Origin of the sequence: Bradyrhizobium japonicum USDA 6, from assembly GCF_000284375.1 — a bacterium.
Taxonomy (GTDB): domain Bacteria; phylum Pseudomonadota; class Alphaproteobacteria; order Rhizobiales; family Xanthobacteraceae; genus Bradyrhizobium; species Bradyrhizobium japonicum.
Genome location: NC_017249.1, coordinates 8,602,450 through 8,716,969 on the forward strand (window position 1 = coordinate 8,602,450; position 114,520 = coordinate 8,716,969).

106 protein-coding genes, 1 other RNA gene and 4 pseudogenes (2 of these 111 running past the window's edge) are annotated in these 114,520 nt (G+C 64.2%); 52 read left to right on the plus strand and 59 right to left on the minus strand.

Annotated features, from left to right (window positions below; translation table 11 throughout):
- Both BJ6T_RS49805 and BJ6T_RS44890 read right to left on the minus strand, forming a co-directional pair.
- Positions 1–237, minus strand: a pseudogene (locus BJ6T_RS49805) (putative bifunctional diguanylate cyclase/phosphodiesterase); it reaches 2,564 nt to the left of the window's first position.
- A gap of 319 nt (positions 238–556) precedes the next feature.
- Positions 557–718 (minus strand): Flp family type IVb pilin, encoded by a 162-nt coding sequence (locus BJ6T_RS44890; protein WP_011084366.1) that lies wholly within the window; start codon positions 716–718, stop codon positions 557–559.
- A gap of 218 nt (positions 719–936) precedes the next feature.
- On the opposite strand from BJ6T_RS44890, the gene BJ6T_RS44895 reads away from it, so the two are divergent.
- Complete coding sequence (locus BJ6T_RS44895; RefSeq protein WP_014498128.1) at positions 937–1,710, plus strand: IS5 family transposase; 774 nt, start codon at positions 937–939, stop codon at positions 1,708–1,710.
- 1,685 nt (positions 1,711–3,395) lie between these two features.
- Positions 3,396–3,575, plus strand: a complete 180-nt coding sequence (locus tag BJ6T_RS46705; RefSeq protein WP_074077659.1) for a hypothetical protein — start codon at positions 3,396–3,398, stop codon at positions 3,573–3,575.
- 617 nt (positions 3,576–4,192) lie between these two features.
- Here the strand turns inward: BJ6T_RS46705 and BJ6T_RS47840 are convergent.
- From BJ6T_RS47840 to BJ6T_RS39650, 3 genes are all read right to left on the minus strand, one after another.
- Positions 4,193–4,789 carry a hypothetical protein gene (locus tag BJ6T_RS47840; RefSeq protein WP_028170498.1) on the minus strand — a complete coding sequence of 199 codons (597 nt, stop codon included), beginning with the start codon at positions 4,787–4,789 and terminating at the stop codon, positions 4,193–4,195.
- Positions 4,790–4,853: 64 nt separating this feature from the next.
- Positions 4,854–4,979: a hypothetical protein gene (locus BJ6T_RS49330; RefSeq protein ID WP_018646717.1), complete on the minus strand. Its 126-nt coding sequence runs from the start codon at positions 4,977–4,979 to the stop codon at positions 4,854–4,856.
- Positions 4,980–5,225: 246 nt separating this feature from the next.
- Positions 5,226–5,459, minus strand: a complete 234-nt coding sequence (locus BJ6T_RS39650) for a hypothetical protein (RefSeq protein ID WP_011084363.1) — start codon at positions 5,457–5,459, stop codon at positions 5,226–5,228.
- A 475-nt stretch (positions 5,460–5,934) separates the two neighbouring features.
- On the opposite strand from BJ6T_RS39650, the gene BJ6T_RS46715 reads away from it, so the two are divergent.
- The 8 genes and pseudogenes from BJ6T_RS46715 (at position 5,935) to BJ6T_RS39680 (ending at position 13,588) form a co-directional block, all read left to right on the plus strand.
- Positions 5,935–6,138, plus strand: a complete 204-nt coding sequence (locus BJ6T_RS46715) for a DUF6894 family protein (protein WP_014498131.1) — start codon at positions 5,935–5,937, stop codon at positions 6,136–6,138.
- Between the two features lie 415 nt (positions 6,139–6,553).
- Positions 6,554–7,314 (plus strand): IS5 family transposase gene (locus BJ6T_RS44900; RefSeq protein ID WP_110115998.1). Its coding sequence is split into 2 segments (ribosomal slippage): positions 6,554–6,893 and positions 6,893–7,314, totalling 762 coding nucleotides; the frame shifts between segments, so codons are not numbered across the junction.
- A gap of 424 nt (positions 7,315–7,738) precedes the next feature.
- Positions 7,739–8,152 carry a hypothetical protein gene (locus tag BJ6T_RS39660; protein ID WP_014498134.1) on the plus strand — a complete coding sequence of 138 codons (414 nt, stop codon included), beginning with the start codon at positions 7,739–7,741 and terminating at the stop codon, positions 8,150–8,152.
- Positions 8,153–8,165: 13 nt separating this feature from the next.
- On the plus strand, positions 8,166–8,480 hold the full coding sequence (locus tag BJ6T_RS39665; protein WP_014498135.1) for a hypothetical protein: 315 nt from the start codon (positions 8,166–8,168) through the stop codon (positions 8,478–8,480).
- Between the two features lie 1,432 nt (positions 8,481–9,912).
- A pseudogene (locus BJ6T_RS49000) lies at positions 9,913–11,028 on the plus strand (recombinase family protein); the annotation flags it as partial.
- Positions 11,029–11,517: 489 nt separating this feature from the next.
- Positions 11,518–11,967: a YbgC/FadM family acyl-CoA thioesterase gene (locus BJ6T_RS49005; RefSeq protein ID WP_225895125.1), complete on the plus strand. Its 450-nt coding sequence runs from the start codon at positions 11,518–11,520 to the stop codon at positions 11,965–11,967.
- Between the two features lie 93 nt (positions 11,968–12,060).
- Positions 12,061–12,528: a nuclear transport factor 2 family protein gene (locus BJ6T_RS39675; RefSeq protein ID WP_014498138.1), complete on the plus strand. Its 468-nt coding sequence runs from the start codon at positions 12,061–12,063 to the stop codon at positions 12,526–12,528.
- A 100-nt stretch (positions 12,529–12,628) separates the two neighbouring features.
- Positions 12,629–13,588: an IS5 family transposase gene (locus BJ6T_RS39680; protein ID WP_014491453.1), complete on the plus strand. Its 960-nt coding sequence runs from the start codon at positions 12,629–12,631 to the stop codon at positions 13,586–13,588.
- Positions 13,589–13,860: 272 nt separating this feature from the next.
- Here BJ6T_RS39680 and BJ6T_RS39685 read toward each other — a convergent pair whose 3' ends face one another.
- The 5 genes from BJ6T_RS39685 to BJ6T_RS39700 all read right to left on the minus strand — a co-directional run bounded on the left by BJ6T_RS39685 (position 13,861) and on the right by BJ6T_RS39700 (position 16,529).
- Positions 13,861–14,685 (minus strand): TIGR00282 family metallophosphoesterase, encoded by an 825-nt coding sequence (locus tag BJ6T_RS39685; RefSeq protein WP_014498139.1) that lies wholly within the window; start codon positions 14,683–14,685, stop codon positions 13,861–13,863.
- Complete coding sequence (locus tag BJ6T_RS39690) at positions 14,663–15,259, minus strand: 5-formyltetrahydrofolate cyclo-ligase (RefSeq protein ID WP_014498140.1); 597 nt, start codon at positions 15,257–15,259, stop codon at positions 14,663–14,665. Before BJ6T_RS39690 ends, BJ6T_RS39685 begins: the two co-directional genes overlap by 23 nt.
- 190 nt (positions 15,260–15,449) lie before the next feature.
- Positions 15,450–15,610: non-coding RNA, 6S RNA (gene ssrS, locus BJ6T_RS42855), on the minus strand.
- A 218-nt stretch (positions 15,611–15,828) separates the two neighbouring features.
- Positions 15,829–16,212 (minus strand): cell division protein ZapA, encoded by a 384-nt coding sequence (locus BJ6T_RS39695; protein ID WP_014498141.1) that lies wholly within the window; start codon positions 16,210–16,212, stop codon positions 15,829–15,831.
- A complete protein-coding gene (locus tag BJ6T_RS39700; protein WP_020608063.1) occupies positions 16,209–16,529 on the minus strand; it encodes a DUF4164 domain-containing protein in 321 nt (106 codons plus the stop codon). The genes BJ6T_RS39695 and BJ6T_RS39700 overlap by 4 nt, the downstream gene beginning before the upstream one ends.
- A gap of 285 nt (positions 16,530–16,814) precedes the next feature.
- Here BJ6T_RS39700 and tkt point away from each other — a divergent pair, with 285 nt between their 5' ends.
- From tkt to BJ6T_RS39740, 8 genes and pseudogenes are all read left to right on the plus strand, one after another.
- Positions 16,815–18,800: a transketolase gene (gene tkt, locus BJ6T_RS39705; protein WP_014498143.1), complete on the plus strand. Its 1,986-nt coding sequence runs from the start codon at positions 16,815–16,817 to the stop codon at positions 18,798–18,800.
- Positions 18,801–18,969: 169 nt separating this feature from the next.
- Entirely contained in the window at positions 18,970–19,977 is a 1,008-nt protein-coding gene (gene gap, locus BJ6T_RS39710) for a type I glyceraldehyde-3-phosphate dehydrogenase (RefSeq protein WP_014498144.1), read from the plus strand.
- 138 nt (positions 19,978–20,115) lie between these two features.
- Positions 20,116–21,312: a phosphoglycerate kinase gene (locus BJ6T_RS39715; protein WP_014498145.1), complete on the plus strand. Its 1,197-nt coding sequence runs from the start codon at positions 20,116–20,118 to the stop codon at positions 21,310–21,312.
- Positions 21,313–21,364: 52 nt separating this feature from the next.
- A pseudogene (gene fba, locus BJ6T_RS39720) lies at positions 21,365–22,431 on the plus strand (class II fructose-bisphosphate aldolase).
- Positions 22,432–22,667: 236 nt separating this feature from the next.
- Positions 22,668–23,693 carry a class I fructose-bisphosphate aldolase gene (locus BJ6T_RS39725; RefSeq protein ID WP_014498148.1) on the plus strand — a complete coding sequence of 342 codons (1,026 nt, stop codon included), beginning with the start codon at positions 22,668–22,670 and terminating at the stop codon, positions 23,691–23,693.
- Positions 23,694–23,696: 3 nt separating this feature from the next.
- The gene (locus tag BJ6T_RS39730) at positions 23,697–24,386 is read left to right on the plus strand and encodes a thiamine phosphate synthase (RefSeq protein ID WP_014498149.1); all 690 of its coding nucleotides are present in this window, start codon (positions 23,697–23,699) and stop codon (positions 24,384–24,386) included.
- An 8-nt stretch (positions 24,387–24,394) separates the two neighbouring features.
- Positions 24,395–25,477, plus strand: a complete 1,083-nt coding sequence (locus BJ6T_RS39735; protein ID WP_014498150.1) for a tetratricopeptide repeat protein — start codon at positions 24,395–24,397, stop codon at positions 25,475–25,477.
- Between the two features lie 84 nt (positions 25,478–25,561).
- Positions 25,562–26,347 carry an inositol monophosphatase family protein gene (locus BJ6T_RS39740; protein WP_014498151.1) on the plus strand — a complete coding sequence of 262 codons (786 nt, stop codon included), beginning with the start codon at positions 25,562–25,564 and terminating at the stop codon, positions 26,345–26,347.
- Between the two features lie 26 nt (positions 26,348–26,373).
- Here the strand turns inward: BJ6T_RS39740 and BJ6T_RS39745 are convergent, their stop codons facing one another.
- From BJ6T_RS39745 to BJ6T_RS39765, 5 genes are all read right to left on the minus strand, one after another.
- The gene (locus tag BJ6T_RS39745; RefSeq protein WP_014498152.1) at positions 26,374–27,501 is read right to left on the minus strand and encodes an AAA family ATPase; all 1,128 of its coding nucleotides are present in this window, start codon (positions 27,499–27,501) and stop codon (positions 26,374–26,376) included.
- 177 nt (positions 27,502–27,678) lie between these two features.
- On the minus strand, positions 27,679–27,930 hold the full coding sequence (locus BJ6T_RS39750) for a hypothetical protein (protein WP_014498153.1): 252 nt from the start codon (positions 27,928–27,930) through the stop codon (positions 27,679–27,681).
- Positions 27,931–28,039: 109 nt separating this feature from the next.
- Positions 28,040–31,195, minus strand: a complete 3,156-nt coding sequence (locus BJ6T_RS39755; RefSeq protein WP_014498154.1) for a multidrug efflux RND transporter permease subunit — start codon at positions 31,193–31,195, stop codon at positions 28,040–28,042.
- A gap of 6 nt (positions 31,196–31,201) precedes the next feature.
- Positions 31,202–32,395 carry an efflux RND transporter periplasmic adaptor subunit gene (locus BJ6T_RS39760; RefSeq protein WP_038933460.1) on the minus strand — a complete coding sequence of 398 codons (1,194 nt, stop codon included), beginning with the start codon at positions 32,393–32,395 and terminating at the stop codon, positions 31,202–31,204.
- Positions 32,396–32,627: 232 nt separating this feature from the next.
- On the minus strand, positions 32,628–33,656 hold the full coding sequence (locus BJ6T_RS39765; RefSeq protein WP_014498156.1) for an SAM-dependent methyltransferase: 1,029 nt from the start codon (positions 33,654–33,656) through the stop codon (positions 32,628–32,630).
- A gap of 383 nt (positions 33,657–34,039) precedes the next feature.
- Here BJ6T_RS39765 and BJ6T_RS39775 point away from each other — a divergent pair, with 383 nt between their 5' ends.
- From BJ6T_RS39775 to BJ6T_RS39785, 3 genes are all read left to right on the plus strand, one after another.
- Positions 34,040–35,062: a flagellar motor protein MotA gene (locus BJ6T_RS39775; RefSeq protein WP_028170310.1), complete on the plus strand. Its 1,023-nt coding sequence runs from the start codon at positions 34,040–34,042 to the stop codon at positions 35,060–35,062.
- 154 nt (positions 35,063–35,216) lie between these two features.
- Positions 35,217–36,245 (plus strand): peptidoglycan -binding protein, encoded by a 1,029-nt coding sequence (locus tag BJ6T_RS39780; protein ID WP_014498158.1) that lies wholly within the window; start codon positions 35,217–35,219, stop codon positions 36,243–36,245.
- The gene (locus BJ6T_RS39785) at positions 36,245–36,694 is read left to right on the plus strand and encodes a GNAT family N-acetyltransferase (protein ID WP_014498159.1); all 450 of its coding nucleotides are present in this window, start codon (positions 36,245–36,247) and stop codon (positions 36,692–36,694) included. The genes BJ6T_RS39780 and BJ6T_RS39785 overlap by 1 nt, the downstream gene beginning before the upstream one ends.
- A gap of 154 nt (positions 36,695–36,848) precedes the next feature.
- Here BJ6T_RS39785 and BJ6T_RS39790 read toward each other — a convergent pair whose 3' ends face one another.
- Positions 36,849–38,693: an ABC transporter ATP-binding protein/permease gene (locus tag BJ6T_RS39790; protein ID WP_028170311.1), complete on the minus strand. Its 1,845-nt coding sequence runs from the start codon at positions 38,691–38,693 to the stop codon at positions 36,849–36,851.
- Positions 38,694–38,893: 200 nt separating this feature from the next.
- Between BJ6T_RS39790 and rpmE the strand changes: the two genes are divergently transcribed.
- Complete coding sequence (gene rpmE, locus BJ6T_RS39795; protein WP_008137002.1) at positions 38,894–39,121, plus strand: 50S ribosomal protein L31; 228 nt, start codon at positions 38,894–38,896, stop codon at positions 39,119–39,121.
- 203 nt (positions 39,122–39,324) lie between these two features.
- On the opposite strand, the gene rcdA is transcribed toward rpmE, so the two are convergent.
- A complete protein-coding gene (gene rcdA, locus BJ6T_RS39800; RefSeq protein WP_014498161.1) occupies positions 39,325–39,834 on the minus strand; it encodes a protease adaptor protein RcdA in 510 nt (169 codons plus the stop codon).
- Between the two features lie 550 nt (positions 39,835–40,384).
- Positions 40,385–40,573: pseudogene (locus tag BJ6T_RS39805) on the minus strand (DUF1192 domain-containing protein); the annotation flags it as partial.
- Between the two features lie 275 nt (positions 40,574–40,848).
- On the opposite strand from BJ6T_RS39805, the gene metG reads away from it, so the two are divergent.
- From metG to BJ6T_RS39820, 3 genes are all read left to right on the plus strand, one after another.
- Positions 40,849–42,528, plus strand: a complete 1,680-nt coding sequence (metG, locus tag BJ6T_RS39810) for a methionine--tRNA ligase (RefSeq protein WP_014498163.1) — start codon at positions 40,849–40,851, stop codon at positions 42,526–42,528.
- 67 nt (positions 42,529–42,595) lie between these two features.
- On the plus strand, positions 42,596–43,594 hold the full coding sequence (locus BJ6T_RS39815) for an NAD(P)H-quinone oxidoreductase (protein ID WP_014498164.1): 999 nt from the start codon (positions 42,596–42,598) through the stop codon (positions 43,592–43,594).
- A 154-nt stretch (positions 43,595–43,748) separates the two neighbouring features.
- Positions 43,749–46,625, plus strand: a complete 2,877-nt coding sequence (locus tag BJ6T_RS39820; protein WP_014498165.1) for an EAL domain-containing protein — start codon at positions 43,749–43,751, stop codon at positions 46,623–46,625.
- Positions 46,626–47,160: 535 nt separating this feature from the next.
- On the opposite strand, the gene BJ6T_RS39825 is transcribed toward BJ6T_RS39820, so the two are convergent.
- Together BJ6T_RS39825 and BJ6T_RS39830 are read right to left on the minus strand one after the other, a co-directional pair.
- Entirely contained in the window at positions 47,161–47,409 is a 249-nt protein-coding gene (locus BJ6T_RS39825) for a hypothetical protein (RefSeq protein ID WP_014498166.1), read from the minus strand.
- Between the two features lie 11 nt (positions 47,410–47,420).
- Positions 47,421–47,678, minus strand: a complete 258-nt coding sequence (locus BJ6T_RS39830) for a DUF7662 domain-containing protein (protein WP_028170312.1) — start codon at positions 47,676–47,678, stop codon at positions 47,421–47,423.
- A gap of 137 nt (positions 47,679–47,815) precedes the next feature.
- On the opposite strand from BJ6T_RS39830, the gene BJ6T_RS39835 reads away from it, so the two are divergent.
- Positions 47,816–49,312 (plus strand): sensor domain-containing diguanylate cyclase, encoded by a 1,497-nt coding sequence (locus BJ6T_RS39835; protein ID WP_028170313.1) that lies wholly within the window; start codon positions 47,816–47,818, stop codon positions 49,310–49,312.
- Positions 49,313–49,475: 163 nt separating this feature from the next.
- On the opposite strand, the gene galU is transcribed toward BJ6T_RS39835, so the two are convergent.
- On the minus strand, positions 49,476–50,351 hold the full coding sequence (galU, locus tag BJ6T_RS39840) for a UTP--glucose-1-phosphate uridylyltransferase GalU (protein ID WP_014498169.1): 876 nt from the start codon (positions 50,349–50,351) through the stop codon (positions 49,476–49,478).
- 256 nt (positions 50,352–50,607) lie between these two features.
- Here galU and BJ6T_RS39845 point away from each other — a divergent pair, with 256 nt between their 5' ends.
- Both BJ6T_RS39845 and BJ6T_RS39850 read left to right on the plus strand, forming a co-directional pair.
- The gene (locus tag BJ6T_RS39845) at positions 50,608–51,939 is read left to right on the plus strand and encodes a lytic murein transglycosylase (protein ID WP_014498170.1); all 1,332 of its coding nucleotides are present in this window, start codon (positions 50,608–50,610) and stop codon (positions 51,937–51,939) included.
- 172 nt (positions 51,940–52,111) lie between these two features.
- Complete coding sequence (locus BJ6T_RS39850; RefSeq protein WP_014498171.1) at positions 52,112–53,815, plus strand: SGNH/GDSL hydrolase family protein; 1,704 nt, start codon at positions 52,112–52,114, stop codon at positions 53,813–53,815.
- Positions 53,816–54,001: 186 nt separating this feature from the next.
- Here BJ6T_RS39850 and BJ6T_RS39855 read toward each other — a convergent pair whose 3' ends face one another.
- A complete protein-coding gene (locus BJ6T_RS39855; RefSeq protein ID WP_014498172.1) occupies positions 54,002–54,376 on the minus strand; it encodes a CsbD family protein in 375 nt (124 codons plus the stop codon).
- Positions 54,377–54,512: 136 nt separating this feature from the next.
- On the minus strand, positions 54,513–55,250 hold the full coding sequence (locus BJ6T_RS39860) for an SDR family NAD(P)-dependent oxidoreductase (protein ID WP_014498173.1): 738 nt from the start codon (positions 55,248–55,250) through the stop codon (positions 54,513–54,515).
- Positions 55,251–55,348: 98 nt separating this feature from the next.
- Between BJ6T_RS39860 and BJ6T_RS39865 the strand changes: the two genes are divergently transcribed.
- Positions 55,349–56,128 carry an SDR family NAD(P)-dependent oxidoreductase gene (locus BJ6T_RS39865; RefSeq protein ID WP_014498174.1) on the plus strand — a complete coding sequence of 260 codons (780 nt, stop codon included), beginning with the start codon at positions 55,349–55,351 and terminating at the stop codon, positions 56,126–56,128.
- Between the two features lie 113 nt (positions 56,129–56,241).
- Entirely contained in the window at positions 56,242–57,129 is an 888-nt protein-coding gene (locus BJ6T_RS39870; RefSeq protein WP_014498175.1) for a TauD/TfdA dioxygenase family protein, read from the plus strand.
- A 241-nt stretch (positions 57,130–57,370) separates the two neighbouring features.
- On the opposite strand, the gene BJ6T_RS39875 is transcribed toward BJ6T_RS39870, so the two are convergent.
- Positions 57,371–58,015: a YqgE/AlgH family protein gene (locus BJ6T_RS39875; RefSeq protein WP_014498176.1), complete on the minus strand. Its 645-nt coding sequence runs from the start codon at positions 58,013–58,015 to the stop codon at positions 57,371–57,373.
- A gap of 142 nt (positions 58,016–58,157) precedes the next feature.
- On the opposite strand from BJ6T_RS39875, the gene BJ6T_RS39880 reads away from it, so the two are divergent.
- The 3 genes from BJ6T_RS39880 to BJ6T_RS39890 all read left to right on the plus strand — a co-directional run bounded on the left by BJ6T_RS39880 (position 58,158) and on the right by BJ6T_RS39890 (position 61,695).
- A complete protein-coding gene (locus BJ6T_RS39880; RefSeq protein WP_014498177.1) occupies positions 58,158–59,000 on the plus strand; it encodes a protein-disulfide reductase DsbD domain-containing protein in 843 nt (280 codons plus the stop codon).
- 312 nt (positions 59,001–59,312) lie between these two features.
- The gene (locus BJ6T_RS39885; RefSeq protein ID WP_014498178.1) at positions 59,313–60,680 is read left to right on the plus strand and encodes a flippase; all 1,368 of its coding nucleotides are present in this window, start codon (positions 59,313–59,315) and stop codon (positions 60,678–60,680) included.
- Between the two features lie 190 nt (positions 60,681–60,870).
- Positions 60,871–61,695 (plus strand): sulfite exporter TauE/SafE family protein, encoded by an 825-nt coding sequence (locus BJ6T_RS39890; RefSeq protein ID WP_014498179.1) that lies wholly within the window; start codon positions 60,871–60,873, stop codon positions 61,693–61,695.
- Between the two features lie 157 nt (positions 61,696–61,852).
- Here the strand turns inward: BJ6T_RS39890 and BJ6T_RS39895 are convergent, their stop codons facing one another.
- From BJ6T_RS39895 to cysG, 12 genes are all read right to left on the minus strand, one after another.
- Positions 61,853–62,641 (minus strand): 3-hydroxybutyrate dehydrogenase, encoded by a 789-nt coding sequence (locus BJ6T_RS39895; protein WP_014498180.1) that lies wholly within the window; start codon positions 62,639–62,641, stop codon positions 61,853–61,855.
- 1 nt (position 62,642) lies between these two features.
- Entirely contained in the window at positions 62,643–63,818 is a 1,176-nt protein-coding gene (locus BJ6T_RS39900) for a DUF3734 domain-containing protein (RefSeq protein WP_014498181.1), read from the minus strand.
- 78 nt (positions 63,819–63,896) lie between these two features.
- The gene (locus BJ6T_RS39905; RefSeq protein ID WP_014498182.1) at positions 63,897–64,400 is read right to left on the minus strand and encodes a CAP domain-containing protein; all 504 of its coding nucleotides are present in this window, start codon (positions 64,398–64,400) and stop codon (positions 63,897–63,899) included.
- Between the two features lie 92 nt (positions 64,401–64,492).
- Positions 64,493–65,527, minus strand: coding sequence for a sulfate/molybdate ABC transporter ATP-binding protein (locus BJ6T_RS39910; RefSeq protein WP_014498183.1), 1,035 nt, complete (start codon positions 65,525–65,527; stop codon positions 64,493–64,495).
- A complete protein-coding gene (gene cysW / locus BJ6T_RS39915) occupies positions 65,517–66,428 on the minus strand; it encodes a sulfate ABC transporter permease subunit CysW (protein ID WP_014498184.1) in 912 nt (303 codons plus the stop codon). Before cysW ends, BJ6T_RS39910 begins: the two co-directional genes overlap by 11 nt.
- Before the next feature lie 9 nt (positions 66,429–66,437).
- Positions 66,438–67,274: a sulfate ABC transporter permease subunit CysT gene (cysT, locus tag BJ6T_RS39920; RefSeq protein ID WP_080584160.1), complete on the minus strand. Its 837-nt coding sequence runs from the start codon at positions 67,272–67,274 to the stop codon at positions 66,438–66,440.
- 37 nt (positions 67,275–67,311) lie between these two features.
- A complete protein-coding gene (locus BJ6T_RS39925) occupies positions 67,312–68,313 on the minus strand; it encodes a sulfate ABC transporter substrate-binding protein (RefSeq protein ID WP_028170315.1) in 1,002 nt (333 codons plus the stop codon).
- 124 nt (positions 68,314–68,437) lie between these two features.
- The gene (locus BJ6T_RS39930) at positions 68,438–69,169 is read right to left on the minus strand and encodes a phosphoadenylyl-sulfate reductase (RefSeq protein ID WP_014498187.1); all 732 of its coding nucleotides are present in this window, start codon (positions 69,167–69,169) and stop codon (positions 68,438–68,440) included.
- The gene (locus BJ6T_RS39935) at positions 69,166–69,681 is read right to left on the minus strand and encodes a DUF934 domain-containing protein (RefSeq protein ID WP_014498188.1); all 516 of its coding nucleotides are present in this window, start codon (positions 69,679–69,681) and stop codon (positions 69,166–69,168) included. The genes BJ6T_RS39930 and BJ6T_RS39935 overlap by 4 nt, the downstream gene beginning before the upstream one ends.
- A complete protein-coding gene (locus BJ6T_RS39940; protein WP_014498189.1) occupies positions 69,668–71,323 on the minus strand; it encodes a nitrite/sulfite reductase in 1,656 nt (551 codons plus the stop codon). Before BJ6T_RS39940 ends, BJ6T_RS39935 begins: the two co-directional genes overlap by 14 nt.
- 11 nt (positions 71,324–71,334) lie before the next feature.
- Positions 71,335–71,652, minus strand: a complete 318-nt coding sequence (locus BJ6T_RS39945) for a DUF2849 domain-containing protein (protein WP_014498190.1) — start codon at positions 71,650–71,652, stop codon at positions 71,335–71,337.
- Positions 71,649–73,073 carry a siroheme synthase CysG gene (cysG, locus tag BJ6T_RS39950; RefSeq protein WP_014498191.1) on the minus strand — a complete coding sequence of 475 codons (1,425 nt, stop codon included), beginning with the start codon at positions 73,071–73,073 and terminating at the stop codon, positions 71,649–71,651. Before cysG ends, BJ6T_RS39945 begins: the two co-directional genes overlap by 4 nt.
- Positions 73,074–73,309: 236 nt before the next feature.
- On the opposite strand from cysG, the gene cysD reads away from it, so the two are divergent.
- The 3 genes from cysD to BJ6T_RS39965 all read left to right on the plus strand — a co-directional run bounded on the left by cysD (position 73,310) and on the right by BJ6T_RS39965 (position 78,504).
- The gene (cysD, locus tag BJ6T_RS39955; protein ID WP_028148396.1) at positions 73,310–74,104 is read left to right on the plus strand and encodes a sulfate adenylyltransferase subunit CysD; all 795 of its coding nucleotides are present in this window, start codon (positions 73,310–73,312) and stop codon (positions 74,102–74,104) included.
- 20 nt (positions 74,105–74,124) lie between these two features.
- A complete protein-coding gene (gene cysC, locus BJ6T_RS39960; protein WP_014498193.1) occupies positions 74,125–76,041 on the plus strand; it encodes an adenylyl-sulfate kinase in 1,917 nt (638 codons plus the stop codon).
- A 297-nt stretch (positions 76,042–76,338) separates the two neighbouring features.
- Positions 76,339–78,504, plus strand: a complete 2,166-nt coding sequence (locus tag BJ6T_RS39965; protein WP_014498194.1) for a malate synthase G — start codon at positions 76,339–76,341, stop codon at positions 78,502–78,504.
- Positions 78,505–78,655: 151 nt separating this feature from the next.
- Here BJ6T_RS39965 and BJ6T_RS46730 read toward each other — a convergent pair whose 3' ends face one another.
- Complete coding sequence (locus tag BJ6T_RS46730) at positions 78,656–78,811, minus strand: Thivi_2564 family membrane protein (protein WP_011084288.1); 156 nt, start codon at positions 78,809–78,811, stop codon at positions 78,656–78,658.
- 274 nt (positions 78,812–79,085) lie between these two features.
- On the opposite strand from BJ6T_RS46730, the gene BJ6T_RS39970 reads away from it, so the two are divergent.
- A complete protein-coding gene (locus tag BJ6T_RS39970; RefSeq protein ID WP_028170316.1) occupies positions 79,086–81,179 on the plus strand; it encodes a methyl-accepting chemotaxis protein in 2,094 nt (697 codons plus the stop codon).
- Positions 81,180–81,247: 68 nt separating this feature from the next.
- Here BJ6T_RS39970 and BJ6T_RS39975 read toward each other — a convergent pair whose 3' ends face one another.
- The gene (locus BJ6T_RS39975; protein ID WP_014498196.1) at positions 81,248–81,901 is read right to left on the minus strand and encodes a DUF2865 domain-containing protein; all 654 of its coding nucleotides are present in this window, start codon (positions 81,899–81,901) and stop codon (positions 81,248–81,250) included.
- 17 nt (positions 81,902–81,918) lie between these two features.
- Complete coding sequence (locus BJ6T_RS39980; RefSeq protein WP_014498197.1) at positions 81,919–82,701, minus strand: L,D-transpeptidase; 783 nt, start codon at positions 82,699–82,701, stop codon at positions 81,919–81,921.
- Between the two features lie 207 nt (positions 82,702–82,908).
- On the opposite strand from BJ6T_RS39980, the gene BJ6T_RS39985 reads away from it, so the two are divergent.
- The 3 genes from BJ6T_RS39985 (at position 82,909) to BJ6T_RS39995 (ending at position 85,007) form a co-directional block, all read left to right on the plus strand.
- Positions 82,909–84,021, plus strand: coding sequence for an AI-2E family transporter (locus BJ6T_RS39985; RefSeq protein ID WP_014498198.1), 1,113 nt, complete (start codon positions 82,909–82,911; stop codon positions 84,019–84,021).
- 79 nt (positions 84,022–84,100) lie between these two features.
- Positions 84,101–84,472, plus strand: coding sequence for an ElaB/YgaM/YqjD family protein (locus BJ6T_RS39990; RefSeq protein ID WP_028170317.1), 372 nt, complete (start codon positions 84,101–84,103; stop codon positions 84,470–84,472).
- A gap of 79 nt (positions 84,473–84,551) precedes the next feature.
- Complete coding sequence (locus BJ6T_RS39995) at positions 84,552–85,007, plus strand: hypothetical protein (protein ID WP_014498200.1); 456 nt, start codon at positions 84,552–84,554, stop codon at positions 85,005–85,007.
- Between the two features lie 26 nt (positions 85,008–85,033).
- Here the strand turns inward: BJ6T_RS39995 and BJ6T_RS40000 are convergent, their stop codons facing one another.
- The 3 genes from BJ6T_RS40000 to BJ6T_RS40010 form a co-directional block, all read right to left on the minus strand.
- Positions 85,034–85,216 carry a hypothetical protein gene (locus tag BJ6T_RS40000; protein ID WP_014498201.1) on the minus strand — a complete coding sequence of 61 codons (183 nt, stop codon included), beginning with the start codon at positions 85,214–85,216 and terminating at the stop codon, positions 85,034–85,036.
- Positions 85,213–86,349: a PepSY-associated TM helix domain-containing protein gene (locus BJ6T_RS40005; protein WP_014498202.1), complete on the minus strand. Its 1,137-nt coding sequence runs from the start codon at positions 86,347–86,349 to the stop codon at positions 85,213–85,215. The genes BJ6T_RS40000 and BJ6T_RS40005 overlap by 4 nt, the downstream gene beginning before the upstream one ends.
- 62 nt (positions 86,350–86,411) lie before the next feature.
- Positions 86,412–88,745: a TonB-dependent siderophore receptor gene (locus BJ6T_RS40010; RefSeq protein WP_240537938.1), complete on the minus strand. Its 2,334-nt coding sequence runs from the start codon at positions 88,743–88,745 to the stop codon at positions 86,412–86,414.
- A 442-nt stretch (positions 88,746–89,187) separates the two neighbouring features.
- Here BJ6T_RS40010 and BJ6T_RS40015 point away from each other — a divergent pair, with 442 nt between their 5' ends.
- Positions 89,188–90,330 (plus strand): OpgC domain-containing protein, encoded by a 1,143-nt coding sequence (locus BJ6T_RS40015; RefSeq protein ID WP_014498204.1) that lies wholly within the window; start codon positions 89,188–89,190, stop codon positions 90,328–90,330.
- 182 nt (positions 90,331–90,512) lie between these two features.
- On the plus strand, positions 90,513–91,121 hold the full coding sequence (locus BJ6T_RS40020) for a TetR/AcrR family transcriptional regulator (protein ID WP_038959396.1): 609 nt from the start codon (positions 90,513–90,515) through the stop codon (positions 91,119–91,121).
- A gap of 73 nt (positions 91,122–91,194) precedes the next feature.
- Here BJ6T_RS40020 and BJ6T_RS40025 read toward each other — a convergent pair whose 3' ends face one another.
- The 15 genes from BJ6T_RS40025 to urtA all read right to left on the minus strand — a co-directional run bounded on the left by BJ6T_RS40025 (position 91,195) and on the right by urtA (position 105,056).
- Entirely contained in the window at positions 91,195–92,853 is a 1,659-nt protein-coding gene (locus BJ6T_RS40025; protein ID WP_014498206.1) for a CHASE domain-containing protein, read from the minus strand.
- A gap of 299 nt (positions 92,854–93,152) precedes the next feature.
- Positions 93,153–93,776 (minus strand): urease accessory protein UreG, encoded by a 624-nt coding sequence (gene ureG, locus BJ6T_RS40030; RefSeq protein WP_014498207.1) that lies wholly within the window; start codon positions 93,774–93,776, stop codon positions 93,153–93,155.
- Between the two features lie 39 nt (positions 93,777–93,815).
- Entirely contained in the window at positions 93,816–94,544 is a 729-nt protein-coding gene (locus BJ6T_RS40035; RefSeq protein WP_080593933.1) for an urease accessory protein UreF, read from the minus strand.
- Positions 94,525–95,151, minus strand: coding sequence for an urease accessory protein UreE (locus tag BJ6T_RS40040; protein WP_014498209.1), 627 nt, complete (start codon positions 95,149–95,151; stop codon positions 94,525–94,527). Before BJ6T_RS40040 ends, BJ6T_RS40035 begins: the two co-directional genes overlap by 20 nt.
- 12 nt (positions 95,152–95,163) lie before the next feature.
- Entirely contained in the window at positions 95,164–95,463 is a 300-nt protein-coding gene (locus BJ6T_RS40045) for a putative quinol monooxygenase (protein WP_014498210.1), read from the minus strand.
- A 128-nt stretch (positions 95,464–95,591) separates the two neighbouring features.
- Positions 95,592–97,307: an urease subunit alpha gene (ureC, locus tag BJ6T_RS40050; RefSeq protein WP_014498211.1), complete on the minus strand. Its 1,716-nt coding sequence runs from the start codon at positions 97,305–97,307 to the stop codon at positions 95,592–95,594.
- 37 nt (positions 97,308–97,344) lie between these two features.
- The gene (locus BJ6T_RS40055) at positions 97,345–97,884 is read right to left on the minus strand and encodes an HD domain-containing protein (protein WP_014498212.1); all 540 of its coding nucleotides are present in this window, start codon (positions 97,882–97,884) and stop codon (positions 97,345–97,347) included.
- Positions 97,885–97,887: 3 nt separating this feature from the next.
- Positions 97,888–98,193 carry an urease subunit beta gene (locus BJ6T_RS40060; RefSeq protein WP_014498213.1) on the minus strand — a complete coding sequence of 102 codons (306 nt, stop codon included), beginning with the start codon at positions 98,191–98,193 and terminating at the stop codon, positions 97,888–97,890.
- A 10-nt stretch (positions 98,194–98,203) separates the two neighbouring features.
- A complete protein-coding gene (locus BJ6T_RS40065) occupies positions 98,204–98,506 on the minus strand; it encodes an urease subunit gamma (protein ID WP_007605424.1) in 303 nt (100 codons plus the stop codon).
- Between the two features lie 39 nt (positions 98,507–98,545).
- A complete protein-coding gene (locus tag BJ6T_RS40070) occupies positions 98,546–99,376 on the minus strand; it encodes an urease accessory protein UreD (protein WP_014498214.1) in 831 nt (276 codons plus the stop codon).
- A 36-nt stretch (positions 99,377–99,412) separates the two neighbouring features.
- The gene (urtE, locus tag BJ6T_RS40075; RefSeq protein WP_014498215.1) at positions 99,413–100,108 is read right to left on the minus strand and encodes an urea ABC transporter ATP-binding subunit UrtE; all 696 of its coding nucleotides are present in this window, start codon (positions 100,106–100,108) and stop codon (positions 99,413–99,415) included.
- Positions 100,109–100,111: 3 nt separating this feature from the next.
- Entirely contained in the window at positions 100,112–100,873 is a 762-nt protein-coding gene (urtD, locus tag BJ6T_RS40080) for an urea ABC transporter ATP-binding protein UrtD (RefSeq protein WP_014498216.1), read from the minus strand.
- 5 nt (positions 100,874–100,878) lie between these two features.
- Positions 100,879–102,036 (minus strand): urea ABC transporter permease subunit UrtC, encoded by a 1,158-nt coding sequence (urtC, locus tag BJ6T_RS40085; protein ID WP_014498217.1) that lies wholly within the window; start codon positions 102,034–102,036, stop codon positions 100,879–100,881.
- A 7-nt stretch (positions 102,037–102,043) separates the two neighbouring features.
- Positions 102,044–103,651, minus strand: coding sequence for an urea ABC transporter permease subunit UrtB (gene urtB / locus BJ6T_RS40090; RefSeq protein WP_014498218.1), 1,608 nt, complete (start codon positions 103,649–103,651; stop codon positions 102,044–102,046).
- A gap of 82 nt (positions 103,652–103,733) precedes the next feature.
- Positions 103,734–105,056, minus strand: a complete 1,323-nt coding sequence (urtA, locus tag BJ6T_RS40095) for an urea ABC transporter substrate-binding protein (RefSeq protein ID WP_028170320.1) — start codon at positions 105,054–105,056, stop codon at positions 103,734–103,736.
- 505 nt (positions 105,057–105,561) lie between these two features.
- On the opposite strand from urtA, the gene BJ6T_RS40100 reads away from it, so the two are divergent.
- From BJ6T_RS40100 to BJ6T_RS40110, 3 genes are all read left to right on the plus strand, one after another.
- A complete protein-coding gene (locus BJ6T_RS40100; protein ID WP_028170321.1) occupies positions 105,562–107,148 on the plus strand; it encodes a DEAD/DEAH box helicase in 1,587 nt (528 codons plus the stop codon).
- A gap of 23 nt (positions 107,149–107,171) precedes the next feature.
- On the plus strand, positions 107,172–107,459 hold the full coding sequence (gene infA / locus BJ6T_RS40105) for a translation initiation factor IF-1 (RefSeq protein ID WP_008131890.1): 288 nt from the start codon (positions 107,172–107,174) through the stop codon (positions 107,457–107,459).
- Between the two features lie 268 nt (positions 107,460–107,727).
- Positions 107,728–107,940 (plus strand): cold-shock protein, encoded by a 213-nt coding sequence (locus BJ6T_RS40110; RefSeq protein WP_028170322.1) that lies wholly within the window; start codon positions 107,728–107,730, stop codon positions 107,938–107,940.
- Between the two features lie 189 nt (positions 107,941–108,129).
- Here the strand turns inward: BJ6T_RS40110 and BJ6T_RS40115 are convergent, their stop codons facing one another.
- Positions 108,130–108,627 carry a pilus assembly protein N-terminal domain-containing protein gene (locus tag BJ6T_RS40115; protein ID WP_014498222.1) on the minus strand — a complete coding sequence of 166 codons (498 nt, stop codon included), beginning with the start codon at positions 108,625–108,627 and terminating at the stop codon, positions 108,130–108,132.
- Positions 108,628–108,785: 158 nt separating this feature from the next.
- The gene (locus tag BJ6T_RS40120) at positions 108,786–109,613 is read right to left on the minus strand and encodes a sterol desaturase family protein (RefSeq protein ID WP_014498223.1); all 828 of its coding nucleotides are present in this window, start codon (positions 109,611–109,613) and stop codon (positions 108,786–108,788) included.
- A gap of 269 nt (positions 109,614–109,882) precedes the next feature.
- On the opposite strand from BJ6T_RS40120, the gene BJ6T_RS40125 reads away from it, so the two are divergent.
- The 7 genes from BJ6T_RS40125 to BJ6T_RS40150 form a co-directional block, all read left to right on the plus strand.
- A complete protein-coding gene (locus BJ6T_RS40125) occupies positions 109,883–110,047 on the plus strand; it encodes a Flp family type IVb pilin (RefSeq protein ID WP_014498224.1) in 165 nt (54 codons plus the stop codon).
- Positions 110,048–110,117: 70 nt separating this feature from the next.
- A complete protein-coding gene (locus tag BJ6T_RS47845; protein ID WP_167541714.1) occupies positions 110,118–110,264 on the plus strand; it encodes a hypothetical protein in 147 nt (48 codons plus the stop codon).
- 123 nt (positions 110,265–110,387) lie between these two features.
- A complete protein-coding gene (locus tag BJ6T_RS40130; RefSeq protein ID WP_014498226.1) occupies positions 110,388–110,912 on the plus strand; it encodes an A24 family peptidase in 525 nt (174 codons plus the stop codon).
- A 126-nt stretch (positions 110,913–111,038) separates the two neighbouring features.
- Positions 111,039–111,833, plus strand: coding sequence for a Flp pilus assembly protein CpaB (cpaB, locus tag BJ6T_RS40135; RefSeq protein WP_014498227.1), 795 nt, complete (start codon positions 111,039–111,041; stop codon positions 111,831–111,833).
- Positions 111,834–111,844: 11 nt separating this feature from the next.
- Positions 111,845–113,320, plus strand: a complete 1,476-nt coding sequence (locus BJ6T_RS40140; RefSeq protein WP_028170323.1) for a type II and III secretion system protein family protein — start codon at positions 111,845–111,847, stop codon at positions 113,318–113,320.
- 20 nt (positions 113,321–113,340) lie between these two features.
- Entirely contained in the window at positions 113,341–114,075 is a 735-nt protein-coding gene (locus BJ6T_RS40145) for a CpaD family pilus assembly protein (protein WP_014498229.1), read from the plus strand.
- A protein-coding gene (locus BJ6T_RS40150) for a CpaE/TadZ family protein (RefSeq protein WP_014498230.1) crosses the window boundary here: on the plus strand, positions 114,072–114,520 show its beginning. 817 nt of this gene lie beyond the right edge of the window; 449 of the gene's 1,266 nt are visible here — the first part of the coding sequence; its start codon is at positions 114,072–114,074; the stop codon falls past the right edge of the window. Before BJ6T_RS40145 ends, BJ6T_RS40150 begins: the two co-directional genes overlap by 4 nt.

Here is a 114,520-nt window from a genome sequence, read left to right on the forward strand (position 1 = left end):
GACATCTTCCGAAAGCGTCTTCGCCAGCTTGTCGATTTCATCATCTAGTCGAGGACGGGCCGACGGCTGCCTTGTGACGTGTGAAGATGCCACGCGCATCGCGGCAAAATCGGCACCAGCCGCACGTGCGTAGTTGATCGACATCAAGGACTCATCGAAAGTCCGCGCAACCAGGTCGCCTGCGTGCCGGATACCAAGGACGGAATACCCTCCGAGGCTCACTGCGATCGCGCTCATCGCAAGACAAAAGCACAAGATCGCAATTCGGATCGACCCTCGAGCCGAGACAAAGCGGGAGAAACAGGCCGTCACGGACTGAAATGCCTCAAGGACCACTTTCGATTGATTGGCAAATCTGCCGACGACCAAAAGACTCATCCAGGTGTCTTTCGCTAAAACAAGAATTTCCGAGCAGCAGCATCGAGACGATCCGTTCACCCCCTCGCCGCACCAATTCTCAAGTTCCGCCGAATTCAGAGAACTAGCTCGCCTCTGACTAGAGCTGTTCTTGCACATGCGGTGGAGAAAAGAGGTCGCCAAGGGAGGCGGCTTTTGATTATTTCAGAGAGCTGCTGATCGAAGCGAATTTCGTATTGAGTTTAGTGCCTAGCCCATTCACGACCGCGATGATTGCAAGCGAAATACCCGCCGCTATCAGCCCATATTCTATGGCAGTAGCCCCGGACTCATCGCGTAAAAAGTGTACTAGCGTTTTCACGGTGCGTGCCCTTCTAAGATCTAACGCTCGGGATTTACCGGCAATTTGTTAAAGCCGGCAGAATCTCATTCGAGAATCCGTTTGGTGTGGCGCCAAAACTTTGTACGGAACGTACAAATACGCGCACACTTTGCAAAGTCGCGGTGAACCTCTCGTCGTCCAGTTACTAGAACCTATCTCAAAATTGAAGATCAGCGTCGATCGGCTATAAAGGAAAGATGATTCGGCTGACGGACGAGCAATGGGAGCGCATCCGGAAACACTTTCCGGAAGAGCACATTGCCGACGGCCGGCCGGGCCGGAAGCCGATTGCGACACGTCAGGTTCTCGAAGCCGCTCTTTGGATTTTGAACACGGGCGCGCAGTGGCACATGCTGCCGCAGTGCTATCCGAACTATAAGACCGTACACCGTCGCTTTCAGAACTGGTGTCGCAATGAAGTGTTGCGGCGCGTTCTGACCGATATAGCCAACGAACTTCGTGAGAAAGGCTTGCTCGACGAAGAGGAGTGTTTCATCGACGCGACCTTTGCGATGGCCAAAGGCGGCGGTGCAGAGATCGGCCCAACGAGGCGCGGAAAAGGCTTAAAAATCATGGCGATTGTGGATCGCCACGGTTTGCCGCTTTCAGTGAGCACGCATGCCGCGAACCATCACGAAGTGCGCTTGGTACAGCTCTGCTTCGACTTCTACATGATCGAGGCCAAGCCAGAGAACCTGATCGGCGACCGCGCCTATGACAGCGATTCGCTCGACGATGAACTGCGCTCACAAGGCATCGAGATGATCGCGCCACATCGTTCAAACCGAGTGAGGTCGCTCACCCAGGACGGCCGCAGGCTCCGTCGTTATACTCGGCGTTGGCTGGTCGAACGCTTCTTCGCCTGGATACAGTGGCGGCGGCGCCTGCTGGTCCGCTGGGAGTTCTATCCGCAAAACTTCCTCGGCTTCGTCCAGCTCGCTTGCCTGCTGATCCTGTTTCGACAATTTTGAGATAGGTTCTAGTCTCAGGCGGGTGCAGGTGGCGATCTCGGCGTTGGCGATCGACATCTCGCCCGAGGAGTATCGCGCCGAACACGGCCGCGCGGTCGGATGCCCGGTCGAGGATAGGCCCCCTGCTGGCCTTCTAAGGATTTCCCGCAGAGTATCGGGATCATCGTGTGCTCTCACAATATCTCCTGGAGAACGGTTCGGGATAGTTCGGCAGTGGCCATAAACCTGCACGCTAGGGAGTTTGGGCTCCGCCTACCTGCATGACCCGTCACCCCCGCATGGTTGACGGAACACTCGATCAACCGTCCTCGTTGAACTGCTGCCGTGGAAAGCTGGGGAAATCTTGTCAGAGCTGCGCGACGTGCAGGGACCGGACGCTTCCTCGCCGGCGAGTAGCACTCGGGCGAGAAACAGCGTCCCGGCGGTTCGTCTTCACCAGATCGCTAGGCTTCCTTAGGATCAGAGACGCCGCCACCGTGCATTCATGGCCGGACGACCGGATCAGGCGATAATTGCAATAGGCAGCCGAACAGGCCCGTAGCAGATTGCAGGTGGTCAAACCGGCCGGCGATCCGCTTTATGATGGCACATGTTGGTCGCCGAAGCGTCGACTTCATCGAGGAAGTGAACTTCTCTTATCGCCAGCTTCCGCAATCGCGACAACGTTTCTCAGCTTGGCTACATCGATCCGACAAGTGCTTCCCCAATCTGCCACTCCGTCTTTACAGATCGAGACCAGCTTTGATGGAGTGATCAGTACCGTCGCGAGAAGGGCTAAGCGATCGACCATTTTTGTGGTTTCGGCCTGCTGCGCAGTTGCGTCTCTGTTATCGGCAGGAAGGCGCCCGTCTGAACGGTTGCCGATGTTGCCTGACAGTCGACCGTTTGCCCCGCTGCCACTCGCGCCAACTGCCGAATGTCAAACAAGCCTCCCGATCAGCAAACTATGCCGACCCACTGATCAAGCTAGCTGCAAGCGCAAGAATCCGAGGCCAATGTAATGAATACTTAAGCGCTGGGCTGGGTTGAATGGCGCCTCCGGGTTTCAATCGAGCGCAGCTCGGCGAGCGCGCTCACAGTGTTAGAATAATTAGGTACTGCTCGCTCGAAAGCTCGAGAATAATCGTCAAGCGGAGCTTCGCCACTATTCAGGAACAAACAATCTCGATGCACACCCCACACACCTCTCGTTAATGACGGTCGCGTTTGCGATCGCAACTGACGCCCAATAAGGTTCTAGATTTGATCAATACGTTTTCAAGGTTCTGCTGCGCCGGGCTTGGAAGTGTCCGCCCCTCCGAGATGGAAGCACCAAAGCGATAGAGGCCTTAGCATCCCGCATGCGAATTCGGCGCAGTACAGCGTTAAAGTAGATTTCCGGTGTCGAGGCATTTTGCAATAGGTCTCATTCAATATCCTGAAAAGGGCCAAGGGCGGGATTCCGAGCTTCTAATGGGGGAGAATGCGATGCGACCGCTGCGTAAAGCACGAGAGTCATAGCCGAGCGGACGATATTTTGTACATAACGTTCAAATCTGTGGCCGAAGCAACACGCTCGGGCGAGTAACGGGATCGTTCGTACGTCCCGTGCTGTGTTTGTCGCCACCGCCCTGATTTGGCTATTAATGGTTGGCGAGCACAGGGAAACTCTTCGTTCGTACTCACTTGCTCGGAAAAGGTTCGATATGAATCATGACGACAACGGAAATCGCCATGAAGTATCGGTGATGACGGACGAACAGCTCGAGCTGGAGCACTGCAAGCAACAGATTGCTCGTCTCAAACAGCTGGTTATTCGCCTTTCTGAAATTGCGTTGCGCAACGTCGTAAGAGCCGCCGAGGACCGAAAATCGGAACGCGCCTGAGTCTCTGTCGGCCCACCGAACGACCAGCCCCGGAGGGAAACGAACGTTGCGCCGTAGCGCGCTGTTCTTTGCAGCGCGGCTCCCGCCGGGGGCAGGGAGCAGCCTCGCCCCTATCTCCATAGGGGCGAGGCTCCTATTTTACAGCCGGAACTTTGAGGGTTCAGACCGGCATCGAGCTTGGCGTATCGCGCGGCCTTGAGGCGCCGCGGGGAGGTTGGGATGCTGGTGGTGGAGACGATTGCGAAGATCCATCGCAGAAGCATATGGGCCGAATGAACGCCGGCGTGCATCCAACCGGCGACGAGCACCCTCTGTGTGTTCGGCGGCCTGGGCCCGTCTCGAAAGTGAGCACAACTTCACGGTCGGCCAAGCGCAACGTCTGGGAAACGCTCTTCGCCCGACGCGTGGATATTCCTTCGCATCGACAGCGATCACGCGCGACGTGCCGAGCACATTCTTGCGAGAGCAGTGGCTCGCATTTGCGACGGCAACGCCAGCAAGCAGTGCCGTCGCCGCGCCGGCGAGTTGTGAGGCCCATTGGTGCAGGCCTAGTCTACCAGCGCAACGGAGAAAAGCGGCGCGCCTATTTTGTACCAAGGGAAGCTGTCTCGCTCCTCTCAATGGGGCGCGAAGTGGATTTCGATCCTGACCGCAACCGGATGGGCGGGCCGGCATTGGGCGAAATGTCGTTTACTCAAGAGTACTTTCGCCGGCTGGCTCGGGAAATGTGAGCTGCCCGCGCGCTTTTTCGCGCTGCTTGACGGCGACGCCTCAGAGTACGCCCCCGAGGAAGCCGAGCAGGAGTGTTGCCGGAAACACTCTGCGTCCCGCAACGGCTCCCACCTCTCCAGATCGGCGTGGATAACCAGGTCACGTGGCCCAAGGAGGAAGCGCTTATCACCTTTGAACAATACCGCCTGCTCCTCATGCCCAAGACCAAGGATCACTTGCAGTCCGTCCACATCGACCTGACGGCCAACTGTCTCGACGAACGCGGCGCCTTGACGGTCGCCTCTCCTTCTCAGCTGCACCGGCTCGATGCCGGAGGCAATCTCGATCACCGGCTGGTAGCGCTTGGCGGAAGCGCTGAAATATATCACGCCCGAACGCCGCCGCTGAAACAACTGCACGTCGCTCGAGCCCTGCGGCGTCGAGATTTTGACTTTGTGCTCGCGGTTGATGAAGCCGAACACGCGCAAGGTTTCCGAATCCACTCCTGGCGCTGCTGCACAAACCAGCTCTAGCCAAGCGCGGCCCCTTGGTCATTGCGTAGCTCGATTACGTCGGGGTCAGCTTGTGGCGGTCGCCGTTCCAGATCGTTATCGCTTCCTCGGGCGTGCCGACCGCCTTGGTCGAGACCTCCATGCCGTAGGGTTCGCTCGCAACGAAGGCGCCTGCTCGCATCCTCCTGGATCAGGACCGGGTAGCACTTGGCAATCAAGCACCTCCGGATCGGACGCCCCCGATTTCGTGTTGCTCTCACTGGTATTCGGATCAACTGCCATTCTGTAGTCTGCCTCAAGCAGCTCCACTAGCCGCTCGATGCGAGCGATCCGGAATGGTTGGGACGGCTTTGTCATCAGGGCAGGCCCCTCGGATCGAATGCGAAGAATCCAATGATGAAGATGACGAGCGTGCGCGGAGTGGCGTTCATGCGCCGGGCTGTCGGTCCTCCGCCGAATGCCAGTCCGCGCCGTGGAGGCGGATCATCTCGCGACGGGACCGCTCGATGAAGACGCGCTCAACGCAAAAGCCGGCGGTGACTGAAGCCGCCAGCGCAAGGCCGCAGGCGATATAATCATTCATGAAATTCCAAAACATGTTGCTGCCGGCGACGCCGACAAAAGTAAGTGCCATGACGGTGTTGCGAATTGCCTTAACCACGTTGTTCCCCCAGCCGGTCGGCGAGGCACTTTAGCATTGCAACCATGACGCTTAGCAGCGTTTGATGGTTGTGATCCGCCGTCTTTCTGCTCAATCAGCTTGGGTCCGGCCGTGTTGTCGCGCCCCGTGGAATCCGATCGATAACGTATCTCGCTCTGTGCCATGAAACGTGGTGATGATTTGGCAGACAGCCTTCGCCAGCCGATAGGACGCAGCATCCGCTTTGCAGCGGTTTCGGCCAGCGCAGCCGAGCAGAACAAATAGCACTGCATCTCTGGACCATAGAACGAGGCGTTCTCGGCGTCGGCAGCAATTCGTGCGGGCTCAATCCGTTCCAAAGCCCACGCACGAAAGCGCTTCGCATTTCGCCAATCATTCGCAGAATTTCGGCATCATGAGGCCCTACATCAGAGAACTTCTGCTTAATTGCCCAATACTATCATTATTCCCGTGGGGCAACGAAGCGAGCGAACGAATGGCCCGTTTCTACTTTAATCTGGCAGGCAAGCAGAATGTCGACGACCCCGGCGGGTTAGCATTCGAAGACGAGCTGCAGGCCTTCCGTGCGGCAGAACGCTTAGCAAAAGATCTGGCGAGTGCTCAACCTCTGCTGCGGGGTACAACCTGCGTGGTCGTTACACGCAGGGACCGAGGTGAGGCCTATTACGTAGGCGTGTGACAGCGCTTCCAAATCAGACGTCTCGGCCACTACTGACGTATCATCTGCCGGGGCAGCCGCCCCGAGTTGTGGGACCACCGAGCCGATTGAGGGAGGGCTCGTTTTCCCTAGTTAGACTTGCCTGCAACGCCACCGTCAGGCACGATTTCGAAGAACCCCGATTGCACCATGTCCATCAAGACCTATATCGGCGCGGTCGAAGCGGCGCACGATGATGGCTGATTGGGCCGCGTTCTCCGATGGCAAGCGCGCTGCGGACGGCGTGGTCGTGCCGATGTCTCGCGCGATTGCGTGACGAATAACTTTCTGACTTTCGAATCGTGGAGAGCCTGTTTCCCACCAAGTAGAACTAGGGTCTGTACCTAAATAGCGCCACGTGATTCTCTTGCCTACGTGTTGATTCGGGGGCGAGAGAATGCGCGCTGGTTTGTTTTGGCTGAACGACAGGCAATGGGCGCGTATCGAACCGCATCTGCCGAGGGGACTGACGGGGCCGGATCGGGACGACGACCGACGCATCGTCAGCGGCATCATTCACATGCTGCAATCGGGTGCACGATGGCGTGATTGTCCACGTGAATACGGCCCTTACACGACGATCTACAATCGCTTCAATCGCTGGGCCAAGCGAGGACGATGGTGCGCAATCTTCGAAGCGCTGGCCAAGCCTGGCGAAGACGGCGTCGTACTGTCGCTCGACTCGACCTCGATTAAAGCTCACCGGTGTGCCTCCGGCGGAAAAGGGGGGAGCACAATCAAGCAATCGGCCGCTCGCGCGGAGGCCGCACGACAAAAATCCATGCGCTGAGCGATCCGCTCTGCCGGCCGGTCGTCCTGCATCTGACTCCAGGCCAGGATGCCGATATCGCTGCGGCTCCCGATGTCCTGGCGCTCGCGCCACCCATGAGCGTGCTCCTCGCCGACAAAGGGTATGATGGCGACAAGCTTCGCGGCGAAATCATTCGTCGTGGCGCCAAGCCCGTAATCCCCAATAAATCTAACCGTGTCGTCATCCATCGCTTCAACAAACGCGCCTACAAAGGACGAAATGTCATCGAACGCTGCTTTTGCAGGCTCAAGGACTTCCGGCGCATCGCCACGCGATATGACAAGCTCGCCCGTAATTTTTTGGCCGCTGTTCATCTCGCCGCTCTCGTCGCATATTGGCTCAATTGAGTCTGGACCCTAGGCCCTGAACCCATCTGTGGACGCCCCGCGAGATGCAAGCGGTTTTTGAAACAGACCACGAAAAGCACCAGAGAGTTGCAGCTACTGGGTCCACCATTGTGCCTCCGAAATCCCGCGCGCGCCGCCCTATCGCCTGAAGGGATTTCGTTGGGACCCGGCGCAACTGGAAAAACTGCAAGGACCGCCAGATGAGGGGTGAGCGCCACCCGGGTTTATTAACCCTCCGCCGATCATGCAGAAAGACGGCAAAAGGTGGCCCATCGGCGCCGATTATGGAACCGGTTGTGGTGTTAAATGCCCCGAAACGATGGCAGAAACGAAGGGGATGCTCCGGCTCCGCATACTCGGCTCACACACCGACGACTGACGCAGGATCGCCCGCGATGACAAAACAGAGCGAGCATAGATCAGCATGGCGTATCTGCAGAAGCAGCTCGCTAGGCAGCGAAAAGCCCTCGGCGAACTCGGTGAGCGCGTGTTGCGTGCCGAACGTGAGATCACGAAAGATCGCGCCGACAGACTCGAGCCGGCATTGCTTGGACTAGTGTCGACTGAAAACCCCGACACTGACGAAGAGAAGATCATGCCCGTACAAATGAACGCCGAGCTTTTCTGCAAGCTGCAGGAACTATCCCGCCATAACGCGGTCGCCCGCGCGCTTGTCTTCTTGTGGGAAACCGGCACCCTGACCTACGAGGACTGGGCGACGAAGGCGATCTCTCTTCTCATTGATCAGAACGAAACGCTCTCGGCGATCGCCGTGGATGCGGAGAAGCGCGCCTGCCGCCTGCCCAAAACTCCGCCCGTAGCCTCACCCACACGTTGAGAGAGATCGTCCCGTGTCCGACACCCCCAAGACCGGAACACCGCACCCCGGGCCCGCGCTGCGGCTTGTCAGCGGCGCGAAACAGGAGCCGCTGCGCTGCCCCGCCGCTGGCCGCGATGCCGAAAGCGAGAAGACGCTTTGCTTCTACTTCAACCGGCGCATGACCGATGACGAGATGCGGCACCTTCACGCGGTCATACGGCAGGCGGCAGCCTACTCGCCGATCATCGACGGCCAGCCCAGCAAGCAAACGAGCGGAGTCTCAGAGCAGGAGGCGGCGGCAGTGCTGCGGCGCTACCTGCTCATGCGCGAGATTGACGGTCACTGAGAAAGTTCCTCTTTTTCATCCGCGCCCCCGACAAAGTCTCGCTAAATTTCGAACTGAGACACTACCCGTTAGTCGGTTCAACTCGCAGCGTCAGGACGCCCGTGATTGCGGAGGCGACGAAGACAGTGACTCGCACCACTTCCGCGAACAGCACACCAATCAATGGTGTCAGAGTCCGGGAAGACCCCAGTAGAACACGCCGACCAGGCCGGCAATAAGGCTTGTATAGAGGGCGGGGGGACAATGGAGAGCAGGTACTGCTTACTCGCTCACCGCTGTGAGTGCCCTGCCGGCGGCCAATCGGCTCCTTGGTTCGGGCGACGATCAGAAGGCGGCGAACGATTATCTGCTGACCTGCGCTTCCTCGGAGACGACAAGGATTGAAGCAACGCAATCCACCGGGAGCAACAAGCCGCCGCATCGGCCCATCAGACGCGTTTCCACGGTGAAGATCAGCGCTTGCGAGGCCGGTTCGTGGAAAATTTTCGCGATTGGATGGGCTCCTGCAAAAAGATTGTCTTTTCAGACTCCACCGCATTTTGCGGCACCGGCCGAAGAAGGCCTCCCTTGTGGTCTTCCATATCTCCCCAAGCGACGAAGGTAGTGGCTAAAACAGGCGGCGTCTCAGCAATTCCTCCGTGCGTATACTCAGATCAGGACAACCGCATCTAGCGTCGTGCGCCACGATTTGTCGGCCGACCGCCGGATTTCACTGATCAATGAAGCCGTCTCGTCTGCGGCAACCGCTGGCATCAGACGGAGCGGATAACTGCACCGCTAAATATGGACACGGGCACGGACTTTCGTCGCCGTCAGGCGCAAGTTTTTTTACTCCGCCTTGTTTGGCAAGAATTCTCTCGCCTACGACCGCTATCGCAGGAATGCGCTAACGCCCGATGTGGAGCACCGCGACACCAGAAAACTCTCATTTTCATTGACCGCTGCAGCGGTCAACATGATTGGACCCACAATTACTCAGATCGAGACTTCCGTGAGCACTCCAGAGGCAAACGTCAAGTGTGGACCTTCTGTGATTTCTGTCGGCGCACGGCCAAGGCTGACGAAAGATGTGGTTGAAGGACGATCTGAACCTGAACACCACGCCGACGAAAATTGTGAAATCAGCGAGGGGTCTCTGCCGGCGCGATCGACGCTCCGAATAACAGAAGCAGGCACCGCAAGTGATCACAGCCCAGCTATCGCGCTGGGCGACAATTTACGTTAACGTTTGCCGGTCGGTCCATATGCGTACTCGAATCCGATCGCCTCGGAGGCAGAAGGCGATCATCCGACCGCTTGATCCTTCCCACCCTCAGGGTTGGGATAATCCTGACAATGAGGAAGTTTGGCTTGAGCTGGCGCGCGCCATCGGACGGCAGATTGCGCGAGACGAAAACGACGGTTTGGAGCAGCCAAAAGGAGGAAGGGCATGATGACGAGGCCAATAAAAAAGAGGGCCGTGTTATACGCCCGCTATTCGAGCGACATGCAAAAGGCGACCTCGATTGACGGTCAGCTATTGCTCTGCCGGAAGATCGCGGCACGCAACGACCTAGATGTCATCGGTGCATTTGTTGATGCCGCGAAGTCTGGCCTAACCGAAAATGCGAGGGACGGCTATCAGCAATTGCTCAATGGCGTGCGAAACCATGATTTTGATGTTGTGATCGTTGAGCATTTCGATCGCCTGTCGCGCGATCCCGCAACCATCCAGCGTCTCAAGCAAGTTTTCGAGTTCAATGGCGTTGAGCTGATGGATCAGAAAGGCGTTTACGCGACTGCCACCGACATCAGCATCGCAAGTCTCTACAACACGATTTATAAGCCGCAGCTCGCCGACAAGGTTCGGCGTGGCCATGATAATGCTGTCGCTAGTGGAAGAATTCCTGGCTCATACGCTTACGGTTACCGGCCAAGGCCGGGCGCGCCCGGTGAGCGCGTGATCGATGAGAACGAAGCGAAGATCGTGGTCCGCATCTTCACCGAATATGTATCGGGGCGTTCAACCCGAGATATTGCGGCCGATCTCACGCGCCAAGGCTTGCCCTCGCCTGGCGCCACCCGTCACAAGAACAAGGCTGGTCGCACGACCTGGAATCATCAGTGCATAACTGGCGGTCGCCACGGTCGCGGCATTATCGGCAACGAGCTGTATATCGGCGAAATACATTGGAACGTTCGATCAACAATTCTGAACCCGGAAACGCAGAAGAAACAGAAACGCCGCAATCCGGACGACCGGCACATCATTGTCAAGAAGCCCGAGTTGCGGATTGTTCCGCAAGTGCTTTGGGACAGGGCGCAGAAGGTTCGCAGCGGCCGCGCCATCCATATGTTCGGACCGACGGGCAAGCCGCGGCGCCGTCCTGTGATCCCGCGCAATAATGAGCACCCACTTGCTGGGGTCCTCCGGTGTGGTGTCTGCAACGGGAATATGCGAATCGCTCAATCCTCCAGGAATGGCGCTCCGCGCGCCGCATGCGCCAATGCGCATCAACGAGGCACGTGTGAGCACACTCGGAGCTTTGACATGGACGTGCTACTTGAGGATGTCTCAAGCAAAATGGAATTAAAATTGCTTTCGCCCAAAGCGATTGAAGAGGCGATGCGTGCTTGGAAGGAGGAGCGTAAGAACGATCGGAAAAAGAACAGCGAACACGCAAATTTAGAGCGTAGACTCCGTACGTTGACCACTGAGATCGAACGCTTGTCATATGCCATCGCAAACAGCCGTCGCAAGCCGGATGAGTTGCTCAAGCGGATCGATGAGTGCGATGTGGAACGGGAAACCGTTAAGGAGCGCTTGCGGCTGCTGGGTAGTGGCAGCGAAAACGTGATCCCGTTCGACCATCCAAAGTTCGGTGACCGATATCATTCGGAGGCCAAGAGACTGGTCACCGCGCTGAGGATTAATCCGAAGGCCATCGAAACCCGCGTCGCCTTTCGCAACTTGATCGACAGCATCGTAGTGCATCCGGTTCGCAAGCGGATGCCCTACGAATATACTCCGTACCTGAACAGCGCTTCCCTTTCTAGCATGAATCTTTTCCCCGAAAATCGACGCAAGACGAGAGAGATCAGTGCGTTCGTCTACTATGATAACGTCAAGTCAGAGAATTCCGGCATCGTCTATCACGCCAATTATCTCCGCTACATGGAGCGCGGGCGCACCAATCATCTGCGGCTGATGGGCGCCGAGCAGCAGGCGCTGTTCGACCAGGTCGAAACGGAGGGCGCGGGCTTTGCCTTCGTCGTGCGCTCGATGCATCTGGACTTCCTGAAGCCCGCGCGGATGGACGACGTGCTCGACGTCGTGACGTGGCCGGTTGCGGTGAAGGGTGCCTCCATCATGCTGGCGCAGGAGGTGCGGCGGGCCGAGGACGTGCTGGTGAAAGCCGAGGTGCGCGTCGCCTTCATCAGCGGCGGCCGCGCCCAGCCGATCCCGAAATCGATCCGCATCCTGATGAAGGCCGATCTGATTTCCTGATCGCCCGATAAGTGATCGGCCGATAGGTGATCGCCTATCGACTCCGCCAGTTGCGGCGATAGATTGCGGCCCGGACCAACCGATGAGGCCACCATGTCGCGCCCGCCACTTCCACCCTTCACCCGTGAGACCGCCGCGCAAAAGGCGCGCATGGCCGAGGACGCGTGGAATTCGCGCGATCCGGTGAAAGTCTCGCTCGCCTATACCGAGGACAGCCGCTGGCGCAACCGCTCGGAGGTGTTCCAGGGCCGGGAGGCCATCGTTGCGTTCCTCACCCGCAAATGGGAGAAGGAGCACGACTACCGCCTGATCAAGGACCTCTGGGCCTTCGACGGCAACCACATCGCGGTGCGCTTCCAGTACGAATGGCACGATGCCAGCGGCCAGTGGTATCGCTCCTATGGCAACGAGCAGTGGGAATTCGACGAGCACGGGCTGATGCGGCGGCGCGAGGCGTCGATCAACGATATCGCGATTGCCGAGAAGGATCGCCGGTTTCACTGGCCGGCGCCGGGACCGCGGCCGGCGGATGTGCCGGGGTTGGGGACGGATCCGTTCTGATAGTTTTCACAAGCGGTGCTGCTTCTACCCTCTCCCCTTGCGGGGCTGTTGCGTAATTCGTCAATTGTGATTCCCTAGGGCAAAGCCTTGGAGGGTAGCGATGGCGGTCAAGCGGACGGGACAGCCGAGCTTTGTGGAAGCGCTGATGCCGAAGGGGGCCGGCGCCAATGCGGCGCTGGATCGGCTGGCTGGCCTGGTCAAGTGGTACCGGTTCGAGAAGCTGATCGGCCATTTGCGGGATGAAGGGAGCCCCGGTCGACCAGGCTATCCGGTGTTGGTGCTGTTTCGTGCTGTGCTGTTGCAGTCGCTGTATGGTCTTTCGGAGCGCGAACTCGAGGAAGCGCTGGGCGACCGGTTGTCGTTCAAGCGCTTCGTCGGTTTGAGCCTTGAGGATGCGACGCCCGACCACACGGTCCTGAACCGCTTCCGGAACCAGCTCGTTGAACAGGGCCTGCTGGAGAAGCTGTTTGGCGAATTGGATCGTCAGCTTGAGAATGCTGGCGTGATCCTCAAGCGCGGCACGATGCTGGATGCGACCTTGATCCAGGCAGTCTCGGCTCCGCCCAAGGAGGATCGCCCCTCAAACGACCCTGATGCCCGGTTTGCCAAACGGCAGGGCAAAAGCGGCTCGACCTTCGGTTACAAGGCCCATGTGGGTGTGGACGAAGGATCCGGCTTGATCCGCGCGGTGCTGACCACACCCGCTAACGTCAACGATACGACACCTGCGGACGCTTTGATCCGGGGCGATGAAGCTGCGGTGTGGGCCGATGCGGCTTACGACACCCATGCCCGACGGGCCCGGCTGAAGGCGGAGGGCAAGAAACCCCGCATCGCTCGTCGGCCCAACAGACATCATCCGGAACTGCCGCCCAGGCTCAAACGCTACAACCTCCTCATCGCGCGCCGCCGAGCCCAGGTCGAGACCACCTTCGCTACTCTCAAACGCCGCATGCGGCTGACCTGCATCCGCTACGTCGGTCTGATCAAGGCGACCGGGCAAGTCGTGCTCGCCGCGATCGCCTTCAACATGAGGCGGTGGGCCACAATCGCCGCGTGAGCCACCCTCCGAGGGCGACAACTACAGATCTTGGCAGGCAATTGCCGGGACCAAGGCCTTCGTTCCTGACGTCTTCAGCCTCAAGAGCTGATAACGCAACAGGCCCCTTGTGGGAGAGGGTGGCGCGAAGCGCCGGATGAGGGGGTGTCTCCGCAAATTCAACAGCGAGAGACTAGTGCGCGGAGAGAGACCCCTCACCCGTCTCGCCGCTACGCGGCGAGCCACCCTCTCCCACAAGGGGCGAGGGTGCACCGTCCGCGCCGCGCGAGAATTCAACTCAACCAGAACCTCGGCGTCGCCGGCTCCAGCCTTCCCCCCACTCGCACCGGCGCGATCCGCAGTGCAAGCCCGGTCGCGTCATCGGTCTCCACCGCGACGCCGCTGAGCGTTGCCACGCCTGCCGCCGGCTCGAAGCGCCCCGACGGAATCCCCGACGTGAACCTGCGCAGCGGTTCTTCCTTCTGCATGCCGATGATGGAATCGTAATCGCCGGTCATGCCGGCGTCGGTCATGTAGGCCGTGCCGCCCGACAGGATCTGGTGGTCGGCGGTGGGCACATGGGTGTGGGTGCCGACGACGAGGCTGGCGCGGCCGTCGCAGAAGAAGCCGATGCCCTGCTTCTCGCTGGTCGCCTCGCAATGGAAGTCGACGACGATGGCGTCGGCCGCAACGCCGAGCGGACAGGCGCCGAGCTCACGCTCGAGCGCGGCAAAGGGATCGTCGAACGGGGTCATGAAGACGCGGCCGAGCGCATTGACGACGAGCGCGTGCTTGCCGTTCTTGGTCTCCACCAGCGCGGCGCCGCGGCCGGGCGTGCCGCGCGGATAGTTCGCCGGCCGCACCAGGCGCTCGGCGCGCTCGATGAACACCAGGGCTTCACGCTGGTCCCAGGAGTGATTGCCGAGCGTCACCGCGTCGGCCCCGGCGTCGAGAAATTCCTGATAGATCGCTTCCGTGATGCCGAAGCCGCCGGCGGAATTCTCACCGTTGACGACGACGAAATCGAGCGACCAGTCCTTGACCATGCCGGGCAGATATTCGGCGATGGCGTTGCGGCCACTACGGCCGACGACATCACCCACGAAGAGAATGCGCAACTTCAGAACTCCGGAAATCGAACACGTCCGATTCCGTTAGCACATAATCCAGCGCGACGTCGTGCGATAGTGCCGGAACCGCCTTGATCTCCTGGGCTGCAAAAGCGAGCCCGATGCCGACGATCTGCTTGGCCTTGCGCAGATGCGCGAAGGTGTGGTCGTAGTGCCCCGCGCCATAGCCGATGCGATGGCCGAGACGGTCGAAGGCCGCCAGCGGCGTCAGCATGATGTCCGGGATGACTTCGCTTGCTGCCGGCGACGGCTCGGGAATGCCGAGCGGGCCGAGCATCAGGCGGTCGTTCGGATGGAAGATGCGGAAGATCAGCGACTGGCCGCGGGCGGTGACGCAGGGCAGCGCGAGCCTGGCGCCTGCCTCGGCGAGTGCCTTCATCAGCGGCAGCGGATCGATCTCGCTGCGGATCGGGGAATAGCCGGAGACGATGCTGCCGGGCAAAAGCGGAAACGGCAGCCCGCGCTTGGCGAGCTTTGCGGCGGCGGCGGTGCGCTTCTTCTCGCTCAGCGCGTCGCGCGCCGCGAGGGCCTTGGCACGGAGTTCGGCTTTCGAGTTGGGCATGCGCTTGGGTCCCCCACGTCATCACCCGCCTTGTGCGCCCTTGCGCACTGGAGCGGGTGATCCAGTATTCCAGAGGCGGTGGTGATTCACACAAAGGGCGCGGCGTACTGGATGCCCCGGTCAAGCCGGGGCATGACACTTGTTGAACTGGCCGCAGTCGTTTCGACAAGCATAAACCAAGCAACAAAAGTGCGAAGCCGCGGACGCCGTTGAAGCACTCGATCCCGGAGTTCCCTACGAAAGTAGGTGGGCACCATATGTCCGAGCCCACGGGCCCGGCCAGGGACAGTTCCCTAAAGGATCGATAAGGCCCCGGGGATATATGGCTCCTGACGCACGTCGCAGCCTCGCCTGCGCAATCTAACAACGATACTGGCGAATCGCCAGCCCGGGTGGTGGTTGTTCACTTGCTCGCCAAGTTCACCGGTGAACTCCCTCTCCCGCCTGCGGGAGAGGGTTGGGGAGAGGGGCTCTTTCCTCTGGGGGATTGTCCCAATGAGGAGACACCCTCTCCCCAACCCTCCCCCGCGAGCGGGGAGAGAGCGCACCGACCGGGTGGCAATCGCCCGTCAGCCGATCGCGATGCCGTTGCCCACCGTCCGGTTCAGGACCTGGGTCGACTTCTCGATGCGCTCGGCGGCGGCGTTGAGCGCATTCACCACGGCGGTCTGGGTCATGCGGGCGCGCTCGACGGCGGCATTGCGGAAATCCCTGAGCTCAGTCAGCTCCTGCTCCATGGTGCGGACGCGGTTGCCGACGTCGACCAGCTCGTCGCAGACGGTCAGCGCCGCCATCACGGTGAGCCTGGCATCACCGATCTCGCCGAATTTTCCGCGCAGCGACTGAATCCGCGCCTCCAGGCTTTCGGCGAGCTTGAGCAGCCGCACCTCCTGGCCCTCCTCGCAAGCCATGCGGTATTGCCGGCCGTTGATGGTGACGTTGATGTGGCTCATCCGTCCTCTCCGGTATCGAGCACCGAGCGTATCGTGACGATGGCGGAATCCAGTCGATCGGAGATTTCGCGATTGGTGCGCTCGAGCTTGCGCGCCTTCACCAGCGCGCCGTCGAGCTCATCGGCAAGCCGCGAGCGATCCGCGCCCAGTGCCTGGATTCGCGCCGCGAGCTCGTTCTCGTCGCGATCGGCATCGCGCCGCCGCTCCACCGCGCTTTCGAGCGCGTCGAGCGCCGCCATGAGTCTGCGGGTCGCGATCTCGATCTCGACGGCGGAGGACTCCGTCATGGCAGAGCTGTTGGACACGCGATCGTTCATGCAGTCAGCGGCGGAACCTGTGGCCTTGCCCATGGGGCTTGCCGTCCGGCAAAAGACTCGGTTCGGCAAGCGGTTAGAAGCAGAAATTTACGTGGCAAGCTAGCGGAGCGCAACGTCGCCGCGAAACTATGCACTGCTAAGCAACTTTTACGGCCAAACCGACGTTTGATTGCCTTGGACTCCCGGAACCGAGGTGCTATCCCAGCCCAACCCTCCGTGGCCGCCAGGCTCCCCCCACGCGGCCCGCACCACCGCCAAGCGCCTCATTTCAGACGGATTTCAGACATGACGCAAGTCGACCACAACCGCATGGCCAACGCGATCCGTGGCCTCTCGATGGACGCTGTCGAGAAGGCGAAATCGGGCCATCCCGGCCTGCCGATGGGCGCCGCCGACGTCGCCACGGTGCTGTTCACGCAATTCCTGAAATTCGACGCCGCAGTCACCGACTGGCCCGACCGCGACCGCTTCGTGCTCTCGGCCGGTCATGGTTCGATGCTGCTCTATTCGCTGCTGTATCTGACCGGCAATGCCGGCATGACGCTGGATCAGCTCAAGCAGTTCCGCCAGCTCGGCGGCTTGACCCCGGGGCATCCCGAGAACTTCCACACCAAGGGCATCGAGACCACCACCGGTCCGCTCGGCCAGGGCATCTCGACCGCGGTCGGCATGGCGCTCGCCGAGAAGATGCTGGCCGCCGAGTTCGGCAAGAAGATCGTCGACCACCACACCTACGTGCTCGCCTCCGACGGCGACCTGATGGAAGGCGTGTCGCAGGAAGCGATCGCGATGGCCGGGCACTGGAAGCTCGGCAAGCTGATCGTGCTCTACGACGACAACGGCATCTCGATCGACGGGCCGACCTCGATCTCCGATTCCGTCGACCAGGTGAAGCGCTTCAAGTCCGCGGGCTGGGCCGCCGAAAAGATCGACGGCCATGACCAGGCCGCCATTGCTGCAGCGATCACCCGCGCGCAAAAATCCAACAAGCCGACGCTGATCGCCTGCCGCACCACCATCGGCTTCGGCGCGCCGCACAAGGCCGGCACCGCGAAGGCGCATGGCGAGGCGCTCGGCGCCGACGAGCTCAAGGCCGCCAAGGAAAATCTCGGCATCTCGCTCGAGCCGTTCTCGGTGCCGGATGACGTGCTGAAGGCCTGGCGCGCAGCCGGCAGCCGCGGCGCGGCGGCACGGCAGGAATGGGAAGCACGGCTCGGTGAGCTCGGCAGCCGCAAGCGCGCCGAGTTCGAGCGCCGTCTGCGCCACGAGCGTCCGGCCTCGCTCGCGAAGGCGGTGCGCGCGTACAAGAAGGAGCTGCTGGAAAAGCCGATGACTGCGGCGACCCGCAAATCCTCGGAAGCGGTGATCGAAGTCATCGCCGGCGCGATGCCGATGGAATTCCTCGCCGGCTCCGCCGACCTCACCGGCTCCAACAACAACAAGGCGAAGTCGGCCACAGCTTTCTCCGCCAAGACGCCGAAGGGCCGCTTCATCCATTACGGCATCCGCGAGCACGGCATGGCGGCCGCGATGAACGGCATCTTCCTGCATGGCGGCTTCGCGCCGAACGGCGCGACCTTCCTGGTGTTCACCGATTATGCGCGTCCCGCGATGCGCCTTGCCGCGTTGATGGGCGCCGGCGTCGTCTACGTGATGACGCACGATTCCATCGGCCTCGGCGAGGACGGCCCGACCCACCAGCCGGTCGAGCATCTCGCCGCACTTCGCGCCATTCCGAACATGCGCGTGTTCCGCCCCGCCGACTCGATCGAGGTCGCCGAGTGCTGGGAGCTTGCGCTCAATCGTATCGACGGCCCGACCGTGCTGGCGTTGACGCGGCAGAACCTGCCGCAGCTCCGCACCAATGCGCCGAACGACAATCCCTGCGCGGCGGGCGCCTACGAGCTGGTCGCCGCCCAGGGCGAAGCCAAGGCGACGCTGTTCGCTTCCGGCTCCGAGGTCGAGATCGCGGTCGCCGCCCAGAAGCAGCTCGCCGAGCGCGGCATCGCGTCACGGGTGGTCTCGGTGCCCTCGCTCGAGCTTTTGTTAGCGCAACCAGAAGCCAAGCGCGCCGAGATCATCGGCAACGCACCGGTGAAGGTCGCGATCGAGGCCGCAGTGCGCTGGGGCTGGGATGCCGTGATCGGCCAGGATGGCGATTTTATCGGCATGCATTCGTTCGGTGCGAGCGCGCCGGCGAAGGATCTTTACAAGCATTTCGGCATTACCGCCGAGGCTGCGGTTAACGCTGTGCTGAAGCGCGTTAGCTGAGAGTTGAGCTTGCCAAAAAAAAGGACTACGTAACGTCTCATATGATCAAGCACCGCCCGGCCGAACCGGGCGTCCGCCCCTAAAAAACCCTCGCAGGCGCGTAGAGCGCGTTGTGCGGGATGATTAGGCTTATCGAACCCGTCATTGAACGGTCATAAGGAGATGAAACATGGCAGTCCGCGTTGGAATTAACGGTTTTGGCCGCATCGGCCGCAACATCCTGCGTGCTATTGCCGAGTCCGGCCGCAAGGACATCGAGGTCGTCGGCATCAACGACCTCGGCCCGGTCGAGACCAACGCGCATCTCCTTCGCTTCGACAGCGTCCATGGCCGCTTCCCCGGCACCGTGACCGTCGATGGCGACTCGATCAGCCTCGGCGGCAGCAAGATCAAGGTGACCGCCGAGCGCGATCCCTCGAAGCTGCCCTGGAAGGATCTCGGCGTCGACATCGCGATGGAATGCACCGGCATCTTCACCTCGAAGGACAAGGCGTCCGCGCATCTCACCGCCGGCGCCAAGCGCGTGCTGGTCTCCGCGCCCGCCGACGGCGCCGACGCCACCATCGTCTACGGCGTCAACCATGACACCTTGACCAAGGATCATCTGGTCGTCTCCAACGGTTCCTGCACCACCAACTGCCTTGCGCCGGTCGCCAAGGTGCTGAACGACCTGGTCGGCATCGAGACCGGCTTCATGACCACGATCCACGCCTACACCGGCGACCAGCCCACGCTCGACACCATGCACAAGGATCTCTATCGCGGCCGTGCGGCTGCGATGTCGATGATCCCGACCTCGACCGGCGCCGCCAAGGCGATCGGCCTCGTGCTGCCCGAGCTGAAGGGCAAGCTCGACGGCGTCGCGATCCGCGTGCCGACCCCGAACGTCTCGGTCGTCGACCTCAAGATCATCGCCAAGCGCGCCACCGACGCCAAGGAAATCAACGCGGCGATGAAGCGCGCCTCCGAGCAGCAGCTCAAGGGCATCCTCGGCTACACCACCGCGCCGAACGTCTCGATCGACTTCAACCATGATCCGCACTCCTCGACCTTCCATGAGGACCAGACCAAGGTGCAGAACGGCACGCTGGTGCGCGTGATGTCCTGGTACGACAACGAGTGGGGCTTCTCGAACCGCATGGCGGACACCGCCGTCGCGTTCGCGAAGGTGATCTAACGCCGCTCTCGTGTCCCGGACGCGATGCAGCGTGAAACGCTGCGTCGCAGATCCGGGACGCATGTCCCTCCAGCGTAGGTCCCGGTTCTGCACAGCGGCACTCCGCGCCGCTATGCGCCCGGGACAAGAGAGTGTCCGATGACCAACAAATTCCGCACCCTCGACGACGTCGATGTGAAGGGCAAGCGCGTGCTGCTGCGCGTCGATCTCAACGTGCCCATGGACAACGGGCGCGTCACCGACGCGACCCGGCTCGAGCGCGTCGCGCCGACCATCACCGAAATCTCGGACAAGGGCGGCAAGGTCATCCTGCTCGCGCATTTCGGCCGGCCGAAGGGACGCGACCCCAAGGAGTCGCTCAAACCGGTTGCCGAAGCGCTGTCGAAAGTCGTGAACAGGCCCGTCGCCTTCGCCGACGACTGTGTCGGCGAGCCCGCAGCCACGGCCGTGGCGGCGTTGAAGGACGGCGACATCCTGTGCCTGGAAAACACCCGCTTCCACAAGGAAGAGGAAAAGAACGATCCCGCCTTCGTCGCGGAGTTGGCAAAACTCGGCGACATCTGGGTCAATGACGCCTTCTCGGCCGCGCACCGCGCCCATGCCACGACCGAAGGCCTCGGCCACAAGCTGCCGGCCTATGCTGGCCGCACCATGCAGGCCGAGCTCGTCGCGCTGGAGAAGGCGCTGGGCTCGCCGACCAAGCCCGTCATCGCGATCATCGGCGGTGCCAAGGTCTCGACCAAGATCGATCTGCTCGAAAACCTCGTGACCAAGGTCGATGCGCTCGTGATCGGCGGCGGCATGGCCAACACCTTCCTGCACGCCCAGGGCGTCGCGGTCGGCAAGTCGCTGGCCGAGAAGGATCTCGCCGCGACTGCGATCCGCATCATGGAGAAGGCGGAAGCCGCCAATTGCGCGATCATCCTGCCGGTGGACGCCACCGTCGCCTATCATTTCGCGGCGAACGCGCCCTCGCATGCCTACGGGCTCGATGCGATCCCCGCCGACGGCATGATCCTCGACGTCGGCCCGCAGTCGATCGCGCGCGTCCACGCGGCGATCGACGACGCCGCCACGCTGGTCTGGAACGGACCGCTCGGCGCCTTCGAGATGCAGCCGTTCGACCGCGGCACCGTGTCGGCCGCCAAGCATGCCGCCGAGCGCACCAAGGCCAAGAAGCTGATCTCGATCGCGGGCGGCGGCGACACGGTCGCGGCCCTCAACCAGGCCCACGTGGCCGGTCAATTCACCTACGTCTCGACCGCCGGTGGCGCATTTCTTGAATGGATGGAAGGCAAGCCCCTTCCCGGCGTCGAAGTTCTGCGCACCAAGTAATCAGTCGGCCTTTTAAGTCGGCCTTGCAGGCCCAAACCGGAGAAAAAGACAGATGGCTCGGATCACGTTACGTCAATTGCTCGACCATGCAGCGGAGAACGATTACGGCGTACCGGCCTTCAACATCAACAACATGGAGCAGGCGCTGGCGATCATGGACGCGGCCAACACGGTTGACGCGCCCGTCATCATCCAGGCCTCGCGCGGTGCGCGCTCCTACGCCAACGACATCATGCTCAAGCACATGATGGACGCGGTGACCGAGATCTATCCGCACATTCCGGTCTGCGTGCATCTCGACCACGGCAACGAGGCCGCGACCTGCATGACCGCGATCCAGGCCGGCTTCACCTCGGTGATGATGGACGGCTCGCTCAAGGCCGACGGCAAGACCCCGGCGACTGGAACTACAATGTCGGCGTCACCAAGACCGTGACCGACATGGCCCATCTCGGCGGCATCTCGGTCGAGGGTGAGCTCGGCGTGCTCGGCTCGCTCGAGACCGGCATGGGCGACAAGGAAGACGGCCACGGCGCCGAAGGCAAGCTGAGCCACGACCAGCTGCTGACCAATCCGGACGAGGCCGTGAAGTTCGTCCAGGAGACCAAGGTCGACGCGCTCGCGATCGCGATGGGGACCTCGCACGGCGCCTACAAATTCACCCGCAAGCCTGACGGCGACATCCTCGCCATGAACGTGATCGAGGAGATCCACCGCAAGCTGCCGAACACGCATCTGGTGATGCACGGCTCCTCCTCGGTGCCGCAGGACCTCCAGGACATCATCAACGAGTTCGGCGGCAAGATGAAGCCGACCTGGGGTGTGCCGGTCGCCGAGATCCAGCGCGGCATCAAGAACGGCGTGCGCAAGATAAACATCGACACCGACAACCGCATGGCGATGACCGGCCAGATCCGCAAGGTGTTCAAGGAGCACCCGGAAGAGTTCGATCCGCGCAAGTACCTGAAGCCCGCCATGGAAGCCATGACCAAGCTGTGCAAGCAGCGGCTCCAGGAGTTCAATACCGCAGGCCAGGCCTCCAAGTTCAAGAAGGTCCTGACCCCCGCCGAGATGGCCAAGCGCTACGCCAAGGGCGAGCTGGATCCCCGCGTCGCGTAGCGATCGCGGTGGCGTAAGCCCCTCAGGCCCATTCCCGGGTCGCTCCGGGACACGCGAAGCGTGGGCCCGGAATCCATAACCACAGCCTGGGGTTATGGATTCCGGGCCTGCGCCTTTCGGCGCATCCCGGAATGACAGAAAGCCCCTTTACCCTGCGACGAACGTTAACTCGGCAATTGCCCGAGAACGGTCTATTTTCACAGGCAAGGGCAGAATCGTTTTGGGAGGACCTCTCGATGAATCTGACTGAGCTCAACAGGATCGCGACCGCCATGGTCGCGCCCGGCAAGGGCATCCTTGCCGCCGACGAATCCTCCGGCACCATCAAGAAGCGCTTTGACGCGATCGGGGTGGAATCGACGGAATCAAATCGCCGCGACTATCGCGAGATGCTGTTCCGCTCCAGGGAGGCCATGAGCCAGTACATCTCCGGCGTGATCCTCTATGACGAGACGATCTGGCAGGATGCGAAGGACGGCACGCCCCTGGTCAAGCTGATCGAACAGAGCGGCGCCATCCCAGGCATCAAGGTCGACGAGGGCACGCAAGCCCTGCCGATGTGTCCGGGCGAGCTCGTCACCGTCGGGCTCGACAAGCTCGCCGAACGCCTGAGGAAATATTACGAGCGCGGCGCGCGCTTCGCCAAATGGCGCGCGGTGATCGATATCGGCAGCGGCATTCCCTCGATGACCGCGATCGGCGTCAACGCCCATGCGCTGGCTCGCTACGCAGCGCTGTGCCAGGCCGCGCAGATCGTGCCGATCGTCGAGCCTGAGGTGCTGATGGACGGCGATCACGACATCGACCGCTGCTATGAGGTGACGACCCGCGTGCTCAACAAGACCTTCCAGGAATTGCGCGTGCAGCGCGTTGCGCTCGAAGGCATGGTGCTGAAGCCGAACATGGCGATCTCCGGCAAGAAATGCGCGAAGCAGGCCTCCGTCGAGGAAGTCGCGGAGAAGACAATTCGGCTGCTGAAGGCCTGCGTGCCCGCGGCCGTGCCCGGCATCGCCTTCCTCTCCGGCGGCCAGTCGGACGAAGAGGCGACGGCGCATCTCAACGCCATGCACAAGCTCGGGCCGCTGCCCTGGGGCCTGACCTTCTCCTACGGCCGCGCGCTGCAGGCCGCGCCGCAGAAGGCCTGGTCCGGCAAGGCCGAGAATGTCGCAGCCGGCCAAAATGCATTCAGCCATCGCGCCCGGATGAATGGTCTGGCGTCCAAGGGCGAATGGCAAAGCAGCCTGGAAAAGAAAGCAGCCTAGATCTTGTCGAACAAATCGCCTCCGCCGCGCCCGGCGCCGCGCCTCTATCTCGCGACGCCTGCCGTCGATGATCCCGCTGCGTTCGTCGCCGAGCTACCGGGCCTGCTCGCTGCCGCCGACATCGCGGCCGTGCTGCTGCGGCTGAAGGAGACCGACCAGCGCACCATGATCACGCGCATCAAGGCGCTGGCCCCGCCGGTCCAGAAGGCGGGCGCCGCGCTGCTCGTTGAAGGTCATGCCGAACTGGTCGCACGTGGCGGCGCCGACGGCGCGCACCTACCCGGCATCGCCGCGCTGAAAGAGGCGCTGCCATCGCTCAAGCCCGATCGCATCGCCGGCGTCGGCGGGCTGACGACGCGACACCATTCCATGGATGCGGGTGAGATGGGCGCGGACTATGTGCTGTTCGGCGAGCCTGATGCAAAGGGCCAACGCCCGTCGTCCCAGGCGATCGCCGAGCGACTGGACTGGTGGGCCGAGCTGTTCGAGCCGCCCTGCGTCGGCTTTGCCACCTCGCTCGAAGAGGCGCACGACTTCGCCGCCAGCGGCGCCGATTTCGTGCTGGTCGGCGATTTCGTCTGGTCCGACCCGCGCGGTCCCAAGGCCGCGCTGATCGAGGTCGACGCTGCGATCAAGAAGGCCCATGCGGCTGCGCTTGTTGGTCAAGATCCTGCGGGCCAGGAGCACGGCTAGCGCCCGACATGAAGTTCCCGCGCATCACCATCCTGGCCACGCTGCTGCTGACGGCGCCCGCGGCCGCGCAGCTCCAGATCACGCCGCCGGTAACAACGCCGGGCGCCGTGCCTGAGAAACAGAAGCCCAAGCCGCCCCCGGCCGCCAAGAAGAAGGAGGCCGCGCCGGCGCCAAAACCTTCGGCCTCGCCCAAGCCGGCCGCTTCGCCCAAGCCGGCGCTGCCCGCAACCGTGATCCCCGCACCGGCCGCCGACAATCCCAATGTCGATCTGGTGTTCGGCGCCTATCAGCGCGGCCAGTACAAGACGGCGTTCGATCTCGCCACCGCCCGCGCACAGGCGGGCGATCCCAAGGCGATGACCATGCTCGGCGAGCTCTATTCCAACGCCATGGGCATCCGCCGCGACTACGCCAAGGCGCTGGAATGGTACAAGCGCGCCGCCGATGCCGGCGACCGCGAGGCGATGTTCGCGCTCGCCATGCTGCGAATTTCCGGCCGCGGCGGCTCGGTCGACAAAGGCGAGGCCGTGAAGCTGATGGCTTCCGCCGCCAAGCTCGGCGAGCCCAAGGCGGCCTATAACCTCGCGCTGCTCTACCTCGACGGCCAGACCCTGCCGCAGGACGTCAAGCGGTCCGCCGAGCTGCTGCGTCAGGCCGCCGACGCCGGCCTGCCCGAGGCGCAATACGCGCTGGCGACCTTCTACAAGGAAGGCACCGGCGTGCCGAAGGACCCGGAACGCGCGGTGCGCCTGCTCCAGGCGGCTTCACTGGCAGACAATGTCGATGCCGAGGTCGAATATGCCATCGCCATGTTCAACGGCACCGGCACGCCGAAGAACCAGCCGGCCGCCGTCGCGTTGCTCCGCAAGGCCTCCCGCCAGGGCAGCGCGATCGCGCAGAACCGCCTTGCCTGGGTGCTGATCAACGGCATGGGCACGTCCGTAGACAAGGTCGAGGGCTTTAAATGGCACCTGGTGGCGAAAACCGCCGGCAAGGGCGATCCGGAGCTCGACAAGCAATTGTCCGACCTGCCGGCCGAGGACCGGGGCAAGGCCGAGGCCGCCGCCAAAAAATGGCTCGGGACCAAATGACTTGACGCAAACGCCCTCGCAGGGCACCCCATCCTTCAAACAGGCGCGATTTCGCGCCATTTCCCCCGATCAAGACCAGAGCACATGCTGTATTCCGCCACTATCAACGTCATGGTCAAGGCCGCGCGCCGCGCCGGCCGCAGCCTCAAGCGCGATCTCGGCGAGATCGAGCATCTCCAGGTCTCGCTGAAGGGGCCGGCCAATTTCGTCTCGCTGGCCGACAAGCGCGCCGAGGAGATCCTCTATCAGGACCTCGCCAAGGCCCGTCCCGGCTACGGCTTCATCGGCGAGGAAGGCGGCACCCGCGAGGGCACCGACAAGAGCCACACCTGGATCGTCGACCCGCTCGACGGCACCACCAACTTCCTGCACGGCATCCCGCAATTCGCGATCTCGATCGGCCTCGTGCGCGAGGGCACGATCATTGCGGGCGTGATCTACAACCCCGCCAATGACGAGCTCTACATCGCCGAGCGCGGCAAGGGCGCCTTCCTCAACGACCAGCGCCTGCGCGTGGCCGGCCGCCGCCAGCTCAACGAATGCGTGGTGGCCTGCGGCCTGCCCCATATCGGCCGCGGCGACCACGAGGAATTCCGCCGCGAGATGACCGCGATCCAGGACCGCGTCGCGGGCCTGCGCCGTTTCGGCGCCGCCTCCCTCGACCTGGCCTTCGTCGCCGCCGGCCGCCTCGACGGCTACTGGGAGCGCAACCTGCAATCCTGGGACATCGCCGCCGGCATGATCATGGTGCGCGAGGCAGGCGGCACGGTAAGCGACATCGCAACGCCGGGCGACGCGCTGGTCACGGGCGACGTCGTGTGCGGCAATGAGTTCGTGCACGGCGAGCTGGTGAAGATCTTGCGGAAGTAGGCGTCCGACGGCTCGACCTGCAACGATTAAGAGTCGTCTTCGTCGGATTCCTCGTCCCGATATTCACCGCCAATGGTCAGGCCCTCGATCGTCGTGGCGCCTTTCGGCTTGATCACCCGGCGAAGCGGGACCGAACTCTCGCTTCGCAATGCCTCCATCAACTGCTTCGAGTGGGTGACAATCCAGATGTCCGCGCGGCGTGACGCCTTGGCGATCAGCCGGGCCAATGGCGCGAGCAGCGACGGATGCAGGCTGGTCTCCGGTTCGTTCAGCGCGATGAAGGGCGGCAGCCGATAGCCCATGAATACCGCGAGCAGGCAGATATATTTCAGCGTTCCATCGGACAATTCGTGGGCCTTGAACGGCCGCGGCATATCCGCCAGTTGCAAATCAAATTCGCACCAACCATTTTCTTCCCATGCGCGGAGCTCAGCGCCCGGGAATGCATCCTGGATCGCGTCCTGCAAGTCGATGGCATCTTCCCGAATGAAATAAAGTGTTGCCAGGGCCGCGGCCAAATCGCTTCCGTCGGCGCTGAGCGAGGGCGTCGTGATCGCCAGGCAAGGCTTTCGTATCGGTGATGCCGGATCGGTGCGAAAGTCGTGGTAGAAGCGCCAGCCCAGCATTGCGTTTCTGATCAAATCGATTTCGGGGCATTCCTTGCCATCGGAAAAGCCCGCGAGCGCCGTCTCGGACGGCAGCACCGCGTCCTTGTGGCTGCTCCATGCGCCGCTCTCGCCGCGGATGCTGACGAGCGAATTCTTCCGTTCCATCAGTTGAATCGTTCGTTTGCCCTGTGCCGTCTCGATACTTTCGGTCTTGATCATCGGCTCGCTGGAAAACGCCGCCTCAAGCGGGCCAGGAAATCCGATCTCAATGGAATATTTGATACGGTCGAATTTGGCCGACAACCGCAGTCGCCCATCTTCGCCGCGTTTGCGGATGCCGGACCAGCAGACTGAATTCAATCCGCCTTCGTCGGCGATCGTGCGCGTGATCCGCCCGCTTGCCGCATCGCGCAAGAGCGACAAGGACTTGTAGAGATTGGATTTGCCGACACCATTCTCGCCCACAAACACGGACAGGGGGTGGATTGGTATGGAGAGCCGCCGAATGGAGCGATAGTTCGAGATCGCAATTTCGGTCGGACGCATCACATGCTCTCAATCGGCAGGTGTGCATTGGCGGCGTAGCGCGAACACACCTGCTTTCAATCCAGGGATGCAGTCTGGATCGACGCTCCCGCGAAAGCAAGCCGAACGCCTTCTTGACGTCGCGCGACGTGGAGGCCGCTAAATCGCGGCCTCCGGTCTCGCGTCATACCCAGCCGATTACCACGCCACCCATTTGCGGCCGTGCCAATAGCCGCGGCCCTCGTGCTCGCGGAAGGCAAACTTTTCGCGCGGGCCCCAGTGCCAATTGTCCTCATGGACGACTACGCCCGCTTCGTGAGGAAAGTCGTAGGCCTCATGCGTGTGCCAGCAGGTGTGGCCCTTACACACGATCGCCGCCGACGCGGTGAAGGTCGACATCATCAGCACGCCGGTGCCGACAGCGGCTGCGGCAAGGATCTTCTTCAACATTTGGACGTCATCTCCGTGGAACCCCTAACCCCGCGGGCAAACAGATTTGCCGACGTCCGGTTCCATGAGAGAACGTGAAGGTTTCGTAAGGATCGGAGTGCGCCTTAGCCTATGGCTTCACCCGCGCCGGCGGGCCGTACGCTTCGCTTTCCTTCGCGGCCTTCGGCTCCCGATCCCCCGCCAGCACGCGCTGCACCGAGACGAAGAACACCGGCACCATCAGCAGCGCCAGGATCACCACCGCGATCATGCCGCCCATCACGATGCTGCCGAGCGCCTGCTGGCTGGCGCCGCCAGCGCCGTGCGCAATCGCCATCGGCAGCACGCCGCAGATGAAGGCAAGGCCGGTCATCAGGATCGGGCGGAAGCGCAGGCGGCAGGCCTCGATGGTGGCGTCCACCAGCGGCTTGCCCTCTTTGCGCAGATCCTTGGCGAACTCGATGATCAGGATCGCGTCCTTTGCGGCGAGGCCGATGATGGTGATCAGGCCGACGGTGAAATAGACGTCGTTGGGCAGGCTGCGCAGCATCGCCGCGGCCACCGCGCCGACGATGCCGAGCGGGACCGTGAGCAGCACCGCGAGCGGAATGGTCCAGCTCTCGTAGAGCGCGGCAAGACACAGGAACACCACGAACACCGACAGCGCCAGCAGGAACGGCGCCTGGGAGCCCGACAGTTTCTCCTGGAGCGACTGTCCGGTCCATTCATAGCCGAAGCCGCGCGGCAGTCTGCCGGCGAGCCGCTCCATCTCGGCGATCGCGTCGCCCGAGGTGAAGCCGGGCCTGGCTTCGCCGGAGATGCGCACAGCGGGATAATAATTGAAGCCCGCGATCTGCGTCGGGCCGCGCGCCCATTCGACCGTGGCGAAGGAGGAGAACGGCACGAGCTGGCCACGGCTGTTCTTGACGTTGTAGTTGAGGATGTCCTCGGTCCGCATACGGTCGCGGGCATCCGCCTGCACCACCACGCGCTGCATGCGGCCGCGGTTCGGGAAGTCGTTGATGTAGTTCGAGCCGAGATTGGTCGAGATCGTGTTGTTGATGTCCTCGAAGGTGACGCCGAAGGCGCCGGCCTTCTCGCGGTCGATCACGAGATTGACCACGCCGGCTTCGGGCAGGCCCTCGATATAGACCTTCTGAAGCACGGGGCTGGCATTGGCCTCCGCGATCAGCTGGTCGGCGGCGCGCATCAATGCCGGATAGCCTTTCTGGCCGCGGTCCTGGAGGCGGAACGAGAAGCCCGAGGAATTGCCGAGATTGTCGATTGGCGGCGGCTGGAGCGCGGAGATCTTTGCATCGCGGATCGACGACGACAGATCGCGGTTGATGTCGTTGACGATCGCGGCGGCGGAGTCCTTTGGCCCGCGCTCCGACCAGTCCTTCAGCGTGATGAAGGCCTGCGCGGTGTTCATGCCCTGGCCGGAGAAGCTGAAGCCGGTGAGGAAGGTGACATCCTTCACACCCGGGCGCTCGGCGAGATATTTCTCGACCTTCTCGATGACGGCCTCGGTGCGGGGATACGACGAATCCGACGGCGTCTGCACGTCGGTGGTGACGAAGCCCTGGTCGTCGATCGGCAGGAAGCCGCCGGGCAGGCTGACGAAGGCCCAGGAGAGACCAACCAGCAGCGCGACATAGACCAGCATCAGGCGGCCGGTCCGCTTCAGCGAGAAGCCGACGGTGCGGGAATAGCCCTCCTTGCCGCCTTCGAGCATGCGGTTGAACCAGCCGAACACGCCCCGCTTCGCATGGCCGTGGCCGGCCGCAACGGGCTTGAGCAGGGTCGCGCACAGCGCCGGCGTCAGTGACAGCGCGAGGAAGGCGGAGAAGCCGATCGCGGCGACCATGGTCACCGAGAACTGGCGGTAGATGATGCCGACCGAGCCGGGGAAGAACGCCATCGGCACGAACACGGCCATCAGCACCAGCGTGATGCCGATGATGGCGCCCGATATCTGCGACATCGCCTTCCGCGTCGCTTCCTTCGGCGGCAGGCCCTCCTCGGACATGATGCGTTCGACGTTCTCGACCACGACGATGGCATCGTCGACGAGGATGCCGACCGCGAGCACCATGCCGAACATCGAGAGCATGTTGATGGAATAGCCGGCGAGCAGCAGCGTGGTGCACGCGCCCAGCAGCGCCACGGGCACCACGATCGTCGGGATGATGGTGTAGCGGATGTTCTGCAGGAACAGGAACATCACCACGAACACCAGCACCACGGCCTCGACCAGCGTGGTCAGCACCTTCTTGATCGAGGCCTCGACCACGGGCGTGATGTTGTAGGGGATCTCGTAGGAGATGTTGGCCGGGAAGAAGCGCGACAGCTCCTTCATCTTCTCCTCGACCGCGCTCGCGGTCGCCAGCGCGTTGCCGGTCGGCGACATCAGCACGGAGAGGCCCGCGGTCGGCTTGCCGTTCAGGCGCGTGTTGAACTGGTAGCTGAGGCCGCCGACCTCGATGCGCGCGACGTCGCGCAGCCGCACGGTCGAACCGTCGGCATTGGCGCGCAGGATGATGGAACCGAATTCGTCCGGGGACGAGAGCTGGCCCTTGACCAGCACCAGCGAGGAGGTGCGCTGGCTCGCGGTCGACGGCTCGGCGCCGATGCTGCCCGAAGCGACCTGTGCGTTCTGCGCGGCGATCGCCTTGTTGACGTCGTCCGCGGTCAGCCCGTAGCCGACGAGCTTCGCCGGATCGACCCAGACGCGCAAGCTGCGTTCGGTCGAATAAAGCGTGGCGCGGCCGACGCCGGGGATGCGGCGGATCTCGCCGAGCACGTTGCGGATCATGAAGTCGCCGAGGCCGACTTCGTCGAGGCTGCCGTCGGTCGAGTTCAGCGTGATGATCTGGAGCACGGCGCTCGAGGCTTCCTCGATCAGGATGCCCTGCTGGATCACCGCGCGCGGCAGCCGCGCTTCGACGCGCTTGATGCGGTTCTGCACCTCGACGGAGGCGGCGCTGGTATCGGTGCCCGGCTGGAAATTGGCGATGATCTCGACCTGGCCGAGCGAGTCGCTGGTCGATTCGAAATTGAGGATGCCGGAGGCGCCGTTGAGCTCCTCCTCGATCAGCCGGGTGACGCTGTTGTAGAGGTTTTCGGGCGAGGCGCCGGGATAGCTGGTCGAGATCGAGATCGAGGGCGGCGCGATGATCGGATATTGTGCGATCGGCAGCAGCGGGACCGCGATCGCGCCGATCAAGCAGATGAACAGCGCGACCACCCAGGCGAAGATCGGCCTGTCGATGAAGAAACTCGCCATGGCGCGTTACCGCGTCAGCTTCTGGGCGTGCCGATTGTCCGCGGTGGCCTCCGCTTCCGACCAGGATTGCGGCTTCACCTTGTCGCCGGCCGCGAACTTCTGGAAGCCTTCGACCACGACCTTGTCGCCGGCCTTCAGGCCCTCGGTCACGAACCAGAGTCCGTCCTGCACCGACCCCGTGCGGACCGGTTGCACGGCGATGCGATTGTCGTCCTTGACGACGAACACCTCGCTGCCGCCGCCGCCGTTGCGCTGGATCGCCTGCTGCGGCACCGCGATCGCATCGCTGTCGAGACCCTGGTCGATCCGGACGCGGACATACATGCCCGGCAGCAGCTCGCGCTTGGGATTGCGGAACTCGCCACGCAAGGTCACCTGGCCGGTATGGGCATCGACCTTGGCATCCGAGAACAGCAGCTTGCCGTCGAGCGAATAAAGGGTGTTGTCGTCGAGCACGAGGCGCACCTTGGCGGCATCGGCCGCGATGCGCTCGAGGTCGCCGCTCTCGAAGGCGCGGCGGAGCTGGTTGAGCTCGGTCACCGACTGGGTGAAGTCGGCATAAATCGGATCGAGCTGCTGGATGCTGGCGAGGTTGGTCTCGTTCTGCACCGCGAGCGCACCCTCGCTGACCAGCGCCGCACCGACGACGCCGTCGATCGGCGCGCGCACGGTGGCATAGTCGAGATTGAGTTTTGCGCGCGCGAGTTCAGCGTTGCGGCCTTCGACCTCGGCATGGGCCTGACGCTCGGCCGCGATCGCCTTCTCGTTCTCGGCTTCCGGGGCAGCGCGATCCTTGGTGAGGGTGGCGATGCGGTGCGCCTGCTGTCTCGCCTGCATCAGCGCGGCCTCGGCCTTGGCGACGGCGGCCTCGTTGGCCATCACCTCGACCTCGAACGGACGCGGATCGATGCGGTAGAGCGCATCGCCCGCCTTCACCTCGCTGCCCTGACGGAACAGGCGCTCGACCACGATGCCGGAGACACGCGGCCGCACGTCGGAGACGCGCGTCGGCGCGATGCGGCCCGGCAGCTCGCGCACCACGGCGCGCGGCTGCGGCTTGACGATGACGACGCTGACGTCAGGGTCGGCGGGCTGGGCAGCGGACACCGCAGAGACGGATTCGTCGCAGCCCGCGAGCAGCGGCGTAAAGGCCGCGAGCATTATTGCAACGCATGCCGATCGCGCGCGAAGTCCTGACATGAAGTTGAGTGCCCCGGTGTTGTTGAAACTGAAATCACGCTCCGCACGAGCCCGTTCTGGGCGATTCCACGCGGCTGATGCCGTCAAAATAGAACGTACTTGCTGCGACGCAACGCATTACGTGGGCGGCTCAATGCCACATGACCTATCCTGCTGAGTTCAGGGCGTTTTTCGGGACTCACCGGATTGTGAATCGGGTTCCATCGCGGCGTGCTGCGACAGAAGAACGCAATTACCCGGGGGCCTTCATCCGGTAGTGGCTGACGCCCCATTCGCTGCCATCGGCGTAGCCGAACAGCCCTGATGTCGCGAGGAAGAACCAGCGCCAGCGTCGCATCCACAAAGCGGTCTCCTCGCCATGGACGGTGCGCAGGGACGCTTCGATCGTGTCGCGATGCGCATCGAAATTGGCGAGCCAGTCGTTCGCCGTGCGCTGATAGTGCGTTCCGCTCCAGCACCATTCTTTCTCGATCCTGAAGACGTCGCCGAATTGCCTGACGAGGTGATGGCTCGGCATCAATCCATCCATGAAGACATGCTGCGCGATCCAGTCCTCGCGATTGGCGCGGTCGAACAGATGAGAGCCGGAACGATGGGTGACGATGTGCATGAAGAAGCGCCCGTCAGGCGCGAGCCAGGACCGCACGCGCGTCATCAGCTTGCGCCAGTTCATCATCTGCTCGAACATCTCGACCGAGACGATGCGGTCGAACTGCCCATCGGGCGCGAACACGTTCATGTCGGCGGCGACCACACGCAGGTTCAACAGCCCGCGCAGCCGCGCCTGCTCCTCGACATAGGCGCGCTGGGCCTGCGAGTTCGACACCGCCGTCACCTTCGCGTGCGGGAACCGCCGCGCCATCCACAGCGACAGCGAGCCCCAGCCGCAGCCGAGCTCGAGGATGGTCTGGCCGTCGGCGAGACCGGCGTGCTCGACGGTCTGGCGCAGCGCCTCCTCCTCCGCCTCCTGCAGCGTGCTCGCATCGGACTTGTAGAAGCAGGACGAGTAGTTGCGGTTGGGGCCGAGCACTTGCGCAAAGAAGGCCGCGGGCACCTCGTCATGCCCGGCATTGACGGCATCCGCGTCCCCGGCGATCGGCCGCAGGATCATCCGCCCGGCGAAGGCGGCATCGTCGGCCGCGCCCAGCGCGGACATGCGTGTCGCCGCGCGCGAGCACAGGCGCTGGATCGCGGCGCGGATCACGACGTCCGGCAACGGCACGCGTTCGGCAGTCCCGAAGATCGCGGAAACGACGCTCATGCGACCACTCCGTTGATCAGGTCTCGTTGTGGCGGCGGCGAAAGGAACGGACAGGTTCGGGCGTTGCCACCCGCCCGGCGGGCTCCGAGGTCCAGACGGGTTCGACCGCGCGGCTGCTGCTGCCGCGCCACCCGGGCGAGCGCCATCCAGACCGCGAGCAAGAGCGCGATGACGGCCAGCCCCCCAGGATTCGTCACCATGCAAAAAATCCGACCTAAGCCTGCGGAATGCCGAAGTTTTGCAAATTGCGCCTCTATCAAAGCGCGGTTTCGGCTTTGGGTTCCGAGAGCTCTCCACGAAATCGGCACATCCGGCGCTTTTTTTGGGCTGCCGCTGTGCCATAGTGCGCCCCGCAAGCAAGTTCCTAACGGATGATACCGGCCATGCCGCCTGGCGCCTCGCCCCGCTCTCCCATCGATATCGAATATACCAAGCTATCCTCACCCAGCGTTTTCCTGGTGCGGATGCTGGTCTTTCTGGTGCTGTGCACCCTGGTCGGCGTGGTGCTCTACAAGCAGATCATCCTGGCCTTCTTCGCCAATCCCGGCCTCAATGCCCTGATCGGCGGCGTGCTGTTCATCGGCATCATCCTGGCCTTCCGCCAGGTGATCCGGCTCTACCCCGAAGTCTCCTGGGTCAACAATTTCCGCATCGCCGATCCCGGCCTGGCGCCGTCCCGGCACCCGAAACTGCTGGCACCGATGGCCATGATCCTCGGCGGCGAGCGCACCGGGCGGATGACGATCACCCAGACCACCATGCGGCACCTGCTCGATTCGATCGCGACCCGCCTGGACGAGGCCCGGGACATCTCCCGCTACATGACCGGCCTGCTGGTCTTCCTCGGTCTGCTCGGCACCTTCTGGGGCCTGATCGAGACGGTCGGCTCGGTCGGCAAGGTGATCGACGGGCTCAAGGTCGGAGGCGATTCCGGCGCCCTGTTCGACACGCTGAAGGAGGGCCTCGCCGCCCCGCTCGGCGGCATGGGCATCTCGTTCTCGAGCTCGCTGTTCGGCCTCGCCGGCTCGCTGATCCTCGGCTTCCTCGATCTGCAATCGAGCCAGGCGCAGAACCGCTTCTACACCGACCTCGAAGACTGGCTCGCCACCACCGTGCGCGAATATGGCCACGGCGAGGTTGCGGTCGCAGCCGCTGGCGGCGGCGGCGTTGCCAGCGGTGAGCTCCAGGCCGCCGTCGAGCGGTTGCGCTCCGTGCTCGAGGAAGGCAGTGCCAGCCGCGGCACCACGGCGGCAATGGCGAGCCTTGCCGAGGCCATCCAGGCGCTGGTCTCGCACATGCGGACCGAGCAGCAGATGATCCGCGAATGGGCCGACGGCCAGGGCGAGCAGAACCGCGAGATCCGCCGCCTGCTGGAGCGCATCGCGCGCCAGCCCGAGAAGGGTTAGCGACAACGAAGATATCGCGCCCCGGACGCGGCGCAGCACGAAGTGTTGCGCTGCTGAGCCGGGGCCCAGAGAAACGAAGGAATGGGTCCCGGCTCTGCGCGGCAGCGTTTCACGCTGCAGCGCGTCCGGGACACGAGAGTGGAGATCGACGACAATGGCTCTAGCCCGCGGCCGCCGCAGCGAAACCGGCTTCAACTACTGGCCCGGATTCGTCGACGCGCTGTCGACGCTGGTGCTGTCGATCGTGTTCCTGCTGTCAGTATTTTTGGTCGTGCAGTTCTTCCTATCGCAGGAGGTCACCGGCAAGGACAAGGCGCTGGAGCAGCTCAACGCCAAGATCGCCCAGCTCAACGAGCTCCTGTCGCTGGAGAAGCTCGGCAAGCTCACGCTCGACGACCAGGTCTCGCAATTGAAAGCGGGCCTCGCCTCGGCCGAGACCGAGCGCGATCGCATCAAGGGTCTCTATGACGGCCTCGCCGCCGCCGGCAACGACGCCCAGGGCAAGACCACCGAGCTCGGCAAGGCGCTGGACTCGGAGAAGGCGGTCTCGGCGCGGGCACTGGCGCAGATCGAGGTGCTGAACCAGCAGATCAGCGCGCTGCGGCGGCAACTGGCGGCGCTGGAGGAGGCGCTCGACGCCAGCGAGAAGCGCGACAAGGAATCGCAGAACCGCATCGCCGATCTCGGGTCTCGCCTGAATGTTGCCTTGGCGCAGCGCGTGCAGGAATTGTCGCGTTATCGCTCGGAGTTCTTCGGCCGCCTGCGCGCCATCCTCGGCAACCGCCCTGACATCCGCATCGTCGGCGACCGCTTCGTGTTCCAGTCCGAAGTGTTCTTCGACACCGGACAGGCGACCTTGCTGCCCGAGGGCCGCGCCGAGCTCGACACATTGGCGACCGCGCTGATCGATCTCGACAAGAAGATCCCGAGCGAAATCCCCTGGGTGCTGCGCGTCGACGGCCACACCGATTTGCGCCCGGTCAGCGGCGCGAACTTCAAGTCGAACTGGGACCTGTCCGCGGCGCGCTCGATCTCGGTGGTGCAATACCTGATCTCGCTCGGCGTGCCCGCCCAGCGCCTGGTCGCCGCCGGCTTCGGCGAATTCCAGCCGCTCGACACCGCCAACACGGAAGAGGCCTACAAGCGCAACCGCCGCATCGAGCTGAAGCTGACGGAGCGGTAGTGAGCGCCGCCCTCCACCTCCGCCCCTACCGCCCCGAGGACGAAGCCGCCGCGATCGACCTCTGGCATCGCACCTGGCAGCAGGCCTATCCGCAGATCGATTTCGCCGCGCGGCTGGACTGGTGGCGCGAGCGCTGGCGCAAGGATCTGGTGCCGAACGCCTCGATCGTGGTCGCGGAAGCGGACGGCGTGCTGACCGGCTTCGTCACCATCGACGGCGAAGGCTATCTCGACCAGCTCGTGGTCGATCCCGCGCATTGGGGCTCGGATGCGGCCAGGCTGCTGGTGGATGAGGCCAAGCGCCTGTCACCGTCGGGCGTCACGCTGCTCGTCAACAAGGACAATGCCCGCGCCATCCGATTCTACGAGCGCAACGGCTTTGCCCATGCCGGCGAGGATTTGAACCCGACCTCGGGACGGCCGGTGCTGCGGATGGCATGGAAGCCGTGACGAGGTTTGCTGCCGACCCCACCCTCCGCTGTCATGCCCCGGCTTGACCCGCGGCCAAGCCGTCAGTGATGTATCCGAACAGGCGTCAGCTACGTCTCCGGCCTAAACATTTCGCGGGCGATGACACCGTGAATGAGGCAGCAGGCAGCCCGCCTCACGCGCCCTCGAACTGCAGCCTCGCGAGCCTCGCATAGAGCCCGTTCTTGGCGACGAGCTCGGCGTGCGTGCCCTGCTCGACGATCTTGCCATGGTCCATCACCAGGATGCGGTCGCAGGACAGCACGGTGGCGAGCCGGTGCGCGATCACCAGCGTGGTGCGGTGGCTCATCAGCTCCTCGAGTGCGGTCTGCACCAGTGTCTCGCTTTCGGCGTCGAGCGCGGAGGTCGCTTCATCGAGCAGCAAGAGCGGCGCATCGCGAAGGATGGCGCGGGCGATGGCGATGCGCTGGCGCTGGCCGCCGGAGAGCGTGACGCCGCGTTCGCCGAGCGGGGTCTCGAAACCTTCCGGCAGGCGGCGGATGAACTCGGCGGCATGCGCGAGCTCGGCGGCGCGCTCGACCTCGGCATCGGTCGCATCGGGCCGGCCGAAGCGGATGTTCTCGCGGGCGCTCGCGGCAAACACGTTGGATTCCTGCGGCACCAGTGCGATGCGCAAGCGGAAATCGCGCGGGTCCGCGGATTTGACCGGCACGCCGTCGAGGGAGATCGCGCCGCCCCGCGGGTCGTAGAAGCGCAGCAGGAGATGAAAGATCGTGCTCTTGCCGGCGCCCGAGGGGCCGACGATCGCGACCTTCTCGCCGGGGCGCACGGTGAACGACACGGCATCGAGCACATTGACGTGGGGCCGCGCCGGATAAGCGAAGCTGACCTGGTCGAAGCCGACCTCGCCGCGCGCCGGCATCGGCAGCGCGCGCGGTGACGCCGGCGCGGTGATCTCGGGCTGCACATGCAGGATCTCGAACAGGCGCTCGGCGGCGCCGGAGGCGGCCGAGACCTCGCCCCAAACCTCGCTGAGCTGGCCGAGGCCGGCCGCGGCGAAGGCCGCATAGAGCACGAACTGGCCGAGCCGGCCCGGCGAGATCGCGCCGATCAGGACGTCATGCGAGCCGATCCAGAGGATCGCGACCACGCTTGCGAACACGATGAAGATGATGATCGCGGTGAGCACGGCGCGGGCCTGCGTGGAGGTGCGCGCGGCCTCATAGGCCTGCTCGACCTCGCCGCCGAAACGTTTCTCGGCGAGCCCTTCGCTGGTATAGGCCTGCACGGTGCGGATGGCACCGACCAGCTCGCCCGCATAGGCGGAGGCGTCGGCGAGCGTGTCCTGCGCGTTGCGCGACAGACGCCGCACCCAGCGCCCGAACGCGACCAGCGGCAGCACGATCAGGGGAATGGCGAGCAGCACGAAGCCGGACAGGCGCGGGCTGGTGATCACCATCATCGCCGCCGCGCCGAAGAACATCATGAGATTGCGCAGCGCGATCGAGACGGAGGCGCCGACCGCGGACTTGATCTGGGTGGTGTCGGCCGTGAGCCGCGACACCAGCTCACCACTGCGCGCGGAATCGAAGAAGGCCGGCGAGAGCGAGAGCAGATGGGCGAAGACGTCGCGCCGGAGGTCGGCGACGATGCGCTCGCCGATCGTCATCACGAGGTAGTATCGCGAGGCGCTGGCAAGCGCGAGCACGGCGACCACCGCGATCATCACCGAGAAGTAGCTGTTGATCAGCGCGATGCCTTCCGGCGTCAGGCCGAAATCGATCATCCTGCGCACAGCGACCGGCACCAGCAGCGTGGTCAGCGCTGCGACCGTGAGCGCGACGAAGGCGAGTGCCGCGCGGCCGCGATAGCGGGCCACATAGGGCGCGAGCGCCAGCAGCGGCCGCAGCTTCGCGCGGCCCTTGGCCGGCGTCTCGATCAACTCGGCTTCGATCGACGGGGCCTCAGGCGCGGCATGCTTGTCGCGGTACTGGTCGTCAAGCCGTTCCACAGCGCTCATGAGATCGGACCCAAGGAGACAGATGAACTCCACATAGGCCGCTGCGGGGGGAGTGGCAAATCCGGGATGTCCCTTAGGGAGCGGCCCGGTTCTCCTTTGCCCACAATGGCTTGTTTTAAGGGGGCCTGTGGGGTATAGACCCCGCCAAATCCGTCATTCGATAGCCACTCAAGACAGGCGCCGGGCGCCGAGGAATTGCCATGAAAGCCGAAATTCATCCGAATTATCATACGATTAAGGTCGTGATGACCGACGGAACCGAGTACCTGACCCGCTCCACCTGGGGCAAGGAAGGCGACACGCTGAACCTCGACATCGACCCGAAGTCGCACCCGGCCTGGACCGGCGGCAACGCCCAGATGCTGGATCGCGGCGGCCGCGTCTCGCGCTTCCAGAAGAAGTTTTCGGGCTTTCTCAAAAAGGATTGATCCCGCCCTCAAGGCTGGAGACGAAAAACGCCCCCGGGAGACCGGGGGCGTTTTTGTTTTGGGGGCGTCATCTTCAGATCAGTAGGGTGGGCAAAGCGAAGCTTGCCCACCATTCTTTCTACGATCCGGAAAGCAAAATGGTGGGCACGGCGCTTTGCGCCTTTGCCCACCCTACGAGACCTGTGACTACGGCACCTGGGTGCTTACCGCTCGAACGCGGCCTTCAGCGCGTTGAGCTGCGGCACCAGCGGATTGCCGATCGCCACGTATTCGACCGGCGGGGTGTGGATGGTGGTGTCGAGGCGGCGCACGCGGGTCTGAAGGCTCATCGAGCGATGGATCAGGTCCTGGAGCTGCGAGGGCAGCTTCTCGACGGTGTCGGACGGGCCGGGATCGGCGGCGGTGAGCTTGACCTTGGTCTTCTCGCGATTGGCCTGGCTCAGCGTCATCTCGCCTTCCTTCACCGCGCGGTGCAGCAGCAGCCAGGAGGCAAGCTGCATCAGGCGGGTGGTCAGGCGCATGCTCTCGGTCGCATAGGTGAGGCTGACGGCGCGGTCGAGCGCCTTGGCCTCGGCGCGGCCGGCGCCATCGAGATAGGCGGCGGTCTCTTCCACCAGGTCCATGCCTTCACGGAACAGGACGCTGAACGCCGCGGAATTGGTGAACCGCTCGCTGAGTTGAACGAGAGCACCCTCGGCTTGCAAACGTTCCATGGTTAACGCCCCTTACGCAACTGTCTGACTGTCCGGCTTTGGCGCCGGCTTATGATGAACAAATCATTGCGCGGGCGGGACGCGGAGTCCAGCGACAAGCGCGGATATGGTTTCCGCGCGTCTTTCCTCGGAATTCAACCGGAACGAGACCCAAAAAGAAAAAAAGAGCCGCCGGAGACCGGCGGCTTTGAAAGTTGATAACAGGGAGGCGTCAAACAGAGTGGACAGGAGCCACTCGGTGTCCAAACGAGGACAGTTCCAGTCATAAACCCGAAAGCTTAATTGGAAGTAAACGAGCTAATTTTTAGAGAGTTCGTTAGCCATGTCGGTCACTGGCCGAGTGCGCTGCGGAACAAACTCTCCACTCGTCATTCCGGGGCGCGACGAAGTCGCGCTGCGCGCCGCCCCGGAATGACGAGACGCGAGATAGTTTTGCGCGAAGCATGGGTCCCGGCTCTGCGGAGCAGCGCCATAGCGCGTCGAAGACGCGCGTGAACGCGCTTTTGGCGCTGCACCACGTCCGGGACCCGAGAGGTGAGCACCAGGCCCTACTTCTTGAAAAACTATCCGCCGCATCGCGCGAGGCGCGCTTCTTGGTGGCGGCTTCCTCGAGCCTTGCGATCTCGGTGTTGAGCAGCGCCACGCGCTCGGTCAGTTCCTCGACGGACAGGAGCGAGAGATCCTGTCCGATCTCATGGCTGACCTTCTTGCGCGGCTTGTCGTCGTCCTCGATGGCCATGTGTCCTCCCGGGCAGTCCTGTCCTGAACGACGCCGATCTGGCGCTTTCCGAGCCGAAATGGTATCGCTTCTCCACAAGGAGAATTTGCAGTGACTTTCGCGAGCGCGCAACACCTGACGCGAATGCCCCGGCCCAACCGCAAGGAGGTTGACCGGACGGGATAAGCGCGCGTCCACGCGCGTGAGGCATGAGCCGACCCCAAGCCCTTCCGATCATGCGGGAGGGCTTTTGATTTTTCGTCGGTCGGCATCACCAAACGCGAAAGACCGCAGTCATGACCAAAATTCTGATCACCAGCGCCCTTCCCTACGTGAACGGCGTCAAGCATCTCGGCAATCTCATAGGCTCGCTCCTCCCCGCCGATGTCCATGCCCGCTTCAGGCGGCAGATCGGCGACGACGTGCTCTTCATCTGCGCCACCGACGAGCACGGCACGCCGGCTGAGCTCGGCGCCGTTCGCGCCGGACAGGATGTCCGCACTTTCTGCGACGCGCAGCACGCAATCCAGGCCGACATCTACCGCCGGTTCGGCCTTTCCTTCGACCATTTCGGGCGAACCAGTTCGCCACAGAACAGCGCTCTGACGCAGCACTTCTATCGCAGGCTCGACGATGCCGGATTGATCGAGGAACGTAAGTTGCCGCAGGTCTGGTCACCCACGGACGGCCGCTTCCTGCCGGACCGCTACGTGCTCGGCACCTGCCCGCATTGTGGCGACCCGTCCGCGCGCGGTGATCAATGTGACCAGTGTGGCGTGCTGCTCGATCCGCCCGAACTGATCGACCCGCGATCCGCGCTGTCGGGCGACCGCGCGCTGGAGGTCCGCGAAAGCCGCCATCTGTTCCTGCGCCAGTCGCAGTTGGTCGGGGCGTTGAGCGCGTGGATCGACAGCCGCTCCGGCTGGCCCTCCTTCGTGGTATCGACCGCGAAAGGCTGGCTGACAGCCGAGCTGCGCGATCGCTGCATCACGCGCGATCTGGCCTGGGGCATCCCGGTTCCACGACAGGGATTCGCCGACAAGGTCTTCTATGTCTGGTTCGACGCGCCGATCGGTTACATCGCCGCCACCCAGGAATGGGCCGCCGCCGCGCCGGGCCGCGACTGGCGAAAATGGTGGTGGCAGGCCGATGACGTCCGCTACGTCCAGTTCCTCGGCAAGGACAACATCCCATTCCACACCGTGAGCTTCCCGGCGACGCTGATCGGCTCGAACGAGCCCTGGAAGAGCGTGGACGTGATCAAGGGATTCCACTGGCTCAATTACGAGGGCGGCAAGTTCTCGACCAGCCGCAATCGGGGCATCTTTACCGACCAGGCCCTGGAGGAATTGCCCGCCGATCTCTGGCGCTGGTGGCTGATCGCCAACGCGCCCGAAAGCGCCGACACCGATTTCAACGTTGCCAGGTTCGTCGCCGACGTGAACAAGGATCTCGCCGACATCTTCGGCAACCTCGTCAATCGCATTGTCAGCTTCGCCCATCGGGCCTTCGACGGCCGGATTCCGGAAGGCGGCGCTCCTGACGAGGCCGAGCACCTGCTCGCACGGGAACTGGAGCAGCGCATCGCGACGCTGCGACGCCATCACGAGGCGCTCGAGTTTCGTGCAGCGGCCGCCGCGACGCGTGCGATCTGGGATGTAGCGAACGCGTACCTGCAGCATGCCGCGCCGTGGACAGCCATCAAGTCCGATCGGCTTCGCGCGGCGATCGTGACGCGAACAGCCCTCAATCTGGTCCGCGCCTGCGCCGTGCTGGCGTGGAGCATCGTGCCCAGCCTGTCGGAAAATGTGCTGCACGCCTTCGGCGGCGAAGATGCCGCGCCACGCTGGCCCCGCGGCCCAATCGCGGACCTGCTCGACGGCGGCGCCGGCACAGCGATCGCGCCGATCGGTCCACTGGTCGAAAGAATCTCTCCCGAAAGAGCAGGCCATCTGGCGGCGCGGTTCGGGCCTTAATGTCGTTTCACTTCGGCGGAAAAAGGCGATATGCCATCCGCCGAATTCATTCATCCAAGGACACATCATGGACAAGCTGCCCGCGCAAATGACCGTGGTCGCCATCTCCAAGCCCGGCGGACCGGAGGTGCTGGTGCCGGAACAACGTGCCGTTCCGCAGCCCGGTCCCGACGAGATCCTGGTCAAGGTGCAGGCCGCGGGCGTCAACCGGCCCGACGTGGCGCAGCGCTCCGGCGCCTATCCGCCGCCGCCCGGCGCCAGCGATCTGCCGGGGCTCGAGATCGCCGGCGAGGTGGTGGCGGTCGGCAGCAAAGCCAAACGCCACAAGATCGGCGACAAGGTGATGTCGCTGGTCGCCGGCGGCGGCTATGCGCAGTACTGCATCGCGCAGGACGCCCAGGCGATGAGCGTGCCGCCGGCACTGTCGATCAAGGAGGCCGGCGCGCTGCCGGAAACCCTGATGACGGTCTGGCACAACGTGTTCGAGCGCGGCGGGCTGAAGGCCGGCGAGACACTGCTGATCCATGGCGGCTCCTCCGGCATCGGCACCATGGCGATCCAGCTTGCGAAAGCCTTCGGTGCGAAGGTGTTCGTCACCGTGGGATCGCAGGACAAGATCGATGCCTGCCTCAAGCTCGGGGCCGACCGCGCCATCAACTACAAGACCGAGGACTTCGTCGCCGTGGTCAAGGCGGAGACCAACAATACCGGCGCCAACCTGATCCTCGACATGGTCGCCGGCGAGTATGTCGACCGCAACTATGATGCCGCGGCGGTCGACGGCCGCATCGTGCAGATCGCAACCCTCAACGGCCCCAAGGTCAGCGTCAACATCGCCAAGGTAATGGTGAAGCGCCTGACCCATACCGGCTCGACGCTGCGCCCCCGTAGTAATGCGGACAAGGCGGCCATGGTGGCCGCAATCGAGGCGAAAGTGATGCCGCTGTTGCGCGAAGGCCGCGTCAAGCCGCTGATGGACAGCAGTTTCCCGCTGGAAAAGGCATCCGACGCGCACCGGCGCATGGAGACCTCGGCACATATTGGCAAAATTGTGTTGGAGGTCTAGGCCAACGGCCCATCAGGCAAGGCGGAAACCCTTTGATTTTCCTCGCTTTCGTGGCATCTATCGCGACGCGCCGAACCATCTTGTTCCGTTCGGAAAACGCCTTGCACTGACCACCTTGCACTGAAGAGTTTGCGTCGAACGCGGAGAACCGACCTTGCGTCTGATCAGGTGCCTCGCGCCCATAGCGCTGGGCCTCATGATTCTCGTCGGCGCGTCCCCGGCGCGCGCCCTGGATGCCGTCAGCGTCCGCGGCGACGCGCCCGCGATCGACCTCACCGGCGTGCTCGAGCATCAGCGCAGTGACGCCGACCGCATCCAGGTCTCCACTGCGCCCGGCACCGACGGCATCGTCCGCCGCATCGAGGTGCGCGCCCGCGAGGGCGGCCAGAACTGGGTGGTGTTCGCGCTCGCCAACAACACCGACGACCAGCTCGACCGCCTGATCGTCGCCCCGCATTACCGCATCGTCTCGTCGGGCCTGCTCTGGCCCGACCTCGGGCTGTCGCGCATCGCGACCATCACGCCGTCGATCGGCGACCGCCCGGAGCGCCAGGAGAGCGCGACGGCCGACGTGTTCCGCATCACGCTCGATCCCGGCGCCGTCGTCACCTTTGTCGCGGAGTTGCGCACCGACAAGCTGCCGCAGCTCTATCTGTGGGAGCCCGAGTCCTACAAGGACAAGGTCAACTCCTTCACGCTCTACCAGGGCATCGTGATCGGCATCTCCGGGCTTTTGGCGCTCGTTCTCACCATCCTGTTCGTGGTGAAGGGCAGCATCATGTTCCCGGCCGCCGCGGCGCTGGCGTGGGCGGTGCTGGTCTATATCGGCGTCGATTTCGGCTTCTGGGGCAAGGTGCTCGACATGTCGAACAACGCCGAGCGCATCTGGCGCGCGGCGGGCGAAGCGATTTTGGCAGCGACGCTGCTGGTGTTCCTGTTCGCCTATCTCAACCTCAGTCGATGGCACGTGCGCTATTCGCACATCACCGTCGGCTGGCTCGCATTCCTTGGCTCCCTGGTCGCGCTGGCCCTGTTCGATCCGGCCGTGGCGTCCGGCATCGCGCGCATCTCGCTGGTGCTGATCGCTTTCGCGGGCTTCGCGCTGATCGTCTATCTCTCGACCCACGGCTTCGACCGCGCGGTGCTGCTGATCCCGACCTGGTTCCTGCTGGTGGTCTGGGTGGTCGCGGCCGGCATGACGGTCGCGGGCTCCGTCACCAACGACATCGTCGGCCCGGCGCTGCTCGGCGGCCTCGTGCTGATCGTGATGCTGATCGGCTTCACGGTGATGCAGCACGCCTTTGCCGGCGGCGGCGCCAGCACCGGCGTCGTCTCCGACATCGAGCGGCGAGCGCTGGCGCTGGCCGGCTCCGGCGATCTGATCTGGGACTGGGACGTCTCCGCCGACAAGGTGTTCACCAGCCCCGAGACCGAAGCCCTGCTCGGCCTCAAGCGCGGCACGCTGGAAGGCCCGGCGGCGTCGTGGCTCGAGGTGCTGCATCCGCTCGACCAGGACCGGTTCCGCGCCGCGCTCGACAGCGTGCTCGACCAGCGCCGCGGCCGCCTGGTCCAGGATTTCCGGCTGCGCACGCCGGACGGTCATTTCATGTGGTTCGCGCTGAAGGCGCGCCCGGTAGTCGGCTCGGACGGCGAGGTCTCGCGCGTCGTCGGCACGCTCACCGACGTCACCGAGCTGCGCAACGCCGAGGAGCGCCTGCTGCACGATTCCGTGCATGACAACCTCACCGGCCTGCCCAACCGCAAACTGTTCATGGACCGGCTCGGCGCGGTCGCGCATTTCGCCAAGACCATGCCGACGCTGCGGCCGACGCTGATGGTGATCGACCTCGACCGCTTCAAGCAGGTCAACGATTCCGTCGGCATCGCGGTCGGCGACTCGATCCTGCTGACGCTGGCCCGCCGCCTCACCCGCATCCTGAAGCCGCAGGACACGCTGGCGCGGCTTGCCGGCGACCAGTTCGGCCTGATCCTGCTCTCGGAGCAGGACCCCGCCCGCATCACCGCCTTCGCCGAGACCATCCGCAAGACCATCCGCGCCCCGATCGCCTTCAACGACCGCGAGATTTTTCTCACCGCCTCGATCGGGCTCGCGCTCTCCGATCCGCAGACCCAGTTGACGGACGAGATCATCAAGGACGCCGAGCTTGCGATGTATCATTCCAAGCGGATCGGCGGGGACCGCATCGACGTCTACAAGCCGGCGATGCGCGCGCGAAAGACCGACCGCCTGACGCTGGAGAGCGAGCTGCGCCGCGCCATCGAGCGGCAGGAGCTCACGATCCTGTACCAGCCGATCGTGCGGCTGGAGGATCGTTCGATCGCCGGCTTCGAGGCGCTGGTGCGCTGGGATCATCCGAAGCTCGGACGCATGGCGCCGTCGGAATTCATCAGCATCGCGGAAGAGACCGGCCTGATCGTCGACCTCGGCATGTTCGTGCTCGACCAGACCGCAAAGCAGCTTTCGGTGTGGCAACGCGCGATGCGCTCGCGCGAGCCGATCTTCGCCTCCGTCAACGTCTCCTCGCGGCAATTGCTGCGCCACGATCTGATCCACGACATCCGCACCGTGCTGTCGCGCTCCTCGGTGGCGCGCGGCACGCTGAAGCTGGAATTGACGGAATCGCTGGTGATGGAGAACCCGGAGCACGCAGCCCAGATGCTGACGCGCATCCGCGAGCTCGGCACCGGGCTGTCGCTCGACGATTTCGGCACCGGCCATTCCTCGCTGGCCTATCTCCAGCGCTTCCCGTTCGACACCATCAAGATCGACCAGTCCTTCGTGCGCACCACCAACCGCGGCACCCGTCCGGTGATCCTGAAGTCGATCATCGCGCTCGCGCATGATCTCGGCATGGACGTGGTCGCGGAAGGCGCCGAGACCGATTCCGACGCGGTCGAGCTCTACCAGATGGGCTGCGAATACGCGCAGGGCTTCGCCTTTGGCGAGCCGATGGACGCGGACGCGGCGATGCGCCTGCTCACGGAAGTGCGGCTGGAAGCGGCGAGCTAACGCTAATCGTCTTCCGCTCTCCTCCCGGAAAGGGTCGCTCGCAAAGTGAGCGGGGTGCCGCACCGGTGCGCTGATGCCGGGCTTGATCCAGATCAATGGGCCCTGCTCGACCGTTCTCAGGATGAGCAGACCACGCGCGTCTTTCTCAGGAGTCACGGATGAGCCGACACCTTTTCTACGCGATCACCCTCATCGGCACTGGAGTGTTCCTCGCCTCATCGGCCGAAGCAGTGACAGCCGCACGATGCGAGGATCGAGGCGCAAATTGCCTCGGCACATGTGCCAACTACACCGGCGGGGCCGGTGACGTTCGAGGACGCCAGAACACATGCGTCCGCACCTGCGACCGGCAGACGGCCAGCTGCCTGATACGAGCCCATGCCGCTGACGAACGCTGGCCCGGTAATCGCCAATGAAGGCCGTGGTTCTGCACTTGGGCTAAACATTTGGGTTAAGCACTTGCGCTAAACACTTGGGCTAAACACTTGGGCTGACGCCCCCGTCTCGCGCTTGCGGCGCAGCGCGTCCAGCTGGCCTACCCTGGCTTGCGTCGTAGCCCCGCGACCAAACAGAACCCTACCAGCAGCGAGATCGCGGCGAGGCTGCCCCAGACCAAACCGGCCTGTTCGAGATGGACATCCTGCGAGATCGGGTCGTAGCAGCGGCCGAGCTCGTTGAAGCAGTCGCGCCAGCGCCAGTAGCGGGCCTCGAAGGCGAGCGCGAACAGCACGCCTGTTGCAATCAGGGCTGCGCCAAAAATCCCCCTTAGCCAGCGCAGAATCATGCGGCGTCAGCTCACCTGCGCTGCTTCTTCCTGGTGAACCGCACGCTCTGGCCGTCCGGCATCCGCGTCGCGACGAATCCCGCGGCGAGGCAGGCTTCGCGCTGGGGCATCTGGATGTCGGGGCTGCGGAGGCTGTCCCACCACGAGGCGCGATTCGCCGCACGCGGCAGGGCCGCGCCGATGATCTCCTCGATCTGCTCGAAGCTCAGCACGAATTCCGTTTGCTTCTGCCGCATCAGATAATCCCGCAGCGCGTCGTAATCGTTCACAATCGTCCTCTCGTCCCAGCTCCGCTGCCCAAAAGCGATGCTTGCGGAAACCAATTCTTAACTCATTGCGGTCGCGCCGTCCCGGCTTAAACACTACGCAAGATTTCGGGCGCATCCACTAGTGTCGGGAGCAATCGATGCTATCTGGATGGCGCGACGTCATGACCCGGCAGCCGTGGCGGATTTCGGCGAAGCTGCTGATCATATCGTCCGTCGTGACGGTGATCGGCTTTTCCGCCATTTGCGTCAACGTCATGCTGGACATGCGCCGCGGCGAGGAGGCCCTCGCGCGCCAGACGCTGGACAATCTGGCCACCTCCATCGAAGCAGACATCAGCCGCAACATCGAGATCTACGATCTCTCCCTGAAGGCGGTCGCCAGCAACATGCTGCTGCCTGAGATCAACGCGGTCTCGAAGCCGATCCGTCACCTGATCCTGTTCGACCACGCCACCACGGCGCGGCACTTCGGCGCCATCCAGGTGTTCGATGCCGAAGGCAGGCTGACCATCGACGCCTCCACGCTCGATCCCCCGCCGGAGAACCGGAGCGAGGAGGATTACTTCAGGGTTCATCGCGACGATCCCGACGCCGGCCTCTTCATCAGCCGTCCGATGCTGTTCCGCGGCGCCTATTCCATCGTGCTGAGCCGGCGCATCAGCGATACCGACGGCGGCTTCCTGGGGGTCGTCACCGGCTCGATCCGCTTCAGCTATTTCCACGAATTGTTCGAGCGCCTGAACCTCGATCCCGATGATACCATCACCGTGCTGAGGCGCGATCGCACCATCATGATGCGGCGGCCGTTCGATCTCGACGTCATCGGCAAGAATCTGGGGACACAGCAGAGCTGGAAGGCCGACAATCTCAAGGCCGGCGGGTCCTACGCGGGCCAGGGCCCGGTGGACGCGACGCCGCGCCTCTACGTCCGCAGCACCGGCCCGGGTCCGCTCTTCGTGGTGGCAGGCAAGCCGCTCGCCGCCGTGTTCGAGCTCTGGCAGAAGGAAGCCTACCGCATCGGCGCGGTGGTCCTGGCGCTCATCCTGTTCATGCTGGCCTCGACGCTGGTGCTCGCCCGCGAGATCAGCCGGCGCGCCGAAGCCGAGCGCAAGCTCGAGGAGATGGCGACGACGGACGCGCTCACCGGCCTGAAGAACCGCCGCAAGTTCGACCAGGTCATCGACGCCGAATGGCGCCGCGCGATGCGCCAGAAGACGCCGGTCGCACTGCTGATGATCGATGCCGATCACTTCAAGGCCTACAACGACACGTTCGGCCATCAGGCCGGCGACCAGGTGCTGGTCGGCATCGCGATCTGCATTTCCGATTCGGTGCGGCGGTCCGGCGACTGCGCCGCGCGCTATGGCGGCGAGGAATTCGCGGTGCTGCTGCCGAACACGTCGGCCGCCGAGGCCTTCAATATCGCCGAGACGATCCGCGGCAAGGTGCAGGGCTGGTCCGACGACCAGGCGACGTCGACGGTCTCCTGCGGCATTGCAGGCTTGGTTCCGACCACCGGCCTGGACTGGCCGGTCCTGGTCGCCGCCGCCGACAAGGCGCTCTATGCGGCGAAAGCCGGCGGCCGCAACCAGTCCGTGGTCGCCAGCCTTCCGAAGCTGTCGCTGGTGGCGTGAGGCCTCAGTGTCGTCCCCGCGAACGCGGGGACCCATACCGCGGAATCTATCGATCGTTGCCGGCAGCAGTACCGAACGGCGAGTCTTCGCCAAACTACTCCCTGTGATGATGGGTCCCGGATCTGCGCTTCGCTTGTCCGGGACGACACCGAGAGTGTGGCTATTACTGCCCCAGATACTTCTTCATCTCCGCAATCAGCCCATCACGCAGTTCCGGCCGCTTCAGGCCGTAGGCGATGTTGGCGCGGAGGAAGCCGGGCTTGGAGCCGCAATCATGGCGCTCGCCCTCGAACTCGACGCCGTAGAATTTCTGCGACTTGGCGAGGCCGATCATGGCGTCGGTGAGCTGGATCTCGCCGCCGGCGCCGCGCTCCTGGGTCTCCAGGATCTTGAAGATCTCCGGCTGGAGGATATAGCGGCCGGTGATGGAGAGGTTGGAGGGCGCGGTACCCTTGGCCGGCTTCTCGACCATACCGTCGACCTCGAACATCTTGCCGGTGCGCTTGCCGACGCCGCAGATGCCGTATTGATGGGTGAGATGGTCGGGCACCGCCTCGACCGCGATGACGTTGGATTTTTCGCCGAGCGTTGAAGCCGTCTCGATCATCTGCTTCAGGCAGCCGGTCGTGTTGAGCACGAGCTCGTCGGGCAGCACGACCGCGAACGGCTCGTTGCCGACGATGTCGCGCGCGCACCAGACCGCGTGGCCGAGGCCGAGCGGCGCCTGCTGGCGGGTGAAGCTGACGGCGCCGGCCTCCGGCTGGTTCTGCGCCAGGATGTCCTGCTCGGCCTTCTTGCCGCGCGCGGCGAGCGTCGCGTCGAGCTCGAACATCTTGTCGAAATGATCTTCGATGACGTTTTTGTTGCGGCCGGTGACGAAGATGAAATGCTCGATGCCGGCTTCCCTCGCCTCGTCATAGACGTACTGGATCAGCGGCTTGTCGACGATGGTCAGCATTTCCTTCGGCATCGCCTTGGTGGCGGGCAGGACGCGGGTGCCGAGGCCGGCGACGGGGAATACGGCTTTGCGAATTTTCATGGGACAGATCGAATACCTGAGGACGTGAAGGGAGCAATGGTATCTTGCTAGCTTGTTTGCAGCCGCTAACAAAGGCGGATGTGGGGCCTCGCGCTCACAGAGTTGAGAAAAAGGCCGACACCAAAATTTCACCTTTGTTAAGCTATTGGCAACCGGTACCGGGCCTCCTGAAGGCGGGGATTTTCGGCCGGACAGGTAGGGTATGATGCAATCAGTGGCAGCGCCGGCGAAACGTGCTGGATTTGTGACCGGCGCAATGATGCTTGCGACCGCTGTGCTGCTGCCTGTCAGCGCGAACGCCCAGGCGCAGAACGGCTTGTCGAACCTGTTCGGCGGCATTTTCTCCGGCCCGAATCCGGCGCCCTCGCAAGCCCCGCCCGGCCCCGGCGGCGCGCTGCCCTGGACCGGCGAGGACGGCGCCTCCGGTCATCCGCTGATGACGGCCGCCGCGATCCGCGAGGCGGCCGCCAACTTCAACAATTGCGTCGCGGGGATGTGGCCCGATGCCGCACGCCGCAACATCACGCAGGAGAATTTCCAGCGCTTCACGGCCGGGCTCACACCCGATCTACGCATCATGGACCTGATGGATTCGCAGCCGGAGTTCACCAAGTCGATCTGGGATTATCTCGACATCCTCGTGAACGACAACCGCCTCGCCAAGGGTCGCGAGGTCCTCGCCAAATACAAGGCGCAGTTCGACGCCACCGAAAAGGCCACCGGCGTCGACCGCTATATTATCGCCTCGATCTGGGGCATCGAGTCCAATTACTCGACGCAGATGGGCGACCGCAGCGTGCTGCAGTCGACCGCGACGCTCGCCTGCATCGGCCGCCGCCAGGCCTATTTCAAGGACGAGTTTCTCTCCGCGCTGGAGATCCTCAACCGCGGCGATCTCAGGCCTGAGCAGATGCGCGGCTCCTGGGCCGGTGCCTTCGGCCCGACCCAGTTCATGCCGACCGCGTTCAAGCGCTTTGCCGTGGATGGCGATGGCGACGGACGGCGCGACGTCGTCGACAATCCCAGTGATCTGATCGCCTCGACCGCCAACAATCTGAAGAAGGACGGCTGGCAGGCCGGCCAGACCTGGGGCTACGAGGTCGTGGTGCCCCAGGGCTTCAACTACATGCTGGCCGATCGCGCCAAGGCGATGACGATGGCGCAGTGGGAGAAGCTCGGGCTCAAGCGCCCGGCCAACCAGCCCTTCCCGCATCCGGCCGAGAAAGCCTATCTGCTGGCGCCCGCCGGGGCGCAGGGCCCGGGCTTCCTGATGCTGCAGAATTACCGCGTCATCATGAAGTACAACCCGGCCGAGGCCTATGCGCTGGCGATCGGCCATTTCGCCGACCGCCTGCGCGGCGGCCAGCCCTTCGTGCAGCCCTGGCCGCGGCAGGAGCGCGAGCTGTCCCGCACCGAGCGGCTGGAACTCCAGCAGCTGCTGGCCCAGCGCGGCTTCTACAAGGGCACCCCGGACGGCCAGTTCGGCGGCCAGACCCGGGAGGCGCTGCGCAATTTCCAGGCCTCGATCGGGGTCCCCGCCGACGGATTTGCCTCCTCCGACGTGCTGGATCGGCTCCGAGGACGGTAAAACCGCCCCGAAAGTAGCCCTGAACAGGGATTTTGCCCGATCGCCTTGACCGGGACGGCTGTTCCCCGGTGTATGGCAGAAGAATCTGCAAAGAGAATCTGCCCGTTGGGCGCCCAATTCCGTTATTATATCGAGCCTGTCCCAATTCCCCATTGCGCGTGCCTGAGATCGCATGTCGAAGCCAAAGTCTTTCTTCAAGGCGCTGACCGAGACCGGCCCGTTGATCGCGCTGGGGACGGCGCTTGCGATCCTGGTCTCGGTCGCGGGACCCGCCTCGGCGCAGTTCTTCAACTTCCCCGGCTTCGGCGGCCCGCCGCAGCGGCAGGCCCCGCCACCGCGGAACGGCGGAGGCGGCGGCTGGTTCGGCGGCGACTTCTTCGCGCCATTCCAGCAGCAACAGCCGCAGGCGCCGCGCCAGGATTTTTCGCGCGCGCCGGCACCTAGCAAGCGCGACACCACGCCCGACAAGAATGTGCTGGTGATCGGCGACGCCATGGCCGACTGGCTCGCCTACGGCCTCGAAGACGCCTACACCGAGCAGCCCGACATGGGCGTGATCCGCAAGCACAAGACCACGTCCGGGCTGATCAAGTACCAGCCGAAGGGTGAGCCCGCGGACTGGGCAGCGGCAGCGAAGGGCATCCTCGAGACCGAGAAGCCCGACGTCATCGTCGTCATGCTCGGCCTCAACGACCGCATCTCGATCCGCGAGGCCGCGCCCGACAAGGCGACGGACAAGGACAAGAAGAACGATAAGGGCGCGCGCGCCAAGCCGCAAGGCAAGCCAGGCGACAAGGCCGGCGACGCCAAACCTGATTCCGCCGCCAAGCCGGATGACAAGCCCGCCGACGCCGACCTGCCGCAGGACGACGCCGACAACGCCGACACCCCGGCGGCCGCAGCGCCCGAGAAGACCGCGCGCAACCCGAACGGCCTCTACGAATTCCGCGACGAGCGCTGGGTCGAGCTCTACGGCAAGAAGATCGAGGAGCTGGCCAACGTCCTTAAATCCAAGGGCGTGCCGGTGCTCTGGGTCGGCCTGCCCGCGATCCGCGGCCCCAAGGGCACGGCGGACATGCTGTTCCTGGATTCGCTCTATCGCGAAGGCGCGGCCAAGGCCGGCATCACCTATGTCGATGTCTGGGACGGCTTTGTCGACGAAGCCGGCCGCTTCCTCCAGAAGGGCCCGGACTTCGAAGGCCAGATCCGCCAGCTCCGCAGCTATGACGGCGTCTATTTCACAAAGGCCGGCGCACGCAAGCTCGCCCACTATGTCGAGCGTGAGATCACGCGCCTGCTCGCCGGACGCTCCGGCCCGATTGCGTTGCCGAGCGAGCCTGCGACCCCCGACACCAGCGCCGAGCCCGGCAAGCCCGCGCCGCGGCCGCTGGCGGGACCGATCGTGCCGCTGGTGGCAGCTTCGATCTCGACCGATCAATTGCTGGGCGGACCGGGTTCGCGTCCCGCCGCGGTCGATGCGCTCGCCGCGAAGACGATGGTGAAGGGTGAGCCACTGGCCGCGCCCGCCGGCCGTGCCGATGATTATGCCTGGCCGCGCCGCGAAGTCGGCCGCGAGCAGGCCAAGGGCGATACGCCGATGGCTACGACGACGCCGGATGGTGGTGCTGCTGCTCCCGGTGTGCCAAGCGCTGCCGCCGCGATCGCGCCGCCCAGACTCGCGCCGAAGAAGCCGCCGGTGGTGCAGCAGCCGCAGCAGCCGGCCCAGGCATCGCCGTCGTTCCGCGATTTCTTCGGCTTCGGCTCTCCGCAGCCGCCGCCGCGTCAATTCGCGCCGGCGCCGCGCAATCCGTATCCCAATCCCGCGATCCCGCGCCCGCCTGGTAACGTCGGGCGATCGGCGGAGATGTTCAGGTAGTTTTTCTGAATTGAGATCTCGTGTCCCGGACGCGCTGCAGCGTGTAACGCTGCTGCGCAGAGCCGGGATCGAGCATTGCAACACTCACAAAAGCGGGCCCCGGCTCAGCAAAGCGGCGTTACCGGACGATGCTACGCATCGCCCAGGCTGCATTGCGTCCGGGGCACGAGAGACGGGAGCTTTGGCTCAGCCGTAATAGCGCCAGCGCGGCGGCGGGCGACGGGCCGGACGCGACATCAGAAGCGCGAGTGCGAAGCCGATCCCGCCGGCGATCAGCAGCGCACCGAGCGGATTGTCCTGTACCTTCTTGGCAAGCGCCTGCGAACCGTCACGCAAGGTCTCGGCCGGCTTATCGTAGGCATCCTTGGCGTAGCCCGCCGCCGTCTCGCCGGCGTCGCGCACGGCATCCTTGGCCTGGCCGTAGAGGTTCTGCACGGTGCCGGCGGCTTCCCGCGCCTTTCCTGACGCCTGTGTCTGCGCATCGCCAGCGAGATCACCGACGGCGCTTTCTGCGCGCCCAGCGAATTCCTTGGCCGATCCGACGATCCGATCCTTGTCCATGTTGCTCCTCCTCGGGGGTCAGCCCAAGTAACCGATCAGGAGCAGCGCGGTTCCAAGCTTCTGCGAAAGTGTGTAGGCCGGATTGCGCTCCCGCCTGCGCTCTTCGGGCTACGGCGGGCCGGTCGCGGCATCCGGGCTACAGGATGAGCCCGCCATCGACCACCAGCGTCTGGCCAATGATGTAGGACGACAGCGGCGAGGCCAGGAACAGCGCCGCGCCCGCCATGTCAGCCGGCGTGCCCAATCGCCGCAGCGGAATGCGTGACAACGCACCTTCGAGCCGCTTGGGATTGTCGGTGGTCACCTTCGTCATCTTGGTGTCGACGAGGCCGGGCGCGATACCGTTGACGCGGATGCCATCCTCGGCCCAGGCCTCGCCCAGCGTCCGCGTCAATCCGACTGCGCCGGTCTTCGAGGCGTTGTAGGCGGGATTGCCCATGGTGGAATGATAGGCTGCGGTCGAGGACACCATGATCAGCGCGCCCTTGCTATCGCGCAGCATGGAGTGAAACCGCGTCGCGCAGGCCATCAGGCTCATCAGATTGACCTCGACGACCTTGCGGAAGCCGGCCATCTCGAACTCACCGCGGCGATAGAGCACCGCGCCCTGCGCGAGCACGAGCACATCGAGATGATCGAAGGACGGTGTGAACGCTTCCACCGCGCCGGCGTTGCCGACGTCGAGCTGTGCATAGGAAAGACCCGTGAGATCGGAGCCTTCTTGCGCCGAATATTCCGCGGGATGAGCACGCGTGCCGCAGACCGCAACAGCGGCACCCCTGGCACGAAAGGCTTGCGCGATGCCGTTGCCGATGCCGCTGGACCCGCCGACCACCAGCACCTGCTTGCCTGAGAAATCGAGCTCGTTCGCCATCGCGGCCTCCCCTTTTGTTTTGCTTGTTTGACCTGTCTGCGGATCGATGCCAGCCTTGTCCATCTCATAACAAGAAACAAGAGACGCGAGGAAACGGCATGTCCGAATTCAAGGAGCTCAGCCGGTCGGTGAAGGGCCTGACCGTTCTCGTCACGGGCGCGGCGAGCGGCATGGGGCGCGCGACCGCGCGCGTGTTCGCCGCTGAAGGCGCGAACGTCGCCGTCACCGACTTTGATGAACAGGGCGCGCTGTCCGTTGCCAAGGAGATTGCCGCGAACGCCGGATCAGCGAAGGCGTGGAAGCTCGATGTCGCCGATGGCGGCGAGATCAAGCGCGTGGTTGGCGAGGTCGCGGCGCATTTCGGCGGGCTCGACATCATCGTCAACAATGCCGGCATCTCCGTGCGCGTCGCGATCGACGACGAGGCTTACGAAGATGCCTGGGCCAGGGGCATCGCGGTCATGCTGACGGCGCATCCGCGCATCATCCGCGCTGCGCTGCCACACCTGCGCAAGTCGAAGAGCCCGCGCATCGTCAACATCGCCTCGACCGAGGCGCTCGGCGCCACCGCATTGCACAGCCCCTATTCGGCAGCGAAGGGCGGTGTGGCGAGCCTCACGCGCTCGCTCGCCGTCGAGCTCGGCCGCGAGGGCATCACGGTCAACTGCATCTGCCCGGGCCCGATCCGCACCGCCATCACCGACCGCATCTCCGAAGAGCACAAGACCATCTACGCCAAGCGCCGCACCGCACTCGGCCGTTACGGCGACCCCGAGGAGGTCGCGCATATGACGCTGAGCCTGTGCCTGCCGGCGGCGTCTTTCCTCACCGGCGCGGTGATCCCTGTCGACGGAGGCCTGATGGCGCGCAACGCGTGAGAGCCATAACGCTTGAGAGATATGCGCGCCGAGCGTTGACAACGCCGGTCGCGGGAGTAGCTTTTTCACCGGCAGAGCGGGACCAACCGCTCGCGGTTCGCGGGAGAAACACCATGACGATCGCCATCCGGCAGCTTCAGAAACATTTTGTCGGCGAGGTTTCCGGCCTCGACCTGCAAAAGCCTCTCACCGAGGCCGAGGCGCGCGAGGTCGAGGCTGCCATGGACAAATATGCGGTGCTGGTCTTCCACGACCAGGACATCACCGACGAGCAGCAGATGGCCTTCGCGCTGAATTTCGGCCAGCGCGAGGACGCGCGCGGCGGCACCGTGACCAAGGAGAAGGACTACCGGCTCCAATCGGGCCTCAACGACGTCTCCAATCTCGGCAAGGATGGCAAGCCGCTGGCGAAGGACAGCCGCGCGCATCTGTTCAATCTCGGCAACTGCCTGTGGCATTCCGACAGCTCGTTTCGCCCGATCCCCGCGAAATTCTCGCTGCTGTCGGCGCGGGTGGTGAACCCGAAGGGCGGCAATACCGAGTTCGCCGACATGCGCGCGGCCTATGACGCGCTCGATGACGACACCAAGGCGGAGATCGAGGATCTCGTCTGCGAGCACTCGCTGATGTATTCGCGGGGATCGCTCGGCTTCACCGAGTACACCGACGACGAAAAGCAGATGTTCAAGCCGGTGCTGCAACGGCTGGTGCGGACGCACCCAGTGCATCGCCGCAAGTCGCTCTATCTTTCATCGCATGCCGGCAGAATCGTCAGCATGAGCGTCCCCGAAGGCCGGCTGCTGCTGCGCGATCTGAACGAGCATGCGACGAACGCAGAGTTCGTCTACGTCCACAAATGGAAGCTGCATGATCTCGTGATGTGGGACAACCGCCAGACCATGCATCGCGTCCGCCGCTACGACCAGTCCCAGCCCCGCGACATGCGCCGCGCGACGGTGGCGGGGACAGAGCCGACGGTACAGCAGCAGGCGGCGGAATAGGCGTCACACCCCGTCGGACGTGGTCATCGCCCGGTTTGACCGGGCGATCCAGTACTCCGAGACGGTTGTGATGGAATCGATAGGCCGCGGCGTACTGGATGCCCCGGTCCCGGCTCCGCCAAGGCTACGCCGGGCCACAAGCTCGCTGGGCCGCCGAAGCTTCAGCGAAGGCGGCAAGCCGGGGCACGACAGCGGAGGGTGGCGCAGGACACCGCAAACCGTCGCAGCAGCTGCTATACGGCTACGCGTGTCCCGCCTCGTTGGAAAGCATCCCGGGATCGATGCCGATCTTGCGCAGCGCGCGGCCGTACTTCTCGTCGACATCGTCGCCGAAGATCAAATCCGAATCCGCATCGCAATGCAGCCAGCCATTGCTCTGGATTTCGGTCTCGAGCTGGCCCGGCGCCCAGCCGGCATAACCAAGCGCGAGGATGGCGTGCTTCGGGCCGGAGCCGTTGGCGATCGCCCGCAGGATGTCGACGGTCGCAGTGAGGCAGACGCCGTCGTCGATCCGGAGCGTCGCGTTCTCGATGTAGAAATCGCTGGAATGCAGCACGAAGCCGCGGCCGGTATCGACCGGCCCGCCGCGCAGCACCTTCATGCTTTCGGCGTTCTCCGGCAGCTTGATGTGCTCGCCCTTCTTGATGATGCCGAGCTGCTGCAGGAGCTCGGGGAAGTCGATGCTGCCGGCGGGATGATTGACGATGATGCCCATCGCGCCCTCGGCGGAATGCGCACAAAGATAGATCACCGAGCGCTCGAAGCGCTCATCACCCATCACGGGCATCGCGATCAGGAGCCGGCCGTCGAGATAACCGGCCGAGCTGGGGAGCGCGGGGGCCGCGCTGCGGGTGCTTTCGCCCGTCCTTTTGCCTGTGGGAGCCATCGGTGAAGCACTCCGGTTTCAATTCCTATCCTGATGTCGGGCCGGGCCGCTGTCAAATCAAGGCTTGCATGGACTTGATTCAGGTGCATCCATCACAAGCAATTCAATGGTTTGCCCAGGGGCGACCCTGTAAAGACGTGCCATGCTGACAAGAGTTCCCCTGCATGCGGCGATTGGCGTCGCAACAACCCTGCTTGCGTCGTCGATGGCGCTTGCAGCCCGCGCCGACGACGCTTCGCCCTGGCAGCGCGACGGCCATTCCGCAGTGCGATTGCTGGCGGGATCGCGCAGCGGCGCCGTCCTGCTCGGCGGTATCGCCTTCCAGCTCCAGCAGGGATGGAAGACCTACTGGCGCATCCCCGGCGATTCCGGCGTTCCGCCGCGGTTCGATTTCTCCAAATCGGACAATGTCGAAGCGGTGACGGTGATGTGGCCGGCGCCGCTGAAATTCGATGACGGCGCGGGCGGGCATTCGATCGGCTATCACGGCCAGATCGTGCTGCCTCTGCGCATCGTGCCCAAGGCGCCCGACAAGCCGGTGACGCTGCGCGCCGAGATCAACTATGCCGTGTGCGAGAAGCTCTGCGTTCCCGTCGAGGCCAATGTCGAGCTCGGCTTCAACAACGTCGCCTCGACCGAGGACGCCAATCTGCGTGCCGCGCTCGACACCGTGCCGAAGCCTGCCACGATCGGTGATCCCAATCCGCTGACCATCCGCGACGTCAAGCGTGACGGGCCCAAGAATGTCGTGGTCGATGTGGTCGTGCCCGATAGCCGCGGCGTCAATTTGTTCGTGGAAGGGCCGACGCCCGATTGGGCGTTGCCGATTCCGGCGCCGGTCGAGCGCGGCGGCCCACCCGGCGTGCAACGATTTTCCTTCGAGCTCGACGGACTGCCGCCGGGCGCCAAGCCCGACGGAGCGGCGCTGAAGTTTACGCTCGTCGCGCCCGAGAAATCGTACGAGTTCAATACGAATTTGGAGTGAGCCGGAGCTGAGTTGCGCTGTCAGCGCCACATATAGCTGTCGTCCCGGGGCGCGCAGCGCGAGCCCGGGACCCATAGCCACAGTGGTTTGGCGAAGACTCGGAGTTACCAGCCAGCCCATTAATTTCTCCCTGATGGGTCCCCGCCCCCCGTGCGCAATTGCGCACCAGGCGGCGACGACGCCGGTGGCTGGAGCGACAGCATGCCTCACCCAACCCAATCTTAACGAATGGTTGCTAATCCCCAAGGGCTACCGCATCAGGCCCGCCGCAGCATGCGGGACGCCTGATACGGACGCCCTGGGGATCTCGAATTGGCCGTGATGGATGCAGAACCCGCAACGACCGGACCTGCCGGCCTCATCGCGCGGCTGCGCGCGAAGCTGACGGGCGGGTCGAACGAAGCGTCGCTGACGCGGCGGTTGGCCGGCACCATCTTCATCATCCGGGTGATCAGCGCGGGCCTTGCCTATTTCTCGCAGGTTCTGCTCGCCCGCTGGATGGGGACGTCCGACTACGGCATCTATGTCTATGTCTGGACCTGGGTGCTGCTGCTCGGCAGCATGATGGATTTCGGCATCTCCGCTTCCGCGCAAAAGATCATTCCCGAGTATCGCACCAGCGGCGAGCATGCGCTGCTGCGCGGCTTTCTCTCCGGCAGCCGCTGGCTGACCTTTGCCGCGTCCACGCTGGTGTCGCTGGGGCTCGCCGGAATCGTCAAGCTGCTGTCGCCCTGGATCGATCCGGCCGAGGTGCTGCCGCTCTATATCGGCTGCATGACGCTGCCCGCCTTCGTCGTCGCCAACACCCAGGACGGCATCGCGCGCTCGCATGACTGGATGCGGCTCGGCCTGATGCCGCAATTCATCATCCGCCAGGCAGTGATCATCGGTATCACCGCCGCTGCCTTCCTGCTCGGCTATCATCTCGGCGCGGTCGCCGCGATGGTCGCGAGCGCCGGCGCGGTGTGGATCGCGATGACCGGGCAGATGGTGGTGCTGAACCGCAAGCTCGCCGATCACATCGAGCCGGGCCCCAAGACCTACGACATCGGCGGCTGGCTCGCCGTCTCGCTGCCGATCCTGCTGGTCGAGAGCTTCTACCTGCTGCTGTCCTATACCGACGTGCTGGTGCTTCAGCAGTTCCGCCCGTCGGACGAGGTCGGTGTCTATTTCGCTGTGGTGAAGACGCTCGCTTTGGTCTCGTTCATCCACTACGCGATGTCGGCGACCACGGCGCATCGCTTCGCCGAGTACAACGCGCTCGGCGACAAGGCGCGCCTGTCGGCCTATGTCGCGCATGCCATCAACTGGACGTTCTGGCCGTCGCTGGCAGCGACCATCGTGCTGCTTGCGCTCGGCAAACCGCTGCTCTGGCTGTTCGGCCCGCAATTCACGGTCGGCTACGACATCATGTTCGTCGCCGCGATCGGCCTCGTCGTGCGCGCCGCGATCGGACCGGTCGAGCGCCTGCTCAACATGCTCGGCCAGCAGAAGATCTGTGCGCTGGCCTACGCACTGGCCTTCGTGATGAACCTCGTGCTCTGCATCGCGCTGGTGCCACGCTTCGGCGGTCACGGCGCCGCGGCCGCGACCTCGATCTCGCTGACATTCGAGACGGTGCTGCTGTTCTGGATCGTGCGCCGACGGCTCGGCCTGCACGTGCTGGCGTTTGGCAAATAGGCGCTGCCACCCGGGTCGCCGGCCTGGAGAATGGCTGTTTCGCGCCTGGCGCCGCGGCGACTGAAACCAACTCCCCGCCCACCGTCCGTAGCAAGATTTTTCTTATTCAACCCAGGCGGTTGCACTTCAGGGAAATTTTATTCTACGTCATATTGCTCAACCGACGAGATAAACCTAAGATTCCCCAGACATGATTGATCCGCTCTATGTCGCCTCCGGATTTGGCGTGGGCCTGCTTGTCGGGATGACCGGCGTGGGTGGCGGCTCGCTGATGACGCCGCTGCTGATCCTGCTGTTCGGCATCCACCCCTCCACCGCCGTCGGCACCGACCTGCTCTATGCAGCCGCCACCAAGACCGGCGGCAGCTTGGTGCATGGCTGGTCGCGGAGCGTGCACTGGCCCGCCGTGCTGCGGCTCGCCTGCGGCAGCATCCCGGCGAGCGCGCTGACGCTGCTCGTGCTGTGGAAGCTCGACCTCAGGAGCGATTCCGAGCGCAGCCTGGTCAATCTGGTGCTGTGCTTTGCACTGCTGCTGACCGCGACCTCGCTGATCTTCCGCAAGGCCCTCATGGAGCGCTACCGCGGCCGGCTGGAACGTGTCGACGATCGTGCCACGGCGATCGCGACCGTCGTCACCGGCATCGTGCTCGGCGTGCTGGTGTCGATCTCGTCCGTCGGTGCCGGCGCGGTCGGCGTCACCGTGCTGCTGCTGCTCTATCCGCGCCTGCCGATGGCGACCATCGTCGGCTCGGACATCGCGCATGCGGTGCCGCTAACGCTGGTGGCCGGGGCCGGACATTGGGCGCTCGGCGACGTCGATTGGGCCCTGATGGGCGTGCTGCTGCTGGGCTCGTTGCCCGGCATCATCGTCGGCAGCCTCAGTGCGACGCGCGTCCCCGAGACGGTGCTGCGCCTGACGCTTGCCTGCGTGCTGTTCGTGGTCGCCGGCAAGATCATGTTTGCGGAGCTGAACCTCTCGTCCGCGATCGTGACGGCGCTGGCCTGGACGCATTAGGCCAAGGGTCCACCCCACTCTCACTGTCATCGCCCGGCTTGACCGGGCGATCCAGTATTCCAGAGCCTAACGTTGGCGAACGCGCTCTTGCAACTTCCGCCGCGGCGTACTGGATGCCCCGCTTTCGCGGGGCATGACCGAGCGTGGTTGAAGCGAACTACTCCGCCGTCCAGCCGCCGTCGATCGACAGGTTGGTGCCGGTGATCTGCGCGGCATCGTCGCCGCACAGGAACAGGGCGAGGGCTGCGACCTGCTCGGAGGTGACGAACTCCTTGGTCGGCTGCGCATCGAGCAGCACGTCGTTGATGACCTGCTCGCGCGTGAGGTTGCGCGCCTTCATCGTGTCGGGGATCTGCTTCTCCACCAGCGGCGTCCAGACATAGCCGGGGCTGATGCAGTTGCAGGTGATCTTGTGGGTCGCGACCTCGAGCGCCACGGTCTTGGTCAGGCCGGCGATGCCGTGCTTGGCCGACACATAGGCGGACTTGAAGGGCGAGGCGACCAGCGAATGCGCCGACGCCGTGTTGATGATGCGGCCCCAGCCCTTCTTCTTCATGCCGGGCACCGCCGCGCGGATGGCATGGAAAGCCGAGGACAGGTTGATCGCGATGATCTGGTCCCACTTCTCGACCGGGAATTCCTCGATCGGCGAGACGAACTGGATGCCGGCATTGTTGACGAGGATGTCGACGGAGCCGAACGACTTCTCGCCGAGCGCGATCATCCCGGCGATCTCGGCGGGCTCGGTCATGTCGGCCGGCGAATACACCGCCTTCACGCCGAAGTCGGACTCGATCTTGGCGCGCTCCTTCTCGATGTCCTCCGGCGAGCCGAAGCCGTTGATGACGACATTGGCGCCGGCGGCGGCGAAGGCGCGCGCATAGGCGAGCCCGATGCCGCTGGTCGAACCGGTCACGACGGCGTTCTTGCCTGACAGACTACCCATGTTATTCGCTCCTTTTTGGCGGGGGCGCGGTGACGTCCCCCGTGAGATCGTAGGTCACCATGGTCTCGCCGGACTGCGGCCGCTCGAGCCAGTCCTTGTGGCGCATCGACAGATGCACGTCGCGCACGCCGGCTTCCCAATGCTCGACCATGGCGACATGCGAGAAGTCGTAATCCTTCGACGAGGATTCGTAGTTCTTGCTGCGATAGATCAGGTGCACCACGGTGACGGTGCTTTCGCGCGACACCTTCGCGAGGAATTCGACGGACGGGTCGTTCTTCAGATAGTCCGGCAATTTGCCGATCAGGTCGCGCACGGCCCGGCGCGCATTATGAATCTGCTTGTTCTTGTCGGTGTTCATCCGCGTGCGGCTGGAAAAGCGGATGTCCTTCTCGCGCTCGGTCGCCTCGAGCAGCGAATTCGGCAGATCGCCGCGGGCGCTGAACAGATCGACCTGGAAGATCAGCATGTCGCGAGCGACCTCGGCATCGAGCACGTAGTCCAGCGGCGTGTTGGAGGCGATGCCGCCGTCCCAGTAGTGCTCGCCGTCGATCACGACGGACGGAAAGCCCGGCGGCAGCGCGCCGGAGGCCATGATGTGCTCGGGGCCGATGGTCTTGCCGAGCTTCTTGAACTCGTAATTGTCGAAATATTTGAAGTTGCCCGAGGTGACGCCGACGGCGCCGACCGACAGGCGCGTCTTCAGATCGTTGATGCGGTCGAAATCGACCAGGCGCTCCAGCGTCTTCTTCAGCGGCGCGGTGTCGTAATAGCTCTCGGCCTGCTTGCTGCCGGGCGGCCAGAGCGGCGCGGGCGGAATGCGCGGCGTGAAGAAACCGGGCACGCCGAAGGTCGCGATCAATGCGGCGCTGGTCGAATTGAACAGCTCGCGGCTGTGATCGCTCTTGCCGATCGGCTTCCACGGCACCGGCGCCGACACCATCTCCCAGAATTCCTTGAGCCGGGTGATGCGGGTGTGTCCCTCATTGCCGGCGATGATGGCGGCGTTGACCGCGCCGATCGAGATGCCGGCGACCCATTCCGGCTCGAAGTCGAAATGGCACAGCGCCTGATAGGCGCCGGCCTGATAGGAGCCGAGCGCCCCACCGCCCTGGAGGACCAGGACGCGCTGCGCCTTCGCGGGGACTGTTGCGACTTCCGGGCTATGATCGGTCATGTGGGAACAATAGCAAAAGGCGAGCCACCGTGGCGACAGTCCGCCGCGGCGTCAATGCATCCCGGGATCAAGTCTGGCTTATCGAGGGTCGGTCGAGGCCAGGATCATGGTCCAGAACACCTTGTACTTGGTGCCGGGAGCATAGCCCGCCGCGATGCCCAGTTTTGTGACACCGCTCTTGAGCATGTTGGCGCGGTGCGGAGGCGAGTCGCGCCAGCCGGAAAACGCTTCCGCCAGCGTATGATAGCCCGCCGAGACGTTCTCGACCGCCACCGTCGCCGGATAGCCGCCCGCGCTGAGGCGCTTGGCCAGCGGCGCGCGGACGTCATGGTCCATCTTGTTGGCCGCCGCCATGGCCTGGGACTGGGATTCGGCGAGCCGCATCAGATCGGGGTCGATCACGACGGTGCCGAGGGCGTTGTTCTGGCGGTATTGAGAGATCATGATCGCTGCCGCCTGCGCGTCGAGCTTGGCGCCCGGGACCGACATGTCGGCATACATGGTCGGCTGCTGGACCGGTGCTTCGTTGCCGGCGCAGCCGGCGAGAAGCAAAGTGATTGATATCGCGGCCGCGGCGCGCATTTTCAGGAGCCCCCAATGAGGGGCCGTTGTTGCATACCAACCGTGGCTGAAAGGTGAATATTGAGGAAGATTTGAGCTTTTGGCCGCGGCGCCTAGCCCGCAAATATCCGGTAGCGGCGCGGTTCGAGGCCGATCGTGTCGCCGGCGCGAAGTTCCCTGTCGCGGGGGGCGTCGATCTCGATGGTCTCGCCGCCGGACAGGGCCACCTCGGCCCGCTGCACGGGGCCGAAATTCCGGACGTGCTGCACGGCGCCCTCGAAGGCACCGCTTCCGGGCGGGCCGACCAGCATGTCATGTCGCCGCACGAACAGTTTTGACGCGCCAGACACCAAGCCGTCTGCTGCAAGATTGAGTGGGCGGTCGCCGAGCCTGATGACGCCGCCTTCAACCTGGACCGGCAGCTCGATGGATTCGCCGATGAAGCCGTGGACGAACGCGGTCGCCGGGCTTTCATAGACGTCGTCGGGCGAGCCGATCTGCTCGATCCTGCCCTTGTCCATCACGACCACGCGGTTGGCGACTTCGAGCGCCTCCTCCTGGTCGTGGGTGACGAAGATCGAGGTGACGTTGATCTCCTGGTGCAGCGAGCGCAGCCATCGGCGCAGCTCCTTGCGCACCTTGGCATCGAGCGCGCCGAAAGGCTCGTCGAGCAGGAGGATGCGCGGCTCGATCGCGAGCGCGCGAGCGAGTGCGATGCGCTGGCGCTGGCCGCCGGAGAGCTGGCTCGGATAGCGGTCGGCGAGCCAGTCGAGCTGCACGAGATCGAGCAGCTCCTTGACGCGCGCACGAATGGTGGACTCATCCTTGCGGCTGGCGCGCGGCTGCACGCGCAGGCCGAAGGCAACGTTCTCGAACACCGTCATGTGGCGGAACAGCGCGTAGTGCTGGAACACGAAGCCGACGTTCCGTTCGCGCGCGCCCTGCGCCAGCGCATCCTCGCCATTGAAGGAGACCTCGCCGGAATCGGGCCAGTCGAGGCCGGCGATGATGCGCAGCAGCGTGGTCTTGCCGGAGCCGGAAGGACCGAGCAGCGCCAGCAGCTCGCCATTGTCGACCTTGAGATCGACGCCGTCGAGCGCTTTGAAGCTGCCGAACTGCTTGACGAGATTCCTGACTTCAATGGTCACTTGCGTCGTGTCCTTCGTCGAGGTGACGTTCGAGAACGGTCTTGGCGATCAGCGTGATCAGGGCCAGCATCGCCAGCAGCGAGGCGATCGCAAAGGCAGCGACGAACTGGTACTCGTTGTAGAGAATCTCGACCAGCAGCGGCATGGTGTTGGTCTCGCCGCGGATGTGCCCTGATACCACCGACACGGCGCCGAATTCGCCCATCGCGCGCGCGTTGCAGAGCAGGACGCCGTAAAGCACACCCCATTTGATGTTGGGCAGGGTGACGCGGAAGAAGGTCTGCAGGCCCGAGGCGCCGAGCGAGATCGCGGCCTCCTCTTCCTGCGTGCCCTGCTCCTGCATCAGGGGGATCAGCGCGCGCGCCACGAACGGGAAAGTCACGAAGGTGGTGGCGAGCACGATGCCGGGCACCGCGAACAGGATCTGGATATCGTGATCCCTAAGCCAGCTGCCAAAATAGCCCTGCGCGCCGAACAGCAGCACGAAGACGAGGCCCGAGATCACCGGGCTCACCGAGAACGGCAGGTCGATCAGCGTGATCAGGAAGGTCTTGCCGCTAAACTCGAACTTGGCGATGGCCCATGCCGCGACGAGGCCGAATACGAGATTGAGGCCGACCGAGATCGCCGCCACGATCAACGTCAGCTTGATTGCGGCCAGCGCTTCCGGCTCGGCAAGCGCGGAGAAATAGGCGAGAACGCCTCTCGAAAAGGCCTGCGCGAGCACCAGAACCAGGGGCAGCACGACGAAGACGCTGAGGAAGGTCACCGCCAGCGCGATGATGGCGACACGTATTGCGGGCGGCTCGGTGCGGAGGCTGTCGCGCGCCGCAGCGGCGTGCGCACGTGCGCGCGCATCGGTCGAAGGCAGCGAGACGGAATCGGCGATCTGCATCGTCATGATCTGCCCTCAGCGCGCCGGGATCCGGCTCTGCGCCCAGCGCTGAAGCCGGTTGACGGCGAAGATGATGACGAAGGAGACGACGAGCATGACCACGGCGATCGCGGTCGCGTCGGCATAGCGGAATTCGGACAGCCGGATCACGATCAGGAGCGGCGCGATCTCGGACACGTTCGGCAGATTGCCGGCGATGAAGATCACCGAGCCGTATTCGCCGACCGCGCGGGCGAAGGCGAGCGCGAGGCCGGTGAGCAGCGCCGGTCCGAGCGAGGGCAGGATCACGCGGATGATGGTCTGCCAGCGGCTGGCGCCCAGGCTGCCCGCGGCCTCTTCGATCTCGGGGTCGAGGTCCTGGAGCACCGGCTGCACGGTGCGCACCACGAAGGGGATGCCGATGAAGATCATGGCGACGAAGATGCCGATCGGCGTGAACGCCACCTTGATGCCGAGCGCGGCGAGCGGCGCACCCAGCCAGCCCTTCTCGGCAAACAGCGCGGTCAGTGCGACGCCGGCGACCGCCGTCGGCAGCGCGAACGGCACGTCGACGATGGCGTCGAACAGCCGGCGTCCGGGGAAGCGGTAACGCACCAGCGCCCAGACGATGATGCTGCCCATGACGAGATTGACGCAGGCCGCCGCAAAGGCGAGGCCGAAGGAGACGCGCAAGGCGTTGAGGGTGCGGCGGCTGGACAGGATGTTCCAGAATTGCTCGGGGCTAAGCTCCAGCGATTTCAGGAACAGCCCGGCAAGCGGAATCAGGATGATGATGGAGAGCCAGGAAAGCGTCAGTCCCATCGTGAGACCGAAGCCCGGCAAAGTCCGTCGTCGTGCTGCAACTGCGCTCACCAGGCCCCCTGCTATAGCCTCCTAAGACGGCGCCCGATCAGTTCTTGTAGATCTGATCAAAGACGCCGCCGTCGGCAAAATGTTCCTTCTGCGCCTTGGTCCAGCCGCCGAAAACGTCGTCGATCGTGAACAGTGCGACCTTGGCGAAGGAGTTTTCGTACTTCTTGGCGATCTCTGCGTCGCGCGGACGGTAGAAATTGCGCGCGGCGATTTCTTGGCCTTCCTTGGTATACCAATACTGGAGGTAGGCATCGGCCGCGTTGCGGGTGCCTTTTTTATCGGCAACCTTGTCGACGATCGCGACCGGCGGCTCGGCGAGGATCGATTGCGGCGGCGCCACGATCTCGAACTTCTCCGGACCGAATTCCTTCAGCGCGAGGTAGGCCTCGTTCTCCCAGGCCAGCAGCACGTCGCCGACGCCGCGCTCGACGAAGGTCACGGTGGCGCCGCGCGCACCAGTGTCGAGCACCGGCACCTGCTGGTAGAGCTTTCCGATGAAGTCCTTGGCCTTGTCGGCCGAGCCGTATTTCTTTTGGGCAAAGCCCCAGGCCGCGAGATAATTCCAGCGCGCCCCGCCGGAGGTCTTCGGGTTCGGCGTGATCACCGCGACACCGGTCTTAAGCAGATCGTCCCAATCCTTGATGCCCTTCGGATTGCCCTTGCGCACCAGAAACACGATGGTCGAGGTATAGGGCGATGAATTCTGCGGCAGACGCTTCTGCCAGTCGGTCGCGGTGAGGCCCTTGTTCGCGACGGCGTCGATGTCATAGGCAAGCGCGAGCGTCACCACATCGGCCTGCAATCCGTCGATCACGGCACGCGCCTGCGAGCCGCTGCCGCCATGCGACTGCTTGATCTCGACGCTCTTGCCGGTTTCCTTCTGATAGGCATTCGCGAACGCCTTGTTGAACTCGGCATAGAGCTCACGCGTCGGATCGTACGACACGTTCAAGAGATTGATGTCAGCAGCGAGAGCCGAGCTTGCCAACAATCCAGTCAAGAGCAGCCCTGCCGCGAGCGGAACGATACGGCGCATCATGTCCATCTCCATTCACCTCGACGACCTCATCGTCATCGAAGGCACGCGGGCATAACTCGGGGCGAAACGCTCTCAAGTCAACGGAACCGGATTTTCTTGTTCGTAGCCGGACAGCTCGACTGTGCTACGAAGTCTTCATCGTGTGGATGCCGCATTCTGTCTTGGCTCGGCCGCGCCAGCGACCGGCGCGCGCATCCTCGCCCTCGGCCGTTCTGCTGGTGCAAGGCATACACCCAACCGACCGGAAACCGGACTCCACCAGCGGATGACGCGGCAATTTGGCGCGGACGAAAATGGCTTCGAGTTCCTCGCGCGAGACATTGGCGAAGGGGTTGAACTTCAACCGCGCGCCGTCGTCCTCGACCACCGGAATGTCGGTGCGCGCATTGCCCTGAAAGCGCTTGCGGCCATTGAGCCACGCATCGAACGGCTTCAGCGCACGCGCCAGCGGCTCGACCTTGCGGATGCGGCAGCAGGCGTCTGGATCGGAGAACCAGAGGTCGCGGTCGGGATCTTCGCGCGACAGCGTCTCCTCGGCAGGCTTGATCGAGCGGACGTCCTTCAAGCCGAGTTCCGCGATCAGCGTGTCGCGATAGGCCAGCGTCTCCTCGAACAGCCAGCCGGTGTCGAGGAAGATCACGGGGATCGCCGGATCGACGTCGGCCATGACCTTCAGCAGCGTCGCCGATTCCGTGCCGAAGGACGACACCAGTGCAAGCTTCTCGCGCCCAACCGCCTTCAACGCCGCGGCGATGACTTCCGCAGGCGAAGCATCGCGCAGCGCGCGATCGAGCTCCTCCGCCGAAGGCAGCGCGGACGCGGACACCGATGCGACTTGGGACGCGATTGCGTTCACGTGCCGACACCTTCGGAGTGACGCAGCTGCATCCGCCGGTGCAGCGCGGTGATGCGGCCGTCGCCGGTCGGCTGATAGAACACCGAATAGCGCTTCGCGGTCTGCATGAAGGCTTCCGCGTCGGCCTGCTTCTTGACCTCGAAGGAATCGAAGCCGGCACGCAGCATGAACACGAACTGGTCGCGCAGGATCTGACCCGTCGCACGCAGTTCGCCACGGTAATCATATCGCTCGCGCAGCAACCGCGCCTGGCTGTAGGCACGTCCGTCGCGGAAGGTCGGGAATACCAGCGCCACCACTGCGATCCTGCCGAGATAGGGCACCAGTTCGGCGATGTCGCGGTTGTTCGGCCAGATCACCCCGACCTTGCCGGCGCGCGCGAGCAGCGATTCCGCATCGCTCAGGAAGCGCTCGGCCGGCACCAGGATGTCGCCGCCCTCGGGCAGCGGCGTGTCGACGGCCAGCTTGGCGAAACTGTCGTCGGCGATTTTTCCGCCGTTAACGAGTGGCATAGACGCGCTCCTTGAAGGGTTCGACGCCGAGGCGCTTCACCGTGTCCATGAACAGCTCTTCCGGCCGCTCGCGCAGCGCCAGGTAGGCTTCCACGATGTCCTCGACGACGTCGGCGACCTCGTCGAACTTGACGCCGGGACCGATCAGGGTCCCGAGCGCGGCTCCCTCGTCGGCGCGGCCGCCGATGGTGATCTGATAGACCTCCTCGCCGTTCTTCTCGACGCCGAGAATGCCGATATGGCCGACATGGTGATGGCCGCAGGCGTTGATGCAGCCGGAAATGTTGATGTGCAGACGGCCGATCAGGTTGGCGAGCTCGTGATTGGCGAAGCGCCGTGTCAGCTCCTGCGCGATCGGGATCGAGCGCGCGTTCGCCAGCGAGCAATAATCCAGACCGGGGCAGGCGATGATGTCGGTGATCAAATTGACGTTCGGCGTCGCCAGCCCGAGCCTGTCGAGCGCCTTCCACAAGGCCGGCAGGTCGCGCTTGGCGACGTGCGGCAGTGCGAGGTTCTGCTCGTGACCGACGCGGATCTCGCCGAAGGAGTATCGGTCGGCGAGATCGGCGAGCGCGTCCATCTGCTCGGCGGTGGCATCGCCCGGAGGCGCGCCGATCGGCTTCAGCGAGATCGTGACGATGGAATAGCCCTGCACCTTGTGCGGGGCCACCGAGTTCTTGCGCCACGCCTCGAAATCAGGATCGGCCGCGGCCTGGCGCAACTCGTCCGGATTGTGCGGCAGCTTCTCGTAGGACGGATAGGTGAAGCGCGAGCGGATGTCCTCGATCACCTCGTCGTCGATCTGGAGCGAGGAGTTGCGAATGTGCTGCCACTCCTCCTCGACCTCGCGCGAGAACTTCTCGATGCCGAGCTCGTGCACCAGGATCTTGATGCGCGCCTTGTAGATGTTGTCGCGGCGGCCGTACTGGTTGTAGACGCGGAGGATCGCCTCGATGTAGCTGAGGATATCGCGGCCATGGACGAAGTGCTTGATGGTCTTGCCGATGAACGGCGTGCGGCCGAGACCGCCGCCGACCAGCACCTCGAAGCCGGTCTCGCCCTTCTCGTTCTTGATCAGCTTCAGGCCGATATCGTGGATCTTGATCGCGGCGCGATCGTGGTCCGACGCGGTGATCGCGATCTTGAACTTGCGCGGGAGGAACGAGAATTCCGGATGCAGCGTGGTGTGCTGGCGGATCAGCTCCGACCAGATCCGGGGATCCTCGATCTCGCCGGGCGCGACGCCGGCCCACTGGTCCGACGTGACGTTGCGCATGTTGTTGCCGGAGGTCTGCATCGCATGGATGCCGACCTCGGCGAGATCGGCGAGTGCATCCGGCAATTCGGCGAGCTTGATCCAGTTGAATTGGATGTTCTGCCGCGTGGTGAAATGGCCGTAGCCGCGGTCGTATTTGCGCGCGACATGGGCGAGCGCCCGCAACTGGTTCGATGCCAGCGTGCCATAGGGAATCGCGACGCGGAACATGTAGGCGTGCAGTTGCAGATAAACGCCGTTCTGAAGCCGCAGGATCTTGAATTCGTCCTCGGTGAGCTCGCCGGACAAGCGCCGCTTCACCTGGTCGCGGAACTCCGAGACGCGCTCGTTGACGAGCGTGCGGTCGATTTCATCGTAAGCATACATAAGAGAGTGCCTTAAGCCTGGACCGACGACCCGATAGTCACGCCGGTGCGGCGGATCTGTTCGCGCAGATTGCCGGGTTCGATCTTGCCGTCGGCGCCGACCTGCACCGGTGCGATATAGGGACCGATCGCGCCGACGTCATCGGCAACGGACTCCGCAAGCAACGCTTTGGCCTCGTCCGAGTTGCGCACGATCGCGGCTTCCGACAGGTCCGCGGACCAGCTCTTGGCGGCAGTGCGGTAAACCACGATGCCATCCCAGGTGCGGTTGGCGGTCACGACCGACGGGCCGGCGATTTTGATCTTCTTCTGTTCAAGCGGGGAGGTCATTCGGCTGCATCCAATAGGTCAGAGATGATGTGTTGAGGTGTCTGGCGGCGAAGCGAACCGGCATGCCGGACCACGTCGCCGATGATGAGGATGGCGGGACCGCCATGGGTCCGCCGCACGAGCTCGGGCAGGTCGCGCAGCGTGCCGATCGCGCCTTGTGCGTCCGGCCGCGTGACGCGGGCGAACACGCCGACCGGCGTTTCCGGCGAACGGCCGGCCGCGAACAGGCCTTCGCGGATCGCTGGGGCAGCGGTCATGCCCATGTAAACCACGACGGTCATCTTGGTGTCGGTCAGCGTCGACCAGTCCACGTTCTCGGCATCGCGCGCCTTGTGCGCGGTGAGGAAGGTGATGCGGGTCGCTTCATGACGATAGGTGAGCGGCACCTCGAAATCGGCGGCGCCGCCGAGCCCGGCGGTGATGCCGGGAATGATCGAATAGGCGATACCGGCCGCGCGTAGCGCTTCGACCTCTTCGCCGCCGCGGCCGAACACGAAGGGGTCGCCGCCCTTCAGCCGCACCACGCGCTGGCCGGATTGCGCGGCCTCGATCATGCGCTTGTTGATGGCGTCCTGGCCGATGCCCGGCTTGCCGACGCGGCGGCCGACCGGAACGCGCGTGGTGTCGCGGCGGATGCGGTCGAGAATTTCGCCCGAGACCAGTTCGTCATGAAAGACGATGTCGGCATCCTGGAGCGCGCGTAGCGCCTTGATGGTGAGAAGGTCGGGGTCGCCGGGCCCGGCGCCGACCAGCGCGACCGAGCCTTCCGGCTTGTCGGCACGCGCGAACGCGGACGGATCGGAGATCGCCTTGATCGCGCCGTCGGCCTCGCCCTTGCGGCCCGCGAGCACGGACGCGCCGATCGGACCGTCGATGACGCGCTCCCAGAAGCGGCGGCGCAGCGGAAACTCGATGATGCGTTCGTTGATGGATTTGCGGAAGCCGCCGATGAACTCGGCGAGCTCGCCGATGCGGGCCGGCAGCAGCGCCTCGATCTTCTCGCGCACGCGCCGCGCCACCACCGGCGAGGTGCCGCCGGTGCCGACCGCGACCACGACATCGCCGCGATCGACGATCGCCGGGAAGATGAAGCTGGAATGTTCGAGATCGTCCATGACGTTGACGGGCAGGCCGAGCGCCTTGGCGCGGACCGACATGGCCACGCCGACATCGCCCGCGCCTGCGCAAACGATGGCAATGACGCCCGAGAGATCGGCGGTGAGCGGATCGCCCGTCGCGATTTCGATCCGCGCCGCGTCGCCGGAGCCAAGGCTCAGGTCCTGATTGCCGTCGACCGCATGCACGCGGATGCGCGCACCGGCAGCGGCGAGCACGCGCAGCTTGGCGCGCAAAAGCTCCCCCGCGCCGATGAGGACCACCGGACCGGCCTTGAGATCGAGGAACACCGGCAAGAACCGCATGCGATACTCGCTTCCCCCACATCTGGGGTTGACTGGAATTATTTTCTATATATGTGTCGTTTCGAGCGCGCAAAGAGAAAATTTTTTCTTCTCTTCTGCACCGCAACTATAGAAAATTCGCCTCCAAACGCAAAGTGGCAGAGATGCATCTTCTCAGGACCGATTCCGGTGCAGATGGACGGGACTCCGTCCCCCTCGTTTCCGAGCAAATTCCCGTCGGGCTGACCGCCCCCAGCATGGACCATTTGGACCAGCTCGAGGCGCAGAGCATCTACATTTTCCGCGAGGCCTTTGGCCGCCTGAAGAAGATCGCCCTGCTGTGGTCGCTCGGCAAGGACTCCAACGTCATGATCTGGCTGGCGCGCAAGGCGTTCTTCGGCCGGCTGCCGTTCCCGGCCCTCCATGTCGACACCGGCAAGAAGTTTCCGGAGATGTACCGTTTCCGCGATCATTACGGCAAGGAGTGGGATCTCGATTTGCGCGTCGAGCCCTGCCCGCCGATCGATGCCGTCGATCCAACGCTGCCGCCGGCGGCCCGTTCCGCCGCGCGCAAGACCGAGGGCCTCAAGATGGCACTCGGCAAATACGGTTTTGACGGCCTGATCGCCGGCATCCGCCGCGACGAGGAAGCCACCCGCGCCAAGGAGCGCGTGTTCTCGCCCCGCGGGCTCGAAGGCAATTGGGACGTCCGCGACCAGCCGCCGGAGTTCTGGGATCATTTCAATGCGTCGCCGCCGCAGGGCGCGCATTTGCGCATCCATCCGATCCTGCATTGGACCGAGGCCGACATCTGGGCCTACACCAAGCGCGAGAACATTCCGATCATCCCGCTTTATCTGTCGCAGAACGGCAAGCGCTATCGCTCGCTGGGCGATCAGGACATCACCAATCCGGTCGCGTCGACCGCGTCGACCATCGACGAGATCCTGGCCGAGCTCGAGCAGACCAAGGTGCCGGAGCGTGCCGGCCGTGCGCTCGACCACGAGACCGAGGACGCCTTCGAGCGTCTGCGCGTCGCCGGCTATCTCTGATTCAAGGACGCAACGCGGCTATGAACATGATCGTCACCCCCGCTTCGCCCGCCACTCCGAACGGCACCACGCGTCCGCAGGTTCGCATCGTCATCGTCGGCCATGTCGACCACGGCAAGTCGACGCTGGTCGGCCGCCTGCTGCACGAGACCGGCAGCCTGCCCGACGGCAAGCTCGAGATGCTGAAGGCCGTCAGCGCGCGGCGCGGCATGCCGTTCGAATGGTCGTTCCTGCTCGACGCGCTCCAGACCGAGCGCGACCAGGGCATCACCATCGACACCACGCAGATCCGCTTCCGCACCAATTCGCGCGACATCGTGTTGATCGACGCGCCGGGCCATGCCGAATTCCTGCGCAACATGATCACCGGCGCCTCGCAGGCGGACGGCGCGGTGCTGATCATCGACGCGCTCGAAGGCGTGCGTGACCAGACCAGGCGGCACGGCTATCTCCTGCACCTGCTCGGCGTGAAGCAGGTTGCGGTCGTCGTCAACAAGATGGACCGCGTCGATTTCAGCGCCGAGCGCTTCAAGGAAATCAGCGACGAAATCTCGGCGCATTTGCAGGGCCTCGGCGTGACGCCGACGGCGGTGATCCCGATCTCGGCCCGCGACGGCGACGGCGTCGCGGAGTGCACCGACCGCATCGGCTGGTACAAGGGCCCGACCGTGGTCGAGGCGCTGGACCGGCTCGAGCCGGCGCGTCCGCTGGAAGCCCTCGCCCTGCGCCTGCCGGTGCAGGCGATCTACAAGTTCGACGATCGCCGCATCGTGGCGGGCCGCATCGAATCCGGCAGCCTCATTGCCGGCGACGAGATCGTGATCATGCCGGCCGGCAAGATCGCCAGGATCAAGACCGTCGAAAGCTGGCCGGTAACGCCGGTCGCGGGACGGCAGGGCGCGGGGCGCTCGGTCGGCATCACGCTCGACCGCGAATTGTTCATCGAGCGCGGCGACATCGTCGCGCATGTCGGCTCTGCGCCGCGCGAGACGCGCCGTCTGCGCGCGCGGATCTTCTGGCTGCACGACAAGCCGCTCGCCAAGGGCGACCAGCTCCTGGTCCGCTGCGGCCCGAAGGAAAGCCGCGCCACCGTCGTCGCCATCGAGAAGGCGGTCGATCCCGGCGAGCTGTCGAGCGTCGAGAACAAGGCGATCGGCCGCAACCATGTCGGCGAGATCGACATTTCACTTTCGAGCCCGATTGCCGCCGATCCCTACACCGAGAATCCGCGCACCGGCCGTCTCGTGATCGAGGTTTCGGGGCGCATCGCCGGCGGTGGTCTCGTGCTGTCGGTCGATGCCGGCCAGCGCGCTGTGCCAGTCGACATCGTGCCGGTGGAATCGGCGCTGCGGCCCGACGAACGCTCCGCGCGCTACCGCCACAACGGCGCCGTGGTCTGGCTCACCGGCCTGCCGGCATCCGGCAAGTCGACGCTGGCGAAGGCGCTGGAGCGGCGGCTGTTCACCAATGGCGGCTCGCCGATCCTGCTCGACGGCGACACGTTGCGCGCCGGGCTCAACAACGATCTCGGCTTCTCCGCCGCCGACCGCAGCGAGAATATCCGCCGCCTCGCGGAGGTCGCGACCCATCTCGCCCGCAACGGCCACATCGCGATCGTCGCCGCCGTCTCGCCGGCCCGCGAGGACCGCGCGACCGCGCGCCGCATCGCCGACACCGCGTTCCGCGAGATCCATGTCGCGACACCGGCAGAGGTCTGCGAGGATCGCGATCCCAAGGGCCATTACAAGAAGGCCCGCGCCGGCGCGCTCGCGTCGTTCACCGGCATCGGCAACGACTACGAAGCGCCGCAGGCTGCCGAGCTCGTGATCGACACGTCGGCCCGCACGGTTGCGGATGCCGCGGACGAGATCGAACGGATGCTGAAGACCACCGGCGTGCTGTTCGACGAACTCGTGGACCTCGCCGCGAACATTTGAGTCTGTCCTATTCCCCGCTGTCCTCGCCCGGCTTGACGGGGCGACCCAGTATTCCAGAGACAGCGTGAGGATATGGAGAAGCCGCCGCGTACTGGATTCCCCGCTTTCGCGGGGAATGACACCGGTGTGTGGGGTCTCGCACACCTCGCCTTGACATTTTGACAAACCTTTGGGGGTCTTCTCACGGCCTCCTTTTTGGGGCTAATAGGCCCTGAAAGCCGCCCCCTATGGGCGCATTTTGCTGCTGTCGGGTCAAAAGCAGCCAAAAAACAGCCATTTCCAACAAGAAAGCCCATCATGAAACGCGTCGACGCCCACGGATTGAAGATCGCTCCCGTCCTTTTCGATTTCATCGCCAAGGAAGCCGCCCCGAAAACGGGGATCGCGCCGGACGCGTTCTGGGCCGGGGTCGCCGCCATCGTCAAGGAGCTGGGGCCGAAGAACCGCGCGCTGCTGGCGGTGCGGGACACGCTGCAGGCCAAGATCGACGACTGGCACCGCGCCAACAAGGGCAAGGCGTTCGACCTCGACGCCTATACCGCCTTCCTGAAGGAGATCGGCTATCTCGTCCCCGAGCCGGCGACGCAGAAGGTCGAGACCGCCAATGTCGATGAGGAAATCGGCAAGATCTGCGGCCCGCAGCTCGTCGTCCCCCTCACCAATGCGCGCTACGCACTGAACGCGGCGAATGCGCGCTGGGGCTCGCTCTACGACGCCTTCTACGGTACCGACGCGATCCCGCACGACGCTGCCGAGAGCGGCAAGGGCTACAACAAGGCGCGCGGCGACAAGGTGATCGCGAAGGCCAAGGCATTCCTCGATGCCGCCGTGCCGCTCGCGACCGGCAGCCACACCGACGTCACCGCCTATGGCGTGGTCGCAGGCCAGCTCGCGGTGAAGCTGAAGAGCGGCAACGCCACCGCGCTGAAGAACGCGGATCAATTCGCGGGCTTCCAGGGTGATGCGGCCGCGCCGAGCGCCGTGCTGCTCGCCAACAACGGCTTGCACGTCGAGGTCAAGATCGACCGCAGCAGCACGATCGGCAAGGACGATCCCGCCGGCGTCGCCGACATGGTCATGGAGGCCGCGGTCTCGACCATCCTCGACATGGAGGACTCGGTCGCCGCGGTCGACGCCGAGGACAAGGTGCTGGTCTATCGCAACACGCTCGGCCTGATGAACGGTACGCTCTCGGCCGATTTCGAGAAGGGCGGCAAGACGCTGACCCGTTCGCTCAACGCCGACCGCAGCTACAAGACGCCTGACGGCAAGGGCGAGGTCAAGCTGCACGGCCGCAGCCTGCTCTTGATGCGCAATTGCGGTCACCACATGTTCACCGACGCGGTGCTGGACGACAAGGGCGAGGAAGTCCCGGAAGGCCTGCTCGACGCCGCCGTCTCCGGCCTGCTTGCGATCCACGACCTCAAGGGCAACGCCAAGGTCAAGAACAGCCGCACCGGATCTGCCTATATCGTCAAGCCGAAGATGCACGGTCCGGACGAGGTCTCGCTGGCCTGCGAGATCTTTGACCGCGTCGAGAAGATGCTGGGCCTGCCGGAGAATACGCTCAAGGTCGGCATCATGGACGAGGAGCGGCGCACCACCGTCAACCTCAAGGCCTGCATCCAGCGCGCCTCCAAGCGCATCATGTTCATCAACACCGGCTTCCTCGATCGCACCGGCGACGAGATCCACACCTCGATGGAAGCGGGCCCGATGATCCGCAAGAACGAGATGAAGGCGCAGGCCTGGATCAAGGCCTATGAGGACTGGAACGTCGACATGGGCCTGATCGACGGCCTGCCCGGCCATGCCCAGATCGGCAAGGGCATGTGGGCGGCGCCCGACAAGATGGCGGACATGCTGCAACAGAAGCTCGCGCATCCGCAGGCCGGCGCCACCACCGCCTGGGTGCCCTCGCCGACCGCTGCGACGCTGCACGCCCTGCACTATCACCAGGTCAACGTCACCGCGCGCCAGCAGGAGCTCACCAAGGGCGGCCCGCGCGCAAAGCTCTCCGACATCCTCACCATCCCGGTGTCGAAGTCGAACTGGGCGCCCGACGACGTCAAGCAAGAGATCGACAACAACTGCCAGGGCATTCTGGGCTATGTCGTGCGCTGGATCGACCAGGGCGTCGGCTGCTCCAAGGTGCCCGATATCCACGATGTCGGCCTGATGGAAGACCGCGCCACCTTGCGCATCTCCAGCCAGCATCTCGCCAACTGGCTGCACCAGGGCGTGATCACCGAGGCGCAGGTGATGGAATCGCTCAAGCGCATGGCCGTCGTGGTCGACAAGCAGAACGCCGGCGATGCGATCTACAAGCCGATGGCGCCCGCCTTCGACGGTGTCGCGTTCAAGGCGGCCTGCGACCTGATCTTCAAGGGACGCGAACAGCCGAACGGCTACACCGAGTACATCCTCACTGCCCGCCGCCGCGAGGCCAAGGCTGTGGGCTAAAGCCCGATCATTCAAACACCAAAGCCCCGGCTCGCGCCGGGGCTTTTTGTTTTCGGGCCGTAGCCCGGATGGAGCGAAGCGCAATCCGGCGTTGCTTGGGGCAGGCCCCCGGATTTCGCTGCGCTTCATCCGGGCTACGCGTCCCACCCCGCTAAAACACCGTCAGATATTTCAGCAGCGACACCACGCCGATGATGATGACGACCACACGCGCGATCTGCTTGGCGCGACCGTCCATGGGCAGCATGTTGATGAGATAGAGCACGAGAATGACGACGAGAAAGGTGACGAGTACGCCGACCAGCATCGCAGGGACCCCCTTCAGGCAAATTGTCTGACGGTGTTCTAACGCCCATCTCCCGCGCAGGTTCCATTACGGCAACTCACTGCAACTTCTAGTAAATACGTACTTCTACGATCAGGCGGCCTGCCTAAAACTTTACCCTTTTCGTTTCAGATGCAGAAACCGTTTGGGTCATGCGCCGCAGACGGCATGCGATTGCCGATCTGCGTGCCCCTCCGTTTTCGATGTTGCCGGGGCGTCTCGACGAACTTTGCAATGGAAATTTAGGGGGGCTTCGATGCTGAATCGTCTGACCGTGTCCGCGCTGCTGAAGGCGGTGATCGCCATCACGTCGGTCTGTGTGGTGATTGCGCTCTCGCTCACCGCCTACGCCTCCTGGGACCGCCTCAAGACCGCCAACCGCATCTCGCAGATTGCCGACGCCTCCGCCGATCTGTTCAAGGCGATGCACAATCTGCGCACCGACCGCTCGACCACGTCGCGGCTGCTGAACGCGACCGAGCCGATGGATTCCGAGATCGAGAGATACCTGCGCGCGCTGCGTGATGCGCAGATGCCGGCAATGGCCCGCGCGCTCGAGCTGCTGCCGAGCATCGACTTCCCGCAATCCGGCTCGCTGATTCCGGAACTCGCGCGCCTCAACAAACTCCTGATCGAAGAGCAGAAGCAGTTCTGGGAGGACGTGGCCAAGCCCAAGGATCAGCGCCGCGCCGGCCTGACCAAGGAATACATGGAGACGACGCAGGGCCTGCTCGATACGCTCGACAAGCTGTCGAACACGCTGGCTGCCACCGTCAACCATCAGGACGCCGTGATCGACCAGCTGCTGTCGGTCAAGCAGAATGCCTGGCTGTTGCGCAACACCGCAGGCGAGGCCTCACTGATCGTCTCGACCGGGCTTGCGGCCGGCAAGATCACGCCGGAGGGCCGCTACAACTATACCCAATTTGTCGGCGGTACGGCCGCGATGTGGAAAGCGCTGGAATTGTCGACCTCGGGCATGCAATTGCCGCCCGCGCTCGCATCCGCCATGACGGCGGCCAAGACCGCTTACTTCGAGCCGCAATATCTCACCTTGCGCGACCGTCTCGCGGACACGCTCGCCAAGGGCGAAAAGGCCGAGATGACCGCCAACCAGTGGAGCCCGCTCACGGTCGGCCGCATGGCCAGCGCGGTCGCGGTGGCGGAAGCCGCCCTCGACGCCGCCCGGGCCTATACGCTGGATCAGCGCGGCGCAGCGCAGCGCGCGCTGATCGTGCAGCTCACATTGCTGGCGCTCGCCATTGGCCTCGCCGCCGGCGCGGTCACGCTGGTCAGCCGCCGCGTCATCCATCCCCTCAACACCATCCGCGACGCCATGCTCAAGGTCGCCGGCGGCGACCTCGCCGTCGACACCGGCTATCTCGACCGCCAGGACGAGATCGGCGCGCTTGCCGGCGCGCTGGAAACCTTCAAGAAGCAGGCGACCGAGAAGCTCAAGATCGAGGCGCAGGAGCGCGAGCGCAATGTCGGCGCGGCCGCGCGCCAGCGCGCGGTCGAGACCTATGTCGGCGAGTTCGAGGGGGCGGTGCGCAAGACGCTGGGCGAACTGAGCGAAGCGTCCGGCGAGATGCGCAAGACCTCGGGCGACCTGTCCGCCGTGTCGCGCCAGACCAACGACCGCGTCCAGGTCGCCGGCAAGGCCTCCAACGATGCCTCCATGAGCGTCGACAGCGTCGCCGCCGCGGCCGAGGAGCTCTCCGCCTCGATCAACGACATCAGCCAGCAGGCGGCGCACGCCGCAGGCATTGCCAGCCGCGCCGTCAACCAGGCCCGCGAAACCGACGGCACGGTGCAAGGGCTGGCGCAGTCCGCAGGACGCATCGGCGAGGTCGTCGGCCTGATCAACACCATCGCGGCGCAGACCAACCTGCTCGCGCTCAACGCCACGATCGAGGCCGCACGTGCGGGCGAAGCCGGGCGCGGTTTCGCGGTCGTCGCCTCCGAGGTGAAATCGCTGGCCAGCCAGACCGCAAAAGCCACCGAGGAAATCTCCGGGCAGATCGCCGACATCCAGAGGGTGGCGAGCGACGCCATCAACGCGATCCAGACCATCGGCGGCATCATCGGCGAGGTCAACGAGGTCGCCACCGCGATCGCCGCCGCCGTGCAGGAACAGGGCGCGGCGACCCAGGAGATCACGCGCAGCACGCAATTTGCGGCGCAGGGCACCAGGAACGTGTCGGACAACATCACCGGCGTGAAGGCCGACGCGGATGCTGCCGCCGGTGCGGCGGACAACGTCAAGCAGGCCTCGGAAACGCTGGAGACGCAGAGCCGCCAGCTCGGCCAGCAGGTCAGCGACTTCCTGGGGAAGATCCGCGCGGCTTAACGCTGCTGCGGGTTGGGAAGAAAGCCGCCACTACAAATCCAGTGTCGTCCCCGCGAACGCGGGGACCTCTACTCCTTCGCGACCACCGGCACTTGGCGGAATCTGGCGCGCACCGATTCCGGCAGCGGCGAAAAATTCATCGCGACGCCGCGGCGGTCATTGGCGTTGCGGTTGGCGACCACCAGGCCATCGCTGCCCGCGACGATGTCACCCTTGCGCAAGGTCGGATCGTCCTCGACCTTGACCTGGGCGAGTCCCACCGGATCCTTGCCGTTGCACGTGCAGCCCGCAACGATCTCGTTGCGGAAGCGGAACGCATTGGGCAGGTCGGAATAGGATTTTCCCTTGTCCGTGGTGGCGTCGTCGATATTGCTGCCATAGACCAGCGAGGTTTCGGACGTCGGGCAGAAGCTCTTGCAGGACTGCGCCTTGCTTTCGGCGTCGTTTCCTTGCGCCGGGAAATAGCGGCCATCGCAACCGCGCACGCAATAGGCAGTGCCGCCGCCATACGAGGCCCGCTGGCGCGGCGTGTCGTAGCGCGGCATGTCATCGGTCGGGAACGGCATGCGGATCTCCGGCGCGGAGCGCACGCGGAAGCCGCCGAACAGCGCCGAGAAGAAATCTTCCGCATGCGCCGACGGCGTCAACGCGAGGCCGAGCACGGCGACGGCGAAGCACGCCGCCGCGCCACCGACCAGTTTGCCGATCGAACGTCTCTTCATATGACCTCGCTCAACTCTCAGTTCACTGCCGACGTCGCGATGTTCAGCGCCTGCCGTCCCGAAGGCAGCGTCGTCACCGGCGGGCGCTTGCGTACGGCGTCGCCGCCCTTGTCGTACCCCTTCGCCATCAGCGGGGCGTTCTTCGGCAGCACCACCACCTTGGCGCCGACATTGACGCGACTGAACAGGTCCGTGACGTCCTCGTTGGTCATGCGAATGCAACCGGAGGACACGAACTTGCCGATCGTGGTGGGATCGTTGGTTCCGTGGATGCGGTATTCGCTCGAGCCGAGATACATCGCGCGTGCACCGAGCGGATTGCCGGGTCCGCCGGCGACGAAGCGCGGCAAATAAGGCTGACGCGCGATCATCTCGGCCGGCGGATGCCAGTCCGGCCATTCGGCCTTCCGGCTGACGCTCTGGACGCCGGCCCAGGTGAAACCTTCGCGGCCGACGCCGACGCCGTAACGGATCGCGCGGCCATTGCCGAGCACGTAATAGAGATAGGTGTTGCCGGTATCGATGACGATGGTCCCGGCCGGCTCGTTCCTGTCGAAGCTGACGATCTGCTTGCGCAGCCGGTCGGGCAAGGCGGCATCCTCGTCGGCGGCCTGCGGCGCTGCGTTGACGTAACCCCGCGAATAGGTCGGGTCCTGCGGATATCCCTGCGGCTGCATCGGCGCGTAGCCGAGCATCTGGGCCTGTGCCGCGAAGGGCACGGTCAGCAATGCTGTCGCGAAGCCAATGGCGGTGGCGGCGCGCAGCGAGAAGCGGCGACGGACTGGAGAGAACCTTGTCATGTGCTGCCCCGTTCGATGTGTGCATCAGGGTGATGCGGCTTCCCAACAAACGCAGCTGGACCGACTCAAGTTCCACCGCTCGCTGCGGCGGCGACGTCACAGTCAAGCGAGCAAAACTTCACGAAACCGCGATGGAACCGGAAGGTCCGCCCGGACGTTTTACTGCCAACAATGGGCGCGCGGAGGCTTCCGTGCGGGAGAGAGATCGTGCGCGTCCTTCCCACCGAACGTCTGATTTCCGGCAACAACGAGGGCGACCCGCTTCCCGACAGCCGTGTCGAGCTGCCGCCGGTGATCCGCCGCACCGAGTTCGTCGCCTTTGCGCTCGCCGGGCTGTTTCTGATTGCCGTCGTCGCGGTGCTCTATGTCGCCAGGGCGTTCTTCCTCCCGGTCGTGATGGCTGTCGTTGCCGGCACCATGTTGTCGCCGGCCGCCAGCTTTCTCGAGCGGCGGCATGTGCCGCGCGCCCTCGGCGCCGTGCTGATCGTGATCGCGGTGACGACGGTGGTCGCCTTCGTCGTCGCGCTGATTGCCGTGCCAGCGATGGAGTGGAGCTCGCGCCTGCCGGAATTGGGCGCGCAGTTGAAGGAGAAGATGCACGTCTTCGACCGGCCGCTGGCGCTGTGGAAGGAGTTGCAGACAATGGTGGGCGGCTCAGAGGGGCTGCCAAGCCTTCCGCTGCCGAAAGCCGAATGGGTGCAACCGACGCTGGAATTCCTGTCGCCGACCTTCGCCGAATTTCTGCTGTTCTTCGCCACGCTGATCCTGTTCATCGCAAGCTGGCGGGACCTGCGGCGGGCGCTGATCATGAATTTCGGCGATCGCGACGCGCGGCTGCGCACGCTGCGGATCCTCAACGAGATCGAGGTCCATCTCGGCAACTATCTTTTGACGGTGACGCTGATCAATGTCGGCGTGGGCATCGCAACCGGGATCATCTGCGCCATCACCGGCATGCCCAATCCGGCCGGGCTCGGCGCGCTTGCGGCTGCACTCAACTTCATCCCGATCATCGGGCCGGTCGCGATGTTCGTCATTCTGGTCGTGGTGGGGCTCGTCGCCTTTCCGACGATCGGCGGCGGACTGATGGCGGGGCTCGCCTTCGGCGGCATCACCTTCCTGGAAGGACACTTCGTCACGCCGACCATCATCGGGCGCAGGCTTTCCCTGAACGCGCTTGCCGTCTTCATCGCGCTGGCCTTCTGGACCTGGCTGTGGGGGCCGATGGGCGCATTCCTGTCGTCGCCGCTTCTGATCGTCGGGCTGATCCTGAAGGAGCACCTGCTGCCGGAGAATTCGCCGCAGCTGCCGCAGGCATGACCGGTTTCCCCGAACGGAACTTACCCGGGCACGAAACGTTTTCCGCCTATCTCAGCCGCCAACAGCTTTGGAGCTCCTGATGTCAATGACCAATGGCGAAACCGGGATGAGAGACTGGACCGACAAAGCCACCAGAGAACGCCTCGAGAAGGATGTAGCAGCCGTGAAAAGCGATATCGCCGCCCTCACCGATCAGATCACCGACGCGCTCAACACCTTTGCCAATTCCACCAGCAAGCAGGCCCGCCGCGGCTATCGCCAAGCCCGCGAGAGCGTGGATTCCGCGGTCGACGACATGTCGGATCGCGGCAGCGCCATGATGGAAGCTGCGCAAGACGCCTACGGCTCGATCGAGGAAACGCTGGAAGACGCCATCACGCAGCGGCCGCTCGCGACCGTCGGGCTCGCGCTCGGCATCGGCTTCCTGATCGGCGTCGCCTGGCGCCGGTAGCGTGGGCGCAGGACCTTGACGTTACGGCGGCGCCGTCGCGCCGTCGCTGCCGGCTTGCGGGGATCTGAGGAGCAAGGCCATGTTACAGCGCATCATCGACGGCATCAGCGCATCGACGGGCACGACCGTCCGCCTGACATCGCTCGCCGCGGGCGCGGCACTCGCGCTCTTCATCACCACGGGCTTTCTCTGCGCCGCCGCCTTCATCTCGGTCCTTCAGACCTACGGACCGGTGCAGGCCTGCCTCGCCGGCGCCGGCATCTTCTTCCTGCTGACGCTTGCCGCGGCGGGGAGCTATTGGGGCTACAAGCGGGAGATGCGGAAGCGCGCCCGGATCGCCGCCGAGCGCGCCGCGAAGTCGGCCGCTTCGAGCATGCTCGCCGACCCCATGCTGCTCGCGACGGGCCTCCAGATCGCTCGCGCTATCGGAATCAAGCGGCTACTGCCGATCCTGGCAATCGGCGGCGTCGCCCTTGGAATCATGGCGAGCCGTGCCGGCGCATCCGACGAGGCCTCGGCCGAACCGGCCGAATAATGGTCGAATATCCCGGACTTGCTGCATCAGTCCCGGTTGCGGACGATGCAGAGTGCTGCGACCGCGAGCGGAATGGTCAACGCGCTCCAGGACAGGGGTAGCCAGATCCCGGTCTGGCCAATCAAGGCCGCCAGCAGGCCGAATACGCTCAGGACAGCAAGCAGTGCCGGCCAGCGCCAGATCAAGGCGAGCGAGCGGCGACCGGTCATTCGGCACCGCCCGGCGATGGCAGCGGCATCGCCGCCGGGCTCAGCTTCGCGGCCGGCGATCGCGCAAACCAGAGATACAAGCCGCTGCCGAGCACGAAAATCGTCACGAGGTCCAGCAACACCCAGATGATCTTCAGCGGCATGCCGCCATAGTCGCCGAAATGCAGGGGGCGCGAAAGCTCCAGCGCACGGAGATACCAGGGCATGGTCACCGCCGAGATCAGAGCGCCGCTTCTGGCGTCGACCAGCACCGGGCTGAACAACCGCGATGTCAGCGGTTCCTTGCCCTTGGTCCAGACCACGTAATGATGGGGCGAGCCGAACGGCGCGCCAGGAAATACGACGCTGGTCGTGGTCATCTCGGGGAAAGCCGCCTTCACCGTGTCATAGGCAGTCTGCGGCGAGGACAGTTCGGAGGTCTGCGGCACCGGTTTGCCTTGCAGCGGCGCCAGCATCGCGCGCACGTCGGTCTGCTGCCACAACGCGAATAATGGCGTCGAGAGCTCGTTGATCACTCCGGTAGCGCCGACCACCAGTGCCCAGCCGAGCGTGACCACGCCGAGCAGATTGTGCAGGTCGAGCCATTTCAGCCGACGTGATCGGGCCGCACGCACGGTGCCGAAATCCAGCTTGCGCATGAACGGCCCGTAGATAGCGATCCCCGATACGATCGCCGCGATGAACAGCAGAGCCATCGCACCGAGGAACAGTTCGCCCGCAAGTCCTGCGAACAGATCCCGGTGCAGCGACAGCATCAATTGCAGGAAGGTGAGCCCGTCCTCGCCGAACGGCTTGGTCTGCTTCAGCACGTCGCCAGTGTGGGCGTCGAACCGGATCGAGTGAATCGCCCGGCGGTTGGCCTTGAACGCCTCCCAGGAGCTCGCCATGAACACCATGATCTTGGGTTCGTCGTCGTCGACGAACACCGAGATGATGGTCTCGCCGGGATACATCTTCCGGCTGGCCTCGACGACCCGGTCGAGACTAACATTCGGCGTGCCTTCTGCTACCCGCGCATAGGGCAGGGCGTCGTCGAGCAGGCCGTCGATCTCGTCCCGCAACACCAGCGGCAGGCCGGTGATGCAGATCAGGAGCAGGAACAGCGTGCAGATCAGGCTCGACCATTTGTGCACGAAGAGCCAGCGCCGCAGCGCGGGCTTTCCTGGAGATCGCCCGCTCGCTCATCCCCGCTCCTCTACCAGTGGTAGCGCAGCGTCGCAATCACGTTGCGGCGGAGGCCGTAGTAGCAGCCGATGTCTTGGCAAAGCGTGACGTAAGTCTTGTCGAAGATGTTCGTGGCATTGATCTGCGCCGAATAGCCCTTGAACATCGGCCCCAACGCGGAGAAGTCATAGTGAATCGCCGCATCGAACAGCGTGACGTCGGGGACATAGAACGTGTTCGCAGTGTTACCCGCGGTCTCGCCGATATAGCGCACGCCGCCGGACAGACCAAAGCCGTCGAGCGGGCCGCCATGAAAAGTGTAATCGGCCCAAGCTGATGCCGAATTCATCGGGGCAATGACCGGGTGTTTGCCGAGCTGGCTTGGCGTGTTGGTCCGCGTCACGATGTTGTCGAGATAGGTGTAGGACGCCAGCACGGTCAGCTCACGGCTGATCTCGGTCTTGGCCTCCAGCTCGATGCCGCGCGAACGGATTTCGCCGGTCTGCACGCGCGAGCCCGGAGGATGGGTCGGATCCGTGTCCGGGGTCAGCACGTTCTGCTGGATCAGGTTGAACGCGGCGAGCGTGTAGAGCGAGTTTGCGCTGGGCTGGTACTTGATGCCCACTTCTTCCTGCTGGCCGGTTGTCGGCGCAAAGGGGCGAAGAAGGGCATCCGTGCCGGCGGTCGGCTGGAACGACTCGGTGTACTGGATGTAGGGCGCGATCCCGTTGTCGAACTTGTAGAGCAGTGCGCCGCGCTTGGTGACCGCCGCGTCGGACTTTGGTGCGGTCGAGGTGGTCCCGCTCGCGTAAGTCAGCGTATCCGTGCTGGACTGCGCCCGATCATGACGGATACCGAGCAGCGCGACCCAGCGATCGAATTTGATCTGATCCTGCGCATAGACGCCGAGTTGCTCGATCGTCTGCCGGACATTCGTCGTATTGGGCACCGGACCGAACGGCACGCCATAGACCGGATTGAACGCGTTGATCGGCGGCGCGACCAGGAGCTGGCCGTTGAGCCGCTTGTCGACGGCGTTGGTGTAATCAAGACCCGCGAGCACGGTGTGCTCGAACGGACCGGCGTTGAATCTGGTCTCGAGCTGGTTGTCGACGTTGATCGAGCGGATGGATTCCAGCGTCGTGAAGGCAGCGCGCTTGAGGTTGGTCGGATCTGTCTGGCTGCCGTTGGGGGACACCACCGCGAAATCGGTGCTGAGGTCCATGTAACGCAGGTTCTGTCGCACCTTGACGTTATTGTTGAAGCTGTGTTCGAGCAAATAGCCGACTGTGCCGACTGTGCGGTCGGTCTTGTCGAAATTCGGCTCGCCCGAATAGAAACTCGTCGGGATATAGCTGCCCTTGTAGGGCGTGATGGTGCCGATGCCGCTCGGCAGGAGCTGGTTGTAGAAGCCGGCCTTGGGATCGCGTTGATAGGTGCCGAGCACCGTCAGCGTGGTCTGGTTGTCCGGCCGCCAGGTCAGCGACGGCGCGATCGAGATGCGCTGGTAGTCGGCGTGATCGACCTGGCTGCCCACATCGAAGCCGGACGCGGTGAAGCGGTAGAGAAACTCCTTGTTCTTGTCGATTGGACCGGAAAGGTCGACGCCCGCCTGGACGCGGCCATAGCTGCCGGTCGACACGAACATCTCGTGATAGGGCTCCAGCGTCGGACGCTTGGAGACGAGATCGACGATGCCGCCCGGCGACGACTGACCGTAGAGAACGGAGGCCGGGCCATGCAGGATCTCGATACGTTCGAGATTGAAAGGCTCGACGATCGGATAGGCGAAGACGCCAAAATTTAGCAGCCGAAGCGAGTCTAGGTATTGGTCGGCCAGGAAGCCGCGAATGTAGATATTGTCGAAGCGCGCGTCGGCCCCCAGATTTTCGCTCCTCACACCCGACGTATAGCGCACCGCCTGCGCGATGCTTTGCGCGCCCTGGGCCTGGATCTGGTCCTGCGTCACGACGGAGATCGCAATCGGCGTTTCGATCAACGGCGCGTCGGTCTTGGTGCCGGTCGCGCTCCTCGTCGCGACCATCCCGTCGACATGGCCGAATGCCGATTCCTTATGGCCTCCCGCCGCTCCAGCCCCGACTGCGGGCGTTGCAGCGGCGCCGGCAGGTGCATTCGCGCGCGAGACCGCTCGCGCGCGCGCCGCGCTGCGGCTGCGCGCGGATGATGCATTGACGCGCTTCGGCGATGCACTGCTCTGGACGATCACCGGCGCGAGCTCGGTGCCCGCCCCGGCGGCCGAACCCGCCGTCGATGATTGGGCCGCCGCCCCTCCCGCAGTAACGATCAAAACAACTGAGCTGACGGCCCCCAAGAGCCGCCAGCGCCCCACTTCCAAAACGCCCACCGCAACTTCCCCAACTTCCAGCGACTGCGAATGGTTGCAGCCGGAACAAGGAGTTACCGCAGCGGTTCAAGGATCCGTGCTAGAAGTTTTGAAGTCTGGAGGTTTTCCATTTCCAAACTGGAAAAGCTCTGCAGCCGGGAGCAGATCGGTGCAGCAGCAACCGTGACCGATGGCGCAACGCGGTCACGGAGGTACCAGACCGAGAATTTCCGACCCGCGATCGCTGACCGCGGAGGCGCCGATTGCGAGCGCAAGACAGTCGTCTGCCTTTGCAGAAGTTGCGTCGTGGACGAGGCAAGCGAAGGCAAGCAAATGCAGCGGCCCGCCCTGCGCAACTTTACGCCAGTCGGGACAAACCGGTCTTGCTCACGCAAATGCTACTCGGATAGGCAAGCGGTTGCCGGTAAAAGCATCATCCTGATTCTCAAAGCTATTTTACTCAATGAAACCGTCCGTCAAGGCGAACCTCGCCGCATTCCATCACGATGCCAGATTGTATTTGACGCTCGGCATTGCCAACTGGTCGGTGTTCGTCGACCACATCCCGAACAACGTCGTCAATCTGCTGACGCTGCGAAATTTCGGCTTTAGCGGCGCCGCGGACCTGTTCGTGTTCGTGGTGGGTTATGGCGTCGCCATCATTCACGGCAGGATGGCGCTGGAGCGCGGCTACGTCGTCGCGGCGACGCGCATCTTTCGCCGCGTCTGGCGGCTCTACGCCGCCTATGTCGTGCTCTTCGTGATCTATATCGACACCATCGCCTATGTCGCCTCGCAATCGATGGCGCCGGAGATCATCCACGAATACAACATCTCCGGCATTCTCGAGCATCCGCTACGCATCCTGGTCCGCGGCCTCGTGCTCCAGGAGGAGCCGCTGAACCTCGACCTCCTGCAACTGATGATCCCGCTGATGGCGTTCTTTCCATTTGCGCTGTGGGGTTTGTTGCGGCGGCCGAACCTGACGCTGGCGGCATCGGTCGCGCTGTACGTTGCGGCGCGCTGGTTCGACTGGAATTTCCGGGTCTATCCGGACCAGGACTGGACCTTCAATCCGCTGTGCTGGCAGATGCTGATGGTCCTGGGCGGCTGGTTCGCCGTGACAGGCGCCTCCGGACGCGCGTTGCACAGCATGTCCTGGCTGCGGATCCTCGCGGGTGCCTATCTCATCTTCGCGATGGCCGTCACCTTGATGCGGCATTCGCCCGCGCTGTCCGTCTATTTGCCGGACGTCTTCGTCAACAGCATCGCGCCGACAGACAAGGAAAACCTCGCACCCTATCGCGTGGTTCATTTCCTCGCGCTCGCCTTCCTCGCGACCCACCTCATTCCAGCCGACCACCCCGGCTTGAAGTGGCGGCCGCTTCAGGCGGTGATCACATGCGGCGAGGAATGGCTCGCGGTGTTCTGCATTGCCGTGTTCCTGTCCTTCGCCGGCCATCTCATCCTGATCACTGGACCGAACCTCGTGGTGATGCAGATCGCGGTAAGCCTCGTCGGCTTCGCGGCGATGACGGCAGTGGCCTATTACATCTCCTGGTCGAGGCGGCAGGACCTGCCGGCCGCCCTGCGGCAGCAGGCCTAGAGCTCCGTTCCGATCTAATCGGAACGGGGTTCTAGATTCCTGTTTTGACGCGTTTTCTTCACGCGAACCGGTATCCACCTCGCTCGAAAACGCTCTAGCCAAATAATCGTGCGATTCTGCTAGGCCGAGACCTGTGGCTGCGCTAAGCGGGGAGCCTCTGCGTGAGGGGACCGGGCGTGGCGATGGCAAAGGGCGGGGGTGATGAGGCTGACAGCGCGCCCCGGCGCGGCCGGCCGCGATCGATCGAGACCACCAACGCCATTCTCGAAAGCGCCTATGCGCTGATGGCCGCCACCGGCCTTGCCGCCACCTCCATCGACGCCGTCGCACGACACTCCAGCGTCTCCAAGATGACGATCTACAAATGGTGGCCGTCGCGGGAAGCGCTGCTGATCGACGCCTTCCTTCATCATGCCGCGCAGATGCTGCCGTTGCCGCCTGCGAGCTCCGGCAGCCCCGCGGCGCGCGCACGCCGCCATGCCGCGGCCTATGCCGAGGCGCTCCAGGGCGAGTTCGGCAAGGTGCAACTCGCCGTCGTCTCCGAATGCATTTCCAAGACCGGCTCGGCGGAGCTGTTCTATGCCCGCTACCTGCAATTCCGCCGCGACGCACTGGTCGAGATGATCGCCGCGGGCCAGACGGATGGCAGCATCCTGGCGGAGGGAGCGCCCGAGGATCTCTACGACGCCATCTATGGCAGCCTGTTCTACCGCTACGTCTTCGGCATCGCACCGATCACGCCGGCCTACGCGCGCAATCTGGTCGACCTGGTGCTGCGGCCGAAGGGTTAGGGCATCATCCGGAAAAGTGCGAAGCGGTTTTCCGAAAAGATCATGCTCAAAACAACCATCTGAAGCGCGACCTCTATCGCACCGGCCTGACCGGCGCCGAGATCTTGTCGGTGCGGTCGCGCTCGGACATGTCGACCACCGTCTCCATCGGCGCCGTCAATTCATAGACGTAGGAGGCGTCGGTGAAGTAGCGCTTGGCGGTGCCGCCGAGCGCTTCGGGCGCAACACGGTCGAGCAGGATCAGACCGAAATCGGAATCCGGTCGGCGCGTCGCCTCGCTGGTGTTGAACTCCTCCCAGCGGAAATGGAAGACCTCATCGGTCCCCTCGCCCGTCACCGTCCAATTCGCGGTGATGTGCGGATGCTTTCCGACCAGCGACAGACCTTCGTCGGAGTGCGAGGCGAGCTCGAAGAACAGGAGCGACAGGCTCTGCGCGGCGCGTGCGCTGACCGCGATGTCAGGGCCGGTGACGGCGATGCGGTCGGCATGCGGGATGGCGCGCGCCTCGAACAGGCCCTTCAGCTTGACGCCCTGCCACTGGCTCTCGCTGAGCAGCGAGACCACGTTGGACATGGCGTGGATGCGGCCGATCAGCAGTTCACGCGCGACGTCGATGTCCGAGCCGTGGCGCAGCGTGCGCGTCACGATCGACTGGATCACCGCCAGGATGTTCTTGACCCGGTGGTTGAGCTCGTCGATGACGGCGGTCAGCCGGCGCTCGAAGCCGATCCGCACCTGGATTTCCCGGCTGAGCCGCAGATTGTTGTAGGCGACATAGCCGAACAGGCCGCACACCATCGCGGTGATGGCAAAACCGATCGCCGCCACGATGATCGCCGTCTGCTCGGCGCGCCGCGCCGAATTGGTCTTGGCGTAGTAGCCGAGATGCCAGTCGCGCCCGCCGAAGCTCACCGTTCGCGTCGCCGACGGCGCCGGCCCGTCCGCTGCCGTCATGCGTGACGAGACCACGCCCTGGTCGTTGGCAACGAGCTCGCCACCTTCCCTGCGCGGATCCTTCAGCGCGACCGAGAACAACGACATGTCGTCATTGGTCAGCATCAGGGAGGCGAGCTCGTAGGAAAATGTGACGAAGCCGGCCGGCTCGGTCGCGCCCTCGGGAATGACGGGCGCGGCCACGATGATGCCGATGGGCCCGCCGCCCCGCAGCAACTGAACCGGGTCTGAGGCGACCGACCTCTTCTCGACACGCGCACGCGTCAGCATGGCGCTGCGCACCTGATCCTGCTCGTAGCTGCGGCCGGGCAGCGCCTTGGTCTCGTTGCTGCGCGGCTCGAGGTCCATCAGCACGTCGATCGGCTGGGTGACCTTCGCAAGATCGATCGGCTTGTCGTCATAGGAGCGGATCTGCGGATTGGGGAAGCCGGCGCTCGCGATCGCGTCTTCCGCCGGCAGAAGCTCGTTCGGCTTCAGCCGGGCGACCCACCCGGCGACCACGAAATCGGTCTTGAAGGCGTAGATGGCCGAGCGCAGCGGCTCCAGCATGTTCGGCTTGATGACCGACGGGGCACGGAACAAGCCTGAGGCGACACGCGCGAGCAGCTCGCGCTCGGTCAGCCGGTCCTGGACCAGGCTCGCGTGGACGTCGATCGCGCGCGCCAGCGCGATCCGGTCCAGTGCCAGCTCCTGGTCGTGGACGCGATAGGCCGCGAGCCCGGAGAGCAGGGCTCCGAGCAGGGCGATGAAACCGATGATAAAACCCAGCCGGACCACTTCGACTACTCAGGCGAAAACAGCAGGTCGGCAACAAACACGGAGCATATCAACGCCGCTCGAACGGCCATGTGCCGAAACAGAGTGGACCCCAGTAACGGAGATAATGAAGGAGGAGGCATCAGTACGCAACTTCGGTCGCCTGAAAAGCTTAATTCGCCCGGCCGATGGTCTGGCCATGAAGGCTTTGCTCCAGGCACCGGAGGTAGTTAATCGCCGTGTCCGAAATTTGTTCCGCAGATGCGGCTTTTGCCCCAGAGGTTAACGCCGGAGAACGCCTGCGCCACGTCGTCGCGCCGTCAGCTTGCCCGTTTCAGGCCGCCTTTGGCCTCGATGAAGCCGACGATCTGGTCGAGCCCCTCGCTCTTTTTCAGGTTGGTCATGACGAAGGGGCGCGCGCCGCGCATGCGCCTGGCGTCCGTCTCCATCTTCTCCAGGGAGGCGCCGACATGGGGCGCGAGGTCGATCTTGTTGATGACCAGGAGGTCGGAGCGGGTGATGCCGGGGCCGCCCTTGGAGGGGATCTTGTCGCCGGCCGCCACGTCGATGACGTAGATGGTGAGGTCGGCGAGCTCCGGGGAGAAAGTGGCAGCCAGATTGTCGCCGCCGGACTCGATCAGCACGAGGTCGAGCCCGGGGAATTTTGCGCGCATGTCGGCGACCGCGGCCAGGTTCATCGAAGCGTCCTCGCGGATCGCGGTGTGCGGGCAGCCGCCGGTCTCGACGCCGGCGATGCGGTCCGGCGTCAGCGAGCCCGAGCGCACCAGGAATTCCGCATCCCATTTGGTGTAGATGTCGTTGGTGATCGCCGCGATGTCATAGCGCTCGCGCATGGTCTTGCAGAGCAGGTCCATCAGCGCGGTCTTGCCCGATCCGACCGGGCCGCCTATTCCGACGCGCAAGGGGCCGTGAGATTTCGACATGTCACTCGCTCTCTCTTGATGGGTTAGAGGCCGCACCGCTCACGAGCGAAACAGCCGCGTATATTGCGTCTCGTGCCGCAGGCTGGCGAGATCGGCGCGAAACGTCGCGCTGCCGAGATCGTCCAAGGTGGCATTCAACGCACGATTGGCGGTCGCGGCAACGGCGGCTTCCAGCTTCACCAGCACCCGCTGGCTGTCGGTCTGGCCGAGCGGAATGAGGCGGCTCGCCGCCGAAATCCAGTTCGAGACCAGCGCATGCAGAAAGGCGTGCAGCGTCGGCGCCAGCGGCACACCGTGCACCGCCGCGACCACGCCGACGGCGACAGGATAGATCAGTGCCGTGCGACATGCCGCAACCATGGCATCAAGCCCGTCGGCATCCCACGCGGCGCGGGAGATGTCGATGAAGGCGCGCCCCTGCGAGGTCGTCTCGAGCTGCCGCTCGCGCGACGGCACAAAGGCGGCGGCGAGCTCCGCGATATCGGCCAACGTGGTATCCTCGCCCAATTCAGTGGCGCGATGGGCGTGGACCAGGAACGTCGCATCGCAAAAGCCGGAGCCGTCGCCCAGCATGGCGTCGAGCCAGTCGGCCAGCGTCGCGATGTCGGTGATGTCGCCCGCCTCGACCGCCCATTCGATGCCGCTGGAATAGGAGAAGCCGCCGACCGGAAAGGCCGGCGACAGCCACGTCATCAGCCGGTACAGCGCCGCCGCCTCGCACTCGGCGAGGTCACCGGCACTCACCGGCTCATTTGTGGTCATGAGCATGCTTGTGGCCGTGGTGGTGGTCGGGGTGGTCGCAATGCTCGTCGTGGTGATGGTGGTGGCCATGATCATGCGCGGCATGATCGTGGTGGTCGTGACCATGATCATGGTGATGATGGTCGTGATCGTGATGCCCGTGATCGTGATGCCCGTGATTATCGTGACCATGCGCGTGGCCGCCGTCGGCGTAAGCGCCGCCCTCGGGATCGAACGGCGCCTCGATCTCGACGACGCGCGCACCGAGGCCTTTTACCATGGCCTCGATGACATGGTCGCGGCGGATGCGCAGGCTCTTGGCCATGATCTGCGTCGGCAAATGGCGATTGCCGAGGTGCCAGCCGACGCGAATGAGGTGGTGCGGATCGCGGCCGCGGATCTCCAGCAGCGGCTCGGGCGCCGCGACCACTTCGACCAGCCGGCCGTCCTCCAGCACCAACGCGTCACCGCCGCGCAGCGCGACGGCATTCTCCAGGTCGAGCAGGAATTCGAGGCCCCGCGTCCCCGTCATCGCCATGCGGCGGCGGTGCCGGTCGTCGAAATCGAGCACCACCGTATCCGCCGGCGTCTCCGTGAAGCCGTGCTGTCCCTTAACCTGCGTCGCCCGGATCATGCTTTTACCCCGTTACCGTGTCTCGACCTTCTCGGGCGTGATCACTTCAATCTTTGGCGGCGCCGTAAAACACTTCACCGCGACGCGGCCGAACGTCTTCATATGCTCCATGGCGCGATGCGGCACCAGCGCCTCGGCGCTCTCCCACTGCTCGACGAACACCATCTTGGCGGGATCGGTGACGCTCTCGTGCAAATCATAGGCGATATTGCCGGGCTCCTTCCGCGTCTCCTTGATGCAGGCGGTGGCGGCCGCAATGAATTCGGCGCGCGTCTCGGGCTTGATGGTCAAGGTGGCAACGACGTAAATCACGAGAAATCCTCCCGGCTTTTCTTCTAAGGTAAGATACCGGGCGGGACCTTAGACCAGGCGGGGTCGAACGCAAAACCGGAAAACCCGCCCCCCGGGCCTGCGCCGGGGGCATGCGTCCAGACGCTATTTCAGTACATGAAATATCGCTGCGCCATCGGCAGTACCTCGGCGGGCGCGCAGGTCAGCAGTTCGCCGTCGGCGCGCACCTCGTAGGTCTCGGGATCGACCTCGATATTGGGCGTGGCGTCGTTGTGGATCATGCTCTTCTTCGAGATCTTTCCGCGGGTGTTCTGCACCGCATAGAGCTTCTTGTCGATGCCGAGCTTTCGCGCGAGGCCGCCGGTGACGGCCGCCTTCGAGGTGAACACCACGGACGACGCGGTGCGCGCCTTGCCGAAGGCACCGAACATCGGCTGATAGTGCACCGGCTGCGGCGTCGGGATCGAGGCGTTGGGATCGCCCATGGGGGCGGCGACGATCGAGCCGCCCTTGATGATACAGTCCGGCTTGACGCCGAAGAAGGCCGGCGACCACAGCACGAGATCGGCGAGCTTGCCCTTCTCGACCGAGCCGATCAGTTTCGACACGCCGTGGGCGATCGCGGGATTGATCGTGTACTTGGCGATGTAGCGCTTGACGCGGAAATTGTCGTTGTCCTTGCCCTTGTCCTGGTCGAGCGACCCGCGCTGCTTCTTCATCTTGTCCGCGGTCTGCCAGGTCCGGATGATGACTTCACCAAGGCGGCCCATGGCCTGGGAGTCCGAGGAGATCATCGAGAGCGCGCCGAGATCGTGCAGGATATCCTCGGCCGCGATGGTCTCTTTGCGGATGCGGCTCTCGGCGAAGGCGAGGTCCTCGGCGATCGAGGGATCGAGGTGATGGCACACCATCAGCATGTCCAGATGCTCGTCGAGGGTGTTGCGGGTGAACGGCCGCGTCGGATTGGTCGAGGAAGGCAGCACGTTCTTCAGCCCCGCGACCTTGATGATATCAGGCGCATGCCCGCCGCCGGCGCCCTCGGTGTGAAAGGCATGGATGGTGCGGCCCTTGAATGCCTTGACCGTGTCCTCGACGAAGCCGGATTCGTTCAGCGTGTCGGTGTGGATCATCACCTGAATGTCGTAGTCGTCAGCCACCGACAGGCAGGTATCGATCGCCGCCGGCGTCGTGCCCCAGTCCTCGTGCAGCTTCAGCGCACAGGCGCCGGCCTTGATCATTTCGACCAGCGCGGCGGGGCGCGACGCGTTGCCCTTGCCGGAGATGCCGAGATTGACCGGGAACGCGTCGAACGACTGGATCATCCGCCCCATGTGCCACGGCCCCGGCGTGCAGGTGGTGGCGAACGTGCCGTGCGAGGGACCGGTGCCGCCACCGAGCATCGAGGTGACGCCGGACATCAGCGCGTGCTCGATCTGCTGCGGACAGATGAAATGGATGTGGCTGTCGAAGCCGCCGGCGGTCAGGATTTTCCCTTCGCCCGCGATCACGTCGGTGCCGGGGCCGACGATGATGGTGACGCCCGGCTGGATGTCGGGATTGCCGGCCTTGCCGATCGCGGAGATCATGCCGTCCTTGATCGCGACGTCGGCCTTCACGATGCCCCAGTGATCGACGATCAGCGCATTGGTGATGACGGTGTCGGCCGCGCCCTGCTTGTTGGTGACCTGCGACTGGCCCATGCCGTCACGGATCACCTTGCCGCCGCCGAACTTCACCTCCTCGCCATAGGTGGTGAAATCCTTCTCGACCTCGATGATGAGATCTGTATCTGCCAATCGCACCTTGTCGCCGGTGGTCGGGCCGAACATGTCGGCATAGACGGAACGCTTTATTTTGACGGACATCACAAGCCCCGTTTGCGTTTGAATTTTTTGTCGATGCTCACAGCGAGGCTCTCGCTCGTCGCACCACGTCGTCAAACATTTCGTCGAGATAGGCATTGCCGCCGCGGCAGCCCGCGACGACCTGCTCCGCCCAATCGGTGTACTCGATCAGATCGGCACGCTGCTCAGCTGTCGGGTTGGAACGAATGCGAGCCCCAATATTGCTGATCTTGTCGGCAATCTTGATTAGCTTGGCGTCGGCCGACTTTTTCGGCGCGTCGGCCACCTGTCGTCGCCAACGCTCGGCCTTTGGCAGACTCATATCGTCCGTGCATTCGATGACGAGTGAGGCGACACGATCAGAGAACCTCAACGAGAGCTCGTCAGTAGTCGTCTCAGTGTCCTCGAGCGCATCGTGCAGCCAGCCGGCTGCGACAAGTTCGGCATCCGCACCATTCGTTGCGACAGCAAGGAAGTTCGCGACTTCGGCAAGATGATTTGCGTAGGGCTCGTTGTCGCGCCCTTTACGCATCATGCTCTTATGCCGACGAGCAGCCACTTCGGCAGCTTCGGAAATGAACCGGACGGGCGGCCACATGCCTCACAGCTTCCCCATCACGTCGCCGCGGAAACCGTAGATCGTCTTCTTCCCGGCCACGGCGACGAGCTGGACGTCGCGGGTCTGGCCGGGTTCGAAGCGGACGGCGGTGCCGGCGGCGATGTCGAGGCGCATGCCACGGGCCTTCTTGCGATCGAATTTCAGCGCCGGGTTGGTCTCGAAGAAATGGTAGTGCGAGCCGACCTGGATCGGGCGGTCGCCGGTGTTGGCGACCGTCAGCGTCACGGTCTTGCGGCCGGCATTGAGCTCGATCTCGCCGTCCAGGATGAAGAGTTCGCCGGGGATCATGCTCTCGCTCCTATCTGATCGGCTCATGAACGGTGACGAGCTTGGTGCCGTCCGGAAAGGTCGCCTCGACCTGGATGTCGTGGATCATCTCGGGGATGCCTGGCATCACTTGATCGCGGGTGAGGACCTGCGCGCCGGATTGCATCAGCTCGGCGACGGTGCGGCCGTCGCGCGCGCCTTCGAGGATGAAGTCGGAGATGATCGCGATCGCCTCGGGATGGTTGAGCTTGACGCCGCGATCCAGCCGGCGGCGGGCGACGATCGCCGCCATCGAGATCAGGAGCTTGTCCTTTTCGCGGGGAGACAGGTTCATGCAGCATCTCTTCCGTTCAATGCATCAATTCAGCAGCCATCAACTCAGCCACAGCCGCGGCAACGCCGCGCCGGTCCGCGCCAGCACCGCCATCATGTCGGCACGCAAGCGCGCCGCATCTTGGGCACAGAACCGAGCCATTGCAAAGCCATTCCAGGCGGAGATTCCGACCTCGCCGGCGAATGGCTCCGTGGCCTCGCGGATACGCTCGATCAGCGGCTCGTCGCCGGGAACGATCAGCGCCGTGCCGATCGCGGCACCGCCCTTGGCCACCGCCGATCGCCCAAGTTTTGCACCGACATTGCCGTCGAGCCGGACGGTTTCGGCGAACACCAGCTTGCCACCACGACGCAGTCGCCAGCGATCAATGAACTCGCCCTGCTCCATCCGCTCGCCCATGGCGGTGCGGCCGAACACGACGATCTCGCAAAGCAGAAGCGAGGCGGCCTCGTCGAGCTCGATGTCGAAACGACGATGGACCCGGGCGCGATCGAACAGGATCGTCTCCTGGGGCAACCAGCCGAGATGCGCGCCTGCGGCGACCTTCAAGGCGATATTGAGCCGCGCCGCCGCTCCTGGCGCCCGATAGACCTTCTCGGCCGCCGCCGTGGTCAATGTCAGGCGCGCCCCCTGGCCTGCCGCGATCTCGATGTCAAAACGATCTCCGCCGGCAACGCCGCCGGCCGTGTTGACGAACACGCCGGAGAGCCCCTCGCCCTCCGGCGAGGGAAAGCGCACGCGCAGGGAGCCGGACTCATGCAAGACGCCCCGCCGCGTCACGCCATCGCGCGCATGGACGTCGAAGCGCACCGCGCCGCGGGCGCGGTTCGCCTCGAATACCGAAGATGTCGTCAAAGCGTCGCTGCGCATCCGCCTCCCCAGCCGGCCGCGGCAGAAATTTTTGGATTACAGCGCCATCTGGCGGCTGATTTCGGCCGGATCGAGATTGGATCGGTCGCAGGAGAATTTCACCGCGCCGCGATCCATCACGGCGAAACTGTCGCCGAGTTCGCAGGCAAAGTCGAGATATTGTTCGACCAGCACGATGGCGATGTTGCCGAGGTTACGCAGATACGAGATGGCGCGACCGATGTCCTTGATGATCGACGGCTGGATGCCCTCGGTCGGCTCGTCGAGCAGCAGCAATTTCGGCCGCATCACCAGCGCGCGGCCGATCGCGAGCTGCTGCTGCTGGCCGCCGGAGAGGTCGCCGCCGCGCCGGCCAAGCATGGATTGCAGCACCGGGAACAGCGAGAACACGTCGTCCGGGATGTGCCTGTCCTCGCGCTTGAGCGGACCGAAGCCGGTCTTGAGGTTCTCCTCGACCGTCAGAAGAGGAAATATCTCGCGGCCCTGCGGCACGAAGCCGATGCCTTTTCGCGCCCGCTCATAGGGTTTGAGCCCGGTAATGTCGCTGCCGTCGAGCACGATCGCGCCCGAGGAGATCGGATACTGGCCGACCATGGCGCGCAGGAGCGAGGTCTTGCCGACGCCGTTGCGCCCGAGCACGCAGGTGACCTTGCCAGGCTCTGCGGCGATGGAGACGCCGCGCAGCGCCTGCGCCGCGCCGTAGAACAGGTTGATGTCCTTGACCTCAAGCATCGCTCAGCGCCCCAGATAGACTTCGATGACCCGTTCGTTGGACGAGACCTGGTCGATGGTTCCTTCCGCAAGCACCGTGCCTTCATGCAGGCAGGTGACCTTGACACCGAGCTCGCGCACGAACGTCATGTCGTGCTCGACGACCATCACGGTATGGGTCTTGTTGATCTCTTTCAGCAGCTCGGCGGTGAGATGGGTCTCGACGTCGGTCATGCCCGCGACGGGCTCGTCGACGAGCAGCAGCTTCGGATCCTGCGCCAGCAGCATGCCGATCTCGAGCCACTGCTTCTGACCGTGGCTGAGGCTGCCGGCGAGGCGGTTGCGGGCATCGGTGAGGCGGATCGTCTCCAGCACCTTGTCGATGCGCTCAGACTCCGCCCTGCTACCGCGCCAGAACAGCGTGCCTTTGACGCTGTGGTCGACATTGAGCGCGAGCAGGAGGTTGTCCTGCACGGTCTGGCTCTCGAACACGGTCGGCTTCTGGAATTTCCTACCGATGCCGAGCTCAGCGATGCGGGTCTCGTCCAGACGCGTCAAATCGGTGACGCCGTCGAACAGCACCGTGCCCTCGTCGGGCTTGGTCTTGCCGGTGATGATGTCCATCATCGTGGTCTTGCCGGCGCCGTTCGGGCCGATGATGGCGCGCATCTCGCCGGGCGCGAGCGTCAGCGACAAATTGTTGATGGCGTGGAAGCCGTCGAACGAGACGTGCACGCCGTCGAGATAGAGCATCGCGGAGGTCGCGCGGGTATCCATCACGTTCATTGCGCCTACTCCGCCATCTTGGGTTCGGTGACGCCATCTTCGGCCGCAGCGCTCACGCTGGTCGCCGCGGTGCGTTTCTCTTTTGACGACTCCCACCAGGCGTTGAAGGTGCCGACGATGCCCTTCGGCAACAGCAGCGTCACCAGGATGAACAGCGCGCCCAACATGAACAGCCAGTAGGGCGCGAGCATGCCCGAGGTGAAGAACGTTTTTGCGTAGTTGACGACGACGGCGCCGAGTGCCGCGCCGATCAGCGTACCGCGGCCGCCGACCGCGACCCAGATCACCGCCTCGATCGAATTGCCGGGTGCGAATTCGCTCGGGTTGATGATGCCGACCTGGGGCACGTAGAGCGCACCGGCAACGCCGGCCATGCAGGCTGACAACGTGAACACGAACAGCTTGTAGGATTCGACGCGGTAGCCGAGGAACCGGCTGCGCGATTCCGCGTCGCGGATTGCGATCAGAACCTTGCCGAGCTTGGAGGACACGACGGAGCGGCAGATCAGGAAGCTCAGGATCAGCGCCAGGCAGCTCAGCGCAAACAGCGCGGCACGGGTGCCCTCGGCCTGCACGTTGAAGCCGAGGATGTCCTTGAAGTCGGTCAGGCCGTTGTTGCCGCCGAAGCCGAAATCGTTGCGGAAGAAGGCCAGCAGCAGCGCATAGGTCATCGCCTGCGTGATGATCGACAGGTACACGCCGGTGACGCGGGAGCGGAAGGCGAGCCAGCCGAAGCAGAACGCAAGCAGGCCGGGCACGACCAGCACCATCAGTGCCGCGAACCAGAACATGTCGAAGCCGTACCAGTACCAGGGCAGCTTCGAATAGTTCAGGAACACCATGAAATCGGGCAGGATCGGGTTGCCGTAGACGCCGCGGGTGCCGATCTGCCGCATCAGGTACATGCCCATCGCGTAGCCGCCGAGCGCGAAGAAGGCGCCGTGGCCGAGCGAGAGGATGCCGCAATAGCCCCAGATCAGGTCGATCGAGAGCGCGAGGATCGCGTAGCAGACATATTTGCCCCAGAGCGCGACCAGATAGGTCGGCACCTGCAGGACCGAGCCCGCGGGCAGCAGCAGGTTGGAGAGCGGGATGAGGATGCCGCAGGCCGCGACGATGGCGAGAAAGATCGTCGCGCCGCGGTCGAGCGACCTGGTCAGCATGTGGGGGTCATGCTTCCACCGCACGGCCCTTGAGCGCGAACAGGCCGCGCGGCCGCTTTTGAATGAACAGGATGATGAGGACGAGGATCGCGATCTTGCCGAGCACGGCGCCTGCGACCGGCTCCAGGAACTTGTTGGCGATGCCGAGCGTGAAGGCGCCGACCAGCGTGCCCCAGAGATTGCCGACGCCGCCGAACACCACGACCATGAAGCTGTCGATGATGTAGCTCTGGCCGAGATTGGGGCTGACATTGTCGATCTGCGACAGCGCCACGCCCGCGATGCCGGCAATGCCGGAGCCGAGACCGAAGGTCAGCGCGTCGACGCGCGAGGTGGCGATGCCCATCGAGGCCGCCATGCGGCGGTTCTGCGTCACCGCACGCATCTCGAGGCCGAGCGCGGTGTAGCGCAGCATCGCGAGCAGGATGACGAAGACGGCCAGCGTGAAGCAGAGGATCCAGAGCCGGTTATAGGTGATGGTGATCTGGCCGAGCTCGAACGCGCCGCTCATCCAGGAGGGATTGCCGACCTCGCGGTTGGTCGGGCCGAACATGGTTCGAACCGCCTGCTGCAGCACCAGCGACAAGCCCCAGGTCGCCAGCAGCGTCTCCAGCGGACGGCCATAGAGGAAACGGATGATGCTGCGCTCGATCAGCACGCCGATGCCGCCGGCGACGAGGAAGGCGAGCGGCACGGCGATCAAGAGCGAATAATCGAAGAGTACGGGATAGCGGGTGCGGATCACCTCCTGTACCACGAAGGTGGTGTAGGCGCCGATCATCACCATCTCGCCATGGGCCATGTTGATGACGCCCATCACGCCGAAGGTAATGGCGAGCCCGATCGCGGCGAGCAGCAGCACCGAGCCGAGCGAGAGGCCGTACCAGGCATTCTGCACCGTGGACCAGACCGCGAGCGAAGACTGGATCGAGCCGATCGCGCTCGCGGCGGCCTTGGTCACCGAGGCCGGCTGGTCGCCCATGCCTGTCAGCAGCGCCATCGCCTCCTGGTCGCCGCGCGCCTTGAGGGTCGCCACCGCCTCGAGCTTCTCGACCTCGGTGGCGTCCGGCTTGAACAGCAGGATAGCCGCGCGGGCTTCGCCGAGCGCAGCCTTGACCGATTTGTTGGTTTCCTTGGCGAGCGCGCCATCGACTGCCTCGAGCGCGGTCTCCTCATGCGACTTGAAAACGGATTGCGCGGCCTGGAGGCGCGTTCCGACATCCGGCGACTGGAGCGTCAGGCTGCCAAGCGCGGCGTCGACGCTGCGGCGCAGGCGGTTGTTGAGGCGGACCGCACTCGCGCTGTCGGGAACGTTGGCGACGGGCTCGCCGGTCGCGGCATCGATCGACTTGCCGTCGGCACCGGTGACGTAAACCTTCTTGCTGTCAGGGTCGGCCATGAGACGGCCGTCCTGGAGCGCGTTGATGATGGGGAAAGCCAGCTTGTTGCCGCTGCTCGCGACCGCGCCGATTGCCTCTTCCGTATCGGAGTAATCGTCGTTGGCGAATTTGGCGACCGCGTCCTCGAACGGACCGGCAAAGGCCGGCAGTGCGAACGCGATCAGGAATAACGAGAGGACAAAGGTCGAGAGACGAGCGGATAAATTGGTTGGCACTGTGGATCACCCCGGCAGAAGTGGGGAGAAGGCGGCGGAATAGCCGTCTTCTCCCGTCGTGCAATCAAACGTCAGATCCGGATCAGGAGCCGGAGCCGAGGCACTTGTTGGTCTTGGTGTTGAAGTTGCCGCACTTCTTGCCGACCCAGTCGCCGACCAGGTCCTTGGAGCCGTCGAGCTCCTTCGACCAGGCGTCGCCGGCAACGAGGCTCGGGGTCTTCCAGACCACGTCGAACTGGCCGTTACCCTTGATCTCGCCGATGAACACCGGCTTGGTGATGTGGTGGTTCGGCAGCATCTTCGACACGCCGCCGGTCAGGTTCGGCGCCTCGATGCCGGGGAGCGCGTCGATCACCTTGTCCGGATCCGTCGACTTCACCTTCTCGACGGCCTTCACCCACATGTTGAAGCCGATCACGTGCGCCTCCATCGGATCGTTGGTCACGCGCTTCGGGTTCTTGGTGTAGGCCTGCCAATCCTTGATGAACTTCTCGTTCGCCGGGTTCTTGATCGACTCGAAGTAGTTCCAGGCGGCGAGATGGCCGACCAGCGGCTTGGTGTCGATACCGGCGAGCTCTTCCTCACCCACCGAGAACGCGACCACCGGGATGTCCTTGGCCTTGATGCCCTGGTTGCCGAGCTCCTTGTAGAAGGGGACGTTGGCGTCGCCGTTGATGGTCGAGACCACCGCCGTCTTCTTGCCGGCCGAGCCGAACTTCTTGATGTCGGCCACGATCGTCTGCCAGTCGGAATGACCGAACGGCGTGTAGTTGATCATGATGTCTTCCTGGGCGACACCCTTCGACTTCAGGTAGGCTTCCAGGATCTTGTTGGTGGTGCGCGGATAGACGTAGTCGGTGCCCGCGAGCACCCAGCGCTTCACCTTCTCGTCCTTCATCAGATAGTCGACGGCGGGGATCGCCTGCTGGTTCGGCGCAGCACCCGTGTAGAACACGTTGCGCTCGCTCTCCTCGCCCTCGTACTGCACGGGGTAGAACAGGATGTTGTTCAGCTCCTTGAACACCGGGAGCACCGACTTGCGCGACACCGAGGTCCAGCAGCCGAACACGACCGCAACCTTGTCCTTGGTGATCAGCTCGCGAGCCTTTTCGGCGAACAGCGGCCAGTTCGAAGCGGGATCGACGACGACGGCTTCGAGCTTCTTGCCGAGCACGCCGCCCTTCTTGTTCTGCTCGTCGATCAGGAAGAGGACGGTGTCCTTCAGCGTGGTTTCGCTGATGGCCATGGTGCCGGAGAGAGAATGAAGGACGCCGACCTTGATGGTGTCGTCCGCGGCCTTTGCGCCGGTCAATGAAGCCAGACCCATCATCAGTCCGGCGGTCGCGGCGAGAACGCCACGGCGGCTAAATGACGCCGCTATATCGTGAGTGGATTTGTTAAGCATGAGTGTATCATCTCCCTGACGCAGACGTGAAAAAAGACGCTGCGAACGGCCCCACGGCCGCCTGCGATTAACGGAATCGCAAGAACCATGCCATGGGCTGAGCACATGCCAACCTATTGGTCAGGCTAGGTAATTTTGCTGCAATCCAACTTTCGCCGCAGTCCAGCTGCTCAAATCTTGGGCGAACAAAATGTATGCCAATGCGGCAGACAGTTTATTTTTAAGCAAAACAGCAACTCTGTCTAAATTTCCGGCATAACTATTTCTGCACTGCAATCGCGGTTTGAGGCCGCGTTGCCTTGAAACCGCCCCCTGAATGTTCCATATGGACGTTCGAGACCTCTTTCGAATCAAGGGGTCGTAGCGAGCCGCGTGTTCTTAAGCCCTTTCGGGCCTCTGGCTTGCCCCATCCCATCAAGCCATCCGACACCCCAAACACGCAGGTGTCTATTCGACACCCTTATTGCGCGTGCCCCGCTGATTGCGCCGGGCGCCCGCTTTCGACATGGAAAGAACCCATCTTTTGACTTCCTTTCAGGACTTCGGCCTTGCCGAACCCATCGCGCGTGCTCTCGCCGAAGAGAATTACGTCACTCCCACCCCCATCCAGGCCCAGACGATTCCCACGGCGCTGACCGGCCGCGACGTCGTCGGCATCGCCCAGACCGGCACCGGCAAGACCGCGTCCTTCGCGCTGCCGATCCTGCACCGCCTGCTGGAGAACCGCATCAAGCCGCAGCCGAAGACCTGCCGGGTGCTGGTGCTCTCGCCCACCCGCGAGCTGTCCGGCCAGATCCTCGATAGCTTCAACGCCTACGGCCGCCACATCCGCCTGTCCTCGACACTGGCCATCGGCGGCGTGCCGATGGGCCGCCAGGTTCGCGCGCTGATGCCTGGCCTCGATGTCTTGGTGGCGACCCCCGGGCGGCTGCTGGACCTCGTGCAGAGCAACGGGCTGAAGCTTGGAAGCGTCGAATTCCTCGTGCTCGACGAGGCCGACCGCATGCTCGACATGGGCTTCATCAACGACATCCGCAAAATCGTCGCCAAGCTGCCGATCAAGCGGCAGACGCTGTTCTTCTCGGCCACCATGCCGAAGGACATCGCCGAGCTCGCCGACGCGATGCTGCGGGACCCCGCCCGCGTTGCGGTCACCCCGGTGTCCTCGACCGCCGAGCGGATCAACCAGCGCATCATCCAGGTCGATTTCTCCGCCAAGCCCGCCTTCCTGACCAAGCTCCTGAAGGACGAGCCGGTCAATCGCGCGCTGGTCTTCACCCGCACCAAGCATGGTGCCGACAAGGTCGTGAAGACACTCGAGAAGGCTGGCATCGCCGCCAGCGCCATCCATGGCAACAAGTCACAGAACCATCGCGAGCGGACGCTCGCCCAGTTCCGTTCCGGCGAGATCCGCACCCTGGTCGCCACCGACATCGCCGCCCGCGGTATCGATGTCGACGGCATCAGCCACGTCATCAATTTCGACCTGCCGAACGTACCCGAGACCTATGTGCACCGTATCGGTCGCACCGCGCGCGCCGGTGCCGACGGTACCGCGATCTCGCTGGTCGCCGGCGGCGAGGAACTCAGCTATCTCCGCGACATCGAGCGACTGATCAAGGTGGCGCTGCCGCGCGAGGATCTCCGCACCGATGCGGGGCGCCGCGATGCGGGTCCGCCCCCGCCGCAGCAACGACAGGGCCGGCCGGGCCGCCCGGGCCAGCGTCCGCACGGCGCAAGGCATGGTGAGGGACGTCACACTGACGGACGACGCACCGACGAAAGGCATGCCGACGGACGCCACCATAGCGCCGCCAAGCAGGGCGATGGACGGCCCGGTGAAGGCCGGCACGGCGACGGACGGCATGTTGAGGGAAGGCATGCTGAAGGAAGGCCCGGCAACGGCCCGAAGGCCTCGAAAGGGTCTCGTCGCCGCCGCTCCGGTGGCAAGATGCATTCTTCCCCAACCGACCGGTCGGAACAGCGTCCTGCGCATAGCGCCGGCAAGCCCGATGGGATACAAGGCGTGGCCTTTTTACGCCGCGAGAGTCGGCCGAACGGCCAACCGACCCGCAAACCCTTTTCGCACTAGCCGTCCACGACCTGGAGAAATTCATGGCTAAGGAAGAGCTGATCCAGTTCGAAGGACTGGTCACCGAAATCCTCCCCGACGCGCGCTACCGCGTGCAACTCGACGCCGGGCACGAGATCGTCGCCTACACCGCCGGCAAGATGAAGAAGAACCGCATCAAGACGCTGGCGGGTGACCGCGTGACCGTGGAAATGTCGCCCTACGACCTCGAGAAGGGCCGGCTGATTTTCCGCCACAAGGACGAACGTCCGAGTGGCGTGGGCGGGCCTCCCCGTCCCGGACAGCGCGGTGGCCAGTTCCGCCGCCGCTGATCCGCTTCCAGCATCTCGGCTGCGAAAGTAAAATTCTGACCTGTATGCTGATCCGCCGTGTCGATCGCGGCGGATCAAAAAATCGTGCACGTCAGGATTGTTTTGGTGCCTTAATTCCAATAAAATCAGCCCATCGATTTTCGGCCGGACGACATTGGCATCCACCGGTACAGCCGGTTCAGACACGCTGACGACCCTTCCAGAAACTCGATCTAACCCGCCTGCGAAAGTAGGCTTCGACACTGCACATCTGAGAAGGAACTACCCCGTGAGCATGGGAACCGTGAAGTGGTTTAACGCGACCAAGGGCTTTGGCTTCATCCAGCCCGACGATGGCGGCCAGGACGTCTTCGTGCACATCAGCGCCGTCGAGCGCGCCGGTCTCGGCACGCTGCGTGAAGGTCAGAAGGTCTCTTACGAGATCGTGGCCGACCGTCGTTCCGGCAAGTCGGCAGCGGACAACCTCCGCTCCGCCGGTTGAGCCCACGGGCCTTTGGCCCGGACGGCTCCAGCGAGCAAGCAAAAGGAAAAGGCCGTGCGCAACGCACGGCCTTTTTTCATGTCCGAAAGAACGGATGGACTCAGCAGGTCGTCCCCGCCGCATCCGCGCTGTCGTAGACGCAACTGACAACACGTCGGTCTTGCCAGTTCGTCCTGCGATCTCGTCTTGCTAGTTCGTTTTGGCGGCAGCGCCTGCGTTGCCGCTGGCGTTGTTGCTCAACGAACCGGCCTGGCTCATCGTGTTGTTGAAGTAGTTGTCGCTGTCGCCGAGCGTCACGCGGCGCTGGCACAGCGGCATGCAGCTGTAGGACTCGCGCTCGACCCCGCGATAGACGGTGACGAGCCGGTCGCTCGGACCTTCGACCTGGATCTGACGGTCGACCAGGATCTCACCGCCCCGGTCGAGCGCGATGAAATTGGTGGCACCATAGCCCTTCCCAGTCACGACGATCATGCCGCCGGGCTGGAGCGTGACGTCGGCGATCAGCGGATTGCCGACCACGATGGTCGCCACCTTGCCGGGCAGCCGGACCAGCTTGGCCTGGTCGACACTGACGGCGATGGTGTCCGCAGTCGCCTCGGCAAGGCTGGCGGCCGGCGATGCCAGCACCGCAGCCGCAACCAGAAGACAAACGCGCGCATGACGGCGCAGCAACTCTTTACGCATACTCTTACCCCCGGGACGTCACAAACCGGCAGAAGCGATTCGATACACAGCGGAGCCGGTGCCCGACCCGGCTAACCTGCCCTTAATTCGTGAACGTTCCGCAAACTCGCCGACTATTGTTTGAACGGACTGTGCGTTTTGCTGCCTCGGAAGATCCCTTACTGGCGGAACGGATAGGCGAGCTGGCCCCCGATCTCCTTCGGCATGGTCGCTTCGTCCTTGCCGTAGTCCTGCGGCAGTTTCCCCTCCGGCATGCGGAAGGTGCCGAACAGCACGTCCCAGATCGGAAACGTCCCGGCAAAATTGGTGTCGCCGCCCTCTTCGAGCGCGGTGTGGTGCCAGCGGTGGAACACCGGCGTCGCCAGCACATATTTGAACGGCCCGAAGGTCCAGTTCAGGTTGGCGTGCACGAAGGCCGAGTGAAAGGTGGTGAACGGACCGAGCCAGATCATGACGTTCGGGGAGATGCCGGCCATCAGCAGCACGACGTCGACGCCGATCGTCCCGAGCATGAGATTGACGGGATGGAAGCGGGCCGCGGAAATCCACCCGATCTCCTCTGACGAATGATGGATGGCGTGGTACTTCCAGAATCCGCCGTCGTGGAACAGCCGGTGCAGCCAGTACAGCATGAAGTCAGACAGCACCAGGAACAGTATCGCCTGTACCCACAGCGGCAACTGCGCCAGCGGGCCATGGCCATTGTCGTAGAAGGCGATCAGGTCGTCGGCGTCGTGGATGTTGAAGACGGCACCGGCACCGACGATCAGAAGTCCGATCCGCATGGTGCGGGCGAACACCGGAACGAAGAACCAGTAGCAGATGTCGGTGAGGATCTCGCGCTTGCGCCACCACGGCGCGCCGGGATTGCAGGCCCAGAAATGCTCGAGCACGGTGAAGACCGCCGCGAGCACGAAGGTGACGGGGACCATCTTCTGGATGGTCTCGCCGAGCATCAAGGCGACTTGCATGGGCAGGCTCGACATCGTCGCCTCTCTTCCAAACTTCTGATCCCGCTTAGGCCTACTCCCCGAAATTTAAGGGAGGGTGAAGTCCACGGCGCGCTTGGGACGCATTTGGAACAGGAAGAATTTCGATTGCGTCCTTAAGGCCAAATTCACTCTGGGCAAAAGCATCGGGCTGGAAGCCGGTTTGCCCGATCGAATTAACTCTACCGAAAGAGCTCGGATCTCATGTTTATCGCGTCAAGCACAGCGCCGAACGAGGCGATCACACCCCAGACGGAGTTTAGTTCATGAAGAACCTGATTGCGCGTTTCGCGAAGGATGAATCCGGCGCCACCGCCATCGAATACGGCCTGATTGCCGCCGGCATCGCGCTGGCCATCATCACCGTCGTCAACAACCTCGGCAGCTCGCTGAACACCAAGTTCGGCTCGATCAGCTCCTCGCTGAAGTAAGCAACCGACCAACGACGGCAAAAGCCCCGGACCTCCGGGGCCTTTGTTTTTCTGAATGCGGCGAGTTCCAGTGGCGTTACGCGAGTACAGAACCGAAGCCGCGGTTGCGGCGAGCGAGGCGGAGGCGGCCTGGACCTCTTCGCCGGCGTACTGGGTTTGCCTTGCACTGCTGCTCGCGACGGCCGTCCTCGCCGCGCGCATCGCCAGCATCTGGTGAGTGCGCCTCCGGCAGGTCCCCGCTCGCGGCGTCGCTGCCGCCGTTGTCGGTTTGTTTAGCACTGCCGGCTAGCATGCGGCGACACTCCGATCCCGCGATGAACCCAAGCTCAAGACGCCGCCCATGATCCTCGACCTTGCGCGCCTTCTGCTCTTCCCGGCCCTGATGGCCTTCGCCGCCGCGAGCGATCTCTTCACGATGACCATCTCGAACCGCGTGTCGCTGGCGCTGATCGCGGGCTTCTTCGTGCTCGCGTTCGCCGGTGGCATGGCACCTTACGAGATGCTGAGCCATGTCGGCGCCGGCGCACTGCTCCTCGTCGTGGCCTTCGGCTGCTTTGCGATGGGCTGGATGGGCGGCGGTGACGCCAAGGTCGCGGCTTCGGTCGCGCTCTGGTTCGGCTTCGCGCAATTGATGGATTTCCTGCTCTACGCCTCGCTGTTCGGCGGAGCGCTGACGCTGCTCCTGCTCCAGTTCCGGCAATGGCCATTGCCGTACGGGCTGGCGGGCCAGGCCTGGCTGGCACGGCTGCACGACAAGGAGAGCGGCATTCCTTACGGCATCGCGCTCACGCTCGGCGCGCTGATGGTCTATCCGGAGACCGAATGGGTGAAGGCGATCGACCTCGCTCACCTCGCACTGCGCTGAACGCACCGGGTAAGCTGGCGTTAAGCCGATTTAGATACGCCTCATTAACCATGCTTTGACGAATAGCTGGTCAACTGCCGATTACGGCGGCGGCTGCGTCGCGGCGTTTTGTGGAAAGTGAAGCGTATGAATAGGGCACGCATTGTCGTCCTGACGGTCGCCATCTGCGCCGGCGGTGTCGCCGCGTACCTGGCGAGCGGCTCGGACTCTGCGCCGCCACCGGCGGCTCCGGTCGCACAGCTTCCGACCGTCGACGTCCTGGTCGCCAAGAACGACATCGGCCTCGGCCAGACCGTGAAGCCGGAAGACGTGCAATGGCAGACCTGGCCGGCTGCGACCGCGAGCTCCACCTTCATCCGCCGCAACGAGCGCCCCGAGGGCGCAACCCAGGTCATCGGCGCGATCGCCCGCGCGCCCTTCATCCAGGGCGAGCCGATCCGCGACCAGAAGCTGGTCAGGGCCGAGGGCTCCGGCTTCATGGCGGCGATCCTGCCGACCGGCATGCGCGCGATCTCGACCGAGATCTCGCCGGAGACCGGCGCGGGCGGCTTCATCCTGCCCAACGACCGCGTCGACGTGCTGCTGACGCGCCGTCTCAAGAACGCCGACCAGGGCGCCGGCGCCCAGGACATCGTCACGTCCGAGATCATCCTGGCCAATATCCGCGTGCTGGCCATCGACCAGGCGCCGAAGGAAAAGGACGGCCAGAACACCGTGGTGGGCAGGACCGTCACGCTCGAGCTCAATCCCGCGCAGACGGCGACGCTCTCCGCGGCCCGGCAGAGCGGCACGCTGTCGCTGGCGCTGCGCAGCATCGCCGACGTCAAGATGAGCGAGATCACGCTCGATGATTCCGCGAAGCGCGATGGCGTTTCGATCATTCGCTACGGCATTCCAAGCGCGACGGCGAAGGCACGATGAGGACTGTCGATATGAAATGCAGGGCAGATTTGGCGACGATGCGAACCTCGATGGTCCGTGCCCTGTCGTTTTCGGCCGCCTTCGCGCTGACGCTCAACCCGGTGCTCACCCCGGCGATCGCCGCCGACTACCGCCCCGTGGCGCAGGTCGCGGCCGACGGCCAGATGAACGCACGCTTCCTCTCTCTCGGCGTCGGCAAGTCGATCGTGATCGACCTGCCGCGCGACATCAAGGACGTGCTCGTCGCCGATCCCAAGATCGCCAATGCGGTGGTCCGCTCGTCGCAGCGCGCCTACATCATCGGCGCCTCGGTCGGCCAGACCAACATCGTGTTCTTCGATTCCGCTGGTCAGCAGATCGCGGCCTATGACATCGCGGTCAAGCGCGACCTCAACGGCCTGCGTGCCGCGCTCAAGCAGATCCTGCCGAACTCCGACATCCAGATCGACGGCCTCGGCGACGGTGTCGTCCTGACCGGCTCGGCGGCGAACCCGCTGGAAGCGCAGCAGGCCAATGATCTCGCCGCGCGCCTCGCCGGCGGCGCCGACAAGGTGGTGAACTCGATCGTGGTCCGCGGCCGCGACCAGGTCATGCTGAAGGTGACCGTCGCCGAAGTCGCGCGCACCATCGTCAAGCAGCTTGGCATCGATCTCACCGCGAACCTGAACTACGGCACCTCGGTGGTGAGCTTCACCAACTCCAACCCCTTCACGGCTCTCGGCAAGAATCTGGTCGACGGCAACGCTCTGACCACGAAGTTCGGCGCGACGCCGTCGGTGCAGGCCACCCTGCGCGCGATGGAGAGCGCCGGCGTGATCCGGACGCTGGCCGAGCCGAACCTGACCGCGATCTCCGGTGAGTCCGCGACCTTCATCGCCGGCGGCGAATTCCCGGTGCCGGCGGGTTATGCGTGCGATCCCACCACGCATGTCTGTACCACCCAGATCAGCTTCAAGAAGTTCGGTATCTCGCTCAACTTCACCCCCATCGTGCTGAGCGAGGGCAAGATCAGCCTGCGTGTAATGACCGAGGTCTCGGAACTGTCGAACGAAAATTCGATCACGCTGTCGCAGGCCGTGACCTCGAACTCGGTGAACTCGCTGACGGTGCCCTCGATCAAGACCCGCCGCGCCGAGACCTCGCTGGAAATTCCCTCCGGCGGCGCGATGGCCATGGCCGGCCTGATCCAGCAGCAGACCAAGCAGGCGATCAGCGGGTTGCCGGGACTGATGCAGCTCCCGATCCTCGGCACGCTGTTCCGCAGCCGCGACTTCGTCAACAACGCGACCGAGCTGGTGGTGATCGTGACACCTTATGTCGTCCGCGCGGCGTCGCCAAAGGACCTGTCGCGGCCGGATGACGGCTTCGCCGCGCCCGCGGATCCGCAGGCCGAGCTGATCGGCAATATCAACCGCATCTACGGCGTGCCCGGCCGGACCGAACCGGCCAAGAACTACCGCGGCACCTACGGCTTCATTACCGACTGAGGCGGAACGGGGATTTCACGATGATCACAGCACCACCCCAGATTCGCAAACGCGCCATCCGTTTCGGTGGCGCGCTCGTCGGCATGGCGCTCGTCCTCGGCGGCTGCCAGCATAACGAAGCAGTCACGGCCTCCATCCCCGACGATTACAAGCAGCGCCATCCGATCGCGATCGAGGAGCAGAACCGCTCGATCGTCGTCTTCGTCGGCCATGCCCGCGGCGGATTGACCGCCGCCCAGCGCGCCGACGTGATGGGCGTCGCCTCGGCCTGGCTGCACGAAGGCACCGGCGCCATCCGCATCGACGTGCCGTCCGGTACGCCCAACGCGCGTCCGGTCGCGGACACGATGCGCGAGATCCAGGCGATGCTGGCGGGCGCGGGCGTTCCGCCGCGCGGTGTCAACGTTCGCCCCTACCAGCCGGAAGACAGGCGCTTCCTGCCGCCGATCCGGCTCACCTATTCCAAGATCGCCGCGATCGCCGGTCCCTGCGGCCTGTGGCCGGACGACATCGGCCCCTCGATGAAGAACAAGAGCTGGTTCGAGAACAAGGACTATTACAATTACGGCTGCGCCTATCAGCGCAACATGGCGGCGATGATCGACAATCCGTCGGACCTCGAGCAGCCGCGGCCTGAAACTCCGTCCTATACGGCGCGTCGCATCACGGCGTTCGAGAAGTATCGCAAGGGAACGACGACGGCGACCATCTATCCTGAGGCCGAAAAGGCCAAACTCAGCGACACCGGCAAATGATCAGCTACGCTCGCCAAACTCAAGAAGAGCAGCCCGAGGCGCCGACGCCGGTCGAGGAACATATTGCTCCCTCGCCGCGCGTGTCGGTCCAGGCTTTCTGCGAGACCGTCGAGACCGCTGCCGCGGTGCAGTCGGCCGGCGAAGACCGTCGTCTCGGCAAGGCCCATCTGAAGATCCAGATGGGTGGCATGGCGGCGGCGATCGAAGCCTACCGCTCGGCGCCGACGCCGAACGTGATCGTGCTCGAGAGCGACGGCCGCAACGATCTCCTGACCGGCCTCGACCATCTCGCCACGGTCTGCGACGCCGGCACCCGCGTGGTCGTGATCGGCCGCATCAACGACGTCACGCTCTACCGCGAGCTGGTGCGCCGCGGCGTCAGCGACTACGTGCTCGCGCCGGTCGGCGCGATCGACGTCGTGCGCTCGATCTGCAACCTGTTCTC

Bases quoted from the DNA above. Each gene is read 5' to 3' on its own strand.
- BJ6T_RS44895 (WP_014498128.1), top strand. From the start codon at position 937: ATGATTCGGCTGACGGACGAGCAATGGGAGCGCATCCGGAAACACTTT.
- BJ6T_RS46705 (WP_074077659.1), top strand. From the start codon at position 3,396: ATGAATCATGACGACAACGGAAATCGCCATGAAGTATCGGTGATGACG.
- BJ6T_RS49330 (WP_018646717.1), bottom strand. From the start codon at position 4,979: ATGCGAGCAGGCGCCTTCGTTGCGAGCGAACCCTACGGCATGGAGGTC.
- BJ6T_RS46715 (WP_014498131.1), top strand. From the start codon at position 5,935: ATGGCCCGTTTCTACTTTAATCTGGCAGGCAAGCAGAATGTCGACGAC.
- BJ6T_RS39660 (WP_014498134.1), top strand. From the start codon at position 7,739: ATGGCGTATCTGCAGAAGCAGCTCGCTAGGCAGCGAAAAGCCCTCGGC.
- BJ6T_RS49005 (WP_225895125.1), top strand. From the start codon at position 11,518: ATGAATCTTTTCCCCGAAAATCGACGCAAGACGAGAGAGATCAGTGCG.
- BJ6T_RS39675 (WP_014498138.1), top strand. From the start codon at position 12,061: ATGTCGCGCCCGCCACTTCCACCCTTCACCCGTGAGACCGCCGCGCAA.
- BJ6T_RS39680 (WP_014491453.1), top strand. From the start codon at position 12,629: ATGGCGGTCAAGCGGACGGGACAGCCGAGCTTTGTGGAAGCGCTGATG.
- BJ6T_RS39690 (WP_014498140.1), bottom strand. From the start codon at position 15,259: ATGCCCAACTCGAAAGCCGAACTCCGTGCCAAGGCCCTCGCGGCGCGC.
- BJ6T_RS39695 (WP_014498141.1), bottom strand. From the start codon at position 16,212: ATGAGCCACATCAACGTCACCATCAACGGCCGGCAATACCGCATGGCT.
- BJ6T_RS39700 (WP_020608063.1), bottom strand. From the start codon at position 16,529: ATGAACGATCGCGTGTCCAACAGCTCTGCCATGACGGAGTCCTCCGCC.
- tkt (WP_014498143.1), top strand. From the start codon at position 16,815: ATGACGCAAGTCGACCACAACCGCATGGCCAACGCGATCCGTGGCCTC.
- gap (WP_014498144.1), top strand. From the start codon at position 18,970: ATGGCAGTCCGCGTTGGAATTAACGGTTTTGGCCGCATCGGCCGCAAC.
- BJ6T_RS39715 (WP_014498145.1), top strand. From the start codon at position 20,116: ATGACCAACAAATTCCGCACCCTCGACGACGTCGATGTGAAGGGCAAG.
- BJ6T_RS39725 (WP_014498148.1), top strand. From the start codon at position 22,668: ATGAATCTGACTGAGCTCAACAGGATCGCGACCGCCATGGTCGCGCCC.
- BJ6T_RS39735 (WP_014498150.1), top strand. From the start codon at position 24,395: ATGAAGTTCCCGCGCATCACCATCCTGGCCACGCTGCTGCTGACGGCG.
- BJ6T_RS39740 (WP_014498151.1), top strand. From the start codon at position 25,562: ATGCTGTATTCCGCCACTATCAACGTCATGGTCAAGGCCGCGCGCCGC.
- BJ6T_RS39745 (WP_014498152.1), bottom strand. From the start codon at position 27,501: ATGCGTCCGACCGAAATTGCGATCTCGAACTATCGCTCCATTCGGCGG.
- BJ6T_RS39750 (WP_014498153.1), bottom strand. From the start codon at position 27,930: ATGTTGAAGAAGATCCTTGCCGCAGCCGCTGTCGGCACCGGCGTGCTG.
- BJ6T_RS39755 (WP_014498154.1), bottom strand. From the start codon at position 31,195: ATGGCGAGTTTCTTCATCGACAGGCCGATCTTCGCCTGGGTGGTCGCG.
- BJ6T_RS39760 (WP_038933460.1), bottom strand. From the start codon at position 32,395: ATGTCAGGACTTCGCGCGCGATCGGCATGCGTTGCAATAATGCTCGCG.
- BJ6T_RS39765 (WP_014498156.1), bottom strand. From the start codon at position 33,656: ATGAGCGTCGTTTCCGCGATCTTCGGGACTGCCGAACGCGTGCCGTTG.
- BJ6T_RS39775 (WP_028170310.1), top strand. From the start codon at position 34,040: ATGCCGCCTGGCGCCTCGCCCCGCTCTCCCATCGATATCGAATATACC.
- BJ6T_RS39780 (WP_014498158.1), top strand. From the start codon at position 35,217: ATGGCTCTAGCCCGCGGCCGCCGCAGCGAAACCGGCTTCAACTACTGG.
- BJ6T_RS39790 (WP_028170311.1), bottom strand. From the start codon at position 38,693: ATGAGCGCTGTGGAACGGCTTGACGACCAGTACCGCGACAAGCATGCC.
- rpmE (WP_008137002.1), top strand. From the start codon at position 38,894: ATGAAAGCCGAAATTCATCCGAATTATCATACGATTAAGGTCGTGATG.
- rcdA (WP_014498161.1), bottom strand. From the start codon at position 39,834: ATGGAACGTTTGCAAGCCGAGGGTGCTCTCGTTCAACTCAGCGAGCGG.
- metG (WP_014498163.1), top strand. From the start codon at position 40,849: ATGACCAAAATTCTGATCACCAGCGCCCTTCCCTACGTGAACGGCGTC.
- BJ6T_RS39815 (WP_014498164.1), top strand. From the start codon at position 42,596: ATGGACAAGCTGCCCGCGCAAATGACCGTGGTCGCCATCTCCAAGCCC.
- BJ6T_RS39825 (WP_014498166.1), bottom strand. From the start codon at position 47,409: ATGATTCTGCGCTGGCTAAGGGGGATTTTTGGCGCAGCCCTGATTGCA.
- BJ6T_RS39835 (WP_028170313.1), top strand. From the start codon at position 47,816: ATGCTATCTGGATGGCGCGACGTCATGACCCGGCAGCCGTGGCGGATT.
- galU (WP_014498169.1), bottom strand. From the start codon at position 50,351: ATGAAAATTCGCAAAGCCGTATTCCCCGTCGCCGGCCTCGGCACCCGC.
- BJ6T_RS39845 (WP_014498170.1), top strand. From the start codon at position 50,608: ATGATGCTTGCGACCGCTGTGCTGCTGCCTGTCAGCGCGAACGCCCAG.
- BJ6T_RS39850 (WP_014498171.1), top strand. From the start codon at position 52,112: ATGTCGAAGCCAAAGTCTTTCTTCAAGGCGCTGACCGAGACCGGCCCG.
- BJ6T_RS39855 (WP_014498172.1), bottom strand. From the start codon at position 54,376: ATGGACAAGGATCGGATCGTCGGATCGGCCAAGGAATTCGCTGGGCGC.
- BJ6T_RS39860 (WP_014498173.1), bottom strand. From the start codon at position 55,250: ATGGCGAACGAGCTCGATTTCTCAGGCAAGCAGGTGCTGGTGGTCGGC.
- BJ6T_RS39865 (WP_014498174.1), top strand. From the start codon at position 55,349: ATGTCCGAATTCAAGGAGCTCAGCCGGTCGGTGAAGGGCCTGACCGTT.
- BJ6T_RS39870 (WP_014498175.1), top strand. From the start codon at position 56,242: ATGACGATCGCCATCCGGCAGCTTCAGAAACATTTTGTCGGCGAGGTT.
- BJ6T_RS39875 (WP_014498176.1), bottom strand. From the start codon at position 58,015: ATGGCTCCCACAGGCAAAAGGACGGGCGAAAGCACCCGCAGCGCGGCC.
- BJ6T_RS39880 (WP_014498177.1), top strand. From the start codon at position 58,158: ATGCTGACAAGAGTTCCCCTGCATGCGGCGATTGGCGTCGCAACAACC.
- BJ6T_RS39890 (WP_014498179.1), top strand. From the start codon at position 60,871: ATGATTGATCCGCTCTATGTCGCCTCCGGATTTGGCGTGGGCCTGCTT.
- BJ6T_RS39895 (WP_014498180.1), bottom strand. From the start codon at position 62,641: ATGGGTAGTCTGTCAGGCAAGAACGCCGTCGTGACCGGTTCGACCAGC.
- BJ6T_RS39900 (WP_014498181.1), bottom strand. From the start codon at position 63,818: ATGACCGATCATAGCCCGGAAGTCGCAACAGTCCCCGCGAAGGCGCAG.
- BJ6T_RS39905 (WP_014498182.1), bottom strand. From the start codon at position 64,400: ATGCGCGCCGCGGCCGCGATATCAATCACTTTGCTTCTCGCCGGCTGC.
- cysW (WP_014498184.1), bottom strand. From the start codon at position 66,428: ATGACGATGCAGATCGCCGATTCCGTCTCGCTGCCTTCGACCGATGCG.
- BJ6T_RS39925 (WP_028170315.1), bottom strand. From the start codon at position 68,313: ATGATGCGCCGTATCGTTCCGCTCGCGGCAGGGCTGCTCTTGACTGGA.
- BJ6T_RS39935 (WP_014498188.1), bottom strand. From the start codon at position 69,681: ATGCCACTCGTTAACGGCGGAAAAATCGCCGACGACAGTTTCGCCAAG.
- BJ6T_RS39940 (WP_014498189.1), bottom strand. From the start codon at position 71,323: ATGTATGCTTACGATGAAATCGACCGCACGCTCGTCAACGAGCGCGTC.
- BJ6T_RS39945 (WP_014498190.1), bottom strand. From the start codon at position 71,652: ATGACCTCCCCGCTTGAACAGAAGAAGATCAAAATCGCCGGCCCGTCG.
- cysG (WP_014498191.1), bottom strand. From the start codon at position 73,073: ATGCGGTTCTTGCCGGTGTTCCTCGATCTCAAGGCCGGTCCGGTGGTC.
- cysD (WP_028148396.1), top strand. From the start codon at position 73,310: ATGGACCATTTGGACCAGCTCGAGGCGCAGAGCATCTACATTTTCCGC.
- cysC (WP_014498193.1), top strand. From the start codon at position 74,125: ATGAACATGATCGTCACCCCCGCTTCGCCCGCCACTCCGAACGGCACC.
- BJ6T_RS39965 (WP_014498194.1), top strand. From the start codon at position 76,339: ATGAAACGCGTCGACGCCCACGGATTGAAGATCGCTCCCGTCCTTTTC.
- BJ6T_RS46730 (WP_011084288.1), bottom strand. From the start codon at position 78,811: ATGCTGGTCGGCGTACTCGTCACCTTTCTCGTCGTCATTCTCGTGCTC.
- BJ6T_RS39970 (WP_028170316.1), top strand. From the start codon at position 79,086: ATGCTGAATCGTCTGACCGTGTCCGCGCTGCTGAAGGCGGTGATCGCC.
- BJ6T_RS39975 (WP_014498196.1), bottom strand. From the start codon at position 81,901: ATGAAGAGACGTTCGATCGGCAAACTGGTCGGTGGCGCGGCGGCGTGC.
- BJ6T_RS39980 (WP_014498197.1), bottom strand. From the start codon at position 82,701: ATGACAAGGTTCTCTCCAGTCCGTCGCCGCTTCTCGCTGCGCGCCGCC.
- BJ6T_RS39990 (WP_028170317.1), top strand. From the start codon at position 84,101: ATGTCAATGACCAATGGCGAAACCGGGATGAGAGACTGGACCGACAAA.
- BJ6T_RS39995 (WP_014498200.1), top strand. From the start codon at position 84,552: ATGTTACAGCGCATCATCGACGGCATCAGCGCATCGACGGGCACGACC.
- BJ6T_RS40000 (WP_014498201.1), bottom strand. From the start codon at position 85,216: ATGACCGGTCGCCGCTCGCTCGCCTTGATCTGGCGCTGGCCGGCACTG.
- BJ6T_RS40015 (WP_014498204.1), top strand. From the start codon at position 89,188: ATGAAACCGTCCGTCAAGGCGAACCTCGCCGCATTCCATCACGATGCC.
- BJ6T_RS40020 (WP_038959396.1), top strand. From the start codon at position 90,513: ATGGCAAAGGGCGGGGGTGATGAGGCTGACAGCGCGCCCCGGCGCGGC.
- ureG (WP_014498207.1), bottom strand. From the start codon at position 93,776: ATGTCGAAATCTCACGGCCCCTTGCGCGTCGGAATAGGCGGCCCGGTC.
- BJ6T_RS40035 (WP_080593933.1), bottom strand. From the start codon at position 94,544: ATGCTCATGACCACAAATGAGCCGGTGAGTGCCGGTGACCTCGCCGAG.
- BJ6T_RS40040 (WP_014498209.1), bottom strand. From the start codon at position 95,151: ATGATCCGGGCGACGCAGGTTAAGGGACAGCACGGCTTCACGGAGACG.
- ureC (WP_014498211.1), bottom strand. From the start codon at position 97,307: ATGTCCGTCAAAATAAAGCGTTCCGTCTATGCCGACATGTTCGGCCCG.
- BJ6T_RS40055 (WP_014498212.1), bottom strand. From the start codon at position 97,884: ATGTGGCCGCCCGTCCGGTTCATTTCCGAAGCTGCCGAAGTGGCTGCT.
- BJ6T_RS40060 (WP_014498213.1), bottom strand. From the start codon at position 98,193: ATGATCCCCGGCGAACTCTTCATCCTGGACGGCGAGATCGAGCTCAAT.
- BJ6T_RS40065 (WP_007605424.1), bottom strand. From the start codon at position 98,506: ATGAACCTGTCTCCCCGCGAAAAGGACAAGCTCCTGATCTCGATGGCG.
- BJ6T_RS40070 (WP_014498214.1), bottom strand. From the start codon at position 99,376: ATGCGCAGCGACGCTTTGACGACATCTTCGGTATTCGAGGCGAACCGC.
- urtE (WP_014498215.1), bottom strand. From the start codon at position 100,108: ATGCTTGAGGTCAAGGACATCAACCTGTTCTACGGCGCGGCGCAGGCG.
- urtD (WP_014498216.1), bottom strand. From the start codon at position 100,873: ATGAACGTGATGGATACCCGCGCGACCTCCGCGATGCTCTATCTCGAC.
- urtC (WP_014498217.1), bottom strand. From the start codon at position 102,036: ATGCTGACCAGGTCGCTCGACCGCGGCGCGACGATCTTTCTCGCCATC.
- urtA (WP_028170320.1), bottom strand. From the start codon at position 105,056: ATGCTTAACAAATCCACTCACGATATAGCGGCGTCATTTAGCCGCCGT.
- BJ6T_RS40100 (WP_028170321.1), top strand. From the start codon at position 105,562: ATGGAAAGAACCCATCTTTTGACTTCCTTTCAGGACTTCGGCCTTGCC.
- infA (WP_008131890.1), top strand. From the start codon at position 107,172: ATGGCTAAGGAAGAGCTGATCCAGTTCGAAGGACTGGTCACCGAAATC.
- BJ6T_RS40115 (WP_014498222.1), bottom strand. From the start codon at position 108,627: ATGCGTAAAGAGTTGCTGCGCCGTCATGCGCGCGTTTGTCTTCTGGTT.
- BJ6T_RS40120 (WP_014498223.1), bottom strand. From the start codon at position 109,613: ATGTCGAGCCTGCCCATGCAAGTCGCCTTGATGCTCGGCGAGACCATC.
- BJ6T_RS40125 (WP_014498224.1), top strand. From the start codon at position 109,883: ATGAAGAACCTGATTGCGCGTTTCGCGAAGGATGAATCCGGCGCCACC.
- BJ6T_RS40130 (WP_014498226.1), top strand. From the start codon at position 110,388: ATGATCCTCGACCTTGCGCGCCTTCTGCTCTTCCCGGCCCTGATGGCC.
- cpaB (WP_014498227.1), top strand. From the start codon at position 111,039: ATGAATAGGGCACGCATTGTCGTCCTGACGGTCGCCATCTGCGCCGGC.
- BJ6T_RS40140 (WP_028170323.1), top strand. From the start codon at position 111,845: ATGAAATGCAGGGCAGATTTGGCGACGATGCGAACCTCGATGGTCCGT.
- BJ6T_RS40145 (WP_014498229.1), top strand. From the start codon at position 113,341: ATGATCACAGCACCACCCCAGATTCGCAAACGCGCCATCCGTTTCGGT.